The sequence below is a fragment of the Thermohalobaculum sediminis genome, assembly GCF_023487995.1.
Lineage (GTDB): Bacteria > Pseudomonadota > Alphaproteobacteria > Rhodobacterales > Rhodobacteraceae > Thermohalobaculum > Thermohalobaculum sediminis.
Genome location: NZ_JAMFKN010000009.1, coordinates 55,933 through 168,450 on the forward strand (window position 1 = coordinate 55,933; position 112,518 = coordinate 168,450).

Annotated in this window: 103 protein-coding genes and 1 tRNA gene (2 of these 104 cut by a window edge); 49 read left to right on the top strand and 55 right to left on the bottom strand. The window is 69.9% G+C overall.

The features are described 5' to 3' along the window. Both M1105_RS16520 and crtD read right to left on the bottom strand, forming a co-directional pair. Positions 1-6, bottom strand: the 5' end (the start) of a protein-coding gene (locus M1105_RS16520) for a carotenoid 1,2-hydratase (protein WP_249581484.1). The gene continues 825 nt to the left of window position 1, outside the view; the window shows 6 of its 831 coding nt (coding positions 1-6); its start codon is at positions 4-6; the stop codon falls past the left edge of the window. 14 nt (positions 7-20) lie between these two features. Next, positions 21-1,595, bottom strand: coding sequence for a 1-hydroxycarotenoid 3,4-desaturase CrtD (gene crtD / locus M1105_RS16525; protein ID WP_264759685.1), 1,575 nt, complete (start codon positions 1,593-1,595; stop codon positions 21-23). Between the two features lie 126 nt (positions 1,596-1,721). Here crtD and M1105_RS16530 point away from each other — a divergent pair, with 126 nt between their 5' ends. From M1105_RS16530 to pufC, 12 genes are all read left to right on the top strand, one after another. Next, on the top strand, positions 1,722-2,591 hold the full coding sequence (locus M1105_RS16530) for a polyprenyl synthetase family protein (RefSeq protein WP_249581485.1): 870 nt from the start codon (positions 1,722-1,724) through the stop codon (positions 2,589-2,591). 4 nt (positions 2,592-2,595) lie between these two features. Next, positions 2,596-3,762: an acetylserotonin O-methyltransferase gene (locus M1105_RS16535; protein ID WP_249581486.1), complete on the top strand. Its 1,167-nt coding sequence runs from the start codon at positions 2,596-2,598 to the stop codon at positions 3,760-3,762. Between the two features lie 88 nt (positions 3,763-3,850). Then, the gene (gene bchC, locus M1105_RS16540; RefSeq protein ID WP_406600638.1) at positions 3,851-4,792 is read left to right on the top strand and encodes a chlorophyll synthesis pathway protein BchC; all 942 of its coding nucleotides are present in this window, start codon (positions 3,851-3,853) and stop codon (positions 4,790-4,792) included. A 56-nt stretch (positions 4,793-4,848) separates the two neighbouring features. Continuing rightward, positions 4,849-5,817, top strand: coding sequence for a chlorophyllide a reductase iron protein subunit X (locus M1105_RS16545; protein WP_249581607.1), 969 nt, complete (start codon positions 4,849-4,851; stop codon positions 5,815-5,817). A 6-nt stretch (positions 5,818-5,823) separates the two neighbouring features. Then, positions 5,824-7,440, top strand: coding sequence for a chlorophyllide a reductase subunit Y (gene bchY / locus M1105_RS16550; RefSeq protein WP_249581487.1), 1,617 nt, complete (start codon positions 5,824-5,826; stop codon positions 7,438-7,440). Next, positions 7,437-8,885 (top strand): chlorophyllide a reductase subunit Z, encoded by a 1,449-nt coding sequence (gene bchZ / locus M1105_RS16555; protein ID WP_249581488.1) that lies wholly within the window; start codon positions 7,437-7,439, stop codon positions 8,883-8,885. Before bchY ends, bchZ begins: the two co-directional genes overlap by 4 nt. Positions 8,886-8,979: 94 nt before the next feature. Continuing rightward, positions 8,980-9,219, top strand: coding sequence for a hypothetical protein (locus M1105_RS16560; protein WP_249581489.1), 240 nt, complete (start codon positions 8,980-8,982; stop codon positions 9,217-9,219). Between the two features lie 172 nt (positions 9,220-9,391). After that, complete coding sequence (pufB, locus tag M1105_RS16565) at positions 9,392-9,541, top strand: light-harvesting antenna LH1, beta subunit (RefSeq protein WP_249581490.1); 150 nt, start codon at positions 9,392-9,394, stop codon at positions 9,539-9,541. A gap of 10 nt (positions 9,542-9,551) precedes the next feature. Continuing rightward, positions 9,552-9,752, top strand: coding sequence for a light-harvesting antenna LH1, alpha subunit (gene pufA / locus M1105_RS16570; RefSeq protein WP_249581491.1), 201 nt, complete (start codon positions 9,552-9,554; stop codon positions 9,750-9,752). Between the two features lie 105 nt (positions 9,753-9,857). Further along, the gene (pufL, locus tag M1105_RS16575; RefSeq protein ID WP_249581492.1) at positions 9,858-10,682 is read left to right on the top strand and encodes a photosynthetic reaction center subunit L; all 825 of its coding nucleotides are present in this window, start codon (positions 9,858-9,860) and stop codon (positions 10,680-10,682) included. A gap of 14 nt (positions 10,683-10,696) precedes the next feature. Continuing rightward, positions 10,697-11,668 (top strand): photosynthetic reaction center subunit M, encoded by a 972-nt coding sequence (gene pufM, locus M1105_RS16580; protein WP_249581493.1) that lies wholly within the window; start codon positions 10,697-10,699, stop codon positions 11,666-11,668. 12 nt (positions 11,669-11,680) lie between these two features. Further along, positions 11,681-12,712: a photosynthetic reaction center cytochrome PufC gene (gene pufC / locus M1105_RS16585; protein ID WP_249581494.1), complete on the top strand. Its 1,032-nt coding sequence runs from the start codon at positions 11,681-11,683 to the stop codon at positions 12,710-12,712. 124 nt (positions 12,713-12,836) lie between these two features. Here the strand turns inward: pufC and bchJ are convergent, their stop codons facing one another. The 17 genes from bchJ to bchF all read right to left on the bottom strand — a co-directional run bounded on the left by bchJ (position 12,837) and on the right by bchF (position 31,562). Next, entirely contained in the window at positions 12,837-13,439 is a 603-nt protein-coding gene (gene bchJ / locus M1105_RS16590) for a bacteriochlorophyll 4-vinyl reductase (protein ID WP_249581495.1), read from the bottom strand. A 1-nt stretch (position 13,440) separates the two neighbouring features. After that, positions 13,441-15,063, bottom strand: a complete 1,623-nt coding sequence (bchE, locus tag M1105_RS16595; protein ID WP_249581496.1) for a magnesium-protoporphyrin IX monomethyl ester anaerobic oxidative cyclase — start codon at positions 15,061-15,063, stop codon at positions 13,441-13,443. A gap of 117 nt (positions 15,064-15,180) precedes the next feature. Next, a complete protein-coding gene (locus M1105_RS16600; RefSeq protein ID WP_249581497.1) occupies positions 15,181-15,960 on the bottom strand; it encodes a spheroidene monooxygenase in 780 nt (259 codons plus the stop codon). 71 nt (positions 15,961-16,031) lie between these two features. Then, entirely contained in the window at positions 16,032-17,255 is a 1,224-nt protein-coding gene (hemA, locus tag M1105_RS16605) for a 5-aminolevulinate synthase (RefSeq protein ID WP_249581498.1), read from the bottom strand. A 3-nt stretch (positions 17,256-17,258) separates the two neighbouring features. Then, a complete protein-coding gene (gene puhE / locus M1105_RS16610; RefSeq protein ID WP_249581499.1) occupies positions 17,259-18,164 on the bottom strand; it encodes a putative photosynthetic complex assembly protein PuhE in 906 nt (301 codons plus the stop codon). Between the two features lie 10 nt (positions 18,165-18,174). Continuing rightward, the gene (gene acsF, locus M1105_RS16615) at positions 18,175-19,242 is read right to left on the bottom strand and encodes a magnesium-protoporphyrin IX monomethyl ester (oxidative) cyclase (RefSeq protein ID WP_249581500.1); all 1,068 of its coding nucleotides are present in this window, start codon (positions 19,240-19,242) and stop codon (positions 18,175-18,177) included. Further along, positions 19,239-19,544: a hypothetical protein gene (locus tag M1105_RS16620; protein WP_249581501.1), complete on the bottom strand. Its 306-nt coding sequence runs from the start codon at positions 19,542-19,544 to the stop codon at positions 19,239-19,241. The genes acsF and M1105_RS16620 overlap by 4 nt, the downstream gene beginning before the upstream one ends. After that, on the bottom strand, positions 19,541-20,011 hold the full coding sequence (gene puhC / locus M1105_RS16625; protein WP_249581502.1) for a photosynthetic complex assembly protein PuhC: 471 nt from the start codon (positions 20,009-20,011) through the stop codon (positions 19,541-19,543). The genes M1105_RS16620 and puhC overlap by 4 nt, the downstream gene beginning before the upstream one ends. Positions 20,012-20,023: 12 nt before the next feature. After that, on the bottom strand, positions 20,024-20,713 hold the full coding sequence (gene puhB / locus M1105_RS16630; protein WP_249581503.1) for a photosynthetic complex putative assembly protein PuhB: 690 nt from the start codon (positions 20,711-20,713) through the stop codon (positions 20,024-20,026). Continuing rightward, positions 20,710-21,474 carry a photosynthetic reaction center subunit H gene (puhA, locus tag M1105_RS16635; protein ID WP_249581504.1) on the bottom strand — a complete coding sequence of 255 codons (765 nt, stop codon included), beginning with the start codon at positions 21,472-21,474 and terminating at the stop codon, positions 20,710-20,712. Before puhA ends, puhB begins: the two co-directional genes overlap by 4 nt. An 18-nt stretch (positions 21,475-21,492) precedes the next feature. Further along, on the bottom strand, positions 21,493-22,926 hold the full coding sequence (locus M1105_RS16640; protein WP_249581505.1) for a PucC family protein: 1,434 nt from the start codon (positions 22,924-22,926) through the stop codon (positions 21,493-21,495). Then, positions 22,923-23,621 carry a magnesium protoporphyrin IX methyltransferase gene (bchM, locus tag M1105_RS16645; RefSeq protein WP_249581506.1) on the bottom strand — a complete coding sequence of 233 codons (699 nt, stop codon included), beginning with the start codon at positions 23,619-23,621 and terminating at the stop codon, positions 22,923-22,925. Before bchM ends, M1105_RS16640 begins: the two co-directional genes overlap by 4 nt. After that, entirely contained in the window at positions 23,621-24,526 is a 906-nt protein-coding gene (gene bchL / locus M1105_RS16650; RefSeq protein WP_249581507.1) for a ferredoxin:protochlorophyllide reductase (ATP-dependent) iron-sulfur ATP-binding protein, read from the bottom strand. The genes bchM and bchL overlap by 1 nt, the downstream gene beginning before the upstream one ends. A gap of 14 nt (positions 24,527-24,540) precedes the next feature. Further along, positions 24,541-28,281, bottom strand: a complete 3,741-nt coding sequence (locus M1105_RS16655; RefSeq protein ID WP_249581508.1) for a magnesium chelatase subunit H — start codon at positions 28,279-28,281, stop codon at positions 24,541-24,543. Continuing rightward, entirely contained in the window at positions 28,256-29,773 is a 1,518-nt protein-coding gene (gene bchB / locus M1105_RS16660) for a ferredoxin:protochlorophyllide reductase (ATP-dependent) subunit B (RefSeq protein ID WP_249581509.1), read from the bottom strand. The genes M1105_RS16655 and bchB overlap by 26 nt, the downstream gene beginning before the upstream one ends. Continuing rightward, on the bottom strand, positions 29,770-31,047 hold the full coding sequence (locus M1105_RS16665; RefSeq protein WP_249581510.1) for a ferredoxin:protochlorophyllide reductase (ATP-dependent) subunit N: 1,278 nt from the start codon (positions 31,045-31,047) through the stop codon (positions 29,770-29,772). The genes bchB and M1105_RS16665 overlap by 4 nt, the downstream gene beginning before the upstream one ends. Beyond that, positions 31,047-31,562, bottom strand: coding sequence for a 2-vinyl bacteriochlorophyllide hydratase (gene bchF / locus M1105_RS16670; RefSeq protein ID WP_249581511.1), 516 nt, complete (start codon positions 31,560-31,562; stop codon positions 31,047-31,049). Before bchF ends, M1105_RS16665 begins: the two co-directional genes overlap by 1 nt. 396 nt (positions 31,563-31,958) lie before the next feature. On the opposite strand from bchF, the gene M1105_RS16675 reads away from it, so the two are divergent. The 7 genes from M1105_RS16675 to M1105_RS16705 all read left to right on the top strand — a co-directional run bounded on the left by M1105_RS16675 (position 31,959) and on the right by M1105_RS16705 (position 38,743). Beyond that, on the top strand, positions 31,959-32,852 hold the full coding sequence (locus tag M1105_RS16675; protein WP_249581512.1) for a cobalamin B12-binding domain-containing protein: 894 nt from the start codon (positions 31,959-31,961) through the stop codon (positions 32,850-32,852). 88 nt (positions 32,853-32,940) lie between these two features. Continuing rightward, complete coding sequence (gene ppsR, locus M1105_RS16680; RefSeq protein ID WP_249581513.1) at positions 32,941-34,353, top strand: transcriptional regulator PpsR; 1,413 nt, start codon at positions 32,941-32,943, stop codon at positions 34,351-34,353. A 144-nt stretch (positions 34,354-34,497) separates the two neighbouring features. Then, positions 34,498-35,415 carry a chlorophyll synthase ChlG gene (gene chlG, locus M1105_RS16685; protein ID WP_249581514.1) on the top strand — a complete coding sequence of 306 codons (918 nt, stop codon included), beginning with the start codon at positions 34,498-34,500 and terminating at the stop codon, positions 35,413-35,415. A 23-nt stretch (positions 35,416-35,438) separates the two neighbouring features. After that, entirely contained in the window at positions 35,439-36,776 is a 1,338-nt protein-coding gene (locus M1105_RS16690; RefSeq protein ID WP_249581515.1) for a BCD family MFS transporter, read from the top strand. 3 nt (positions 36,777-36,779) lie between these two features. Then, entirely contained in the window at positions 36,780-37,976 is a 1,197-nt protein-coding gene (locus M1105_RS16695) for a geranylgeranyl diphosphate reductase (protein WP_249581516.1), read from the top strand. Positions 37,977-38,081: 105 nt separating this feature from the next. Continuing rightward, entirely contained in the window at positions 38,082-38,450 is a 369-nt protein-coding gene (locus M1105_RS16700) for a Rap1a/Tai family immunity protein (RefSeq protein ID WP_249581608.1), read from the top strand. Positions 38,451-38,503: 53 nt separating this feature from the next. Beyond that, positions 38,504-38,743, top strand: a complete 240-nt coding sequence (locus M1105_RS16705; RefSeq protein ID WP_249581517.1) for a glycine zipper family protein — start codon at positions 38,504-38,506, stop codon at positions 38,741-38,743. Between the two features lie 57 nt (positions 38,744-38,800). Here M1105_RS16705 and M1105_RS16710 read toward each other — a convergent pair whose 3' ends face one another. The 4 genes from M1105_RS16710 to guaA all read right to left on the bottom strand — a co-directional run bounded on the left by M1105_RS16710 (position 38,801) and on the right by guaA (position 42,364). Next, positions 38,801-39,037: an Lrp/AsnC ligand binding domain-containing protein gene (locus M1105_RS16710; protein WP_249581518.1), complete on the bottom strand. Its 237-nt coding sequence runs from the start codon at positions 39,035-39,037 to the stop codon at positions 38,801-38,803. Next, the gene (locus M1105_RS16715; RefSeq protein ID WP_249581519.1) at positions 39,034-39,873 is read right to left on the bottom strand and encodes an alpha/beta hydrolase; all 840 of its coding nucleotides are present in this window, start codon (positions 39,871-39,873) and stop codon (positions 39,034-39,036) included. Before M1105_RS16715 ends, M1105_RS16710 begins: the two co-directional genes overlap by 4 nt. Before the next feature lie 110 nt (positions 39,874-39,983). Then, positions 39,984-40,679 carry a DNA-3-methyladenine glycosylase I gene (locus tag M1105_RS16720; protein ID WP_249581520.1) on the bottom strand — a complete coding sequence of 232 codons (696 nt, stop codon included), beginning with the start codon at positions 40,677-40,679 and terminating at the stop codon, positions 39,984-39,986. A gap of 119 nt (positions 40,680-40,798) precedes the next feature. After that, entirely contained in the window at positions 40,799-42,364 is a 1,566-nt protein-coding gene (gene guaA / locus M1105_RS16725; RefSeq protein ID WP_249581521.1) for a glutamine-hydrolyzing GMP synthase, read from the bottom strand. A gap of 213 nt (positions 42,365-42,577) precedes the next feature. Here guaA and M1105_RS16730 point away from each other — a divergent pair, with 213 nt between their 5' ends. After that, positions 42,578-44,140: a trimethylamine methyltransferase family protein gene (locus M1105_RS16730; RefSeq protein WP_249581609.1), complete on the top strand. Its 1,563-nt coding sequence runs from the start codon at positions 42,578-42,580 to the stop codon at positions 44,138-44,140. Here M1105_RS16730 and M1105_RS16735 read toward each other — a convergent pair. Next, on the bottom strand, positions 44,095-44,436 hold the full coding sequence (locus M1105_RS16735; protein ID WP_249581522.1) for a DUF6477 family protein: 342 nt from the start codon (positions 44,434-44,436) through the stop codon (positions 44,095-44,097). The genes M1105_RS16730 and M1105_RS16735 overlap by 46 nt on opposite strands. Positions 44,437-44,643: 207 nt before the next feature. On the opposite strand from M1105_RS16735, the gene M1105_RS16740 reads away from it, so the two are divergent. The 4 genes from M1105_RS16740 (at position 44,644) to M1105_RS16755 (ending at position 48,019) form a co-directional block, all read left to right on the top strand. Continuing rightward, complete coding sequence (locus M1105_RS16740; RefSeq protein ID WP_249581523.1) at positions 44,644-45,795, top strand: DUF6456 domain-containing protein; 1,152 nt, start codon at positions 44,644-44,646, stop codon at positions 45,793-45,795. A 43-nt stretch (positions 45,796-45,838) separates the two neighbouring features. Further along, positions 45,839-46,471, top strand: a complete 633-nt coding sequence (locus M1105_RS16745; protein ID WP_249581524.1) for a DNA-3-methyladenine glycosylase family protein — start codon at positions 45,839-45,841, stop codon at positions 46,469-46,471. Positions 46,472-46,475: 4 nt separating this feature from the next. After that, positions 46,476-47,165 (top strand): alpha/beta hydrolase, encoded by a 690-nt coding sequence (locus M1105_RS16750; protein ID WP_249581525.1) that lies wholly within the window; start codon positions 46,476-46,478, stop codon positions 47,163-47,165. Positions 47,166-47,431: 266 nt separating this feature from the next. Further along, a complete protein-coding gene (locus M1105_RS16755) occupies positions 47,432-48,019 on the top strand; it encodes an HNH endonuclease (RefSeq protein WP_249581526.1) in 588 nt (195 codons plus the stop codon). Positions 48,020-48,022: 3 nt separating this feature from the next. Here the strand turns inward: M1105_RS16755 and M1105_RS16760 are convergent, their stop codons facing one another. Both M1105_RS16760 and M1105_RS16765 read right to left on the bottom strand, forming a co-directional pair. Next, the gene (locus M1105_RS16760) at positions 48,023-48,520 is read right to left on the bottom strand and encodes a disulfide bond formation protein B (RefSeq protein ID WP_406600639.1); all 498 of its coding nucleotides are present in this window, start codon (positions 48,518-48,520) and stop codon (positions 48,023-48,025) included. Next, on the bottom strand, positions 48,520-49,101 hold the full coding sequence (locus M1105_RS16765; protein ID WP_249581610.1) for a YqaA family protein: 582 nt from the start codon (positions 49,099-49,101) through the stop codon (positions 48,520-48,522). The genes M1105_RS16760 and M1105_RS16765 overlap by 1 nt, the downstream gene beginning before the upstream one ends. A 97-nt stretch (positions 49,102-49,198) precedes the next feature. On the opposite strand from M1105_RS16765, the gene ypfJ reads away from it, so the two are divergent. From ypfJ to M1105_RS16785, 4 genes are all read left to right on the top strand, one after another. Continuing rightward, positions 49,199-50,074 carry a KPN_02809 family neutral zinc metallopeptidase gene (gene ypfJ, locus M1105_RS16770; RefSeq protein WP_249581528.1) on the top strand — a complete coding sequence of 292 codons (876 nt, stop codon included), beginning with the start codon at positions 49,199-49,201 and terminating at the stop codon, positions 50,072-50,074. A 49-nt stretch (positions 50,075-50,123) separates the two neighbouring features. Then, positions 50,124-50,208, top strand: a tRNA-Leu gene (locus M1105_RS16775). 165 nt (positions 50,209-50,373) lie between these two features. Next, the gene (locus M1105_RS16780; RefSeq protein WP_249581529.1) at positions 50,374-50,859 is read left to right on the top strand and encodes a GNAT family N-acetyltransferase; all 486 of its coding nucleotides are present in this window, start codon (positions 50,374-50,376) and stop codon (positions 50,857-50,859) included. Beyond that, on the top strand, positions 50,856-51,878 hold the full coding sequence (locus M1105_RS16785) for a histone deacetylase family protein (RefSeq protein ID WP_249581530.1): 1,023 nt from the start codon (positions 50,856-50,858) through the stop codon (positions 51,876-51,878). The genes M1105_RS16780 and M1105_RS16785 overlap by 4 nt, the downstream gene beginning before the upstream one ends. 6 nt (positions 51,879-51,884) lie before the next feature. On the opposite strand, the gene tcuB is transcribed toward M1105_RS16785, so the two are convergent. Genes tcuB through M1105_RS16800 form a run of 3 tightly spaced genes read right to left on the bottom strand, consistent with a single transcriptional unit; the run spans position 51,885 to position 55,034 of the window. Then, positions 51,885-52,961, bottom strand: a complete 1,077-nt coding sequence (tcuB, locus tag M1105_RS16790) for a tricarballylate utilization 4Fe-4S protein TcuB (RefSeq protein WP_249581531.1) — start codon at positions 52,959-52,961, stop codon at positions 51,885-51,887. Beyond that, a complete protein-coding gene (gene tcuA / locus M1105_RS16795; protein WP_249581532.1) occupies positions 52,951-54,351 on the bottom strand; it encodes an FAD-dependent tricarballylate dehydrogenase TcuA in 1,401 nt (466 codons plus the stop codon). The genes tcuB and tcuA overlap by 11 nt, the downstream gene beginning before the upstream one ends. Before the next feature lie 11 nt (positions 54,352-54,362). Then, on the bottom strand, positions 54,363-55,034 hold the full coding sequence (locus tag M1105_RS16800) for a GntR family transcriptional regulator (protein WP_249581533.1): 672 nt from the start codon (positions 55,032-55,034) through the stop codon (positions 54,363-54,365). 89 nt (positions 55,035-55,123) lie between these two features. Between M1105_RS16800 and M1105_RS16805 the strand changes: the two genes are divergently transcribed. Next, positions 55,124-56,149, top strand: coding sequence for an AbrB family transcriptional regulator (locus M1105_RS16805; RefSeq protein WP_249581534.1), 1,026 nt, complete (start codon positions 55,124-55,126; stop codon positions 56,147-56,149). A gap of 3 nt (positions 56,150-56,152) precedes the next feature. Here M1105_RS16805 and M1105_RS16810 read toward each other — a convergent pair whose 3' ends face one another. From M1105_RS16810 to M1105_RS16865, 12 genes are all read right to left on the bottom strand, one after another. Then, a complete protein-coding gene (locus tag M1105_RS16810; protein WP_249581535.1) occupies positions 56,153-57,244 on the bottom strand; it encodes a 4-oxalomesaconate tautomerase in 1,092 nt (363 codons plus the stop codon). A gap of 1 nt (position 57,245) precedes the next feature. After that, the gene (locus tag M1105_RS16815; RefSeq protein WP_249581536.1) at positions 57,246-58,295 is read right to left on the bottom strand and encodes an isocitrate/isopropylmalate dehydrogenase family protein; all 1,050 of its coding nucleotides are present in this window, start codon (positions 58,293-58,295) and stop codon (positions 57,246-57,248) included. A 7-nt stretch (positions 58,296-58,302) separates the two neighbouring features. Beyond that, positions 58,303-60,279, bottom strand: a complete 1,977-nt coding sequence (locus tag M1105_RS16820) for a tripartite tricarboxylate transporter permease (RefSeq protein WP_249581537.1) — start codon at positions 60,277-60,279, stop codon at positions 58,303-58,305. A gap of 81 nt (positions 60,280-60,360) precedes the next feature. Then, complete coding sequence (locus M1105_RS16825) at positions 60,361-61,467, bottom strand: tripartite tricarboxylate transporter substrate-binding protein (RefSeq protein WP_249581538.1); 1,107 nt, start codon at positions 61,465-61,467, stop codon at positions 60,361-60,363. A 184-nt stretch (positions 61,468-61,651) separates the two neighbouring features. Beyond that, positions 61,652-63,661, bottom strand: coding sequence for a putative 2-aminoethylphosphonate ABC transporter permease subunit (locus M1105_RS16830; RefSeq protein ID WP_249581539.1), 2,010 nt, complete (start codon positions 63,659-63,661; stop codon positions 61,652-61,654). A gap of 2 nt (positions 63,662-63,663) precedes the next feature. Continuing rightward, positions 63,664-64,806 carry a putative 2-aminoethylphosphonate ABC transporter ATP-binding protein gene (locus M1105_RS16835; protein ID WP_249581540.1) on the bottom strand — a complete coding sequence of 381 codons (1,143 nt, stop codon included), beginning with the start codon at positions 64,804-64,806 and terminating at the stop codon, positions 63,664-63,666. 70 nt (positions 64,807-64,876) lie between these two features. Beyond that, a complete protein-coding gene (locus M1105_RS16840; RefSeq protein ID WP_249581541.1) occupies positions 64,877-65,893 on the bottom strand; it encodes a putative 2-aminoethylphosphonate ABC transporter substrate-binding protein in 1,017 nt (338 codons plus the stop codon). A 224-nt stretch (positions 65,894-66,117) separates the two neighbouring features. Next, on the bottom strand, positions 66,118-66,957 hold the full coding sequence (locus M1105_RS16845) for an EamA family transporter (protein ID WP_249581542.1): 840 nt from the start codon (positions 66,955-66,957) through the stop codon (positions 66,118-66,120). Further along, positions 66,954-68,342: a (R)-1-hydroxy-2-aminoethylphosphonate ammonia-lyase gene (pbfA, locus tag M1105_RS16850; RefSeq protein ID WP_249581543.1), complete on the bottom strand. Its 1,389-nt coding sequence runs from the start codon at positions 68,340-68,342 to the stop codon at positions 66,954-66,956. Before pbfA ends, M1105_RS16845 begins: the two co-directional genes overlap by 4 nt. 143 nt (positions 68,343-68,485) lie before the next feature. After that, a complete protein-coding gene (gene phnY / locus M1105_RS16855; RefSeq protein WP_249581544.1) occupies positions 68,486-69,943 on the bottom strand; it encodes a phosphonoacetaldehyde dehydrogenase in 1,458 nt (485 codons plus the stop codon). 5 nt (positions 69,944-69,948) lie between these two features. Then, on the bottom strand, positions 69,949-71,199 hold the full coding sequence (phnA, locus tag M1105_RS16860; protein ID WP_249581545.1) for a phosphonoacetate hydrolase: 1,251 nt from the start codon (positions 71,197-71,199) through the stop codon (positions 69,949-69,951). A gap of 28 nt (positions 71,200-71,227) precedes the next feature. Then, complete coding sequence (locus M1105_RS16865) at positions 71,228-72,424, bottom strand: 2-aminoethylphosphonate--pyruvate transaminase (protein WP_249581546.1); 1,197 nt, start codon at positions 72,422-72,424, stop codon at positions 71,228-71,230. Positions 72,425-72,644: 220 nt separating this feature from the next. Here M1105_RS16865 and M1105_RS16870 point away from each other — a divergent pair, with 220 nt between their 5' ends. After that, positions 72,645-73,520, top strand: a complete 876-nt coding sequence (locus M1105_RS16870; RefSeq protein WP_249581547.1) for a LysR substrate-binding domain-containing protein — start codon at positions 72,645-72,647, stop codon at positions 73,518-73,520. A 140-nt stretch (positions 73,521-73,660) separates the two neighbouring features. Continuing rightward, positions 73,661-75,313 carry a tetratricopeptide repeat protein gene (locus M1105_RS16875; protein WP_249581548.1) on the top strand — a complete coding sequence of 551 codons (1,653 nt, stop codon included), beginning with the start codon at positions 73,661-73,663 and terminating at the stop codon, positions 75,311-75,313. 39 nt (positions 75,314-75,352) lie between these two features. On the opposite strand, the gene M1105_RS16880 is transcribed toward M1105_RS16875, so the two are convergent. From M1105_RS16880 to M1105_RS16890, 3 genes are read right to left on the bottom strand one after another with little or no spacing between them, the layout of a single operon-like run. After that, complete coding sequence (locus M1105_RS16880) at positions 75,353-75,697, bottom strand: ArsR/SmtB family transcription factor (protein WP_249581549.1); 345 nt, start codon at positions 75,695-75,697, stop codon at positions 75,353-75,355. Between the two features lie 11 nt (positions 75,698-75,708). Beyond that, complete coding sequence (locus M1105_RS16885) at positions 75,709-76,212, bottom strand: GlcG/HbpS family heme-binding protein (RefSeq protein ID WP_249581550.1); 504 nt, start codon at positions 76,210-76,212, stop codon at positions 75,709-75,711. Next, positions 76,209-76,586: a thioredoxin family protein gene (locus M1105_RS16890; protein WP_249581551.1), complete on the bottom strand. Its 378-nt coding sequence runs from the start codon at positions 76,584-76,586 to the stop codon at positions 76,209-76,211. The genes M1105_RS16885 and M1105_RS16890 overlap by 4 nt, the downstream gene beginning before the upstream one ends. Positions 76,587-76,652: 66 nt before the next feature. On the opposite strand from M1105_RS16890, the gene M1105_RS16895 reads away from it, so the two are divergent. The 11 genes from M1105_RS16895 (at position 76,653) to M1105_RS16945 (ending at position 86,370) form a co-directional block, all read left to right on the top strand. Then, entirely contained in the window at positions 76,653-77,393 is a 741-nt protein-coding gene (locus M1105_RS16895; RefSeq protein WP_249581552.1) for a cytochrome c biogenesis CcdA family protein, read from the top strand. Between the two features lie 17 nt (positions 77,394-77,410). Then, complete coding sequence (locus tag M1105_RS16900) at positions 77,411-77,971, top strand: thioredoxin family protein (protein ID WP_249581553.1); 561 nt, start codon at positions 77,411-77,413, stop codon at positions 77,969-77,971. 107 nt (positions 77,972-78,078) lie between these two features. Next, positions 78,079-78,555: a sulfur oxidation c-type cytochrome SoxX gene (soxX, locus tag M1105_RS16905; protein ID WP_249581554.1), complete on the top strand. Its 477-nt coding sequence runs from the start codon at positions 78,079-78,081 to the stop codon at positions 78,553-78,555. A gap of 29 nt (positions 78,556-78,584) precedes the next feature. After that, on the top strand, positions 78,585-79,004 hold the full coding sequence (gene soxY / locus M1105_RS16910) for a thiosulfate oxidation carrier protein SoxY (RefSeq protein ID WP_249581555.1): 420 nt from the start codon (positions 78,585-78,587) through the stop codon (positions 79,002-79,004). Between the two features lie 19 nt (positions 79,005-79,023). After that, positions 79,024-79,353, top strand: a complete 330-nt coding sequence (gene soxZ / locus M1105_RS16915) for a thiosulfate oxidation carrier complex protein SoxZ (RefSeq protein ID WP_249581556.1) — start codon at positions 79,024-79,026, stop codon at positions 79,351-79,353. 36 nt (positions 79,354-79,389) lie between these two features. Then, entirely contained in the window at positions 79,390-80,241 is an 852-nt protein-coding gene (soxA, locus tag M1105_RS16920) for a sulfur oxidation c-type cytochrome SoxA (RefSeq protein ID WP_249581557.1), read from the top strand. A gap of 124 nt (positions 80,242-80,365) precedes the next feature. Beyond that, positions 80,366-82,057: a thiosulfohydrolase SoxB gene (gene soxB, locus M1105_RS16925; RefSeq protein WP_249581558.1), complete on the top strand. Its 1,692-nt coding sequence runs from the start codon at positions 80,366-80,368 to the stop codon at positions 82,055-82,057. Between the two features lie 23 nt (positions 82,058-82,080). Then, the gene (gene soxC, locus M1105_RS16930) at positions 82,081-83,346 is read left to right on the top strand and encodes a sulfite dehydrogenase (RefSeq protein ID WP_249581559.1); all 1,266 of its coding nucleotides are present in this window, start codon (positions 82,081-82,083) and stop codon (positions 83,344-83,346) included. Beyond that, complete coding sequence (locus M1105_RS16935; RefSeq protein ID WP_249581560.1) at positions 83,330-84,370, top strand: c-type cytochrome; 1,041 nt, start codon at positions 83,330-83,332, stop codon at positions 84,368-84,370. The genes soxC and M1105_RS16935 overlap by 17 nt, the downstream gene beginning before the upstream one ends. Further along, the gene (locus M1105_RS16940; protein ID WP_249581561.1) at positions 84,370-85,071 is read left to right on the top strand and encodes a c-type cytochrome; all 702 of its coding nucleotides are present in this window, start codon (positions 84,370-84,372) and stop codon (positions 85,069-85,071) included. The genes M1105_RS16935 and M1105_RS16940 overlap by 1 nt, the downstream gene beginning before the upstream one ends. A 42-nt stretch (positions 85,072-85,113) precedes the next feature. Beyond that, positions 85,114-86,370, top strand: coding sequence for an NAD(P)/FAD-dependent oxidoreductase (locus M1105_RS16945; RefSeq protein ID WP_249581562.1), 1,257 nt, complete (start codon positions 85,114-85,116; stop codon positions 86,368-86,370). 36 nt (positions 86,371-86,406) lie between these two features. Here M1105_RS16945 and M1105_RS16950 read toward each other — a convergent pair whose 3' ends face one another. The 6 genes from M1105_RS16950 to M1105_RS16975 all read right to left on the bottom strand — a co-directional run bounded on the left by M1105_RS16950 (position 86,407) and on the right by M1105_RS16975 (position 94,765). Further along, positions 86,407-87,471, bottom strand: coding sequence for a YeeE/YedE family protein (locus tag M1105_RS16950; RefSeq protein WP_249581563.1), 1,065 nt, complete (start codon positions 87,469-87,471; stop codon positions 86,407-86,409). 117 nt (positions 87,472-87,588) lie between these two features. Continuing rightward, positions 87,589-88,752 carry a mandelate racemase/muconate lactonizing enzyme family protein gene (locus M1105_RS16955; protein WP_249581564.1) on the bottom strand — a complete coding sequence of 388 codons (1,164 nt, stop codon included), beginning with the start codon at positions 88,750-88,752 and terminating at the stop codon, positions 87,589-87,591. A gap of 200 nt (positions 88,753-88,952) precedes the next feature. Then, positions 88,953-89,495, bottom strand: a complete 543-nt coding sequence (locus tag M1105_RS16960; RefSeq protein WP_249581565.1) for a carboxymuconolactone decarboxylase family protein — start codon at positions 89,493-89,495, stop codon at positions 88,953-88,955. Positions 89,496-89,638: 143 nt separating this feature from the next. After that, entirely contained in the window at positions 89,639-90,691 is a 1,053-nt protein-coding gene (locus M1105_RS16965) for a ketopantoate reductase family protein (RefSeq protein WP_249581566.1), read from the bottom strand. A 235-nt stretch (positions 90,692-90,926) separates the two neighbouring features. Next, the gene (mdoH, locus tag M1105_RS16970; protein ID WP_249581567.1) at positions 90,927-93,116 is read right to left on the bottom strand and encodes a glucans biosynthesis glucosyltransferase MdoH; all 2,190 of its coding nucleotides are present in this window, start codon (positions 93,114-93,116) and stop codon (positions 90,927-90,929) included. After that, positions 93,113-94,765: a glucan biosynthesis protein gene (locus tag M1105_RS16975; RefSeq protein ID WP_249581568.1), complete on the bottom strand. Its 1,653-nt coding sequence runs from the start codon at positions 94,763-94,765 to the stop codon at positions 93,113-93,115. The genes mdoH and M1105_RS16975 overlap by 4 nt, the downstream gene beginning before the upstream one ends. Positions 94,766-95,093: 328 nt before the next feature. Between M1105_RS16975 and M1105_RS16980 the strand changes: the two genes are divergently transcribed. Genes M1105_RS16980 through M1105_RS16990 form a run of 3 tightly spaced genes read left to right on the top strand, consistent with a single transcriptional unit; the run spans position 95,094 to position 100,928 of the window. Next, positions 95,094-97,325, top strand: a complete 2,232-nt coding sequence (locus M1105_RS16980) for an ATP-binding cassette domain-containing protein (RefSeq protein WP_249581569.1) — start codon at positions 95,094-95,096, stop codon at positions 97,323-97,325. Between the two features lie 55 nt (positions 97,326-97,380). After that, complete coding sequence (gene bglX, locus M1105_RS16985; RefSeq protein WP_249581570.1) at positions 97,381-99,648, top strand: beta-glucosidase BglX; 2,268 nt, start codon at positions 97,381-97,383, stop codon at positions 99,646-99,648. Then, positions 99,636-100,928, top strand: coding sequence for a glucoamylase family protein (locus M1105_RS16990; RefSeq protein WP_249581571.1), 1,293 nt, complete (start codon positions 99,636-99,638; stop codon positions 100,926-100,928). The genes bglX and M1105_RS16990 overlap by 13 nt, the downstream gene beginning before the upstream one ends. Positions 100,929-100,935: 7 nt before the next feature. Here the strand turns inward: M1105_RS16990 and M1105_RS16995 are convergent, their stop codons facing one another. The 4 genes from M1105_RS16995 to M1105_RS17010 all read right to left on the bottom strand — a co-directional run bounded on the left by M1105_RS16995 (position 100,936) and on the right by M1105_RS17010 (position 105,763). Beyond that, complete coding sequence (locus M1105_RS16995; RefSeq protein ID WP_249581572.1) at positions 100,936-102,306, bottom strand: glycoside hydrolase family 15 protein; 1,371 nt, start codon at positions 102,304-102,306, stop codon at positions 100,936-100,938. Further along, positions 102,303-103,070, bottom strand: coding sequence for an alpha/beta hydrolase (locus M1105_RS17000; RefSeq protein WP_249581573.1), 768 nt, complete (start codon positions 103,068-103,070; stop codon positions 102,303-102,305). The genes M1105_RS16995 and M1105_RS17000 overlap by 4 nt, the downstream gene beginning before the upstream one ends. Before the next feature lie 48 nt (positions 103,071-103,118). Continuing rightward, entirely contained in the window at positions 103,119-104,612 is a 1,494-nt protein-coding gene (locus M1105_RS17005; RefSeq protein ID WP_249581574.1) for a glucan biosynthesis protein, read from the bottom strand. A gap of 308 nt (positions 104,613-104,920) precedes the next feature. Beyond that, the gene (locus M1105_RS17010; RefSeq protein ID WP_249581575.1) at positions 104,921-105,763 is read right to left on the bottom strand and encodes a sterol desaturase family protein; all 843 of its coding nucleotides are present in this window, start codon (positions 105,761-105,763) and stop codon (positions 104,921-104,923) included. 349 nt (positions 105,764-106,112) lie between these two features. Here M1105_RS17010 and M1105_RS17015 point away from each other — a divergent pair, with 349 nt between their 5' ends. Continuing rightward, positions 106,113-107,123, top strand: coding sequence for a helix-turn-helix domain-containing protein (locus tag M1105_RS17015; protein WP_249581576.1), 1,011 nt, complete (start codon positions 106,113-106,115; stop codon positions 107,121-107,123). A gap of 83 nt (positions 107,124-107,206) precedes the next feature. Here the strand turns inward: M1105_RS17015 and M1105_RS17020 are convergent, their stop codons facing one another. Then, positions 107,207-107,599 (bottom strand): GFA family protein, encoded by a 393-nt coding sequence (locus tag M1105_RS17020; RefSeq protein WP_249581577.1) that lies wholly within the window; start codon positions 107,597-107,599, stop codon positions 107,207-107,209. 381 nt (positions 107,600-107,980) lie between these two features. On the opposite strand from M1105_RS17020, the gene M1105_RS17025 reads away from it, so the two are divergent. The 3 genes in view from M1105_RS17025 to M1105_RS17035 are tightly spaced (at most 58 nt apart) and all read left to right on the top strand, a layout consistent with a single transcriptional unit that may run on beyond the window. Beyond that, complete coding sequence (locus M1105_RS17025) at positions 107,981-109,084, top strand: efflux RND transporter periplasmic adaptor subunit (RefSeq protein WP_249581578.1); 1,104 nt, start codon at positions 107,981-107,983, stop codon at positions 109,082-109,084. Continuing rightward, positions 109,081-112,170 carry an efflux RND transporter permease subunit gene (locus M1105_RS17030; RefSeq protein ID WP_249581579.1) on the top strand — a complete coding sequence of 1,030 codons (3,090 nt, stop codon included), beginning with the start codon at positions 109,081-109,083 and terminating at the stop codon, positions 112,168-112,170. The genes M1105_RS17025 and M1105_RS17030 overlap by 4 nt, the downstream gene beginning before the upstream one ends. Before the next feature lie 58 nt (positions 112,171-112,228). Continuing rightward, positions 112,229-112,518, top strand: the 5' portion of a protein-coding gene (locus M1105_RS17035) for an ion channel (protein WP_249581580.1). The gene runs 130 nt beyond the window's last position; 290 of the gene's 420 nt are visible here — the first part of the coding sequence; the start codon lies at positions 112,229-112,231; its stop codon lies off the right edge, out of view.

A 112,518-nucleotide genomic window follows, 5' to 3' on the forward strand; every position in this document is an offset into this window, starting at 1 on the left:
GCCCACGAAGGCGATGACGGTCAGCCCGGCGCCGCCGTCGTCCGAGAGCGCATCGATATACCACCACCGATAGCCACCGGGCGGGACCGCCGTATCGAAGCCCGGTCCGCCATCAGCCGCGCCGCCGCAATCCGGCCCGACAGCGCTGCCATCGGCACCCCCGCCCCCGGATGCGCGCTGCCCCCCGCGAGGTAGAGCCCCGGCAGGCCCGTCGCCGCCCCCGGCCGCCGGAACGAAGCGAAGGCCCCATGTGTCGCCGCCCCGTAGAGCGCGCCCCCCGTCGCCGGGAAGGCCCGCGCGAAGCCCGCGGGCGTCGTCATCACCGTCGCCGCCGGGTCGAGCGCGAGGCTCAGCCCGCAGCGGTCCATCAGCGCGAGGGTCGTCTGCTGGCATCTCTCGATCTCCTCGGCGGTCATCTCGCCCCGGTCGCCGGTTGCGGGGGCATTGATCTGGATGTGGAGCCGCTCGGGTCCCCCGGGCGTGGGGCCGCCTGCGGCGTCGCGATCCTGCGCGCAGACATAGACGGTGGGCTGGTCCGGCAGGCCGCGATCGCGGAACATCCGGTCGAACTCGGCGCGGTAGTCGTCGCTGAACAGGACCGTGTGATGGCTCAGCGGCAGGCCCGCGGTGCTGGCCACCGCGCTCCAGACCACCGCCGACAGGCTGCGCGCGGCGCGCGGCACGGGCGGAACGGCGCGGGCGGCCTCGGGCCCCAGCAGCCCCGTCGCCAGCGCCGCCGCGTCGCCGTTGAAGATCACCGCCGCCGCCCCGATCTCGGCACCGCCCGCCAGTTGCACCCCGGATGCGCGCCCGTCCGCGGTCAGCACCTTTGCCACCGGCGCGCCTGTCATCACCCGCCCGCCCCGCGCCTCGATCAGCCGGACGAGTGCTGCGGCAAGCCCGTGCATGCCCCCCGGCAGGCGCCAGACCCCTGTCTGCTCGACATGCGCGATCAGCATCAGGGTCGCGGGCGCAAGGAAGGGCGACGAGCCGCAATAGGTGGCGTAGCGTCCGAAAAGCTGACGCAGCCGCGGGTCGCGGAAGTGCCGCCCCAACTCGCGCCACATGTTTGTCATCGGACGGGCTGCGACCAGCGCGGGCAGCCCAGCCAGCCCCACCCGGCCCACCACCGACAGCGGCCCCGGCCGCTCGGCCGCGATGAAGCTGTCGCGAAAGACGCCATAGGCCCGCGCCGTCGCCCGCTGGAAGCCGCGGAAGCGCTCGGCCTCGGCCCGCCCCGCGAAGGCCGCGACCGCCGCGACGCTGGCCTCGGGGTCGGCATGGAGGTCGAGGCGGCTGCCATCGGTCCAGGCGTGGCGGGCGAGGATGGCGGCCTGCTCCATCGGGATCAGGGCGTCGAGGCTGCTGCCCGCCTCGGCCAGCAGGCCGTCGAACACCCAGCGCATGGTCATCACGGTCGGCCCGGCATCGACCGCGCGTCCGGCAACGCCGAGCGCGCGCATCTTGCCGCCGGGCGTGGCGCCGGCCTCGCAGATCGTGACCGCCACGCCTCGCGATACCAGCGCGAGCCCGGCCGCGAGCCCGCCGATGCCAGCACCGACGATCACGACATGATCCTGCGCCGCCACCGGCATCCAACCCTCCCGGCCTCCATGACGCGATTTCCGTCAGAGACAATTGACAATCTAGACTGTAAGCTAAAACTTACAATCACGCATCCACAACGCGCTGACATGCGCCGCGAGAGGGAGGCCCGGGCCATGGACGAGACCACGAGGATCGAAGCCGCGCTCGACCGCGCGCTTGCCTATGCCGAGGCGCCGGGCGCCCCGCCGCGATTGGCCGAGGCGATGCGCCACGCCGTATTTCCCGGCGGCGCGCGGGTGCGGGCGCGGCTGTGCCTCGCGGTTGCGCGGGCCTGCGGAGACGCCGACCCCTCGGCCGCGGATGCGGCGGCGGCGGCGATCGAGCTTCTGCACTGCGCCTCGCTGGTGCATGACGACCTGCCCTGTTTTGACGATGCCGACACGCGCCGCGGCAAGCCCACCCTGCACGTCGCCTGGTCCGAGCCGATCGCGGTTCTGGCGGGCGACGCGCTTATCGTGCTCGCCTTCGAGACGCTGGCGCGGGGGGCGGCGCGCGAGCCGCGCAAGCTCGCGGCACTGACGCTGGCGGTCGCGCGCTCAGTGGGGATGCCACATGGTATCTGCGCGGGTCAGGCGTGGGAGAGCGAGCCCGCGCCCGACCTGTCCGCCTATCAGCGCGCCAAGACCGGGGCACTGTTCGTCGCGGCCTGCGTCGCCGGCGCCACGGCGGCGGGGGGCGATCCCGCGATCTGGCGCGCGCTGGGCGACCGGCTGGGCGAGGCCTATCAGGTGGCCGACGACCTGCGCGACGCCATGGCGGACGCGGCAGAGCTGGGCAAGCCGGTCGGGCAGGACGCGGCGCACGAGCGGCCGAACGCGGTCGCGGCGCTGGGGCTCAAGGGCGCCGTCGGGCGGCTGCGCGGGCTGGTCGCGGGGGCGGTCGAGGCGATCCCCGACTGTCCCGGCCGGCCGCTGCTCGAAGCGCTGGTGATGTCGGAGGCCAAGCGGCTGGTGCCGCGCAAGCTCGAAGCCCTGGTGGGCTGAGGGCATGGAGCGGGCCGGGCGCGTCTCGCTCCTCGACGGCCTCAAGGGCTGGCGCGACCGCCTCATCGCGAGCGGCCGCTTCCAGCGCGCGGCAGCCGCCTTTCCGCTGACGCGCGGCATCGCCAACCGCCGGGCGCGCCAGTTGTTCGACCTCACAGCGGGCTTCGTCTACAGCCAGATCCTTTCGGCCTGCGTGCGGCTCGACCTGTTTGCGATCCTCGCGGAAGGGCCGCAAGGCACGGGCCAGGTGGCGCTGCGCACCGGGCTGTCGCACGCCGCGGCCGAGCGTCTGCTCGAGGCGGCGGTGGCGCTGGGGTTGGTCGCGCGTCGCTCGCGCGGGCGCTATGGGCTCGGCCAACTTGGCGCGGCGCTGATCGGCAATCCGGGCGTGGTCGCGATGATCGCGCATCACGACATGCTGTATCGCGACCTCGCCGACCCCGTGGCGCTTCTGCGCGGCGAGACCTGGCCGACCGAGATCGGGCAGTTCTGGGCCTATGCGCGCGACCCCGACAAGCACGGGATCGGGGCCGAGCGGGTGGCCGACTATTCGCGCCTGATGGCGACAAGCCAGCAATTCATCGCTGGGGATGTGCTCGACGCGCTGGACCTGCGCGGCGTGCGGCGGCTGCTCGACATCGGCGGTGGCGAGGGGGCGTTCCTGATCCATGCCGCGCGCCGGGCGCCGCATCTCGAGCTGCGCCTGTTCGATCTGCCGCCGGTGGCCGAGCGGGCGCGGGCACGGTTTGCCGAGGCCGGGCTTAGCGCGCGGGCGGTTGCCGCGGGGGGCGACTTCTTTGCCGACCCGCTGCCGCAAGGCGCAGACGCGGTCTCGCTGATCCGGGTCATCTACGACCACGACGACGATTTCGCGCGCCGGGTGCTTGGCCGCGCGCGCGAGGCGGTTGCGCCGGGTGGCCGCTTGATCCTGGCCGAGCCGATGGCCGGCGCGAAGGGGGCCGAGCCGGTCGGCGCCTATTTCGGCTTCTACCTCGCGGCCATGGGATCGGGTCGCGCACGCCGGCCGGAGGAACTGGTCGCGCTGGTGCGCGAGGCGGGCTTCGAGGATGCCCGTGTCCTGCGCACGCGGCGCCCGATGCTGACCGGCCTGATCACCGCGCGGGCGCCTCGGGCCGCGCCTCGCTCGGTAGTGAACCGACACGATATGTAATGCATGCTTGACGTCTAAAAGTGTCAAGCTAGACTGACAATTGCACAACATGACAGCGGTGTGACAGGCCGCGAGGCGGAGGGGAAGAATGGACGCGCTGGCAGTCGTGATGGATCGGCCCGGGAGCCTCGCGCTCTCGCGTCTCGATCTCGCGGCGCCGGGTGCGGCCGATGTCGTCGTCGAGGTGCGGTGGTCCGGGATCTCGACCGGCACCGAGAAGCTGCTCTGGACCGGGCAGATGCCCGCCTTCCCCGGCATGGGCTATCCCCTTGTTCCCGGGTACGAATCCGTCGGTGAGGTGGTCGAGGCGGGGCCTGCCTCGGGCTGCAGGGTGGGTGAGTTCGTGTTCGTCCCGGGCGCGCGCTGCTTCGGCGACATGCGCAGCCTGTTCGGCGCCTCGGCCTCGCGGCTGGTGGTGCCGGGGACACGGGTGATCCCGCTCGACCGCGGCCTCGGCGAGCGTGGCATCCTGATGTCGCTGGCCGCAACCGCCCATCACGCTCTGGCGCGTGCCGAGTCGGGCAGGCTGCCCAGCCTGATCGTGGGCCACGGTGTGCTGGGCCGGCTGATCGCGCGCATCGCGGTCGCCAAGGGCGGCGAGCCCGTGGTCTGGGAGATCGCGCCCACCCGCATGACCGGCGGCCAGGGCTATCTCGTGGCCCGGCCTCAGGACGATCAGCGCTTCGACTACGCCACGATCTGCGAGGCGAGCGGGGCGCCCGGCATCATCGACCAGCTTGTGCCGCGCCTGACGCGCGGCGGCGAGATCGTGCTGGCGGGGTTCTATGACGCGCGGCTCGATTTCGGCTTCACGCCCGCCTTCATGCGCGAGGCTCGGCTCTCCATCGCGGCCGAGTTCCGCCCGGACGACCTCGCCGCCGTGCGCGGGCTGATCGAGGCGGGGCGGCTCTCACTCGACGGGCTGGTCACGCATCGGTGCGCGGCGGCGGAGGCGGATCATGCCTACCGCACGGCCTTCGCGGACCCCGCCTGCCTCAAGATGATCCTGGACTGGAGGAGCCTGCAATGACCCCTGCCGACGGCGCGCCCGCATCCGCCACGGCCGAGAGCCGGCCCTTCGACAAGATGGTCGCCGACCTGCGCGCCGAGGCCGCAATCGAGCCCGAGGCGCCGGCGAGCAAGGCCACGCGCGAGACGCAGATCATCGCGATCTACGGCAAGGGCGGCATCGGCAAGTCGTTCACGCTGTCGAACCTCAGCTACATGATGGCGAGCCAGGGCAAGCGGGTGCTGCTGATCGGCTGCGACCCGAAGTCGGACACCACGTCGCTGCTGTTCGAGGGGCGGGCCTGCCCCACGATCATCGAGACCTCGACCAAGAAGAAGCTTGCGGGCGAGGAGATCACCGTGGGCGATGTCTGCTTCAAGCGCGACGGCGTGTTCGCGATGGAGCTGGGCGGGCCCGAGGTCGGTCGCGGCTGCGGCGGGCGCGGCATCATCCACGGCTTCGAGACGCTCGAGAAGCTGGGCTTCCACGACTGGGATTTCGACTACGTCCTGCTCGACTTCCTGGGCGACGTGGTCTGCGGCGGCTTCGGCCTGCCGATCGCGCGCGACATGTGCCAGAAGGTGATCGTGGTCGGCTCGAACGACCTGCAGTCGCTCTATGTCGCGAACAACGTCTGCTCGGCGGTCGATTACTTCCGCAAGCTGGGCGGCAATGTCGGCGTCGCGGGCCTCGTCATCAACAAGGACGACGGGACGGGCGAGGCGCAGGCCTTCGCCGAAGCCGTGGGCATCCCGGTGCTGGCCGCGATCCCGGCGCACGAGGACATTCGGCGCAAGTCCGCGAACTACGAGATCGTGGGCAAGCCCGACGGCGAATGGGGCCCCCTGTTCGCCGCATTGGCCGAGAACGCCGCCAAGGCGCCGCCGGTGCATGCCAAGCCCCTGACGCAGGACGAATTGCTGGGCCTTTTCAAGGCCGACGCGACGGGGGCGAACGTCTGGCTCGAACCCGCCACCTTCGAGGACATGTGCGGCAAGGACTACGCGCCCAAGCCCTCGCTCGAAGTCATCTACGATGATGCGTGAGCGGTGATGGACGAGCGCCACCATATCGACGAGGGCCGGGCCGAGGTGGTCTATGACCGTGCGGGAGACGTCCCGCTGGACAGCCCGGCGCCTGCCTCGCGCGACCGGGCCGAAGGTGGCCCGGGGTCAAGCCCGGGGCAGCGCCCCGCCACCGGCTGTCACGCCCCGGCCGAGCAGATGCGCTCGGCGGCGCAAGCCGCGGGCAAGGCTGAGGTCCTGGGCCGCTATGCCGAGGATTATCCCACCGGCCCGCACGACAAGCCGCAATCGATGTGCCCGGCCTTCGGCAGCCTGCGCGTGGGCCTCAGGATGCAGCGCACCGCGACGGTTCTTTCGGGTTCCGCCTGCTGCGTTTACGGGCTGACCTTCACCTCGCACTTCTACGGCGCGCGGCGGACGGTGGGCTATGTGCCCTTCAACTCCGAGACGCTGGTCACCGGCAAGCTGTTCGAGGACATCCGCGACGCCGTGCACAAGCTCGCGGACCCCGCGCTCTATGACACGGTGATCGTCACGAACCTCTGCGTGCCAACGGCTTCGGGCGTGCCGTTGCAGTTGCTGCCGAAGGAGATCAACGGCGTCCGCATCGTCGGCATCGACGTGCCGGGCTTCGGCGTGCCGACCCATGCCGAGGCCAAGGACGTGCTGGCCGGCGCGATGCTGAAATACGCGCGCGAGGAGGCGATGCAGGGCCCGGTCGCGGCCCCCCGCACGCGCAGCGACCTGCCCGGCGTCACGCTGGTGGGCGAGATGTTCCCGGCCGACCCGATGATGATCGGGCGGATGCTCGAACCCATGGGGCTCTCGGCCGGCCCGGTCGTACCGACCCGCGAGTGGCGCGAGCTCTATGCCGCGCTCGACTGCGCCGCGGTCGCTGCGATCCATCCCTTCTACACCGCGTCTTTCCGCGAGTTCAGAGCTGCGGGGCGGCCGATCGTCGGCTCGGCCCCCGTCGGGGCGGACGGCACCCAGGACTGGCTGGAGCGGATCGGCCATGCCTGCGGTGTCGCCCGTGCCCGGATCGACGCCACGAAGAACGCGATGCTGGCCGCGGTGCGTGCGGCGCTGGAAACGGCGCCGGTGAAGGGGCGGATCACGCTGTCGGGCTACGAGGGGTCCGAGCTGATCGTCGCGCGCCTCTTGATCGAGTCGGGCGCAGATGTGCGCTATGTCGGCACCGCCTGCCCGCGCACGCCGTGGTCCGACCATGACCGCGAGTGGCTCGAGGCCAGGGGCGTTCATGTCCGCTTCCGCGCCTCGCTGGAACACGACTGCGCCGCGATGGAGGAATTCCAGCCCGACCTCGCCATCGGCACGACGCCCGTGGTGCAGAAGGCCAAGGCGCGCGGCATTCCGGGCCTTTACTTCACCAACCTCATCTCGGCCCGGCCGCTGATGGGACCGGCCGGCGCCGGCAGCCTCGGGGTCGTCGTCAACACCGCCATCGCCCGCAAGGGGCGGATGGAGGCGATGCGCGACTTCTTCGAAGGCGTGGGCGAGGGTCATGCCGCGGGCGTCTGGGAGGACGTGCCGCGGGACCGCCCCGACTTCCGCCAGAAATACGCCCGCCAGGTCGAGAAGCTGCGCGCCCGCCAGGGCCGGGCAGAGGAGATCGGGACATGACCCTGATCTTCGACCACGACCGGGCAGGGGGCTACTGGGGCTCGGTCTATGCCTTCACGGCGATCAAGGGCTTGCAGGTCATCATTGACGGCCCGGTGGGCTGCGAGAACCTGCCGGTGACCTCGGTCCTCCACTACACCGACGCGCTGCCGCCGCACGAATTGCCCATCGTCGTGACCGGGCTGGGCGAGGAAGAACTCTCGCGCGACGGCACCGAAGGCTCGATGAAGCGCGCCTGGGGCACGCTGAGGCCCGATGAGCCCGCCGTGGTCGTCACCGGCTCGATCTCCGAGATGATCGGCGGCGGCGTGACGCCCGAGGGGACCTCGATCAAGCGGTTCCTGCCGCGCACCATCGACGAGGACCAGTGGCAATCGGCCGACCGCGCCCTGCGTTGGCTGTGGACGGAGTTCGGCCTCAAGGGCGGCAAGGCCCCGAAGCCCCGGCCGCGCAAGGACGGCGAAGCGCCGCGCGTCAACATCATCGGCCCGATCTACGGCACCTTCAACATGCCCTCGGACCTCGCCGAGATCCGCCGGTTGATCGAGGGGATCGGCGCACAGGTCAACATGGTGTTCCCGCTGGGAAGTCACCTCGCCGACGTGGGCCGGCTGATCGACGCCGAGGTGAATGTCTGCCTCTACCGCGAGTTCGGGCGGATGCTGTGCGAGGATCTCGACCGGCCCTATCTGCAGGCGCCGATCGGGCTCAGCTCGACCACCGCCTTCCTGCGCAAGCTGGGCGAGCTCACAGGCCTCGACCCCGAGCCCTTCATCGCGCGCGAGAAGCACACGACGATCAAGCCGCTGTGGGACCTGTGGCGCTCGGTCACGCAGGATTTCTACGGCACCGCGAGCTTCGGGATCGTGGCGAGCGAGACCTATGCCCGCGGCATCCGCCACTTCCTCGAGGACGACATGGGGATGCCCTGCAACTTCGCCATCGCGCGGCATGCAGGCGCCAAGACCGACAACGAGGCGGTGCGCCGCGCCGTGCACGAACGCACGCCCCTGATCCTGTTCGGCTCCTACAACGAACGGATGTACCTGGCCGAGAAGGGCGGGCGCGCGGTCTTCATCCCCGCGAGCTTCCCCGGCGCGATCATCCGGCGTCATACGGGGACGCCCTTCATGGGCTACGCGGGCGCCACCTACCTGGTGCAGGAATGCTGCAACGCGCTGTTCGATGCGCTGTTCCACATCCTGCCGCTGGGGACCGAACTCGACCGCGTCGAGGCGACGCCGAGCCGCGTGCATCACGAGATCCCCTGGGACGACGAGGCGCGGGCTGCGCTGGAGGCGCGGGTCGAGGCCTTCCCGGTGCTCACCCGCATCTCGGCCGCCCGGCGGCTGCGTGACGCGGCCGAGGCCGCGGCGCGGGGCGAGAACGCAGGCCGGGTCGCCCCCGCGCATGTCGCGCGGGCGGGCGAGCTGGTGGCCGCCTGAGGGCGGCGGGGCAAAGGCGCCGGTAACCCGTCAGGGGCTCTGGCGCATCGGAACGACAAGGGGCCATGTGCCCTCAACGACGAGGAGGAGGCCGATGGATCACGCACTCAAGCACGACGCGATCGACCCCGCGCGGCTCGCCCGCGCCAAGGCGCGCGACTTCCGGGTGATGTTCTGGGCGAGCCTGCCCGCCTTCCTGGTTGTGGCGCTGGCGAAGCGGCTGATCCCCGGGCGCGAGCCTTTCCACTCGGTCCATGAGACCCCGCGCCGCGGCATCGTCGCCGACGCGGTGCACATGGCCAACACCTTCATCCCCTTCGCCTTCATGCATTGAAGCGAAGGGCGCCGGGGGAGCGCGGCGGGCGCCGCGGCAGACCCTGGCGGACGAGGCATTCGCCCGGCATCTCGCCGGGCGGAAGGACGGCGGCCGACAGGCCGTTCGTCCGCCCCAGCCGCACGGGATGTGCGGTATCGGCCCGAGTGGCCATCAGCCGGAGGTTGTTCGAATGGCTGACGAAAAGGGCTCCCTCACGGGGCTGACGGACGAAGAGGCGAAGGACTTTCATGAAGTCTACATGAGCGGCTTCACTCTCTTCACCGGGGTCGCCGTGGTCGCCCACATCCTGACGTTCATGTGGAAACCGTGGTTCGTCTGAGGAGGCGATGATGCAGAAGTTCTACAAGATCTGGCTCGTCTTCGACCCGCGGACCGTCCTGGTGGTGCAGGGGATCTTCCTGTTCGCCCTGGCGGTCATGATCCATCTCGTCGTGCTCTCGACCGACCGCTTCAACTGGCTCGAGGAGGACAAGACCGCCTCGCTCGACCAGTCGGCGGTGATCGAGGCGCCGGCGACATTGATCGGCTGACGCCCGAGACTGGCCGCGGGCGGGGCCGTTCCCGCCCGCGGCCGAACGAATGGCGATGCGAGACCGCGCGCGCCCCTGGGCACGGCGGATCCGGAGGACCCAACCATGGCCTTGCTCAGCTTTGAAAGAAAATACCGCGTCCGGGGCGGGACGCTCATCGGCGGCGACATGTTCGACTTCTGGGTGGGGCCGTTCTATGTCGGCTTCTTCGGGGTGACGACCATCTTCTTCTCGGTGCTGGGGACCGCCCTGATCTTCTACGGCGCAGCCCTGCAGGGGACGTTCAATCCCTGGACCATCAACATCGCGCCGCCGGACCTGAAATACGGGCTGGCGCTGGCGCCGCTGAAGGAAGGCGGGTTGTGGCAGGTCATCACGATCTGCGCGATCGGCGCCTTCGCCTCGTGGGCGCTGAGGCAGGCCGAGATCAGCCGCAAGCTGGGCATGGGGCTGCACATCCCCTTCGCCTTCAGCTTCGCGATCCTCGCCTACGTCACGCTGGTGGTGATCCGGCCACTGCTGATGGGCGCCTGGGGGCACGGCTTCCCGTACGGCATCTTCAGCCACCTCGATTGGGTGTCGAACGTCGGCTACCAGTACCTGCACTTCCACTACAACCCGGCGCACATGATCGCGGTGAGCTTCTTCTTCGCCAACGCCTTCGCGCTGGCGCTGCATGGCTCGCTGGTGCTCTCGGCGGTGAACCCCGAGAAGGGCAAGCCCGTCCGCACGCCCGAGCACGAGGACACCTTCTTCCGCGATTTCATCGGCTACTCGGTCGGCACGCTCGGCATCCACCGGCTCGGCCTGTTCCTGGCGCTGTCGGCGGCGTTCTGGTCGGCGGTGTGCATCGTCATCTCGGGGCCGTTCTGGACCCGCGGCTGGCCCGAGTGGTGGAACTGGTGGCTCGACCTGCCGGTCTGGGGCTGATGGGGGACTGACCAATGACCAGCATCGAATATCAGAACATCTTCACGCAGGTGCAGGTCCGCGGCCCGGCCGAGGAAGGCGTCGCCCTTCCCCGCGGCTCGTGGAAGCGGACCGGGACCGGGCGCTTCAACTACTGGCTCGGCAAGATCGGCAACGCGCAGATCGGGCCGATCTACCTGGGGGGGCTGGGGCTGACCTCGATCATCTTCGGGACGCTCTCGCTCAACATCATCGGCTTCAACATGCTGGCGTCGGTGAACTGGGACATCCTCGAGTTCCTGCGCCAGTTCTTCTGGCTCGCGCTCGAGCCGCCGGGGCCCGAGCACGGCCTGTCCATGCCGCCGCTGAACGAGGGCGGCTGGTACATGATCTCGTCGCTGTTCCTGCTGATCTCGGTCATCGCCTGGTGGATGCGGACCTACGAGCGGGCGCATGCGCTGGGGATGGGCAAGCATGTCTGCTGGGCCTTTGCCTCGGCGATCTGGCTGTTCCTGGTGCTGGGTCTCATCCGGCCGCTGCTGATGGGGTCCTGGGCCGAAGCCGTGCCCTACGGCATCTTCCCGCATCTGGACTGGACCGCGGCTTTCTCGATCCGCTACGGAAACCTCTTCTACAACCCGTTCCACGCGCTCTCGATCGCCTTCCTCTACGGCTCGGCGGTGCTGTTCGCGATGCACGGCGCCACGATCCTCGCGGTGAGCCGGCTGGGCGGCGAGCGCGAGATCGAGCAGATCGTCGACCGCGGCACGGCCTCCGAGAGGGCGGCGCTGTTCTGGCGCTGGACCATGGGCTTCAACGCCACGATGGAGTCGATCCACCGCTGGGCCTGGTGGTTCGCCGTGCTGGTCACCCTGACGGGCGGCATCGGCATCCTGCTGACCGGAACCGTTGTCGACAACTGGTACCAGTGGGCCGTCGATCACCAGTTCGCCCCGAGCTACCCGGCGGTCTATCCGTCCGCGGTCGACCCGGCGGCGGCAGGCTGAGGGAGAGGGATCATGAGAAGAAGTGACACACGCATCGCGATCCTGACCCTTTCGGGCTTCATCGCCATCGTGTTCTTCGGCTGGGTCGTGGGTCCCCGCACCCCGGTCGAGGTGGACCAGGTGGGCTATCGCGGCGTGGCGATGGAGCAACTCGCCTTCGCCGACGACAAGGCCGCGCTGCTGGCCGCGAACGTGGCGCCCGAGCCGGTCTATGACCGCGACACCGAGGACACCACCAAGGCGTCCGAGATCTACGAGAACGTGCAGGTGCTGGGGGACCTCTCGGATGCCAACTTCACCCGGCTGATGGCGCAGATCACGGAATGGGTGAGCCCCGAGCAGGGTTGCGCCTACTGCCACAACGACGACGGCAACTTCGCCTCGGACGACAACTACGCCAAGATCGTCTCGCGGCGGATGATCCAGATGACGCAGCACATCAACTCGCAGTGGCAGGATCACGTGGGGGCAGTGGGCGTGACCTGCTACACCTGCCATCGCGGCAACCCGGTGCCGGAGAACATCTGGTTCACGGACCTGTCGACCACCCGCACCGGCCCCGCGCTGGGCTGGCGCGACGGGCAAAACGCGCCCGGGATCGGCTCGATGTCGCTGCCGACCGATCCGCTTACCCGCTTCCTGCTCGAGGATCACCCGATCCGCGTGCAGACGAACCGGGCGCTGCCGGATGGCGTCAACACCCAGACGATCAAGTCGACCGAGTGGACCTACTCCCTGATGAACCACATGTCGGAAAGCCTGGGCGTCAACTGCACCTTCTGCCACAACAGCCGCGACTTCGCGGTGTGGGCCGAGAGCCCGCCGCAGCGGGCCGTGGCCTGGCACGGGATCCGCCTGTCGCGGGATCTCAACCGCCAGTTCCTCGAGCCGCTGCAGCCGGTCTACCCGGCCCACCGACTCGGCGCCGAGGGCGACGCACCCAAGGCGAGCTGCGCGACCTGCCACAACGGCCTCAACAAGCCGCTGATGGGGGTGAGCATGCTGGAAACCTTCCCCGAACTGCAGGCGCCGGGGGCGAACTGAGGGCCTGACATCCCCCGGGCGCGGGTTCGCGGCTGGGGGTACACCTGACATCGCCATGTCGGAGGGGCGGGGCACGAGGGTGCTCCGCCCTTTCCACGTCGGGGCGTTGCGAGGGGGCCGTGAGCTACCAGGTAATCTCGAAGGTGCAGGCGGGCGCGCCCTCGGCCTCGCAGGCGGTCTCGCGCACCTGCGCGCGGTGGTGCACGAGGGCGCGAAAGATCCCCTGAAAGACGGCGGTGTAGAAGACGCAGACCGGTCCGCCGCCCGCGCCGCGGGTACAGATCGGGCAGCCCGCGATCGAGACCGTGCAGCCGCGCCCGACCCGCGCCGAGAAGCTGCCCGAGCCCGCGAAAGTCCAGGCGTGCCGCCGGATCCCCGCGATCAGCGCCATCGCGGCAAGGCGCGGCGGCAGCCAGCGCAGCAGTCGTTGCGCGGGATGCGGGATGCGATGGGCGAGCAGGTAGTCGCCTGTCCGCAAGCCTGCCTCCCACGACAGCCGCGCTGCCTCCTCGTCGCCCATCCGCTGCCAGAGGCAGGAATGGAGGGCGCGCACCTCGGTCTCGGGCACCATGGCCTGTGGCGACTCGGCGAAATGCGCGGCGAGGCCGGCGGCACCGAACAGGGCGCGCGCGGCCTCGGCCCCATGGTGGCGCGCGACCGCCGCGCCAAGCTGGGTGATGGCGTTCGGCCCGACCAGGCCGGCATGCCCGTGGGCGGTGGCAGTCATCTCAGCTTGCGTCCATCCCCGCGCCCTGCGGCATCTCGAACTCGCCGGCCGGCCCGCCGCCGCAGGCCTTGACCGCGGCCATGTTCGCCTTCGCCTTGCGCGAGCGGTCGGCCGCGGCCTCCCAGTCGGCCATCTGGGCGGGCGCGATCCTGCGCGAGCGGTCGAAGTGGAAATCCACTTTCTTCTTCGACTGCGGCCCCCAGTAGTTGACCTTGCCAAGGTCGTAGAACTTGCGCTCGAAGCCCGACTTCAGGAACGCCTTGAGGCAGCCAAGCAGATAGCGCCGCCGCTTGCCGGTGCCCTGCCACGGGTAGGAGAACAGCGCCTTGCGCATGTAGAAGCGGCGGTAGTTGTTCATCACCCGGTCCAGGAGCTCGGCGCGGTCCATTGCGTCGGGCTTTATGATCGGGGTGACGAAGTTGTATTTCTCGAAGTCGAAGATCTCTACCTTGTCGCCTAGGTCGCGGAACAGGTCCGAGAACGGCCAGGGCGTGTACATCGACCAGTTGGCAAGATCGGGGTTCCAGTCCCGTGCCATCTGGTAGGTCTCCTCCAGCGTCTCGGCGGTCTCGTTCTCGAGGCCCACGATGAACTGCGCCTCGGTGACGATGCCGTTCTCGCGCAAAAGCTGGATGGCGCGCTTGTTCTGCTCGATCTTCGTCTCCTTGTTGAAGAGGTCGAGCTTGAGCTGGCTCGCGGCCTCGGTGCCCAGCGAGATGTGGATCAGCCCGGCGCGGCGATAGAGGGGCAGCTCCTTCTCGTCGCGCAGGATGTCGGTCACGCGGGTGTTGATGCCCCATTGCACCTTGTCGGGCAGGCCGCGGGCGATCAGCTCCTCGCAGAAGGCGACGAACTTCTTCTTGTTGATGGTGGGCTCCTCGTCCGCGAGGATGAAGAAGCCGACGCCGTGGTTGGTCACGAGATCCTCGATCTCGTCCACCACCACCTTGGGGTCGCGGATGCGATAGTCGCGCCAGAACTTCCACTGCGAGCAGAACGAGCAGGTGAAGGGGCAGCCCCGCGCCATGTTCGGGATCGCGACGCGGCAACCCATCGGGATGTAGATGTATTTCTCCCATTGCAGGATCGACCAGTCGGGCCTGATCGCGTCCAGCTTCTTGACCGTCGAGGCGGCGGGGGTCGCGACGATCCGCTCGCCGTCGCGGAAGGCGAGGCCCTTCACGGCGTTGCGGGTTGCCAGCCAGTTGCCCGCCTCGATCGCGTGCATCAGCTCGACGATGATCTCCTCGCCCTCGCCGCGCACGATGACATCGACGGCGGGGGCCTCGGACAGGACCTGGTTGTACATGAAGGTCGCATGAACGCCGCCCAGCACGGTGACGATGGCGGGGCTGACCTCCTTGGCGATCTCGCAGACCCGCTCGGCCTTGTAGATCGAGGGGGTGATGGCGGTGACGCCCACAACGTCGGGACGGGCGTCGGCGAGCGCCGCGCGGATCTGGTCGTCGGTGAGGTCGTTCGTCATCGCATCGACGAAGCGCACGTCCGAATAGCCCGCGGCCTTCAGCGCGCCGGCGATGTAGGCGGCCCAGGCGGGCGGCCAATTGCCCGCGATCTCGGCGCCGCCGGAGTGGTAGTTGGGGTGGACGAGGACGATGCGCATGGGTCGGTTCCCTCCCGCCGGGAAAATGCCATTGCGGAAGTCTGACAGTGGAATATGTCACGACACATTGACATAAGTCATGCCGCGGGGATGATCCCAAAGTGAAACTTGTTCGGGTCAGGCGAGGGAGTCGCGCCCCTCCCATGTCCCGTCATGGCTGATCACGGCAAACCGCGCGAAAAGCTCCTCCGTGAACCAGTCGCCCGCGCGCGCATCGGCGATGGCGGTGCGGTGGCCGTCGCCACGATAGGCGAAGGCGCGCATGGCTTCGGCGCTTTGCCAGATCGAGAAGGTGACCTGATGCAGCCAGGGCACCTCGCCCATGCCCATGCGGAACAGCATCGCGGGCGCGGCACCGATCTGAGCGTTGATCGCGGGCACCTTGCGCCAGAAGGCGCGGGCATGGCGCGGCTTGACCGAGGCGCGCGTCAGCACCGCCAGCGGCGCGGGCGGAGATTCGGACCGCGCGGCCTCGAAGGGCGCAAAGCCCGACCAGCGGCCGGTGGAATGGATGGGCGCGAGATAGACGGTGAACTGCTCGGCCGCACGGGCGCGAAAGCGGCGGAACACGCCCCGGTCCATCGCCGCGCGAGCGGTGGCGGCGTCGGGCCATGTGGCGAGGATCGCCCAGACCCCGAAATTCGGCCAGGGGTCGAAGTTCAGCCCCGATCCCGTGCCCATCAGCTTGGCGAAGCCGATGCCGGGCGTGCGCGACAGCGGCCGCCGCGCGAGGCCCATCTGCCCGAATGCCCAGAGCCGCGAGGCAAGCCCGTCGAAGCGAAAGACGCTGAGGCTGACGACCTGTCGCCCGGCCTCCTGCCCGGTGCGCCGCGCGGGGGCGTGACCGGAAAGCGCGCTGTGCGGCGCATCCCCGATCGTTCCCGTCCGCTGGTCCATCGCCGCCCCCCGGAAAAGAAACGAGCCGGCAAGCAGGCTCGGAGGAGAGAGAATTCAGGGCCGACGCGCGTTTATTGCGCCGCGCGCGGCATCCGCGCGAGGCGGCACTGCGCCCACAGCGCTTCCAGCGCGGTGGCGAGATGGTCGAGATCGGCCTCGCTGTGCAGCGGGCCGGGCGTGAAGCGCAGCCGCTCGGTGCCGCGGGGCACGGTGGGGTAGTTGATCGGCTGCACGTAGACGCCCCATTCGTCCAGCAGCAGGTCGGACAGCCACTTGCACTTGACGGGGTCCTTCACCATCACCGGGACGATGTGGCTGGGATTCGGCAGGTGCGGGATGCCGATCTGGTCGAGCCGGGCGCGAAGCTGGGCCACCCGCAGCTTCTGGAGGTCGCGCTCCTCGGAGCTTTCCTTGAGGTGCCGGATCGCGGCCCGCGCGCCGGCGGCCACCGCGGGGGGAAGGGCGGTCGAGAAGATGAAGCCCGAGGCGTAGGAGCGCACGAAATCGCAAAGCGCCGCGGAGGCCGCGATATAGCCGCCCATCACGCCGAAGGCCTTGCCCAGCGTGCCCTCGATGACCGTGATGCGGTCCGTCAGCCCCTCGCGCTCGGCCACGCCGCCGCCGCGGGGTCCATACATGCCGACCGCGTGCACCTCGTCGATGTAGCTGAGCGCGCCGTATTCCTCGCAGACATCGAGGATCTCGGCGATCGGGGCGATATCGCCGTCCATCGAGTAGACCGACTCGAAGGCCACGATCTTCGGCCGCGCGGGGTCGAGCGCCGCGAGCTTCTGCTCGAGGTCCATCACGTCATTGTGCTTCCAGATGACCTTCTCGGCGCGGCTGTGCCGGATGCCCTCGATCATCGAGGCGTGGTTCAGCGCGTCCGAGAGTATCACCGCATTCGGAAGCATCGAGCCCAGCGTCCCCAGCGCCGCCCAGTTCGAGACATAGCCCGAGGTGAACAGGAGCGCCGATTCCTTGCCGTGCAGGTCCGCCAGCTCCTGTTCCAGCAGGACGTGGTAGTGGTTGGTGCCCGAAATGTTGCGCGTGCCGCCCGCGCCCGCGCCGCAGCGGTCGAGCGCCTCGTGCATCGCCGCGAGCACCTTCGGGTGCTGGCCCATGCCCAGATAGTCGTTCGAGCACCAGACGGTCACGTCGCTTTGCGCGTTGCCGGTCCGGCGTGTCGCGCGGGGGAAGGCGCCACGGTGCCGCTCGAGATTGCAGAAGACGCGGTAGCGCCCCTCGTCGTGCAACTTCGCGATGCGGTCGCGGAAGAAGCCTTCGTAGTCCATGGGTCATCCCCCTTGTATCGGTGCCGGCATCCCGCCCGCGAGGGTGCGCGCACCCCCCGAACGGTGTCCGGTTTTGGACGTCACGTAAGCGGTCTGCGCGTCGATGTCGACCATCCCCGTCGCCGCAGGGGACGCTTTGCCGCGTCCGCCGCCCTCGAGGAACCATTTCCACAGCGCCGTTTCCTGCACTGGGAGCACGAGGAGCCAGTGCTCGACGATGCCCAGCGCCAGCATCGTGCCGAACAGCGCGTAGGCCGCGGCGTGGAACGGGTCGAGCCCCGGCTCGCTGGCCCGCCAGCCGACCAGCGCCAGCAGCACGGTCGCTGCCGTGATTACCACGGGCAGCAGGGGATTGAGCGGTGCCGTGCGGAAGAAGCTGCCCAGATGCGCAAGATCGGCGGGCAGCAGCTCGCGCGGCGGGTAGGGCACGCCGAGAAACAGGTTGAGCTTGGCCGACAGCCGCATCCCCATCAGCAGCACGAAGGTCCATGCGCCGACCTGGTTGGGATGCCCCCAACTCAACAAGACCATCAGCGTGCCGAGCCCGAGAATCGCAAGCTCGTGCCACAGGATCGCCGCGACCGCGTAGGCAAAGCGCCCCCACGGCCCGGCATCGGGCGGGCAGGGCTGCTTGCGCGGGCCGGTGACGGCGCCGAACAGGAAGGCGATCTCGATCCAGGCCCAGGCCATGACGCCGCAGGCGAACGAGACGAAGGCCGCCCAGATGGCGGTGTCGTCCCGGATGCCCTTGGCACAGGCGAGCGCGAGGGCGAGCAGCACCGTCGCGCCCGTCACCGTCATCGACCGCGCCGCCTCGCCCCGCCGCGCCAGCCAGAAGATCGCGCCGGTGGAGAACCACCAGACGAACAGCGCGAACAGCACGGGCAGCCAGAGTTGCGTCACGGGCACGGGGCCTTTCTCACCAGACAGGTTGCAGTCTGACATCCGCCGGCAGGGTGTTGTCCTTGACCGGTGTCAAGTACATCCGGGCGAAGATGAGCCCCGCACGCGCGCCGAGGCCGACCTTGCGGATGCGGCCCCACAGGCCCTGCCTCGACGCCTCGGCCATCGCCTCGGAGATGCGGGCGAGCCTGCGGCAGCCGTCCCAGAAGATGGGGTTGTCGAGGTCGAGCTCGATGGGGAAGCACTGGCGCGAGATCTCGGAGGTCAGGCCGATCACCTTGCGGTCATAGTCCTCGATATCCACGCCCAGCGCCTCGTGGAAGGCGGGGCGCGCATGGTCGCGGACATACATCGTCGAGAACACCGCCAGCAGGAAGAACCGGATCCAGAGCCGGTTGACGCCCGAGGTGAGCGACGGGTCGGCGCGCATCAGCAGCGCGAAGGCCTCGCCGTGGCGGAACTCGTCGTTGCACCATTCGCGGAACCACTTGAAGATCGGGTGGAACCGCTGGTCGGGGTGCTTCTCGAGGTGCCGGAAGATCGTGATGTAACGGGCATAGCCGATCTTCTCGCTCAGATAGGTCGCGTAGAAGATGAACTTCGGCCGGAAATAGGTGTATTTCTTGGTCTTGGTTAGGAAGCCCAGGTTCACGCCGATGCCGAATTCCTTCAGCGCGTCGTTGATGAAGCCGGCATGGCGCGCCTCGTCGCGGCTCATCATGGCGAAAAGCTCGCAGATATCAGGGTTCTTGCCGCGCTTTTTCATCTCCTTGTAGAGGACGCAGCCCGAGAACTCGGCGGTGAGCGAACTCACGAGGAAGTCGATGAACTCGCGCCTGAGCTCGGGCTCGAGCGCGTCGAGGTCGATCTCGTCCCAGTCGGCGGTCTTGCGGAAATGCCGCTTGTTGGGGTCCGAACGCATCTCGTCCAGCAGCTTGTCCCAGTCGGCGCGCACCGCGCTCACGTCGGTCTTGTCCAGCGCCTCGAAGTCCGTCGTGTAGAAGCGCGGATTCAGCAGCGTGGTCTCCTGCGCCATCCGGGTCGTCTCGCTGACGGCGGCGTCGATGTCCGTATGCGCGTTCATGACAGCGCCTCCTCGGAGAAGCTGAATTCCAGCAGTTCAATGTAGTCGAAATCACCCGTGAGCCGGGTCCAGAGCCGCTCGGCGGCGGTCGCGCGGGTCACGGTGGCGCGCCGCGTCATGCGCACGGTCTCGCCATAAGGCACCTCGATCGGGCGGCCATGGACCAGCACCTCGTCTCCGGGGCGGATCAGGACGCCGTCCTGCAATTCGACATGGGCCGAGAGTTCGTCGAACGTGTTGCGCACCTCGACGGTGCAGTCCACGTCGATCCTCTCGCGCCCGAACGGTGCGAACGGGTTCATTGCAGCTCTCCCTTTGCGGATAGAAGGGTTGCGAAGGCGCGGGCGTTGTCGATGCCGAAGGCGTTGATGTCGATCACCCGGCCGGTGGCCAGGTCCTCGATCGACAGACGTCCGTCGGCATGGGCGGTGAGGCGGAAGGCGCCGCCGGGGGCGACGCCCTCGGTGCGGCGCTCGCGCGCCATGGCGCGCAGGACGCCGCGGATGAAGCCGCCTTCGCCGGGCACCAGCACGGCGGCAAGACGGTCCTCGCGCACGTCCCAGACCGTGACCCCGCCCTCGGGGTTGTCGCGGAAGGCGAGGTCGCGGGTCTGCATCACCGCCGCCGGGGTCACCGGGCCCGGCGGTACGGGCGTCGTGGTCAGGCGGATGAAGGCCACGCCCGCAAACACGAACAGAATGAGGGCGCCCGCCGCGATCAGCACGGCGCGCGGCACCTCGTCGTCATGGCGGCGGGTGGTGGTGGTCATCGCGCTCTCTCCTCAGCCGGCCGCGGCCAGGTGGCCGGCGGGCATGGGGGTGCCCGCGGCCCGCGGCTCGCGGGCGGGGCGAGGTTCGGCGGCGGGCTCCTCGCCGCGGGCGCTTGCCTCGGCGTGGGCGCGCAGGGCATCGGCGAGGATCGCCGCGACCTTCTCGCCCTCGGGCACGGCGCGCAGCATCGGCTCGGGGTCGCGGAAGCGCCAGGGCCGGACGTTCGGCCACAGATGCAGGTATGCGAGCCGGTCCTTGCCCGCGAGCCTGAGCGGCAGGTCGCAGGTGCCGTCGGGGAACTGCCGCGCCGCGGCGGAGGCTATCTGCCGGAAGGGCAGATTGATCGACATGTCGAGCGCGAGCCCGAAGCGGATCACGACGCGCCGGTTGGTGATGGTATAGACGGTCGTCCGCCCGTAACCCCAGGCCAGCGCCGCGAGGATGCCGACGCCCACCGCTCCCACGCCCGCCGTCATGGCGATCGAGAGCGCGGCATCACCGGGCGTCATCGTCCCGGTCAGCGCCTGGCCGAGGCGGAAGGCCACGATCGCCCCGAACCAGACCGCCACGGCCCGCGTGTGGAACGCGCGCCGCGCGAGGGGCCGCCACGCGGGCGCGCCCTGCCAGAGCACCCGCTCGCCCCGCGGCAGCAGGCCAGGCAGCCCGCGGACGGGCTCGAAGGCGAAATCGTCGTGGCTCACAGCAGCGGCTCCGTGCGCGCGGGCGTCGCGTAGAGGGTGCCGCCCGCGTAGTAGGCGCCGATCCTGTCCTCCTCGAGCAGTGTGACCGAGGTGGCCTTTTTCGTGCCCGGCGCGCGGGTCATCTGGTCGGCGGTCACCGACTTCACACGCACCACCGCGCGGTCGGGGTCGATCACCGCCATGGTCATCGGCAGCATGACCTTGCGCTCGCCCGTCTGCACCTCGAGGTAGCGGACCATGTATTCCGCCCGGTCGATCCAGACGTCCGACACCGTGCCGGGCGAGGCGCTGTCGAGGCAGACGACCTTCATCCCCCGCGGGTCGGGGTCGCGCCCGTCCAGCCAGAACTCCTTGGCCGAGCGCAGCGGCACGATGCGGTTGTCGCCATGCGCGGTCACGTCCGGCCGGTCGGGACGCTGCGCCCAGGCGGCGGGGCCGATGCCGTCGACCAGCGGGTCGCCGGTGGGGGTGAGCGGTGCGCCGGTATAGGCGTTGGTCGGTTCGGCCTTCAGCGCGTATTCGTTCATCGGCTCGGGCACCGTCACGGTCGAGCCGTCCGAGCGGATGAAGGTCTTGGGCTCGGGCAGCGACAGGATGAGCCCGCCGCGCAGCGTCTTGCCGGTGGTCTCGGAGATGGCGGGGAAGCCCTCGCGCATGCTCTCGCGCACCAGGTAGACGATCAGGCCCGCGAAGAAGAGCCAGAAGGCATAGAGCGCGATCTGCGCCGCATCGATGGTCCCGACGATGTATTCTGCGGCCATGGGATCCTCCACTGGTTGTCAGGCCGGGAATTCGGCGAGGCCGAATTCACTGGACTTGCGCGCCCGGCCCGTGCCCGCCCTGCGGACGAGGGGGCCGATCGCGATAAGGGTTGCGAAGAGAAGGGCGATCTCGACGTGGTAGACGAAGCCGTATCCCGCCGAGGCGTCGCCAAGCGCGGGGCCGAGCGCGCCCGACTGCGCGAGTCCGCCCACGACATCGCGCAGCGCCCCGCCCGATGCGACGGCGAGCCCCATCGCGGTCGCCTGCACCGAGCCCCAGGCGCCGAGCGCGAGGCCCGAGCCGCCCGCGCGCGCGAGGTCCATAGCCGCGGTGAGCGTGCCCACCGCGAACAGCCCGCCGCCGAAACCGATCAATGCGGTCCCCACGCGGAACAGCACCCCCGAACCCAGCGGCGCCGCGAGGATGACGGCGGCGAAGGCAAAGACCCCTACCACCGCCCCCCAGGCCGCGAGGCGGCAGGGGTCGGCGCCGCGGATCAGCCGCCGCCCCGCCAGCGCGAAGCCGGCCAGCGAGCCCGAGGCGAGGATCGCGGTGAGAAGCGTGGTGTCCGAGACCGAAAGCCCCAGCACCTCGCCGCCATAGGGCTCGAGCAGCACGTCCTGCATCGAGAAGCCTGCGGTGCCGAGGCCGATGGCGACCAGCAGCCGCCCGGCCCGCCCGCCCGCCATCAGGTCGCCCCAGGCCTCGCGGAAGCTGGGGCGGGGGATGTCGTGGCGGGTGAGGTGGGGCTTGAGGACTTCCTGCTTCCACAGCGCGAACAGGTTGATGACCAGCGTCGCCACCGCCGCGCCCTGTACGATCTGGATCAGCCGGACCTTGCTGAAATCGGCGAGCAGCCAACCGAACAGGATGGCCGAGCCCGCCATGCCGACGAGCAGCATGACATAGAGAAGCGCCACCACCCGGGGGCGCGTTTCCTCGGGCGCGATGTCGGTGGCGAGCGCGAGCCCCGCCGTCTGCGTCGTGTGGAGCCCCGCGCCCACCATGAAGAACGCCAGCGCCGCCGCGGCAGGCCCGACCCAATATGGCCCCGTGGTGTCGCCCGACATCAGGATCAGCGCCATCGGCATGAAGGCGAGGCCGCCCCATTGCAGAAGGGTGCCGTACCAGAGGTAGGGGATCCGCCGCCATCCCAAGGCCGACTTGTGCGTGTCCGAGCGGAAGCCCACCAACGCCCGGAACGGCGCGAACAGCACCGGCAGCGCAACCATCAGCGCGACGATCCACGCGGGCACGCCCAGTTCGACGATCATCACCCGGTTGAGCGTGCCCGTGAGCAGCACGATCGCCATGCCGACCGAGACCTGGAACAGCGACAGCCGCAGCAACCGCGGCAGCGGCAGTTCCGGGCTCGCAGCGTCCGAGAACGGCATGTAGCGCCGCGGGATGGCGAGCATCGGGTTCACGAGCTGGCGCAGCCGGGGTCTCATGGCGCGAGCACCTCAAGCGCCTGCGAGGTGTAGAAGCCGCAGGCGATGCGGCGAGTGCGCCCGACCTTCAGGCCCTCGCCCGCCAGCGCCGCGGCGAGGCGGCGTCCGGGGGCGGGAACGATCGCGGGCGCGCGGTCGGCGCGCGGGAACAGCCGCCCCGTGAGGTGCATGGCGCTGAGCAGCGCCGTGCGGGGCGCGAAGGTGAAGATCACCGACCCCCGCGTGCGCGCCGCCAGCGCCGCCACCGCCCGCACCATGTCGGGCGTGGCGTAGTGGATCAGGCTGTCCATCGCCACCACATGGTCGAACCGGCCGAGCGCTGGGTCGAGCATATCGCCCGCGCGCCACTCGATCAGGCCCTTCGTCGCGGCGGGCGCGCGCTCGGCTGCCACTTCCACGAGGCCCCTTGCCACGTCGATCGCGACCACTTCGGCGCCGCGCCGTGCCGCCTCGACCGCCAGCGCCCCGGTCCCGCAGCCGGCATCGAGCAGGCGCAGGCCGCCAAGGTCGGCGGGCAGCCACGACAGGATCGTCGCGCGCATGTCGTCGCGGCCGCGGCGCACCGTTTCGCGGATCCGGCTCACCGGCGCGTCCGAGGTCAGGCGCCGCCACGCCTCGAAGGCCGTGCGGTCGAAATAGTCCTGAAGCTCCGCGCGGCGCGAGGCGAAGGTGGGGGTGTCGGAGAGGTTGCTCATCAGTCGAAACCCAGCAATTCGAAAATGTCGCGGTCCTTCATCGGGGCGGGCGCAAGCGGCTCGGTCCCGTTCCACAGCGTCTCGGCTAGGCGGATGTATTCCTTCTGGACCTGCACGATGTCCTCGTCGCCCTCGCCCATCTCGAACAGCGTGCACTTCTTGAGGCGGCTGCGCCGGATGGCGTCGAGGTCGGGCAGATGCGCGAGGCGCCTGAAGCCCACCTTCTCGCAATAGCGGTCGACCTCGTTGGTCTCGCGCGAACGGTTGGCGACGCAGCCGGCGAGGCGTACCGAATAGTTCTTCGACTTGGCCTGAACGGCGGCCACGATCCGGTTCATCGCGTAGATCGAGTCAAAGTCGTTCGCGGTCACGATCACCGCCCGGTCGGCATGCTGCAGGGGCGCGGCAAAGCCACCGCAGACCACGTCGCCCAGCACGTCGAAGATCACGACGTCGGTGTCCTCGAGCAGGTGGTGCTCCTTGAGCAGCCGCACGGTCTGGCCCACGACATAGCCGCCGCAGCCGGTGCCGGCCGGCGGGCCGCCCGCCTCGACGCACATGACGCCGTTGTAGCCCTCGTAGACGAAATCCTCGGGGCGCAGCTCCTCGGGGTGGAAGTTCACGCTCTCCAGCACGTCGATCACGGTCGGCACCAGGCGCTTCGTGAGCGTGAAGGTCGAGTCGTGCTTGGGGTCGCAGCCGATCTGCAGGACCTTCTTCCCAAGCTTCGAGAAGGCGGCCGAGAGGTTCGACGAGGTGGTGGACTTGCCGATGCCCCCCTTGCCGTAGACCGAAAAGACCTTGGCCCCCTCGATCTTCATCGCCGGGTCCATGTGGACCTGCACGCTGCCCTCGCCGTCCTCGCGGCGGCGCCTGGGCAGGGTCGGGGTCTCGAGCGGTGCCATCGTCTTTCCTTCCGTCAGGGGCTTACGCCTTCCAGGCGGTCCTCGAGCTCCTCGCTCGCCGCCTGGAGCGCCGCCAGCGTCGCCGCGTCGGGCTGCCAGTAGTTGCGCTCATGCGCCTCGATCAGCCGGTTCGCGAGGCGGGCCGACGCCTTGGGGTTCATCTCGGCCAGACGCCGGCGCATCGCCTCGTCCAGCACGAAGGTCTCGGTCACGCGCTGGTAGACCCAGGGGTCCACGGCGCCAGTGGTGGCCGACCAGCCGACGGTGTTCGTGAGCGACGCCTCGATCTGGCGCACGCCCTCGGCGCCATGCTTCAGCATCCCCTCGAACCATTTGGGGTTCAGCACGCGGGTGCGGGTCTCCAGCGCCACCTGCTCGCGCAGGGTGCGGACCTTGCCCTCGCCGCGGGTCTGGTCGCCGATATAGACGGGGATCTCGTCGCCGCGCGCGCGCTTCACCGCCCGCCCGATGCCGCCCAGCGTGTCGAAGTAGTGGTCGATGGTGGTCACGCCGAGTTCCACCGAGTCGAGGGTCTGGTAAGCGAGCTCGACGCCGCCCAGAACGTCCTGAAGGAGTTCCGGTTGCTTCACGGGCTTCCCGTCGATGCCATAGGCGAAGCACTTGCGCTTCGAGTAGGCGTCGGCCAGCTCGTCCTCGTCGTCCCAGGCGCCCGAGTCGATCAGCTGGTTGACGTTCGAGCCGTAAGCCCCGTCGGCATTGGAGAAAACGCGCAGAGCCGCCGTCTCGATGCCGCAGCCGGTGCGGGCCATGTAGTCGAGCGTGTGGCGGCGGACATAGTTGAGCTCGAGTGGCTCATCGGCCATCGCGGCCTTGAGCGCGGCCTCGGCCAGCATCCGGGTCTGCAAGGGCAGCAGGTCGCGGAAGATGCCCGAGAGCGTGACCATCACGTCGATCCGGGGGCGCTTGAGCTCGTCCAGCGGGATCAGCTCGGCGCCGCAGACGCGGCCGTAGCTGTCGATCCGCGGGCGCGCGCCGATCAGGGCGAGGGCCTGCGCCATCGGCCCGCCTTCCTGCTTGATGTTGTCGGTGCCCCACAGAACCAGCGCCACGCGCTCGGGGATGCCGTTCCCTTCGGTGAGATGCCGCTCGAGAATGCGCGCCGCCTGCCGCTGCCCGTCCGCCACCGCGAAGGGCGAGGGTATGCGGAACGGGTCGAAGCCGTGCAGGTTGCGCCCCGTGGGCAGGATCTCGGTCGTGCGGATCAGGTCGCCGCCCGGCGCCGGCGCGATGAAGCGGCCATCGAGCGCGCGGACGATCGCGTCGGCCTCGTGATCCCGCGACAGAAGCTCGGCGGTCTCGGCCAGTTTCCCGAAGATGCTGATCGTCTCGGGCGTGCGCGGCAGGCCGCTATCGGCCAGCGCGGCCTCGGCGGAATGGCCCTCGGCCAACATCTGCATCGCGGCGGTCGCCGGGTGCAGGCCGTGCGCGGCCTCGGCCACCACGCCCAGCATCTCGGCCCGCTCCGCCGGGGGCATCGGCTCGCCCACCACGTGCAGGCCGTGCGGGATGAGGCTGTATTCGAGCTCCAGCACCTGGTCGGCGAGCGGGCCCACGCGGGCCTCGGCGTCAGCCAGCATCCAGACGGGCTCGGGCGCCACCATGTCGAGGGCCGCGGCCTGTGCCTGGATCATCTCGCCCAGCCGGGTGCGCTCGTCGGCTGAGGTGCCGGGCTCCATCGCCCGCCAGCGGTCGAGCGAGGCTTTCAGTTCGACCAGCCCGCGGTAGAGCCCGGCATGGGCCACCGGCGGCGTGAGGTAGGAGATCAGCGTCGCCGCCGCCCGCCGCCGCGCGATGGCGCCTTCGGACGGGTTGTTCGAGGCGTAGAGGTAGAAGTTCGGAAGCTCGCCGATCAGCCGGTCGGGCCAGGATGTCGCCGACTGCCCCGCCTGCTTGCCCGGCATGAATTCCAGCGCGCCGTGGGTGCCGAAATGCAGCACCGCATGGGCGCCGAAATCGCGGTCGAGCCAGCGGTAGAATGCGCTGAACGCATGGGTGGGGGCAAAACCCTGCTCGAACAGCAGGCGCATCGGGTCGCCCTCCCACCCGAAGGCGGGCTGGATGCCGACGAAGACATTGCCGAAGCTCTGGCCCAGCACCAGGATCGAGGCGCCGTCGGATTGCGCGCGACCGGGGGCGGGGCCCCAGACCTCCTCGATCTGCGCAAGGTGGCGCTCGTCGCGCACATGGGTGTCTGCGGGGATGCGGTGAAAGACGTTGGCGTCGGTCCCGAAGGTCGCGGCATTGCCGCCGAGAACCGCCTCGCGCAACGCCTCGGCGCTCGCTGGAAGATCCACTGTGTAGCCGGAATTCTTTAGTGCAGACAGCGTGTTCCAGAGGCTTTCGAAGACAGAGAGATAGGCCGCGGTGCCCGTCGCCCCGGCATTGGGCGGGAAGTTGAACAGCACCACGCCCACGCGCCGCTCGGCTCGTGCTGCGCGGCGCAGGGTGATCAGGCGCGCAACGCGGGCTGCCAGCATTCCCGCGCGCTCGGCGCAGGCGTGCATGTCGCGCCCGGTCGCGGGATCGAACAGGCAATGGCGCTCGCAGCCCTGGCAGGGCAGGCCCGCGCCGTCCGAGCGCCCGCCGTAGACCATCGGGTTGGTGGCGCCGTCGAGCTCGGGGATCGCCACCATCATGGTGTTCTCGATTGGCATGAGCCCGCGCGGCGATGCGCCCCACTGCTCGAGCGGCTGGAACTCGAGCGCATGCGCCGCGATGTAGGGCACGTCGAGCCCGGCCAGCACCGCCTCGGCCGCCGCCGCGTCGTTGTAGGCAGGGCCTCCCACCAGGCTGAAGCCGGTGAGCGAGATAAGCGCATCCACCGTCGTGCGCCCCTCGCGGCGGAAGAAGCGCTCGATGGCGGGCCGCCCGTCGAGGCCCGACGAGAAGGCCGGGATCACCCGCAGGCCGCGCGCCTCCAGCGCCGCGATCACCCCGTCGAAATGGCCGGTATCCTTGGCCAGCACGTAGGAGCGCATGATCAGAAGCCCGACCGTGCCGGTCGCTGCGCGCGGCGCGGGCAGGGCGGTCGTGTCCTCGGTCACGCGGCCGGGCAGGGCGGGATGGTAGAGTCCGACTTCCGGGTAATCGACCGGCGGCTCGACTTTCAGTTTGCCGCGAAGTCCCGAGCGCGGGCCATCGGCATAGCGGTCCACCAGCAGGCGGATCATGTTGAGGACGTTCTCGTCCGACCCGCTCAGCCAGTATTGCATCGTCAGGAAATAGGCCCGCAGGTCCTGCGCCGTGCCGGGAATGAAGCGCAGGATCTTGGGGATCCGCCGCAGCATCGCCATCTGGCCCGCGCCCGACGAGCCCGGTGTCCGCTTGCCGCGCAGCTTCTTCAGCAGCGCCATCGGCCCCTGCGCGGGCTTCGCCATGTCGAGCCGGCCGATTTTCGTGAGCCGGATCACCTCGGCCGCCGAAACGCAGGCGATCATCGCGTCGCATTGCGGGCGGCGGGCTTCCAGCGCCGGCAGGATCGCCCGGATGTGGTCGTCTAGGAACAGCATCGAGACCAGCACGATGTCGGCCTGCGCGACGGCCGCGCGGGTGTCCTCGAGCGCCGCGGGGCATTCGGCCCAGTCCGAGGCGGCGTGCAGGCTGAGCGAGAGGCCCGGCACTTCGCTGGCAAGGATGGGGCGCGCACGCTCGATGGCGCTCGCGAAATGCGCGTCGAGCGTGACGATGGCGAGCCGGAGCCCGCCGAATTCAGCGGGCGAAATGGGCTTTTGCATCGTAGAGCGTCTCGAGCGTGATGGTGCCAAGGCCGCGTTGGGCTGCGAATTTCTCGGTGTTCCGGCGCGCCTTGCCGCGCACGAAGAAGGGGATCTTGCGCAGCTCCTTCTCGGCCTCGTTGGCCCAGATGGGGGCATCGGCAGGGGCGGGTGCGGGCTCCTCGGTGCGCGCGCCATGACCCAGATGCGACGGCTGGGCCGTGTCGTTGAACTCGAAGTCCTCGCGGAACATGCCCAGGAGGTGCTCTTCGAGGCCCATCACCAGCGGGTGGACCCAGGTGTCCCACAGGACGTTCGCGCCCTCGAAGCCCATCTGCGGCGAGTGGCGGGCGGGGAAGTCCTGCACATGCACGGGCGCCGAGATCACCGCGCAGCCGATGCCAAGCCGCTTGGCGATGTGGCGCTCCATCTGCGTGCCCAGCACCAGTTCGGGGGCGGCCGCGGCCACGGCCGCCTCAACTTCAAGGTAATCGTCAGTGATCAGCGCCTCGAGCCCATGAGCCTCGGCCGCCGCCCGCACGTCGCGCGCGAACTCACGGCTGTAGGTGCCGAGCCCGACGAGGTCGAAGCCAAATTCCTGCGTGGCGACGCGCGCGGCGGCCAGCGCGTGGGTGGCGTCGCCGAAGATGAAGACCCGTTTGCCGGTCAGGTAGGTCGAGTCGATCGAGCGCGAATACCACGGCAGGCGCGAGGGCTGGCCCGCCAGCGCGGGCGCGGGGTCCACGCCCGCCAGCCCCGCCACCTCGTGGATGAAATCGGTCGTGGCGCCCACGCCGATCGGGATCGTGCGGGTGAAGGGCTGGCCATGGGTGCGCTCGAGCCAGCGCGCGGCGGTCTCGGCGACCTCGGGGTAGAGCACGACGTTGAAATCGGCCTGCGGCAGGCGCGCGAGGTCGGCGGGGCGGCAACCCATTGGGGCGGTGACGTTGATCTCGATGCCCAGAATGCCCAGAAGCTTCGTGATTTCAATCGCGTCGTCGCGATTCCTGAAGCCCAGCGACGACGGCCCGAGGATGTTGGCTCGCGGCCGTTCCCAGGTCCGCTCGGCCGGTCTGGCGGCGAGGCGGCGGACGAGCTGGTAGAAGGTCTCGGCCGCGCCCCAGTTCTCCTTCTTCTGGTAGGCGGGAAGCTCCAAGGGCACCACCGGCACGGGCAGGTCCATGCCCGCGGCAAGCCCGCCGGGGTCGTCCTGGATCAGTTCCGCGGTGCACGAGGCGCCGACGATCAGCGCCTCGGGGCGGAAGCGCGCGACCGCGTCCGCGCAGGCCCGCTTGAACAGATCGGCAGTGTCCGAGCCCAGATCGCGCGCCTGGAAGGTGGTGTAGGTCACCGGCGGACGGCGGTCGTCGCGCTGGATCATGGTGAACAGAAGGTCGGCATAGGTGTCGCCCTGCGGCGCGTGCAGGACGTAGTGCAGCCCCTCCATCGAGGCCGCGATCCGCATCGCGCCGACATGGGGCGGGCCCTCGTATGTCCAGAGCGTGAGCTTCATACCGCGAGCCTCATGCGCCGGTTGAGGGGACGGGCAAAAAGCTCGGCGAGGTCGCCGGCCTGATCGTAGCCCTGGATCGGGGTGAAGACGAGTTCGATCGACCACTTGGTGGTCAGCCCCTCGGCCTCGAGCGGGTTGGCGAGCCCGAGCCCGCAGACCGTGATCTCGGGCCGCGCCGCGCGCACGCGGTCGAGCTGCGCGTCGACGTCCGAGCCTTCGGTCAACGCGCAGTCGGGCAGGAGCGCAAGCTCGGGCCCCATCAGGCCGCGATGCAGGTAGGGGGTGGCGACCTCGACCAGCTCCATGCCGACCTCGCGGCTCAGGAAGCGGGCGATCGGGATTTCAAGCTGGCTGTCGGGAAGGAAGAACACCGACTTGCCCGCGAGCTTTTCGCGGTGCCGGACGATGGCGGCGGAGGCGCGCGCCTCGCCCTTCGCGGTGACCTCGGCCAACCGGGCGTCGGGGATGCCGAAGGCGCGCGCGGCGGCGGCGAGCCAGGCGGTGGTGCCCTCGGCGCCCAGCGGGAAGGTCGCGGGCAGGTGCTGCGCGCCGCGCGACGCCAAAAGCCGCGCGGTCTCGACCAGGAAGGGCTGCGCCAGCAGGAAGCGTGTGCCGGGGCCGACCGGCGGCAGCTCGCGCGCGCGGCGCGGGGGCAGGAAGCGGACCGGGCCAATCCCAAGCTCGGCGAAGGCGCGGGCAAACTGGTCCTCGACAATCTCGGCCAGCGCGCCCACCACCAGAAGGCCGGGTTCGGCTGTTTCCGGCAGCACCGGCACCAGCGAGGCGAGGCAGGCGTCCTCGCCCTCGGTGAATGTGGTCTCGATGCCCGAGCCGGAGTAGTTCAGCACACGCACGCCGGGATGGAACTGGCGGCTGAGACGTTGCGCCGCGCGCGACAGGTCGAGCTTGATGACCTCGGACGGGCACGAGCCCACGAGGAACAGCAGCCGGATGTCGGGCCGGCGCGCGACCAGTTCGGCCACCACGCGGTCGAGCTCGTCATTCGCGTCGGCCATCCCCGACAGGTCGCGGTCGTCGATGATGGCGGTGCCGAATCGCGGCTCGGCGAAGATCATCACGCCCGCCGCCGACTGGATCAGGTGCGCGCAGGTGCGCGAGCCGACGACGAGGAAGAACGCGTCCTGGATCTTGCGATGCAGCCAGATGATGCCGGTGAGCCCGCAGAACACCTCGCGCTGGCCGGCCTCGTGCCGGACAGGCCGCTCGGCGCAGCCGGTGGTCGGGGCAGGGCTCAGGCCGTCGGGCGGGGCCATCACGCGGCCTCCGCCATCGCGGGCGCGCGGGGGGTGCGCTCACCCTCGAGCCGCGCCTGCCGCAGTTTCCAAAGGAACTGGGCCGCGTTCACGACATAGGCCGCGTAGGCCGCGAGCGCGAGATACATCTGCTCGGCCGGCGTGCCCCAGCCAGCGAGGATCGCGGCGAGATAGGCGGTGTGGAGCGCGATCACCAGCATCGAGACCGCGTCCTCCCAGAAGAACGCGGGCGCGAAGAGATACCGGCCGAAGACCACCTTCTCCCAGATCGCGCCGGTCACCATGATCGTGTAGAGCACCATCGTCTTGAGCACGATGGACACGGTCGCGGCCCCGTATCCGTCCCCGGTCCAGAGATACCGGACCACCAGCGCAAGGCTTGCGAGGAAGACGAGGAACTGGACGGGTGCGAGCACGCCCTGCACCACCGTCCATTTCGTCCGGTCGCGCCGGCCCCGCTCCTCGTCGGTGTAGAGGCGGTGCCGGGCTGGTGCCTTGCCGTATCTGGCGGCCACTTGCGCGCTCCCTGAACCGTCTTTCCTGGAGGGAAGGCTACGACTGCGTCGCGAGATATGTCAATCTAAGTTTACGTCAACTGAGCGCGTCCGCTCCGGGCGGTAGCGCAAAAAAATTAGCGGGAATGGTGGAAATCAACGCAAAAATTGCGTTTCAAACTGCATACGACCCTCCGGGCGGGTTGGAATTTGGTTGTCAGGGCGTTTTCCGGGTGGTCAGATGGCTTTTGTGCAGAGAGTGCCGTGATTGGTTGTCAATCAAGATTGACGCACAATTCCGGGAGCGTGTTCTGCACAATGGAATGCAAGTAGGTGCGCCCATCGCGAACGGTGCCGTGCAGACCTGCGGCAGACAAAGGGCGCGCCAACGGGAAATGACCCCGAGGGAGAAGCCGCATGTCCGCAACCGACGACGGGGCCTTTGGCGGCGAGCCTCACGATCGCGCGGTGGCTGTGCCGGACAAGGTCGCGAGGCCGGACGCCTCGGTCCGCGTCCCGGACGGATCGGCCACCCACACGTCCGTTGCCGCGGGCGCACGCGAGCGGCGGGCGGGCGCCGCACGGCGGCTTGCCGCCACCATCGAGCGCGACATCGTTCCCCGGCTGGTCGAGAGCGCGCGGCGCTGCGAGGGGGCAGACCAGGTCGCGGCCGAGGTCGAGCGCCTCGCCGGGCTGCTCGTTCAGGGCGATCTCGGCTCGGCGCGGTCGTTGCTGCGCGACGCCAATGCCCGGGGCATGGCGCCGCAGGAGATGATGTCGGACCTACTCGCTCCCGCCGCGCGCCGCCTCGGCGTGATGTGGGAGGACGACGCCTGCGACTTCAGCGCCGTGTGCCTCGGTGTCGCCGACCTGCAGAGGCTTATGCGCGAGTTCCGCGGGGGCATCGTCAGCAGCATCGCGCCAGCGATGGCCGGGCGGCGCATCCTCTTGGCCGCGACGCCGGGCGAGCATCACGTCTTCGGCGTCGAGATGGCCGCGGAAGCCTTCATCACGGCGGGGTGGGAGGTCGTCTGCCGACCATCGGCCAGTCATGCCGAACTGGTCCGCATCGCGATGCGCGACTGGTTCGACGTGGCGGGCTTCTCCCTCGCCGCCGAGCGTCACGCCGGCGCACTGGGCGACGCGATCCGCGCGCTGCGCCGGGTGTCGCTCAATCCCGGCCTCGTTGTGATCGCGGGCGGGCCTGCCGCGTGCCTCTCGCCCGAGGCGTTTTCGGGCGCGGGCGCCGACTGGATTGCCTTGGATGCGGGCGCCGCGATCGCGCGTGCCGGCGAGGCGGTGCGCGGCTGACTTGACAGTCGGACGTGAAGACAAGTGTTGACGCGGAAGGAAACGGAGACTAGGCGCAGAAAACGACCTCGGGAGAGAGGATATCTCGTTGAAGAACTTTGCTGCCCCGAAGGAGTCGCTGGGCGGGCTGGGAGCCGTGTCTGCGGCCAGGCTCATCGCGACGGCAGCCGACATCGCACTGGTGGTCGATGCCGAGGGCGTGATCCAGGATCTCGCGCTCGACAGACGCGAGATGGGCCTCGCGGATGCCGAGGGCTGGATCGGTCGCCTCTGGATCGACACCGTCACCACCGAGAGCCGCCCCAAGATCGAGGCGCTGATCCGCGACGCCATGGCGGGCGAGGAGCCACGCTGGCGGCAGGTGAACCATTCCGGCCAGACCGGGATCGACATTCCCGTCCTCTACTCGGCCGTGAAGGTCGACGAGACCCGCATGCTTGTGGTCTTCGGCCGCGACCTGCGCACCGTCTCGTCGCTGCAGCAGCGCCTGATCGAGGCGCAGCAGGCGCTCGAGAAGGATTATGCGCGGCTGCGGCATCTCGAGACGCGGTATCGTCTGCTCTTCCAGCTTTCCTCCGAGCCGGTGCTGGTCGTCGACGGCGCGTCCGAGAAGGTGCTGGAGGCCAATCCGGCCGCGCTGGCCGTGCTCGACCGCGGCGGGCGGGGGGGGCTCATGGGCCGCCGCCTCGCCGACTGCTTCGAGGGGCCTGCGTCCGATACCGTCGAATCGCTTCTCACCACCGTGCGGGCCACCGGCCGCGCCGACGAGGCCGAGCTGCCGGGGCCGGGTGGCGAGACGCGCTTCCGCGCGTCGGTGTCGCTGCTCAGGCAGGAGACCGCCTGGGTGTTCCTCGTCCGCCTGGCGCTGCCCGAGGGCGGCGCCCATCCTGCGCTGGCCGATGGCGGGCCGGACTTGTCGCGCCTTGTCTCGGCCCTGCCGGACGCCTTCGTGGTTACCGCGCCCGACGGCACGATCCAGAGCTGCAATGGCGCCTTCCTCGACATGGTGCAGATCGCGACCGAGGAGCAGGCGCGCGGCGAGAGCCTCGAGCGCTGGCTGGGCCGGCCGGGGGTCGATCTCAGCGTCATGCTTGCGAACCTGCACGAGCGCGGGGCGCTGCGGCTGTTCTCGACTGTCCTGCGCGGCGATTACGGGACCGAGACGGATGTCGAGATCTCGGCCAGCATCGCCGCCCGCGGCGGCGTCACCGCCTATTGCTTCGTGATCCGCGATGTCTCGCGCCGCATTTCGGCCGCGCCGCGCAGTGGGCACGAGCTGCCGCAGTCGGTCGACCAGCTCACCGAGCTGGTGGGCCGGGTGTCGTTGAAGGACGTGGTGCGCCAGACCACGGACATGATCGAGAAGCTCTATATCGAGGCCGCGCTCGAGATGACGGGCGACAACCGCGCCTCGGCGGCCGAGATGCTGGGCCTCTCGCGCCAGAGCCTCTACGTCAAGTTGCGCCGCTTCGGCATCCGCGACTACGCGGACGGCGAGTAACCCCCCGTTCGGCGACTGCCGCCCGCCGCGGCCCGCCCGCGCGTCGCGTGGCCAGGCACGCGTGCCGCGAATTCGCCGCAGCTCGACATTCGTTGCCAAATCGGACTGACAAGCGGCGCCGACTGTCATATTCTGTTGACAGTCATGTCAGTCAACCTTGCCATCGCAGCGTCTAGCCGCCGTCCCGCGCCCGCCGCGGTGCTCGAACTCCTAAAGCCCATCACCTGGTTCCCGCCGATGTGGGCCTATGGCTGCGGCGTCGTCTCGTCCGGCGTGGCGCTGGGCGACCGGCTGCCCGAATTCCTGGGCGGCGTTCTGCTGGCGGGCCCGCTGGTCTGCGGCATGAGCCAGGCCGCGAACGACTGGTACGACCGCCATGTCGATGCGATCAACGAGCCCGGACGGCCCATCCCCTCGGGACGCATCCCCGGAAGCTGGGGCTTCTGGATCGCGGTGGCGCTCAGCGGCGTGTCGCTTGGCGTGGGCGGGCTTCTGGGCGCCTGGGCTTTCGCGGCGACGCTCGTGGGGGTGTTCTTCGCCTGGGCGTATTCGGCGCCTCCGCTCCGGCTCAAGATGAACGGCTGGTGGGGCTGTGCCGCGACGGGCCTGTGCTACGAGGGGCTGCCCTGGTTCACCGGCGCCGCCGTCATGCTGGGCACGTTGCCGGATGCGCGCATCGTCGCGCTGGCGGCGCTCTATGCCGCGGGCGCGCATGGCATCATGACGCTGAACGACTTCAAGGCGGTCGAGGGCGACCGGGCGCTGGGCATCCGGTCGCTGCCCGTCGTGCTGGGGCGCGCGCGCGCGGCGCGGCTCGCGTGCTGGGTGATGGCGGTCCCGCAAGCCGTTGTCGTGGCGCTGCTTCTGGTGTGGGGCCATCCGTGGCATGCCGGCGTGGCCGCGGCACTTCTGGCGGCGCAGGGGCTTGCGATGCGGGTTCTGCTGCGCGACCCGCGTGGCAAGGCCCCCTGGTACAACGCCACGGGCGTGAGCCTCTACGTGCTGGGCATGCTGGTCAGCGCCTTCGCGATGCGCGCCGCCGCGCAGGGCGGGGCGTTCTAAGAATGCGACGGGAGGGGGCAGGGATGCAGCGCGCGACCGGACGTCATCTCGGCTGGCTCGGCATGGTGCGGCTCGGCCTCGTGCAGATGGCGCTCGGCTCGATCGTGGTGCTCACGACCTCGACGCTCAACCGCGTGATGGTGGTGGAACTGGCGCTGCCGGCGATGCTGCCGGGCGCGCTGGTGGGGCTTCATTATGGCGTGCAGATGATGCGTCCGCGCTGGGGGCATGGCGCCGATCAGGGCGGGCGGCGCACGCCGTGGATCCTTGGGGGCATGGCGCTGCTGGCGCTGGGCGGCGTGGCGGCGGCGTGGGCGACGGTTCTGATGGCCTCGGCGCCGGGACTGGGGCTTATGGCGGCGGTCGTGGCCTTCGTGGTGATCGGCATCGGCGTGGGTGCGGCCGGGACGAACCTGCTCGCGCTGATGGCGGTGCGGGTCGCGCCCGCTCGGCGCGCCGCGGCGGCGACCATCGCGTGGCTGATGATGATCGGCGGCATTGCGGTCACGGCGGGTGTCGCTGGCGGACTGCTCGACCCCTTCAGCCATCAGCGCCTGATCGCAGTGGCCTGCGGCGTGGCGGCGCTGGCCTTCACGCTCGCGGTGCTTGGCGTCGCGGGCGTCGAGCGCGGCGCGCTGCCGGGGAGCGACGCCTCTCCGCGGCGAACGAGGGTGCGGTTCCGCGCTGCGCTGTCCGAGGTCTGGGCCGAGCCGCAGGCGCGGGTCTTCACGCTCTTCGTCTTTGCCTCGATGCTGGCCTATTCGGCGCAGGACCTGATCCTCGAGCCCTTTGCCGGGCATGTCTTCGGCATGACGCCGGGGCAGTCCACGCAGCTTGCGGGCGTGCAGCATGGCGGGGTGTTCCTGGGCATGGCGGTCGTCGGCGTCCTCGGCACGGCCTGGGGCAGGGGGCGGCCCGCGGTGCTGCGGGGCTGGACGATCTGGGGCTGCATCGGCTCGGCGCTTGCGTTGATCGCGCTCGCCTGGGGTGGGCAGATGGGCCCGGGCTGGCCGCTGGGGCTGAACGTGTTCGTGCTGGGCGCGTTCAACGGGGCCTTCGCGGTCGCGGCCATCGGCTCGATGATGGGCCTCGCCTCGGACGGCGCGGGCGGGCGCGAGGGCACGCGCGTGGGTTTGTGGGGCGCGGCGCAGGCGGTGGCCTTCGGGCTCGGCGGCTTCCTTGGCACGGTCGCGGTCGATGCCGCGCGCGCGCTGATGGCCGATCCGGCGGCCGCCTATTCCATCGTCTTCGCGGGCGAGGGGGTGCTGTTCCTCGTCTCGGCGATCCTCGCGGCCCGGGTGGGGCGCGACCTGCGGGACGCGCCACTGTACGGAGCCGCGGCCGGCATAGCGGGAGAGTGAGCGATGAGCCTCGACACCTGGGACGTGGTGGTGGTGGGCGGCGGCCCGGCGGGTGCCACGGCGGCGCACGACCTGGCGCTCAAGGGACGGCGCGTGGCGCTGCTCGACCGCGCGGGTCGGATCAAGCCCTGTGGCGGCGCCATCCCGCCGCGCGCCATGGACATGTTCGCGATCCCCGAGGAGCAACTCGTCGCGAAGATCACCAGGGCGCGGATGATCTCGCCGAAAGGTCGCAAGGTGGTGATCCCGATCAGGGACGGCTTCGTCGGCATGGTCGACCGCGAGCATTTCGACGAGTGGCTGCGCGCCCGCGCCGGTTCCAGCGGGGCCACACGGCTGACCGGCACCTATGAGCGCATCGAGCGCGATCCCGACGGGGTGGCGGTGGTCTGCTACCGCCCGAGGGAGGCCGGCCAGTCGGGCGAGATCGCGCGCATCCGCACCCGCGCGGTGATCGGCGCGGATGGCGCGCGCTCGAACGTCGCGCGGCACGAGATCCCGGGCGGGCAGGACATCCGGTATGTCATCGCCTATCACGAGATTGTCGAGAGCCCCGCGCCCGACGCCGCCGACTTCGCGCCGGACCAGTGCGACGTCTATTACGACGGACGAATCTCGCCCGACTTCTACGGCTGGGTGTTTCCGCACGGCGCGCAGACCAGCATCGGCATGGGAACCGAGCTGACCGATTTCTCGGTGAAGAAGGCCACCGCCGGCCTGCGGGCCGTGGCGGGCCTCGACGGTGTGTCGACGATCCGCAGGGAAGGCGCGCCGATCCCGCTGCAGCCGCTGGGGCGCTGGGACAACGGGCGCGACGTGGTGCTGGCGGGCGATGCCGCCGGGGTGGTGGCGCCGTCCTCGGGCGAGGGGATATTCTACGCAATGTTCGGCGGCCGGGTCGCCGCCGACGCGGTCGAGGAGATGCTGGCGACCGGCCGCGCCGCGGCGCTCGCCAGGGCGCGGCGGCGCTTCATGCGCGCGCATGGCAGCGTGTTCTGGATCCTGCGCATGATGCAGGACTACTGGTACATCAACGACGACCGCCGCGAGCGCTTCGTCGCCATCTGCCGCGACCGCGACGTGCAGGAGCTGACCTTTGACGCCTACATGAACAAGGAGCTGGTCAAGGCCCGGCCGCTGGCTCATGTGCGGATCTTCTTCAAGAACCTCGCGCATCTCTCCGGGCTCGTGCCCGCCTGACGCATTGATCGGCGTCATGGAGCGGGGCTGATTCCTCTGCTAGATTGCTCCCGCTCCGCCCGGTTTGCGGGCGGAAGCAGGCATGGGGAGAGACCATTGAAGAAGATGCTTTTCGCCGCTGCCCTCGCGGCAGCCTCGACGGCGGCGCTGGCCGAGCCCACGCGCGAGGATTTTGAGGCCATGACCGTAGCTTCGCTTGCCGATCTCTGCTCGGCCGACGAGGGCTCCGACATCGGGAAGTATGCGATCGGCTTCTGCTACGGCTGGATCGAGGGGGTCGAGCAGCTCTATGCCGAGCTGCTGCGCGACGAGCGGTTCGACGTGAAGCCCGTCGCCTGCCCTGGTCGCGTCGTAACCCGCGACGAGACCCGGAAGATCTTCCTCGCCTGGGCCTCGGGCAACCCGGATTCCGCGAACCTCGAGCCGCTGCAAGGGATCGTCGAGGCGATGCGCGCAACCTTTCCCTGCACATGACTGTTATCCACGCAAACATCCAAGCAAGACGAGTTCCTGAAGGAGAAAACCTGATGTCGCGAAAGGGTCTTATCGTCGTCATGTCCGTCGCTGCCATCACGCTCGCCGGCTGCGAGACCATGGACAGGGATACGGCGACGCGCACGGGCACGGGCGCAGCGGTGGGTGCTGCCACCGGCGCGGTGATCGGCGCGTTCAGCGGCTCGCCCGGCGCGGGCGCCGCGATTGGCGCGACGGTCGGTGGCGCGGGCGGCTTCCTCTACGATCGGATGAAGCGCGACGGCACGCTCTGATCGCCGCTTGTATCGGATGGGCCGGGAGCCGTGATCGCGGCTCCCGTTGTTGCAGGCTCAGAAGGCGCGGAAGGTCAGCGTTGTCAGCGAGCGGCTGATGCCCGGAATGTCGAGCAGCCTCTCGTTGATGAAGCGGCCGATATCGGCCTCGTCCGGGATGTAGATCTTCATCAGGAGGTCGTATTCGCCCGAGGTGGAGTAAAGCTCCGAGACGATCTCGCGCTCCCAGATCGCGTCTGCGACCTGGTAGGTCTTGCCGGGCTCGCAGCGAAGCTGCACGAAGACACAGTTCATCCCGTTCTCCCTCGGATATCGGTGAGCGCCCGGGCCAGAGCGCCATCGGGCGTGGTCAGGCTGTCGATCACGTCGAAATGGTGCCGCCCGCTCTCGACGACCGAGGCAGTCGCTGCGCCGAGCCCCGTCCAGACATTCGCGAGCAGCGCCGACTGGCGGATGAATTCGGGCCGCTCGTCGCCCCCCACCCAGGCGGTGAGCCGTGTCCCCGGCCGGGGCTCGAGCAGGGCAGGGCTCTCGGATGCGGCCTCCGGTGGGTCGAGGCGCAGGTCGGCGTTCATCGCAGTGCGCAGCAGCGGACGCAGGTCATGCACGCCGCTGATCGACAGGACATGACCGACGCGCGCCGCTACGCCGTCCGCCAGAAGTCCGTCGCTGCACATCAGGCGCGTGACGAGGTGCCCGCCCGCGGAATGCCCCGCCAGCACGATGGGGCCTGCGACCTCATCCGCCGCGCGCTCGACAGCCGCCGCGACGTCGCGCGCGATGCGGGCGATCCTCGCCTCGGGGGCCAGCCTGTAGGACGGCATCGCCACCGCCCAGCCCTGCGCCAGCGGGCCGGCCGCCAGGTGCGACCAGACCGGGCGGTCGAAGCGCCGCCAGTAGCCGCCATGCACGAAGACGGCGAGGCCCCGTGGATCGGCCTCCGGCAGGAACAGGTCGAGCGCCTGCCGCGCGCCCGGCCCATAGGTCAGGCCAAGGCGTGCGCGCGGCCCCAGCGCGTCACGGAAGCTGGCCGCCGCCCTCTCCCAGCGGGGCGGATAGCCGTCCGCGTCCGGTATGTGATCCCGGTTCGCATAGGCATCGTCCCAGTCGGTCACCGCCGTAAAGATCATTGCGCCCGCGCACTCCCCCGGTCCTCTCGCCTCAGCGCCCGACTATCGCGGAAGACGCGCAGGCTTGTCGAGCCACCGGCGTGCCGCCCGGACGACCCCGCGCGGTCCGCTCACGGCTCGAGGCCCGTGGCGTTCGGCCCGGTGCTGAGCCCCAGGATGCGGCTGATCGCCATCAGCGGCAGCCCGGTCTCGCGCGACCAGTCGTTGTAGGCCGCCTGCACGGCCGCCATCGCGCCCTTCGACGTGGGCTCCTTGTCGATCACGCCCGCTTCGATCAGCGCGGCCACGCCATCGCGCGACAGCACGAAGCCGTCCACCCCCATCATGCGCAGGAAATACTGCCCGGTCAGGCCTCCCAGCCGGTCGCCGCGGCGCTTGAGCACCTCCAGCAGCCCCACGAAATCCGAGGCGGGCCAGCCGGCGAAGAAGGCGCCCGCGCTGCCATGCTGGGCGCGGATCGCCATCAGGAAGGCCGCGTTGTTCTGGACCGAGCGGATCTTGGCGCCATAGCGCACGATGCGCCGGTCGTTGACCAGCCGCTCGAAGTCCTCGGCGCTCATGGTCTCCCAGCGTTCCGGCGAGAATCCCTCGAAGGCCTCCTCGAAGCCTGGCCACATCGCGTCGACCACCTTCCAGTTGAAGCCCATCTGGAAGATCGAGCGCGTCATCTGCGCCAACCACCGATCGTCGGAGATCGCGGCAAGCTCGGCGGCGGGCCTCGGCTGCGGCAGCAGGCGCGCAAGCGCCTCGTCGCCGCCCTTGCGTTCGGCGGCGCGGGCGCGGATGGGCTCGAAGGATACGGTCATGGGCGGCCCTCGTGTCACGGGCGGCGCCACGACGATGCTTGCCGCCGCCCGGGCGCAAGTCTTACGGCGCGCCGGCCGGACTGCAAGCGCTCAGGCCGGGCGCCCCGGCGGCAGGGCCGTCACTCCCACTCGATCGTCCCCGGCGGCTTCGAGGTCACGTCGTAGACCACCCGGTTGATGCCGCGCACCTCGTTGATGATGCGGCTGGCCGTGCGGCCGAGGAAGTCGTGCGGGAAGGGAAAATAGTCGGCCGTCATGCCATCGACCGAGGTGACCGCGCGCAGCGCGCAGACATGGTCATAGGTGCGTCCGTCGCCCATCACGCCCACCGTGCGCACCGGCAGCAGCACCGCGAAGGCCTGCCAGATGGTGTCGTAGAGCCCGGCCTTGCGGATCTCGTCGAGATATATGGTGTCGGCCTGGCGCAGGATCGCCAGTTTCTCGCGCGTGATCTCGCCGGGGCAGCGGATGGCGAGGCCGGGGCCGGGGAAGGGGTGGCGGCCGACGAAGGCGGGCGGCAGGCCCAGCTCACGGCCCAGCGCCCGGACCTCGTCCTTGAAAAGCTCGCGCAAGGGCTCGACCAGCTTGAGATTCATCCGCTCGGGCAGGCCGCCCACGTTGTGATGCGACTTGATGGTGACCGATGGCCCGCCCGAGAACGAGACCGACTCGATCACGTCCGGGTAGAGCGTGCCCTGCGCCAGGAACTCGGCGCCGCCGACCTCGCGGGCGTGACGCTCGAACACCTCGATGAACAGCCGCCCGATGGTCTTGCGCTTCTGCTCGGGGTCGGTGACTCCGGCTAGCTCGCCCAGGAACAGGTCCGATTCGTCCGCGTGGATCAGGGGGATGTTGTAGTGGTCGCGGAACAGGGTGACGACCTCTGCGGCCTCGCCTGCGCGCATCAGCCCGGTGTCCACGAACACGCAGGTGAGCTGGTCGCCGATCGCCTCGTGGATCAGGACCGCGGCGACCGAGGAATCGACCCCGCCCGACAGGCCGCAGATCACGCGGGCCTCGCCCACCTGCGCGCGGATCCGGGCGATCGCCTCGTCGCGATAGGCGCCCATCGTCCAGTCGCCGCGGAAACCCGCGATGCCACGGATGAAGTTCGTAAGGATCTGTGCACCCTTTGGCGTGTGCACGACCTCGGGGTGGAACATCACGCCGTAGAAGCGGCGCGCGGGGTCGGCCAGCACCGCGAAGGGTGCGTTGGGCGAGGCGCCCTGGACATGGAAGCCCGGCGGCAGGGCGGTGACACGGTCGCCATGGCTCATCCAGACCTCGGTTTCCTCGCCGGGCGCGGCGACGCCCGCCATGAGGTCCGAGGCTTCCGCCATTTTCACGAAGGCGCGCCCGAACTCGCGGTGATGCCCGCCCTCGGCCTTGCCGCCAAGCTGGTGGACCATGACCATCTGGCCGTAGCAGATGCCAAGGACCGGGACGCCAAGCTCGAACACCTTCTGCGGCGCGCGCGGGCTGCCCTCGTCCTCGACCGAGGCCGGGCCGCCTGAAAGGATCACCGCCTTGGGTGCGAGGCGCGCGATCAGCGCACCGTCGACCAGGTTGAAGGGATGAATCTCGCAGTAGACGCCCGCCTCGCGCAGGCGCCGGGCGATCAGTTGCGTCACCTGGCTGCCGAAATCGACGATCAGGCAGGTCTCGTGCTTGGGGGTCGGGGTCATCAGGGCTCGGCCTCGGGTGGTCCGCCGCAGTTTTGCGCGAGTCTATAGGGCGCGGGCGGCGCGCTGTCACGCACTCGCGCGGGCGCGATGTCGCCTTTCGGCGCGGGATGGCCGAAAACATCCGGTCAGTGGCGCCCGCCTCGGGCCATTGAGGGGGAAACGTGGCTGCGGCCCCGGGCGCTGGCCCGTGGCCCGAAGGAGTGAGCGATGAGCATGACCGGCGCGGAGCAGGACGAGGCGGGCGCGCGGCGCGGGCGGCGTGGAGCGGGCGGCGGTGCGGCTCGGCGGGCCGAACGTACGGCGCCGCGCCTCGAGGTCGCGCGCTATATCGAGCGCAATATCCCGAACTTCGAGATCCTGACGCCCGAGGCCATCGAGATCATCGAGGCGAATGCCGAGACGGTGCTGGAGGAGATCGGCGTCAACTTCGTCGAGAACCCCGAGGCGCTGCGGCGCTGGCGCGAGGCGGGCGCCGATGTCCGCGGCGAGCGGGTGCACATCCCCCGCGGCCTCGCGCGCGAGCTCTGCAAGACCGCGCCGCAGCGCTACACCCAGCACGCGCGCAACCCGGAGCGCTCGGTCGAGATCGGCGGCAGGACGCTGGTGCTCGCGCCGGTCTACGGTCCCCCCTTCATCCGCGACCGCGACGGCGGGCGGCGCTATGCCACGATCGAGGATTTCCGCACCTTCGTGAAGCTCGGGTACATGTCGAAATGGCTGCATCACTCGGGCGGGACGGTCTGCGAGCCGACCGACGTGCCGGTGAACAAGCGCCATCTGGACATGCTCTACGCCCATATGAGCCTGAGCGACAAACCCTACATGGGCTCGGTCACGGCGCCCGAGCGGGCGCGCGACTCGGTCGAGATGTCGGAGATCCTGTTCGGCCGCGACTTCGTCGCGCAGAATACGGTGATGACCTCGCTGGTCAACATCAACTCGCCCCTGACCTTCGACGGAATCATGATGGGCGCGCTGGAGGTCTATGCCGCGGCCAACCAGGCGGCGATCGTCTCGCCCTTCATCGTCGGCGGTGCGATGGCACCGGTATCGGTCGCGGGCACGCTGACGCAGGTGCTGGCCGAGGTGCTGGCGGGGGTGGCCTACAGCCAGCTCGTGCGCAAGGGCGCGCCGGTGATCTTCGGCGCCTTCGTGACCTCGATCGACATGAACTCGGGCGCCCCCACCTTCGGCACGCCAGAGGCGTCCAAGATCCTGTGGGGCGCGGGTCAGCTTGCGCGGCGGATGAACCTGCCGTTCCGCTCGGGCGGCGGGCTCTGCGGCTCGAAGCTGCCGGACGCGCAGGCGGCCTACGAGAGCGCGAACACGCTCAACGCGGCGCTGCTGGGCGGCGTCAATTTCATGCTGCATGCCTGCGGCTGGCTGGAAGGCGGGCTGGTGGCGAGCCCCGAGAAGTTCGTGATGGATGCCGACCAGCTTGGCGTCCTGCACTCGATCGCCGCGGGCATCGACATCTCGGAGAACGGCCAGGCGATGGACGCGATCCGCGAGGTGGGGCCCGGCGGGCACTACCTCGGTTGCGCGCACACCCAGGCGAATTTCAAGGAAGCCTTCTGGCGCACGCAGGTGCTCGACTACAAGCCGTTCGAGCAGTGGTCGGATGAAGGCGGCGCCGACACCTTCGAGCTGGCTGCGCGCCGGGTGCGGCGGATGCTGGACGAATATGTCCAGCCCGCGCTCGACCCCGCGGTGGACGAGGCGCTGAAGGACTATATCGCGCGCAGGAAGGCCGCCGAGCCCGACGCCTTCGTCTGAGCCGGGCAGGGCGCCCCGGCATCGGGCCGGGGCTCGGCCCGCGCGCGCCCGGCGAAGACCAGCGACAGCGCCTCGACATGCCGTGCCGGCCGGTAGGCGGGCGATGCGGCGCGGCGCAGCGTCTCATGGGCGCGCTCGGCCGCCATGGCGTGCTGCAACGCGGCGGCGTCAAGTGGCGCCAAGCCACGCTCGATGCGGATGCGCGCGCCGACCCGCGCCGCATCCACCAGCAGGCGCGGCCGCCGCATCACCACCGCCACCCCCGAAACCGCCAGATCGTTCTCCATCAGGCCCATCGCCGCCTCCTTTCGTGGGACGGGCAAAGTCTGGGCGGTTCCCCGTGGCGTTGCGCCGGGCGGCGTGACAGCGCGCAGCGTTCACACTTTATAAATGTCTATTAACAGATTATGAATAAACGGAAAAACTTGATATTTAACCTTCGATTCACCATTCGGCCCCTAGAAGGTTTTCATAAAACTTGACGCAAACAAGGGCGTTCCACCGTGGCGAAAACTCAGCAGGTTCTGGACCGGTGCGCGGATCTCGCGGGCACGGTCTTCGGAGAGCGGCGCTCGTCGTGCTCGGCGCATGACGCGGCGCTCTATCTCGCCCATGTCGGGCATGGCGAAAGCATCCGGGCGCTTGCGGCAGCGACCGGGACGCATCCCTCGACCGTCTCGCGCACCATCCGCCGGGTCGAGGAGCGGCGCGACGATCCGCTGGTCGACCGCATGCTGTCGGCGGCCGAGGGGCAGGCGTGCGACGAGCCCGAGGCGGCCCCCGCCGCCGAGGTCGCCGCAGCCGGGATACCGGCGGCAACCCCCGACGACGCCGAGGTCGAGCGCGAGGCGCGCCGCTACCTGCGCCGACTGGCCGAACCCGACAGCTTCCTGCTGGTGGCCGAGGGGGCCGAGCGCGCCGGCGTGTTCTGCGGCGCCAACGGCCACCGCAAGCCGATCGCGATCGTCGCCATGCGGCTCGCCGCCGAGTTTCTGCGGCGCGACTGGATCAGGCCGCACCGGCGTGGACAGGCGAGCGTGCAGTACCGGCTCAGCGATGTCGGGCGCGCCTGGCTGAGGCGCGTGCTGGCCGAGGAGGCCGATGCGCGGCGCCGCAAGACCGGGCAGGGCTTCGCCGAGGCGCCGGACGCCTTCCAGCACCAGCACAAGCTGATGGCAGAGCGCGTCTTCCTCGATCCCCGCAGCGGCGAGGAGGAGGTGCTCGAGGTCAACCTGGGCGAAAGCCCGATCGGCTGGCTCGCCCGGCGCAAGGGCCCCGACGGGCGCACCTTCCTGACGCCGGCCGAGGTCGAGGCGGGCGAGCGGCTGCGCAACGATTTCGAGCTTGCACAGATCGGCCCGTCGGTGGCGCAGGACTGGCGCAAGTTCCTGACACCCGGCGACCGGTATTCCGGCAGCCCGCAGGGCCGCGGGCCCGCCGAGGGGCCGATGATGGCGCGCGACCGCGTCATGAAGGCGCTCGACAGCCTCGGTCCCGGCCTCTCGGACGTTGCGCTCAGGGTCTGCTGCTTCCTCGAGGGGCTGGAGGCCTGCGAGCGGCGGATGGGCTGGTCGGCGCGCTCGGGCAAGGTGGTGCTCAAGATCGCCCTGCAGCGCCTTGCCGAGCATTACGGGCTGGCCGATTTCCGGCACTGAGACCCGTTGACCGGATGGGCGGGGGCGGCAAGACTGCCCCCGCATGACCGGACGCATCATCCATTCTCCCGACTGCATCGCCGAGGGCTGCGACTGGCTCGCCCGCGCCGAGCCGCGTTTCGGCCATGTCGTCGCGGTCGCCGGCCCGCCGCCGCTGCGCCGTCGCGAGGGCGGGTTCCCCGCGCTCCTGAAGGCGATCTGCTCGCAGCAGTTGTCCGTCGCCGCAGCCGACTCGGTCGCGGGCAAGCTTGCCGCCGTGGGCGCCGAGGACCCAGGCGTGCTGATGGCACTCGATGACCAGGTGCTGCGCGGCTGCGGTCTGTCGCGGCCCAAGATCCGCTACGCGCGCGCGCTGGCCGAGGCCGGGCTCGACTACGAGGCGCTGGCCACGATGCCCGAGGACGAGGCCATCGTGACGCTGACCGCCGTCAAGGGGATCGGCGTCTGGACGGCCGAGATCTATCTGATGTTCGCGATCGGCCGCGCAGACGTCTTCGCCCCCGGCGACCTCGCCTTGCAGGAATCGGCGCGGCTGCTGTTCGACCTTCCCGCCCGCCCGGCCGAGAAGGCCTTCCGCGCGCAGGCCGAAGGCTGGAGTCCATGGCGCGCGGTTGCGGCCCGGCTGCTGTGGCACTACTACCGGCACGCGAAATCGCGCGAGGGCATATCGGAGTGACCCAATGACCACCGCCCAGCCCACCCTCACCGGGCCGCGCCATGCGCCGCGCTCGGGCCGGACCAAGTCGCTGGTGATCCTGCTGCATGGCTACGGCGCCGACGGGAACGACCTGATCGGGCTGGCCGACCCGTTGTCGAGCTACATGCCCGACACCGCCTTCCGGGCGCCGAATGCGCCGGAGCGTTGCCGGGTCAATCCGATGGGCTACCAGTGGTTTCCGATCTCGTGGATCGACGGAAGCCCCGAGTCGGAGATGCAGGCAGGGTTCACCCGCGCGGCCGGCGTCCTCGACGCCTACATCACCGCGGCGATGGCCGAGGAAGGCGTCGAGCCGCACGAGACCGCGCTGGTGGGCTTCAGCCAGGGCACCATGATGAGCCTGCACGTGGCGCCCCGGCGCGAGGCGGCGCTGGCCGGGGTGGTGGGTTTCTCGGGCAGGCTGAATGCGCCCGAGCGACTGGCGGCCGAGGCGCGCGTCAAGCCGCCCGTGCTGCTGATTCATGGCGATCGGGACGAGGTGATCCCCGTGGGCGCGCTGCGCGAGGCGCATGACGCGCTGGCCGCGGCGGGCTTCCCGGTGGCCGCCCATGTCAGCCGCGGCACCGGCCACGGCATCGCGCCCGATGGGCTGGGCCTCGCGCTCGGCTTCCTGATGGACCGCTTCGGCATCGAGCGCCCGGTCGAGGCCTGAGCCGCCCGCGCCGGGGCCGGGCCGAGCGGGGCATCGAGCCCCGCCCGTCCCGCGGCGCGGCTGGCGCCGCATCGGGGGCGCACGCATCCGGCGTCATGCGGCTGTCACGCCGACCTGCTAAACCGGGCGTGGGCGGTGGCTTATCTAGGCGCTTGCCTGATCGACGCCGCGAGATATAGTGAACGCACAGGGGCGGACTGTCCCCGGACCCACGCCCCGGTGGCGTCGCGGCGATTGCAGCGGCGGCAGATGGAGGTGGGCCGACCATGCTTTACGGCAGCTTTGCAGGGCAGTTCGTGCGTCAGCCGGCGGGGTTGCGCGATCATCCCGCGCTGGTGCTGAACGCCGATTTCCGCCCGCTCAGCTACTTTCCTCTCTCGCTCTGGCCGTGGCAGGAGGCGATCAAGGCGGCCTTCCTCGACCGCGTGACCATCGTCGCGGAATATGACGAGGTGGTTCACAGCCCCTCGATCGTGATGCGCCTGCCCTCGGTGGTGGTGCTGCGCGACTACGTCAAGCCGGCGCGTTACCCGGCCTTCACCCGCTTCAACCTGTTCCTGCGCGACGAGTTCGCCTGCCAGTACTGCGGCGCGCGGGGCGAGATGACCTTCGACCACGTGGTTCCCCGCTCGCGCGGCGGGCGCACGACCTGGGAGAACGTCGTCGCCGCCTGCGGGCGGTGCAACCTGCGCAAGGCCAACCTCACGCTGCGCCAGGCGGGGATGAGCCTTGCCCGTCCGCCGCGCCGACCCGATGCGGTCGAGTTGCAGAACAAGGGGCGCAAGTTTCCGCCCAACTTCCTGCACGACAGCTGGATGGACTTCCTCTACTGGGACGCCGAGCTGGAGAGCTGAGCCTCAGTCGCGAGGGGCCGCGTCGAAGGGCATTCGCCACCAGACGAACGAGGCCGCCCAGAGCCCCGCGAGCCCCAGCGAGATCAGCGCGTTCCACCCTGCCATCGTGAGGCCCAGGAGCTCCCAGACGATCTCGTCGCAGCGAACCAGCGGCGCGCCCAGGATCTGCGCCATCAGCTGGTCGGCGGTGAGCTGCGCGATGTCGCCCGCGGTGCAGGTGGTGGGGCCCTCCCACCAGTTCCATTCGACCCCGGCGTGGAAGGTGCCGAGGCCCGCCGAGACCAGCATCACCACGGCGCCCAGCCCCGCGAGCCACCGCCGCCGGCGCCACAGCACTGTCGTGGCGAGCGCCGCGATCACCACGGCCGCGACATGCGGCCAGCGCTGCCAGATGCACATCGGGCAGGGCGCGAGACCGCCGAGGAACTGGAAGCCCAGCGCCCCCAGCAGAAGCGCCGCCGAGCCCGCTCCGGCCAGCAGCATCCGCCCGTAAGCGGTCATCATATCAGCACCTTCGCCACGACGAAGCCCCCCAGGAGCAGCCCCACCGACACGGTGAACACGAGGCCCAGGCGGCGCTCGATGAAGTCGCGCACGGCGGGGCCGAACTTCCACAGGAGCGCGGCGATCAGGAAGAACCTCAAGGCCCGCGCCACCAGCGATGCCACGCCGAACACCCAGATGTCGAGCGCGGTCACCCCCGACAGGATGGTGATCACCTTGTAGGGGAAGGGCGTGACCCCCGCGATCAGCACCGCCCAGGCGCCCCAGTCGTTGTAGGTCTGGCGGAACACCTCGAACTTGTCGGTGTAGCCATAGAGCGCGAGCACGGGCTGGCCCACCTGCTCGAACAGGAAATAGCCGATCGCATAGCCCGCGACGCCTCCGGTGACCGAGGCCAGCGTGCAGACCCCGGCGATAATCCAGGCACGGTGCGGCGCCGCGAGGATCATCGGGATCAGCAGCACGTCGGGCGGGATCGGAAAGACCGAGCTCTCGACGAAGCTGATCGCGGCGAGCGTCCACAGCGCATAGGGCGTGCGGGCCTGGGCAAGAATCCAGTCGTAAGTCCGGCGAAGCATGTGGCAGCCTGATCCCATCGGCACGAGCTCGCCGATTACAGGCGGCACGGTTTCCTGTCCAGCGGGGCGGGCCCGCCGGGCGGGACGGGAGGCAGCGATGAAATGGCGCGGGCGCAGGACCAGCAGCAACATCGAGGACCGGCGCGGCCGGGGCGCCGGGTTCGGCGGGCGCCGGATGACGCGGGTCGGCGGCGGGCGGCTCGGCGGGCTCGGCGCCATCGCGGTGGTGCTGCTGGGGCTCTATCTCGGCGTCGATCTCACGCCGCTGATCACCGGCGGCGGCATGATCGCCCCTCAGGAAGAGGTCGCGGCCGCGCCGCCGCCGTCGGATGACCCGGGCGCCCAGTTCGTGGGCGTCGTTCTGGCGGACACCGAGGAGATCTGGTCGGGTATCTTCGATGAGATGGGCCAGCGCTATCGTGCGCCCAGCCTCGTGCTGTTCGACGGCGAGACCGCCTCGGCCTGCGGATACGCGACGGCCGCCTCGGGGCCGTTCTACTGCCCCGGCGACCGCAAGGCCTATCTCGACCTCGAATTCTTCCGTGTGCTCGAGCGCGAACTGGGCGCGCGCGGCGACTTCGCCGCCGCCTATGTGATCGCGCACGAGATCGCCCATCACGTGCAGAACGAGCTTGGCATCCTGCCCGAGGTCAATCGCCTGCGCGCCGCTGCAGGGGCGACCGAGGCGAACCAGCTCTCGATCCGGGTCGAGCTCCAGGCCGACTGCCTCTCGGGCGTCTGGGCGCATCACGCGCAGGCCCGCTTCGGCAGCCTCGAGCCCGGCGACATCGACGAGGCGCTGAACGCCGCAAGTCGGATCGGCGACGACACGCTGCAAAGGCGCGGCGGTGGCGTGGTGGTGCCCGACAGCTTCACCCACGGGACCTCGGCGCAGCGCGTGCGCTGGTTCCGGCGAGGCTTCGAGACGGGCGCCCCGGAGGAATGCGACACGTTCTCGGCCGAACGGCTCTGAGCCGCTTTCGCTTGCGCCGCCCGCGCGCCCGCCTATAGTGCCGCCGCAGGCCCGGATGGCGAAACTGGTAGACGCAGCGGACTCAAAATCCGCCGCCGCAAGGCGTGTCGGTTCGACCCCGACTCCGGGCACCATGCTCCCGACGCCAGCCCGCGCGCCGGAGCGGCGAACGGGGGCGCTGGCCCCGGGCTCGCGGGGGTGGACCGGCGGAAGCGAGCGCAGGCAGTCGAGATGATCCACCGCAGTTGCGATCCTGTCAGCGCCGAAGCCGGCGCCCGCCGCCCCGCGAGAGCGGCCCGGTGAGCGGCGTCCTGATCCGGCGCGCCTCGGCCGGGGATGCCGAGGCGCTGCACGCGGCGCTGGCGCGGCTTGCCTTTCACCTCGGGACGGCCGAGGAGTTCCATGCCCGTGCCGCCGATTACCTGCGCCACGGCTTCGGCGCGCGCCCGCTGTTTCGCGCGCTGATTGCGTCGGACGGGGGCGAGACGCTGGGCGTTGCGGTGTTCTTCCCCGAGTTCTCGACCATGCGCGGCCGACCCGGCGTCTATCTCCAGGACCTGTGGGTGGCCGAGGGCGCGCGCGGCTCGGGGCTGGGGCGGAGGCTTCTCGGCGCGGTGCTGCACGAGGCGGCTGAGTGGGAGGCCGCTTACATGAAGCTCGCCACCCATATCGAGAACCCCGAGGCCATCCGCTTCTATCGCGGTCTCGGCTTCCGCACGGACGAGGGCGAGCGCGTCTTCGTCATCGAGGGCGCGGTGCTCGACCGCCTGAAGGGGGAAAGATGAAGACCTTTTACGACGACCGCCAGCGGGCGCATGACCCGAAGCACTTCCTCTCATCGGGCGCGCAGCAGCCGAACCCGGAGCAGCCCGCGCGCATCGATGCGCTGCTCGGCGCCGTGCGGGGGCTGGGGTTCGGGGTCGAGGCGCCGGCCGATCACGGTTTAGGCCCGATCGCGGCGGTGCACACGGCCGAGTATCTGGTGTTCCTGCAGACCATCTACACCCGCTGGCAGCGGATCGAGGGCGCGTCCGCCGAGGTCATCCCAAACATCCATCCCGACAGCCGCCGCGCGAGCTATCCGAAGTCGGCGGTGGGGCAGGCGGGATGGCATCAGGCCGACACGGCCTGCCCGATATCGGCCGAGACCTGGGACAGCGCCTACTGGAGCGCGCAGACCGCGCTGTCCGCCACCGGCGCCGTGCTGGCGGGGGCGCGCGCGGCCTATGCGCTCTGCCGCCCGCCGGGACACCACGCCTTCGCCGATCTGGCGGGAGGGTTCTGCTTTCTCAACAACTCGGCCATCGCGGCCGAGGCCGCGACCCGCGCCGGGCGGCGCGTGGCGGTGCTCGATGTCGACCTGCACCACGGCAACGGCACGCAGGGCATCTTCTACCACCGCGGCGACGTGCTGACGGTCTCGATCCATGCCGACCCCGAGCGCTACTATCCCTTCTTCTGGGGCCATGCGCACGAGCGGGGCGCGGGGGCCGGGATGGGCGCGAACCTCAACCTGCCGATCCCGCGCGGCACCCGCGACGAGGGCTTCCTTGAGGCGCTGGACGCGGGCCTCGCGCGCATCCGCGCGTTCGGGGCGGATCTGGTGGTCGTGGCGCTTGGGCTCGACCCGTTCGAGGGCGACCCCTTCGCCGGGCTCGCGGTCACGACGCACGGCTTCGCGCGCATCGGGCGGGCGATCGCGGGGCTGGGCCTGCCCGGCGTGATCGTGCAGGAGGGCGGCTATCTGTGCCCCGAGCTCGGCGCAAATCTCGCGAGCTTCCTCAAGGGCTTCGAGGGGGGCTAAGCGTCCTCAGTCCGCGGCGTCGGCCGAGCCGCGCGCCTCGCGGGCCCGCGCGTCCGCGGCCAGCGCGGCGAGGCGGTAGAAGCCGTGCACCATCTTGGAATAGGGCATCAGCAGGAAGAAGCTGAGCACCGCGCCAAGGTGCAGCGCCAGCCAGACCGCGCCGCCGAATGCCATCAGCGCAAGCCCCGTGGCCGCTACGATTCCCAGCAGCAGGATGAACCCTATCTCGCCGCCCCAGACCCGGGCGGAGCCCAGTTCCCGCTCGGCGCGCAGCTTGAGATGCACGAGCCCCGCCGCGCCCGCGACCATCAACATGCCGCCGGGCACGCCCAAAAGCTTCGGGAGGCTCAGCAGCGGGTAGGGTGCGGGCCAGTCCATGAGGTAGTGCATCACCGTGCCCGCTGAGGTCGCGCCGAAGCACAGAAGGAAGCCCAGCACGAGCGCCTGATGTGCCCGGCGCCGGCGGTCCGAGAAGCGGTCCTCGATCTCGAAATTGCAGCCCTGACCCTGCCCGCCGCCGAGATTGCGCAGGCGCGCCGCATCCCCCAGCGCCGCCCGCAGGTGCCGCAGCCGCAGCGCGCCGCCGCCGACCTCGCGCCAGTAGCGGCCGAGCGCCACGCCGATGGCAGCGAGCGGCATGAGGAAGGCGGGCGCGAAGATCGCGACCATCGCACCGTGCGAGAGGTAGGCGTAGAACCCCTCGCCGCTCGCCGGCCGCAGCGCGGTAAGTGCGAGGAAGATCAACGCGATGCCAACGATCAGCGCCCCGGCCAGCGCCACGCCCGATTCGTGAAAGCGCCGGGCTAGCGGCGCGGGCCAGGCCAGCCGCTCCCAGCTGTCCTGCCGCACCTCGGCCAGGATGCCCGGCAGGTTCAGCGCGAACTCGTGCGGCGGCGTGTACTGGCAGGCGTAGTAGCAGCCCCGGCAGTTGTGGCACAGGTTCGCAAGCTGGGTGATGTCGCCGTCCGCGAACACGGTCTGGCGCATCAGGGCAGGGAAGACCGCGCAATAGCCCTCGCAATAACGGCAGGCGTTGCAGATCTCGATCTGGCGCCGGGCCTCGGCGTGAAGGTCAGGCGACATGGGCTGCGGCCTCGCGTCCTGCAATGCGTCCGAAGACGGTTCCGATGGTCATGCCGAAGCCCGCGAGATACCCCTCGCCGAGGATCGAGCCCGCCATGATCTCGCCCGCTGCCCAGACATTTTCCAGCGGCCCCTGCGGCGTCTGCACCTGCGCGCGGTCGGACACCTTCAGCCCCAGATAGGTGAAGGTCACGCCGGGCCTGAGCTGGTAGCCGTAGAAGGGCGGCGTATCGAGCGGGCGCGCCCAGTTGGTCTTGGGCGGGGTCAGCCCATCGGTCGCGAGCCCGTCCTTCTCGGTCGGGTGGAAGCGGCCGGGGCGGCAGGCGGCGTTGAACTCGGCCACGGTCTGCGCCAGCGCCGCGCCGTCAAGCCCCAGCCTCTCCCCCAGCGTCGCGACCGTGTCGGCCTGCTCGGGCGGAAAGACCGACGGCATGAAAAGCTCGCGCGCCTTCGCGTCGATGACCGCATAGGCGACCTGCCCGGGTTGGCCCGCGACCAGCCGGCCCCAGATGGCATAGCGCTTGGGCCAGACGTCCTCACCCTCGTCGTAGAAGCGCCGCGCCTCGCGGTTCACCACCACCGAGAATGGCACGCAGTCGAGCCGGGTGACGATTCCGCCGTCGTATTTCGGGGCCCGCCCGTCGATTGCGACCGCGTGGCATTGCGTGGGGTCGCCCACCGTCTCACAGCCCTGCTCGATCATGTCGCGCAGCACCACTCCGCGGTTGTAGGGCGTGCCCCGGATCAGGAAATTCGCCGCCGCCGGCCCCCAGGCCCGCGTGAGCCAGTCGAGATCTGCCTGGAAACCGCCCGAGGCCAGAACCGCGGCGCGCCCTTCGATGCGCCGCTCGGTCGCGCCGATCCGGGCCACGACATGGCTGAAGCGCCCGGCCTCGATGCCGACATGGGTGACCTCGGCCTGGTAGGCGACGCGCACGCCCAGGTCCTCGGCGGTGTTGTAATAGGCGTTCACAAGCGCCTTGCCGCCGCCTAGGAAGAAGGCGTTCGTCCGCCCCAGCGACAGCGTGCCCGACAGCGACGGCTGGAAGCGCACGCCATGGGCCTCCATCCAGGGCAGGCAGTCCTCGGACTCGCGGATGGTCATCCGGGCCAGCGCCTCGTCGGTCTTGCCCCTGGTCACCAGCATCAGGTCGTCGAGATACTCGTCCTCGCCATAGGCGTCCGTCAGCACCGACATCGGCGCGCGGTGCATGCAGCGGAAATTTCGGGTGTGGCGCGAATTGCCGCCCCGCATTGCCTTGGGCGCCGATTCGAGGATCAGCACGCGCGCGCCGGCCTCGGCCGCCGTGATCGCGGCGCAGAGCGCGGCATTGCCGCCGCCCACCACGACGACGTCCCAGGGGCCGTCGAGATCGTCGGGCCGTGCCATCTTCGCCTCCCTCAGCTCTCGCCGCCGCGGCGCAGGGCGCGCAGGCGCACGCGGTGGGCGGCCTCGATATGGGCTCGCATCTCGGCCTCGGCCCTCGCGCCGTCGCGCGCGGCGAGCGCGGCCAGCACGCTTGCGTGCTCGGCCACCGCCTGCTCGGCGCGCCCGGGGTCGGTCAGCGTGGTCGGGCCGAGGACGGTCAGCGTCTGCTGCAGCGCGTTCATCGACTTGACGAGATAGCGGTTCTTCGCGGCCTCGAGGAGCATCCGGTGGAACTCCCGGTTCAGCTCATAGGCCGCTGCCGCGTCGGGCGCCGCCGCGATCTCGGCATTGAGCGCCTCGAGTTCGGCGATCTCGGCCTCGCTCGCGGCGCGTGCGGCAAGTCGGGCTGCCGCGCCCTCGAGCACGGCGCGCATCTCGTAGAGCTCGACCACCTCCGCGTGCTCGAGGCGGCGCACTGTCGCGCCGGCGCGCGGGGCGTGGACCACCAGCCCGTCGGACTCCAGCATGCGGATCGCCTCGCGCACCGGCGTGCGGCTGATGCCCAGCCGTTCGGCCAGCTCGGCCTCGCGCAGCCGCGCGCCGGGGGGCAGGGCGCCGCGCCGGATCTCGTCCAAGAGCCGCAGATAGGCCGACTGACCCTGCGGCGCGTCGGCGGTGTCGCGGTCGTCGTCGTTGCTGCTCACTTGCGGGGCGTCCTCAAACAATGTATGCGGATGTATACTAGCGTATTCAAATGCGGTCAAGCACCCGCCCGACGCCGGAGAAAGTGCCCATGAGAGCGCAGGCCCAGACCATCGCCTTTGCCGCGGCGGGGACGGCCCTGTTCTGGGCCGCGGGGCTGCCGCTGCCCTTCCTGTTCGGTCCGATGGCGGCCTGCCTGCTGGCGGCGCTGATGGGCGCGCGGCTGAGGGGGCTGGGCGCGATCTCGGTGGGCGCGCGCACGATCCTCGGCGTCGCGGTCGGCGCCTCGATCACGCCCGCGCTGCTGGCGCAGGCGCCGCAGATGCTGGCCTCGGTCGCGCTGGTGCCGTTCTATGTTGCTATCATAGGGCTGATCGGGGTGCCCTTCTTCCGCCGCGCCTGCGGCTTCGACCCCGTCACCGCCTACTACGCGGCGATGCCGGGCGGATTGCAGGACATGGTGATCTTCGGCGTCGAGGCCGGGGGCGATGGGCGCACGCTCTCGCTGGTGCATGCCACGCGGGTGCTGATCATCGTCGTCATCGCGCCCGTGCTGCTGACGCAGGTCTGGGGCACGCCGCTGAGCAACCCGATCGGCGCGCCCGCGTCCGAGATCCCGCTGTCCGAGCTTGCGCTGATGGTCGCCGCCGCCCTGGTCGGCTGGAAGGGGGGCGAGCGGATCGGCCTCTTCGGCGCCTCGATCCTCGGTCCCATGATCGTGTCGGGCGCGATGTCGCTGGGCGGCCTGATCCACGCCCGCCCGCCGGCCGAGGCGATCCTCGCCGCGCAGTTCCTGATCGGCATGGGAATAGGCGTCTATTACGTCGGCGTGCAGTGGGCGGAGCTGCGGCGCGTCGTGGCCTTCGGTGTCGCCTATGTGCTGATCCTCGCCGCCTTGGCCGCGGCTTTTGCCGAGATCGTGGTGCTCTCGGGCCTCGCGGCGCCGGTCGAGGCGTTCCTCGCCTTCGCGCCGGGCGGGCAGGCCGAGATGACCGTGCTCGCCATCGTCGCGGGCGCGGATCTGGGCTATGTCATCACCCATCACCTGACGCGCATCGTCATCGTGATCGCCGGCGCGCCGGTGGTGGCGCGCCTGCTGCGGCTCAGGCGGGGTTGACGCTCAGCCCCGCGTCCAGACGCTGGCCGGCACGAACGCCTCGCCGCGCGCCAGCAGCCGCGCGGTGCGCAGCAAGCCCGCCGAGTTGAGCCTGAACCCGTCCGGCCCGTTCTCGTAATCCACCGTAACGTCGATGGCACCCGAGGGGTGCTCGATCACCACCAGCGCGGGGTTGCCTTCCGGCTGGGTGAACAGCCCCTCGGCCGCCGTGCCGGGCGTCAGCACGCACGAGGCGAGGCACTGCGCCCCCGTCACGGCCATCGAGGGGTGGCAGGCCCGCGGCATGAAATAGCGCGCCGTCACCGTGCCCCCGGCGCGCGGCTTCGCCAGCAGCCCGAACTTCGGCGTGACCGAGTTCGAGACCTCGCCCATGCCCATCAGGCGGCCCGCTTCCACCCGGATCGGCTCCATCCGCGCATAGAAATCGCGGTTCGCGTCGATCTCCTCGGCGCTCTCGTAGCCCGTCAGGCCGAAGTCGGCGGCGCGCGCGATCACCACGGGCATGGCGACGTCCATGCAGGTGACCTCGATCCCGCCGATCACGTCGCGCGCACGGCCCGTGGGCAGGAGCGAGCCGCAGGACGAGCCCACCACGTCCATGAAGTTGAGATAGACCGGCGCCGCGGTGCCCGGCACGCCGTCGATGGCGGCGTCGCCCTCGTATTCGACCGCGCCCCCGGGGGTTGCCACCACCGCCTCGATCATCGCGCCGGTGTTGACCGCGTGAATGCGGACGCGGGTCTGGCCATCCTGCGCCGGCATCAGCCCCATCTCGATCGCCGCGGGGCCCACGCCCGAGAGGATGTTGCCGCAGGTCGGCTTGAAATCGACCTGCCCGTCCTCGACCGAGACCTGCGCGAAGAAATAGTCGATATCGGCGCCCGGCTGCTCGGACCGCGACAGCATCGCGACCTTCGTGGTCACCGCCGCGCCCCCGCCCAGCCCGTCGATGTTGAGCTTGTGTCCCGAGCCGACGACCGAGACCAGCACGCGGGCCAGCATCTCGCGGTCCCCGGGCAGGTCCTCGCGCCGGAAATAGGGCCCGCGCGAGGTGCCGCCGCGCAGGAAGTGATAGGGGATTGCGGTCTGCGGCATCTCAGCTCTCCGAAATCAGGCGGCACAGGTGATCTGCGAAGGCACGCGTGCCCAGCGCGCCGCCAAGGTCTTTGGTCCGTGTGGCAGGATTGGTCAAGGCCCGCGCGACAGCGGCCTCGATCGCGTCCGCCGCGGCGCCGGCGCCGCGGTGCCGCAGCAGCATCGCGGCCGAGCCGATCAGCGAGACCGGGTTCGCGCGATCCTGCCCCGCGATGTCGGGGGCCGAGCCGTGCTGCGCCTGCGCCACCGCGTGACGCTCTCCCAGGTTCAGCGAGGCCGCGAGGCCAAGCCCCCCGGCCAGTTCCGAGGCGAGGTCCGACAGGATGTCGCCGAACATGTTGGTCGTCACGATAACGTCGAAGCGGGCAGGGTCGCGCACCAGCAGGGCGGCGGCGGCATCGACCAGCACCTCCTCATACGCGATCTGAGGGTGGTCCGCCGCGACCGCCCGCACCTCGGACAGGAACAGCCCGTCCGACATGCGCATCACGTTCGCCTTGTGGACCGCGGCGACCCTCAGGGCAGGGCGCGTGGCAGCGAGCGCAAAGGCCGCCTGCGCAATGCGGCGCGAGCCCGCGGCGGTGATCTTGCGCAGCGCCAGCGCGATCCCCGGCTCGGGCATGAACTCGCCCCCGCCCGCCGCCATGTTGCGGTCGGCGTAGAAGCCCTCGAGGTTCTCGCGCACCACCACGAGGTCGACGGGCGCCGCGCAGGGCCGTGGCACGGCAGGGTGCGACCGGGCGGGGCGGATGTTGGCATAGAGCCCCAGCTCCCGCCGCAGCACGCCCGAGGGGTTGCGCCCGCCCTCGGCCACCGGCGGATAGGCGTTGTGCGAGACTGGGCCCAGAACCACGCCATCGGCCGCCTGCGCGGCAAGGATCACCGCCTCGGGGATCGTCGTGCCCGCACGCGAAAGCGCCGCAAAGCCGATCTCGGCGTGCTCCAGCGTCAGCGCAGGCCCGTGCCGCCGCGCCGCCGCCTCGAGCACCGCCACCGTGGCCTCGGCGATCTCCGGGCCGATGCCGTCGCCCGGCAGGATCAGGAGCCGCATCACCGCCTCACCGGAACGGCCAGGGCAGGTCGTAGCTCTGTTGCAGCAGGCCGTAGGGGAAGTTGAGGCTCAGCATCCAGGCAAGCCCCAGCACGAAGGCCGCGGCCCCCGCCGTCATGGTCAGGGTCGTCACCCAGCCTGCGCGCGCGCGCAGCCGCAGGAAGGCGATGAAGAACAGGATCATCGAGACGTAGAAGCCGACCAGCGCCGTCGCCGCCACCAGCCCCGCGATCCAGGCCGGGCCGGTCCAGAACCAGCCATTGTCGTCGCTTTCGGCATGGTCGCCCACGATCTCGTAGTCGTAGAAGGCCGGGTGGTCGTCATGCCCGCGCCACAGGTGCACCAGCAGGATTGCGGCGAAGACCAGCCCCACCACGCCCACGCCCACCGGGAACACGGCGCCCAGGAACGAGTGCTGCGTCGTGTCCCACAGCGTGACCGCGAAGAAGCCCAGCATCGCCGCGGCGAACAGGATCTGCACGCCGCGGCTGGCGCGCGAGGCGGCCGCGCCGGCCGCCGTGCCGGTGTCGTCCACCCGGTTGCGCAGCCCGAACCAGACCGAGGCCAGCGTCATCAGCCCGATGATGATCACGCCGGGCCGCAGGAGGAAGTCCCAGCCGTTGAACTGCAGCGCCTGGTAGAAATAGGTCTCGGCCTGCGGCGAGAGCACATAGCCGATCAGCAGAGCCGGGCGCGGCCAGCCGAAGCGCTTCATCAGGATGCCCACCAGCCCCAGCGCCAGCAGAGCCACCAGATCGGCCAGATCCCGGGTCGCCTGGAAGGCGGCGAAGCAGATCAGCGCGATCATGCAGGGTGCGAGGAAGGGGAAGGGGATGGCCGTGAGCCGCGAGATCGGCTGCGCCAGCGCGATGCAGATGCCCGCGCCCATGATGTTCGCAAGCGCCAGCGACCAGATGATCGAGTAGGTGACATTGAGGTCGGGGCCCACCATAGAGGGCCCCGGCTCGATGCCGATCAGCACCATGCCGCCGAGGAACACCGCCATCGAGCCCGAGCCGGGGATGCCGAACAGCATGGTCGGCAACAGCGCGCCGCCCTGCATGGCGTTGTTGGCGCTTTCCGGCGCGACCACGCCGCGGATGTCGCCCTTGCCGAACTGCGGGTCCTTCCGGGTGGTCTGCACCGCGTGGCCATAGGCGATCCAGTCGACCACCGAGCCGCCCAGTCCCGGAATGGCGCCGATCATGCAGCCGATGCCCGCGCAGCGGACCGACAGGAAGATGTTGCGCCACCAGTCGAGGAAGCCCCGCAGCCAGCCCGCGCCGATCACGCTGCCCTGCGCGATTGCGCTGTTGCGGCGCAAGAGGTCCGAGATCTCGGGCACCGCGAACAGCCCGAGGCCAACGATCACCAGCGGGATGCCGTCATAGAGGTATTCGGTGTCGAAGATCATGCGGAACTCGCCGGTCGCCGGCGCACCGCCAATCGCCCCGATCAGCAGGCCGATCGAGCACGCCGCCAGCCCCTTGGGCAGGCTGCGCCCGGCCAGCACTGCGACCATCGACAGCCCGAACAGCGCCAGCATGAACAACTCGGCCGAGCCGAACATCAGGATCAGCGGCCGCGCGATCAGCACGAAACCGGTGAGGATCAGCGCCCCCACCACGCCGCCGAACAGCGACGAGATGAAGGCCGCCGACAGCGCCCGCGCCGCCTGTCCCGACTTCGCCAGCGGGAAGCCGTCCAGCACCGTCGCCTGGCTGGCGCTGGATCCCGGTATCCCCATCAGGACCGAGGCGAAGGTGTCCGAGGTCGGGATCACCGCCACCAGCCCGATAAGCATACCCAGCGCCGAGATCGGCTCCATGCCATACAGGAACGGCACCAGAAGCGAGAGGCCCGCGATGCCGCCCAGCCCGGGGATCACGCCGACCACGAGGCCGACCGACACGCCGAGCAGCATGTAGCCGAGATGTTCGGCCGTCATCAGTGCCGCGAATGCGGCGGCAAGGGTCTCGAGCATCGCCGGCTCCCCCCGTTCGCAAGGACGATGAAGATGGGGGGCGGGCGGCCGAGGCCGGCCGCCCGCCAACTCAGGCCGCGATCACTCGCCCAGCTTGACGTTGTACTCGGCCGTCAGCATGTCGACGACCTGCTTGCGAAGCTCGGGAGAGATGACGGTGCCCTTGGTGTAGAGCGCCTGCGCCGCCTTGCCGGTCACCTGCTCGTAGGTGCCAAGCACCGCCTCCTTCGTGGCATGGTATTCGGGGTCCTGCTTCATCGCCGTGACGGCCGCCTGGTAGGCGTCGACGATCTCCTGCGGCGTGTCCTTGGGCAGGAACACCATCTTCTGCGCCGGGAAACCCGCGGTGAAGAATGCAAAGTAGGCGTCGTATTCGGGGCCCGAGGGCGCCTGGCCGGTCGCCATCTGGTAGGCCTCGCCAAAATGCGGCAGGTCGGGGAAGGTCGGGTCGCGCACGAGGTTGCCGTCCTCGTCCAGCGCGCCCCACGAGAACAGCGGCACGGCGGTGCCCGCCTCGACCAGCGGCGTCACGTTCTTCAGGTAGGCCGACGAGGTCTGGTAGTCGATGTTCGTCTCGCCCCGCTCGAAGGCGAGCCGCCCGTCGCCGCGGCCCTTGAAGCCGAACACGTGCTGCACGTCGAGGCCCATCATCTTGAACCCCAGCAGCGGCACGAGGTCGAGCGAGGTCGCACCCTGGCTCGCATAAACCAGCTTCTGGCCCTTGAGCTTGCCGATCTCGGCCGCCGAGGTCACGCCGGTCGAGGGCGACGTGTAGGCGACGCCGCCGGTGGGCGAGGCCATCACGATCTTCCAGTCGGCGTATTCGTAGCGCACGCGCGGGTCGCCCAGCAGGTAGGGGAACTGCGTCGAGCCCGAGGTGCCAAGGATCGTCAGCCCATCGGGCTTGGCGCGCGCCGCGAACAGGTTGGTGCCCTTGGTCGAGCCGCCGCCCGGCTCGTTCACCACCACCACGGTGGGGTTGCCCGGCAGGTACTTGGACAGGAAGGGCGCATTGAAGCGCGCCCAGGTGTCGGAGCCACCGCCGGCCGAGAAGGGGATGATCCACTCGATCGTCTTGCCCTCGAAGGACACCTGGGCCTGTGCCGCGCCGCCGAGCGCCAGCGCCGCCGCGCCGCCGATCAGCGCGGCGATTGCGCCGCGCCGGGTAATGTCGAAAAATCCGGTCATCTTGCTGTTCCTCCTGAGCTTCGTTTCCCCACCGGAGCGGCTGCCGCGATGCGGTCACCACCCCGAATCGCCGGGACTTGTCACTGCGGCCCGGCTTCTTCGTGACGAAGCATAGTGACGCTAGCTGTCCCGGAACTGTCAAAGTTCTTTCGCCGGCCCGGCGCGCGGCGCTGCGGAAAGTCTCTCAGCGCCGCCGCCAGGCCTGCGTGCGCACCAGCACGCGCCGCGTCACGACGGCGTGCAGGATACGGGCGACCGCGTTGGTGTAGAAGATCATCATCCCCATCGCCGCGGCGGGGGCGATGTCGCCCGCATCGTCCATGTTCAGCACCGCGATCGAGGCGAGCGTCGTCTGGGTCGAGTAGAGGAACACCACCGCCGACACCGTCGTCATCGCGTTGACGAACAGGTAGATCGAGATGTCGAGGATCGCTGGCAGGCAGACCGGGACGGTGACGCGCGCGAACAGCCGGTAGAAGGGCTGGCGCAGCGAGCTTGCGACCGGCTCGAACTCGGCGTCGATCTGCTTCAACGCGGTCAGCGCGGTAAGGTGCCCGACCGTGTAGAAATGCGTGACCGTCGAGACCACCAGGATCGCCATGGTCCCGTAGATCGCGTTCAGCGGGTTGGCCGGGTTGTTGAAGAAGAAGATGTAGGCAAGGCCAAGCACCATGCCGGGGATCGCCATCGGCAGCATCGCGAGGAACTGGAAGACGTTGCGCCCGGCCGCGAAGCCGTCGACCTTCTCGACCATGTATGCGCCGGTGAAGACCACGACCGTGCCGATGACCGCCGTCAGCGCCGCCATCTCGATCGAGTTCCAGTAGGACGCCCAGCCGCCCCCGTCCATGCGGTTGAAGTCATAGTTGTTGAGGCTCAGGCTCAGGTCATAGGGCCAGAACTTCACCAGCGCGGCATATTGGCAGACCAGGATGATGCCCATGATGAAGACGGCGATGGCTCCGCACCAGGCGAGGCAGAACATCTCGAAGCGCCGGTTCGGCCGGGGCTCGAACGGCACCGAGCGGGCCGAGAGCAGCGAGACCTGCTTCTTCTGCATCTGCCGGTCGACCGCGAAGGCCACCACCGCCGGTATCAGCAGGATCATCGAGACGACCGCGCCCATCTCGAAGTTCTGCTGGCCGATCACCTGCTTGTAGATGTCGATCGCCAGCACGTTGTATTGCCCGCCGATCACCTTGGGCAGGCCGAAATCGGTGATGACCAGCGTGAAGGTCACGAAGGCGGCCGAGATCAGGCCATAGCGGGCGCCGGGGATCGTCACGATCCAGAAGGTGCGCCACTTGCTGGCGCGCAGCGACTCGGCTGCCTCGTACTGCCGCTGGTCGGCGAGCGACAGCGCCGTCGAGATGATGATGAAGGCGTGCGGGAAGGTGAAGAAGACCGAGCCGATCACGATGCCGAGGGGGCCGTAGATCGACTGCCCGCCCAGCATCTCCTTCAGCATCCCCTGGTTGCCGAACAGGTAGATCAGCGCGATGCCGGGCAGCAGCGAGGGCACCAGGATCGGCATCATCGCGACCAGTCGGAAGCTGCCCTTGAACGGCATGCAGCTTCGGTTGATCGCGTAGGCGAAGCCGAAGGCGAGCACCACCGTCAGCACCGTGCTGACCGTCGCGATGAAGATCGAGTTCTCGATCGACGAGAACAGCGCGGGATTCGAGAAGTACTCGGCATAGTTCTGCAGGCCCTGCGAGGCCACGGGGCGCAGGTTGACGCGCCGGAAGGTGTTGCTGTCGTACTCCTGCCACGCGGTCGTGTTCTTGAGGTCGAGCCCGACCAGCCAGGGCGCGTTGTCGGTGGTGCCGCGCAGGCGGTACTTGACCGGGCTGCGGAAGCTGAAATCGGGGAAGAAATCGGTCGCTGACAGGCGGCCGTTCGTGTTGGTCCGCAGGTCCGTGGGAGCAAAGCGGCCCAGCCGCGCGTTCAGCTCGGCCGCGCTCACGGGCTCGCCCCAGTTGCCCGCCTCGTCGCTGACCTGGAACTCGTAGCGCGTGAGGTCGAAGCTGTAGGTCACCAGCGAGCGCGACATCATCGCGTAGAGCGGCAGCGCCAGCGCGATCACGAGGTAGAGGCCGATCACGACCATGAACAGCCGCTTGATCGCGCCGTCTCGGTCGACGCGCAGGCGGACCGCCTTCCCGGGCGGCATGGCGATCTGGGTGCCGTCCACGCTCATCCCTCCCGCGGGAACACCAGCACGCGCTCGGCCGGGAGCTCGACCGAGATCTCGCGGCCGGTTTCGAGCCCCAGCCGACGCACGGCGTTCATCGAGAAGTTCGAGACCAGCGGCGCGCCCCGCAGCGCCGCGGCGCGCAGATGCGTGCGCCAGTACGAGCCCAGGAACTCCATGTCCTCGATCTGCACGCGGAAGACGTTGGGCTGCCCGTCATCGGCATGGGCGGCGGGGTGGGGCAGGATGTCCTCGGGTCGCACGGCGACCGTGACGGGCTTGCCCTCGGCAATCGCGCCGGTGCTCGCCTGCAGCGCCACGTCGCCGATGCGCACGTTGCCGTCGCGCAGGACCGACTCGAACTTGTTCGTCTCCCCCACGAAATCGGCCACGAACAGCGTCGCGGGGTGGCGGTAGACCTCGGTCGGCGTGCCGACCTGCTCGATCACCCCGTGGTTCATCACCACGATGCGGTCGGCCATCGAAAGCGCCTCCTCCTGATCGTGGGTGACCATGATGGTGGTGACGCCCAGCTTGCGCTGCAGCTCCTTGATCTCGTGGCGCAGATGCACCCGCACCTTGGCATCGAGCGCCGAGAGCGGCTCGTCGAGCAGCAAAAGCCCCGGCTTGATCGCGATGGCGCGCGCCAGCGCGATGCGCTGCTGCTGGCCGCCGGAAAGCTGCGTTGGATATTTGCGCGCCTGCTCCGGCAGACCCACGAGCTGCAGAAGCTCGGCCACCCGCGCGTCGATCTCGCGGCGCGGCCGGCGCGTGTTCTCCAGTCCGAAGGCGATGTTGTCGCGCACCGTCAGGTTCGGGAACAGCGCATAGGACTGGAACACGATCCCGTAGTCGCGCCGCGAGGCGGGCAGGGTCGAGATGTCGACGCCCGCCTGCTCGATCGTGCCTCGACTCTGCGGGTCGAGGCCCGCGATCGCGCGCAGCAGCGTGGTCTTGCCGCAACCCGAAGGGCCGAGGAAGCAGACGAACTCACCCTGCTCGATCTCGAGCGACACGTCGCGCAGTGCAACGAAGTCGCCGAACGCCTTCCAAAGGTTGGAGATCCTCAGATAGGGCTCGCGCTCGCGCGGGCCCGGTCGCGCGTCGAGAGGCGTGGCCGCCTCCGCTCCGCCGGCAGCATTCATCCTGATCGTCCCGCCCGGTTGAAAAGACTGGGGCGCCGCCTCGGGGCGGCGCCCGCGAACGCGGGAGAGGTCAGCTCCTGGGCTCCGACTTGGTGTCGTAGCGCCGGGTCCATTCCTCAAGGATGGCGCTGCGGTTGTTCGCGGCCCACTCGAAGTCGTTGTCGATCATCGCGTCCTCGATGCCCGCGGGGAAGTGCTCGACAGGCTTGGCGATGCCGGGGATGCCGACGACGGCATAGCCGACATTGTACATCTCCATCGCCTTGCGCGAGATCGACCAGTCGACCAGCGTCTGCGCCGCTTCGGGCGCATCGGTCCCGGCCACGATCGCGGTGGCCTCCATGTCCCAGCCGATGCCCTCCGACGGCACGATGATGTCGATGGGGGCGCCCGCCGCCTTCGACTTGGCGCCGCGGAAGGCGAACGACACGCCGATCACCGTCTCGCCGGCCGCGGCCATCTTGCAGGGCTTCGAGCCGGAGTGGGTATAGGCCTGGATGTTCTGGTGCAGGGCGTCCATGTACTCCCAGCCCTTTTCCTCGCCGAAGATCTGCAGCCAGCTCGACACGTCGAGGAAGCCGGTGCCGGACGAGGCCGGGTTCGGCATGACGATGTGGCCGGCATATTCGGGCTTGGTCAGGTCCATCCAGCTCGTGGGCGCGGTCATCCCCAGCTTGGCGCCCTCGACCGTGTTGTAGCAGATCGCGGCCACCCAGGCGTCCATGCCGACCCACGAGGGCGGGTTGTCGCCGTCACGGAAGTTCTTGCTCAGCGCGTCCAGCCCCTTCGGCGCATAGGGCTCGAGCATGCCTTCGGTCTTGAGCACCAGAAGCGAGGTCGCGGCCAGGCCCCAGACCACGTCGGCCTGCGGATTGTTCTTCTCTGCCAGAAGCTTCGCGGTGATGACGCCGGTCGAGTCGCGCACCCAGTTGATCTTGATGTCGGGGTGGTCCTGGTTGAACGTCTCGGCATAGCGCGCGAGATCCTCGGCCTCGACCGCGGTGTACACGGTCAGCTCGGTCTCCGCCCGGGCCGCAACGGTGCAGAGCAGGGCCGCCGCCGCGCTCAGGAGCAGGGTCTTTTTCATCGTGATACCTTCCCGTCGATTTTCAATGACGTGTCGAACGCGCCTGGGGCTGCGTCGAACGTTCGTCGGACCCTCGCGGGCAGGTGTCCGGGTTGTCCGGGCTGACCTGCGGGGAAGCCGTCCGTCCGTGCGCACAGCGTCTCATTGTGGCGGAAGTTTGTGAAGCTATGAACAATAAGTAAAATCTATTCGACTTATGTCTCGAACGATTCTTCCGATGGCGCTCACGATCCGGCCGCGAGCGCCATCACGCCGCCGGCCACGATGGCGGCGGCGGTGATCCGCCCCTTCCACGGCCGCTCGCCGAACAGCACCACGCCCATCAGCGCCGCGATGATGACGCTCGACTCGCGCACCGCCGATACCGCCCCCAGCGGCGCGAAGGACTTGACGTAAAGAACGATTCCATAAGCCGAAACCGACAGAAGCCCCCCGATCAGCCCGAGCAGGACGACCTGCCGGCTCACGCCCGCCCTGGTGCGGTGCCGGTGCAGCGCGACGGCCAGCGGCACCGGCGCCTCCAGGATGAACAGCCAGCCCATATAGCCCAGCGGGCTTTCCGACAGCCGCACGCCGATCCCGTCGGCGGTGGAATAGAGCGCGATGCACATCCCCAGCGTCACCGCCAGCGCCACGCTGCCGCGCGGCGCGCTGGCGGCACCCCGCTGCAACGCCAGCAGGCCGATCCCCGCCGACACCGCCGCCACGCCCGCCCAGCCGGCGGGCGAAAGGCTCTCGCCGATCAGCAGGAAGGCCGACAGCGCCACCAGCGCCGGCGCTATCCCGCGCGAGATGGGATAGACTTGGCTCAGATCCCCCAGCCGGTAGGAATGGAACAGCAGCAGGTAATAGGCGTAATGCGTCGCCGTCGAGATGGCGATCGACGGCCAGCTCGCCATCGCGGGCAGGGGCGCCATGGCCGCCAGCGCGGCGCCGACGAAGACATGCGACAGCGCCACCCCCGCCAGCACCGCCGCCCGGTCGGTCGCCGACTTGACCAGCGCGTTCCAGCTTGCGTGCATGAAGGCGGCCGACAGCACCAGGGCGAGCGCGTAGGCGCTCATTCGGACTCCGCCAGGATGGCCTCCCCGACGATCTCCAGCGCGCGGTCGAGGTCGTCGCGCGCAATCGTCAGCGGCGGCGAGAGCGTCAGCACCGAGCCGGCGCTGATCTTGAAGCTGAGCCCCGCCTCGAGGCAGCGGTAATAGATCCGCTCGGCCCGCCAGGGGGCGGGGGCGCGGCTGTCGCGGTCCTCGACGATCTCGACCCCGAACATCAGGCCGCGGCCGCGGATGTCGCCGGCGATGGGGCAGGGTGCCAGCCGCTCGCCCAGCCGCGCCAGCGCGTGCGCGCCAAGCTCCGCCGCGCGCTCGACCAGCCCTTCCTCGCGGATGATGGCGATCGTGGTCAGCGCCGCGCGTGCCGTCACCGGGTTCTTCTCGTGCGTGTAATGGCCCAGCGCAAAGTCGCCCGCCACGTCGAGGTCGCGCCGCGCCACCACCGCCGCGATGGGCAGGATGCCGCCGCCCAGCGCCTTGCCCAGCGTCACGATGTCGGGCACCACCTCGTCATGCTCGAAGGCGAACATCCGGCCGGTCTTGCCCAGCCCGGTGGGGATCTCGTCGAGGATCAGCAGCGCCCCGTGCCGGTCGCAGGCCGCGCGCACCGCCTGCCAGAAGCCGGGCGGCGGCACGATGGGCACGGCGCGCATGGGTTCCGCGATCACTGCGGCCACGTCACCCTCGCGCGCCAGCACGTAGTCGACCATCTTCGCGCAGGCCAGCCCGCAGGTCGCCGGGCCGGGATGGCCATAGGGGCAGCGATAGCAGTGGAAGGGCGCGACATGCTCGGCCCCCGGCAGCAGCGGCCCCGCGATGTGGCTGCGGAACGTCGCCTCGCCGCCCACGCTCGCCGCGCCGAAGCCCGCGCCGTGGAAGGCGTCCCAGAAGCTGACGGTCTTGAACCGCCCCGTGGCGGCGCGTGCGAGCCTCAGCGCCACCTCGTTCGCGTCCGAGCCGCCCGTGGTGAACAGCACCTTGCCAAGGTCGCCCGGCGCCATCTGGCCCAGCGTCTCGGCCAGCTCGACCGAGACCTCGTTGGTGAAGCGCCGCGGCGAGAAGCTGAGCGTGTCGAGCTGGTCCTTGATTGCCGCCACCAGCCGCGGATGGGCATAGCCGATGTGATGGACCGAATTGCCATGGAAATCCATGTAGCGCCGGTCGGCGGTGTCCTCGATCCAGATGCCTTCGGCCTTGACGATCGTCGAGAGGCAAGGGGACGAAAGGCTCTGGTGCAGGAAGGCGTCCGCGTCGCGTGCCAGCAGCTCGCGCGTCGCGGCGTCGGGGTGGCGCGCCGCCCATGCCCGGCGCGCGGCCGAGCTGTTCGACTCGCCCTCGGTGTGCTGGATCGGGCCCGTCGCCCCGCGCCCGCCGCTTCTGGTCCCGCTCACGTCCCCGCCTTCCCGCCATGCCCGCACGCAACCCGCGCGGCGCGAACGCCACCCCTCACGGGGTCGCGTGCGCGCCGCGCTTTTTGAAAAATTTATTCAGGTCAATGCCTTGAGAATGACTTCTCGCGCAAAATCCTCCCCGCTCACCCCCAAGGCAGCGAGAAGGTCTTGACGTTGGTGAAGGACTTCATCGCCTCGATGACGCCCTCCTTGTAGCCGTTGCCGCTGTCCTTGATGCCGCCGAAGGGCGACATCTCGATGCGGTAGCCCGGCACCTCCCAGATGTTCACCGTGCCGACGTTCAGCCCCCGGATATAGCCCTGCATCCGCCGCCAGTCGTTGGTGCAGACCCCCGACGAGAGGCCAAAGGCGGTCGAGTTCGAGATCGTTATCGTGGCCTCGTCGTCGTCCGGCACGCGGACCACGGGGATGACGGGGCCGAAGGTCTCTTCCATCACCAACTCGCTCTCGTGCGGCACGTGATCGACCACGATGGGCGGCAGCAGGGCGCCTTTGCGGCCCGGATCGTAGAGCACCTTCGCCCCCTGAGCCGCCGCCTCGTGGACGCGCCGCTCGAAGGTCTCGGCGGCCCTTGCGTGGATCACCGTGCCCAGCTCGGTCGCGGGGTCCATCGGGTCGCCGAAGCGCAGCCGCTTCGCCCGCTCCAGCACCAGCGGCACGAAGCGGTCGGCCACGCTCTCCTGGCACAGGATGCGCTTGACCGCCGTGCAGCGCTGGCCCGAGTTCTTGGTGGCCCCCGCCACCGCGAGGTCGGCGGCCTTGGCAAGGTCGGCGTCGCTCAGGTCGTTGCAGATGATCAGCGGGTCGTTGCCGCCCAGTTCCAGCACCTGCCGCTTGTAGACGGCCTTGGCCGCGATCATCTTGCCGACTGGCACGCCCCCGGTGAAAGTGATCAGCTCGACATGCGGGTTGGTGATCATCTCGTCGCCGATGTCGCCCGGCCAGCCGGTGACGACAGACAGCATCTCGGGCGGCAGCCCCGCCTCGTAGATCGCGTCCGCCAGCCAGATCGCGGTCAGCGGCGTCAGTTCGGTGGGCTTCACCACGATGCAGTTGTTGGTGGCGATCGCCGGCGCGATCTTGTGGCTCACCATGTTGAGCGGGTGGTTGAACGGCGTGATGGCCGAGATCGCCCGCAAGGGCTCGCGCGTCGTGAAGATCTTGCGCGCCTTGCCGTGCGGGGTCAGGTCGCAGGAGAAGATCTCGCCGTCGTCGAGGATGCAGAGCTGCCCGGCCAGCGTGTAGACGTCATAGGCCCGCCCGCATTCGTACATCGAATCCGCCAGCGAGATGCCAAGCTCGGCCGTGATGATCGGCGCGAGCTCGGCCTTCCGCTCGTCGATGATGCGCGCGATGTTGAGCAGGATCCGCTGCCGTTGGTAGCGGGTCAGGGTGGGCCGGTAGGCCGCCGCGATCTCGAAGGCCTCGCGCGCATGCTCGGCCGTGCCCGCGGGGACCGAGCCGATCACCTCGTCGGTGTAGGGGTAGTGGACCGGGACGCGGTCGGCAGTGTCGACCTTGCGCCCGGCGATGCGCATTGCCTCGTGGCGCAGCGCGATGGGGGGGGATTTCGTCAGCATGGAGCTCACTTCGCGGCGGCGTTGGTGGCGTAGAAGAAGGCGTCGAAATTGCGCAGCTTGGGCGCCTGCGGCAGCTCGATGGGGCGGTTCACGATGAATGGCACCTCCTGCTCGGTCAGCCCGCCATGGCTGCGCAGGGGCTCCTTCAGCGCGGCGAGGTCGTGGCGGTGTGCCGAGGTGCCGATGGTCATGTTCTCGCCCGAAACCATCACGATGTCGCCGATCCGGTCGGCCGGCAGCTCGAAGCGGCGCACGGCCTCGGCCTTGTCTATGACAAGGATGATCCCCTCAACCGCCCGCAACCTTGCCATCACGTCACCGGTGTCGGCGCCGGCGGGCAGGTAGGCGGTGGCGAACGAGCCGAGCGCCCCGTGGTGGACCACGTAAGGGTCGGTGATCGGCAGGATCACGCGCGCCGCGTCCTTGCCCAGCCAGCCATCGAGCAGGTCCTGCACATAGACCACCGCGGGCGAGCCATCGGCGAGGTGCTTGGGCTTCATGCCGTGGTCGGCGGTCACGACGATGGCTGCGCCCAGCGCGTCGAGCTCGGCAAGGTAGCCGTCGAACATGCGGTAGAAGTCCTTGGCCTCGGCGTCCTCGGGCGCGTGCTTGTGCTGCACGTAGTCAGTGGTCGTCAGGTACATCACGTTGGGCTGCCACTCGCGCAGCAGCTTGACGCCGGCGGCGAACACGAATTCCGAGAGATCCGCCGAATAGACCTCGGGCACCGGCCGGCCGAGCCACGCGCTCGCGTTGTCGATCCCGTTCTCGGCCTTCGTGGTGGTGTCGGACCTCTCGGACGAGAAGCAGATCGCCCGGCCCTCGTCGAACCGCAGCCCGGCGCCCAGCAGCGCGCGCAGCTTGTCCTTGGCGGTGACGATGGCGACGCGCGCGCCCGCCTCGTAGAACTGGCTGAAGATCGTGGGCGCGCGCAGGAAGCGCACGTCGTTCATCATCACCTCGGCCCCTGTCTCGGGGTCGTAGAGGTAGTTGCCGCAGATCCCGTGCACGGCGGGCGGCGCGCCGGTCGCGATCGAAAGGTTGTTTGGGTTGGTGAAGGACGGGATCACCGAATGCGCGATCCGTGCCGTCCCCGTCTCGCGCATCCGCGCCAGCGTCGGCATCAGCCCATCGGCAATGGCCGCGTCGAGATAGGCGGGCTCGCAGCCGTCGAGGCAGATGGCGATGGCCGGCACCTTCGGCCAGGGATAGCTGCGGCCGTTCGCCGTGACGGTCATGCGGGTGGTCTCGTTCATTGTCCTGCCTTCCATTGTCAGTCCGGGCTCAGGCCGCGAGCCGCGCGCGCTCGGCGATCGCCGCGGCCGGGGGGGCCGCGCTCGCGACGCCCATCTCGGCCAGCGCCTCGGCCGCCGCCGCCACGACGCGGCGCATCACGTGCTCGTCCATCCGCCCGATGCAGCCGACGCGGAACGAGTCCACGACCGTCAGCTTGCCCGGGTAGATGATGAAGCCCTTGGCCTTCATCAGGTCATAGAACCGGCTGAAGGAGAAGGCCGCATCGGCGGGACAGAAGAAGGTCACGATGATCGGCGACAGCCAGCGATCCTTCAGCAGCGTCTCGAAGCCGAGCGCCCGCATCCCCTCGACCATCACGTCGCGGTTGCGGGCATAGCGCGCGCCGCGCCCGGCGACGCCGCCCTCGGCCGCGTGCATTTCCAGCGCCTTGAGGAAGGCCGCGACCACATGGGTGGGCGGCGTGTAGCGCCACTGCCCGGTCTTGACCAAGTAGGCCCACTGCGCATGGACATCGAGGCAGAGCGAGTGGCTGTTGCCCTTCGCGGCCTCGAGCTCGGACTTCCGGGCGATCACGAAGCCGAAGCCCGGCACGCCCTCGATGCACTTGTTGGCCGAGGACACCATCGCCTCGTAGCGGATCTGGTTCACGTCGAGCGGGATGGCGCCGAAGGCGCTCATCGAATCGACCAGCAGCTTTCGGCCGCGGGCATAGACGGCCTCCGAGATCTCGGCCACCGGGTTCAGGATGCCGGACGAGGTCTCGCAGTGGATGACCATCACATGGGTGATCGCGGGGTCGGCGTCGAGTGCCGCGCCCACCTCGTCGCCGCGCGGGGGCATGTAGTCGCCCTTGTCGATCAGCGTGTGCGCGCGCCCCAGGTAACGCAGCGTCTCGGCCGCGCGCAGGCCATAGGCGCCGTTCGCCAGCACCAGCACCTTGCCGTCGCGAGGCACGAAGCTGCCCAGCATCGCCTCGACCGCGAAGCTGCCCGAGCCCTGCATCGGCACGCAGGCGAACTCGCCGCGCGTGTCGCCGGCCAGCGCGACCAGCCGTTCGCACAGTTGCGCCGTCATGGCGCGGAAATCGGCGTCCCAGGAACCCCAGTCGCGCAGCATCGCCTCCTTGACCTCGAAGGCGGTGGTCAGCGGACCGGGCGTGAGCAGGTAGGGCTCGCCCAGCTTCGGGGCGGGAAGCGGCTCGGGCGTAGTGCGGGTCGCGGACATGGGGTCCCTCTCGCGGGAAGATGCGTCGGGCGCCATCATCGTGGCCGGCGCGTCATTCGTAAAATCGATATTTCGTATCGAACCATTGGTTTTTCTGTGCTTCTATCGCAGGCCGCTGGGCGGCATGCGTTCTCCGCAGGACGCGGCCGGTGCAGTTGCGATCCATAAGCCGCGTCGTTGGCGTAGCTACTGATATCGATGGAATTTATCGAGAGGTGCCGTGCGCTACGTCCAGCTGAGGGCATTCCACCATGTCGCGATCTGCGGCGGCTTCTCGCGCGCCGCCGAGGAGCTGCGCCTTACCCAGCCGGCGATCTCGGACCAGGTGCGCAAGCTCGAGGAGGAGTATGACGTGCTCCTCTTCAACCGCCACAAGAAGCAGGTCTCACTTACCCCGAGCGGCGAGCGCCTGCTCGAGATCACGCGGCGCATGTTCGACAACGAGCAGCAGGCGCTGGAGCTTCTGTCCGAGAGCCGGGCGCTGAGGGCGGGAACGCTGCGGATCGTGGCCGACAGCGCTCACCACCTGCTGCACATCCTGGCCCGGTTCCGCGAGAAGTATCCCGGCGTGCGCATCTCGATCCGCGCCGGCAACACCCAGACCGTGATCGAAAGCCTGTTCCGCTATGACGCCGACATCGGCGTGCTGGGCGAAGTGCCCGAGGCGCGCGAGTTCGAGACGCTGCATCTCAACGCCACCGCGATCTCGGCCTTCGTGGCGGCGGATCATCCGCTGGCCGGGCGGGCGTCGTTCACCTTCGCGGACCTCGCCGGCCTGCCGCTGGTGATGCGCGAGGAGGGCTCGAAGACGCGCCGCAAGCTCGAGGAGGGGGCCGCCGCGGCCGGGTATGCGCTGGTCCCCGCCATCGAGGCGGAGGGACGCGAGGCGGTGCGCGAGATCGTGGCCTCCGGGGCAGGGGTTGGCTTCGTCTCGGCCGCCGAGTTCGGCGAGGACCCGCGTCTCGTCCTGATCCCGATCGAGGGGGCCGAGGCGATGCGGATGGACGAGGCCCTGATCTGCCTGCGTGAGCGGCGTGGCGGCAAGCTGGTTCATGCCTTCTTCGAGATCGCGCGCAGGCTCGCGACGGCTCGCTGAGAGGGGCGCCCGCCCGCGGGGTCGTCCCCGTACCGCCACCTGTGCTAGGATCCCGACGCAACCGAATTTCGCGACCGCCGCGACGGCATACTGCCGGGTGCATTTCCGCATCGGCGAGGCGAAGACGGGGAGGGGGATTGATGAGCTATTTCGATGTCGACGTCTATTCGCGCCCGATCACGACGGCCTCGGCCGAGGCGCAGCTCTGGTTCGACCGCGGGCTGGTCTGGACCTTCGGCTATCACCACGAGGAAGCCATCGAGTGTTTCCGGCGCGCGCTGGAACACGATCCCGACTGCGCAATGGCGCACTGGGGCATCGCCTACGCGGTCGGCCCGAACTACAACATGGAGTGGCGCCATTTCGACCCGGACGGCAAGGCGCAGGCGCTGGCCGCCGCCTTCGATGAAACCGCCGCGGCGATGCGGCTGGCGGGCAGGGTCACGCCCGTCGAGCGCGCCCTGATCGAGGCGCTGCCGGCACGTTACCCGCAGCGCGATCCCATCGAGGCGCAGGAGCCCTGGAACGACGCCTTTGCCGACGCGATGCGGGATGTCTATCGCGCGTTCCCCGACGACCTCGAGGTCGCGACGATCTTCGTCGAGGCGATCCTGAACCGCACGCCGTGGCGGATGTGGGACCTGCGGACCGGGGGCGTCGCGCCCGGCGCCGGGACCGCCGAGGCGCGCGAGGTGCTGGAACGCGCGATGCGGGACGACCCGACGGCAATGCGCCATGCGGGGATCCTTCACCTCTATGTCCACCTCATGGAGATGTCGCCCTTCCCCGAGCTTGCGCTCCGCGCGGGGGACGTCCTGCGCACGCTGGTGCCCGATGCCGGCCACCTGGTCCACATGCCGACGCATATCGACATCCTGTGCGGCCAGTACCGTGACGTCCTCTACTGGAACCAGAAGGGGATCGAGGCCGACCGAAAGTACTACGACAGGCACGGGGCGCTGAACTTCTACTCGGCCTACCGCATCCACAACTACCATTTCGCCATCTACGGGGCGATGTTCCTCGGCCAGTACGAGCCGGCGCTGGCCGCGGCCGAGGAGCTGATCGAGACGACGCCCGAGGAACTGCTGCGCCTGCCGACGCCGCCGATGGCCGACTTCATCGAGAGCTACATCTCGATGAAACAGCATGTCTTCATCCGCTTTGGAAAATGGCGCGAGATCATCGCGCAGGAGCTTCCCGAGGACCGCGAGCTCTACTGCATGACCACGGCCAGCATGCATTACTCGAAGGGCGTGGCCCACGCCGCGCTGGGCGAGATCGAGGCGGCCGAGCAGGAGAAGGCCCGCTTTCTCGCGGCGCGCGAGCGGGTGCCCGAGAGCAGGCTCCTGCACAACAACACCTGTCTCGACCTGCTGGCGATCGCCGAGGAAATGCTGAATGGCGAGATCGAGTACCGCAAGGGGAACCACGATCTTGCCTTCGCGCATCTTCGCCGGTCGGTCGAGCTCGACGACAACCTGCCCTATGACGAGCCCTGGGGCTGGATCCAGCCGACGCGCCATGCCCTTGGGGCCCTGCTGTTCGAGCAGGGCCGGGTCGAGGAAGCCGAGGCGGTCTATCGCGAGGACCTCGGCCTCGGCGGGGCGCTGTCGCGCGCGACCATCCATCCCGACAACGTCTGGAGCCTGCGGGGCCTGCACGACTGCCTGGCGCGGCGCGGCGAGACGATCGAGTCGCGGCTGATCAGGCAGCGCCTCGACATTGCCGCGGCGCGTGCCGACATGCCGGTCCGGGCGTCGTGCTTCTGTGCGAGGGCTGCGGCGGAGTAAGGAGTGGGGAGGGAGGTTCGGCGGCTTCGAGCGCGCGCCTCAGTGGGGCGCGCAGAACAGTTCGTGCAGCGTGCCGAGGAGCGCGCGCGCGCGCTCGTCGCAGAGCGAGTAGTAGATCGCCTTGCCATCGCGACGGGTGGTCACGAGGCCCTGCAGCCGCAGGCGCGCAAGCTGCTGGCTCACGGCCGCCTGCTCCCAGTTCAGAAGGTTCTCTAGCTCGGTCACCGACTTCTCGCCGCCCGAGAGGAAGCAGAGGATCAGGAGCCGCCCGGAATGGCTCATCGCCTTGAGCATGGCTGCCGCTTCTTCGACGTTGCGGGCCATCTCCTCGGGATCGAGATCGGTTGCCTCGCCAGATTGTTGTCCGTCGACGCTCGCGTCCATGCTGGCGGTCCTCAGAATGCGATTTCGTCTTCGATCGCGGCGATGCCGGCGCGCGCGCACTCGTCGTCGATGTCCGGGCCGGGCGCGCCCGAGACGCCCACGCCGCCCAGAAGCGCGCCGTCCCCGGCCAGGATGGGCACCCCGCCGCCCAGCGCGATTGCCCGGGCCGAATCGCGGATCCCGGCCGAAAGGCTGCCGTCGCGCGTCTCGTGGTCCAGCGCGAGCGTGTCGGTGCGGAAGCTGACCGCCGTCCAGGCCTTGCGCTGGGCGATTTCCTCGACATGCGGGCCCGCGAAGCGGTCGCGCAGGAACACCTGCAGCACGCCGAAGCGGTCGACCACGGCGACGCCGACCTGGTAGCCGCCGGCCCGGCAGCTCTCCATCGCCGCGACGGCCAGTTCGAGCGCAAGCTCGGGCTTGAGCAGCTTGACCTCGACGAAGGCGCCGCCCTCGTCCTGGGCCTGCGCCCCCAGCGGGGCAAGTGCGATGGCGGTCGCGGCCAGCAAGCGTCTCATTCGTCGGTCTCCCTGCGTTGTTCGGGTGGAAGCGAGTCGATCAGGTTGGCCAGCAGGGGCCAGAAGAAATCCTCGCCCGGATAGCCCTCGATGCGGCCGATCTCGATGCCGTCGGATACCAGCACGAAGGTCGGCGTGAACACGGCGGGTCGGTGGAAGCGCAGGTCGCTCGGCAGGGGCGAACGCAGGTCGACCCGGCGCAGCGGCGCGGCGCGGCCCTCGTCGGTCAGCGCGTAGGCGTCGCCGACCTCGGCGTCCCAGCGGGCGCACCAGTTGCATCCGGGCTGCTCGATCATCACGAGCCGCACTTCGGCTGCAGCGGGCGCCGCGAGTGCCAGCACTGCGGCAAGAAGGCCAGTTCGAACGGCGGTCATTGACGCGTCCCACGATTTATAGATAATTTTATATCTCTTTATGCGTCGGGAAGGCAAGGGCACCGAATGGACCTCGGCATCACATTTGGGGGAGCGGCGCTGGCGGGGCTCCTGTCGTTCCTGTCGCCCTGCATCCTCCCGATGGTGCCGTTCTACCTGTGCTACCTCGCCGGCATCTCGGTGCATGAACTGCGCGGCGACCAGACCATCGCGCCGGGCGCGCAGCGGCGGCTGGTGACCCAGTCGGCGGTGTTCGCGCTGGGCGTCACCACGATCTTCGTGCTGCTGGGAATGGGGGCGACGGCGCTGGGGCAGGCCTTCGCGCAGTGGAAGAACCAGCTTGCCTATGTCGCGGCCGCGGTGTTGTTCCTGTTCGGGCTCCATTTCCTTGGCATCCTGCGCATTCCGTTTCTCTACCGCGAGGCGCGGATCGATGCGGGCACGCAGCCCTCGACGCTGATCGGCGCCTATGTGATGGGCCTCGCCTTCGGGTTCGGCTGGACCCCCTGCGTGGGCCCGGCGCTGGCGGCCATCCTGATGATCGCCTCGGGCATGGGCGACATCGCGCAGGGCGGGGCGCTCTTGATGGTCTATGGCCTCGCGATGACCTTTCCCTTCGTGGTCGCGGCGTTCTTCGCGCGGCCCTTCCTGTCGTGGCTGCAACGGCATCGCCGGCATCTGGGGCATGTCGAGAAGGCGATGGGCGCGATGCTGATCGTCTTCGCGGCGCTCATCTCTACGAACTCGCTGACTTACATCGCCGACTGGATGATCAGAAACGTGCCGTGGTTCACCACGGTCGGATGAACCCTTGGGAGGACGACATGCGCATCTTCGCCTCGGCATGCCTGCTTGCCGCGCTGGCCTTTCCGGCCCTTTCCGCGACGCTGGGGGATGACGGCCTGCACAAGCCCGACTGGCTTCGCGACACCTTCAGGGTGATGGCCGAGGACCTTGCCGAGGCCAATGCCGAGGGCAAGCGGATGCTGGTGATCTTCGAGCAGCGCGGCTGCCTCTACTGCTCCAAGATGCACGAGGAGATCTTTCCCGACCCGCAGATCGACGCGCTGATCCGCGAGCATTACTTCGTCGTGCAGATGAACCTGTTCGGCGATGTCGAGGTGACCGACTTCGACGGTACAGTGCTGTCCGAGAAGGACATGGCGGCGCGCTGGGGCGTGCTGTTCACCCCCACGATGATGTTCATGCCCGAGGCGATTCCGGAGGGGGGCACCGCGGCCCAGGCGGCCGTCGCGGTCATGCCCGGGGTCTTCAGCAAGCTGACCACGCGGAACCTGCTGACCTGGGTGCTGGAGCGCGGCTACGACAGCGGCGAGCACTTCCAGAAGTATCACGCCCGGCACCTGGACGGCGCCACCGAGTGAACGCAATCGCTCGCAACTTTCTTTACATGCAAACAAATATATTTCTCGTTGCGTCGGACGCCAAATCCCATTAGGGGTCTGTGAAAATGACCAGCGGGAGGAAGAACATGATTCGCGGCATGTTGGGGCTGCTCGTCGGCTGCTCACTGGCGGGAGCCGCCCTGGCCGAGACGGCGCCTGCCGACATGAAGGTCGGCGAGAACGGGGAGGTCGCCGCGTCGCTGACCGGCGCGCCCGGAAATGCGGCCGAGGGGCGCAAGGTCTTCTCGTCGCGCTCGGCGGGGAACTGCGTGGCCTGCCACGCCGTGAGCGAGATGGCGCATGACGTGCAGTTCCACGGCGATGTCGGCCCGTCGCTGGACGGCGTGGCCGATCGCTGGAACGAGGCCGAGCTGCGCGGCATCGTCACCAACGCCAAGAAGATCTTCGAGGGCACGGTGATGCCGGCATTCTACAAGACCACCGGATACGTCCGCCCCGGCGACGCCTTCACCACCAAGCCCGCCGCCGAGCCGCTGCCGCCGCTGCTGACGGCACAGCAAATCGAGGACGTGGTCGCCTACCTGATGACACTCAAGGAATGAACCAGAGCCGCATGGCACGGAGGAAACATATGCAATTGACCAGACGAGGCGCGCTGGCGCTGGGTGCGGGCTTTGCGGCTACCATGCTGCTGCCCTTCGGTGCCGCGCAGGCGGCCGTCGACGAGGCGCTCGCCGCCTTCACCGGCGGTGCGGCGATCGGCGAGGGCGGGATCACGCTGACCACGCCCGAGATCGCCGAGAACGGTAACACCGTGCCGGTGACGGTTTCGGCCCCGGGGGCGGTGTCGATCATGCTGCTCGCCGCCGGCAACCCGAACCCCGGCGTCGGCACCTTCAACTTTGGCCCGCTCGCGGCCAGCCAGTCGGCGACCACGCGGATCCGGCTTGCGGGCACCCAGCAGGTCATCGCCGTCGCGAAGATGGCGGACGGCTCGTTCGTCAGGACGGCGAACGAGGTCAAGGTCACCATCGGCGGCTGCGGCGGCTGAGACGAGAGAGGACGAGAAAATGGCCGAGAACGTAAAGCCCCGGGTCCGTGTCCCGAAAACCGCCAAGGCGGGCGAGGCGGTCGTCATCAAGACGCTGATCTCGCATCCGATGGAGAGCGGTCAGCGCAAGGACAAGGACGGCAACCTCATCCCCCGCCAGATCATCAACCGTTTCACCTGCGAATTCGAGGGCGAGATGGTTCTGGACGCGACGCTCGAGCCCGCGATCTCGACGAACCCTTACGTCGAGTTCGAGGCCAAGGTGCCTGCGTCGGGAAGTTTCAAGTTCACCTGGTATGACGACGACGGCTCGGTCTACGAGACCACCGAAGCGATCACCGTGAGCTGAGACTTCGGGTCAGCCGAAGCGAGCAGGGAGGAACCCATGTCTCAGAAATACGCCCTGATCGGACTTGTCGCGCTTGCCGCTGTGGCGGGCGCGGCCAAGGCCGACCCGGTGGACGACACGCTGGTCATCAACGACGAGATCGAGATGATCACGGTGGCACCGGCGCCGGATCACCTCAAGGACGTGTTCGACGTCGTGCGCTCGGGCTGGCTCTACCGCGAGACCGAGACGCGCGACATGCAGCGCGACGACTTCGAGAACCCCGCCATGCTGCATGTCGAGGCCGCGGCCGCCGTCTGGTCGACGCCCGAGGGCACCGAGGGCAAGTCCTGCGCGTCCTGCCACAACGACCCCGAGTCGATGGCCGGCGTCCGTCCGACCATGCCCAAGGTCAACCCGAACAACGGCGAGCTCTGGGCGCTCGAGCAGTATGTCAATGCCTGCCGCACCGAGCGGATGGGCGCCGAGGCGTGGAAATGGGACAGCCAGGACATGCGTGACATGACCGCGCTGATCTCGTCGGTCTCGCGTGGCTTGCCGATGAACGTGGCGATCGACGGCCCGGCCGCCCCGTTCTGGGAGAAGGGCAAGGAGATCTACTACACCCGCTATGGCCAGCTCGAGCTGTCCTGCGCGAACTGCCACGAGGATAACAACGGCCGCTACATCCGGGCCGACCATCTGAGCCAGGGCCAGACCAACGGCTTCCCGGTCTATCGCTTCCGCACCACGAACCTCGTCTCGATGCACAACCGCTTCAAGGGCTGCATCCGCGACACTCGTGGCGAGCCCTTCGAGATCGGCTCGCCCGAGTTCGTGGCGCTCGAGCTCTATGTCGCCTCGCGCGGCCAGGGCCTCTCGGTCGAAGGACCCGCGGTCAGGCAGTGACGCACATGCCCGCCCCCGCGGGGGCGGGCCACCGACCCTTTTCACCTGTGCCGATCGAACGGGCGGGGGGCAAGCATGCCTTGCGCCGCACGCGACAGGCATGTCTGATGACGGAGACAACGGGATGATTTCGCGGCGCGATTTCCTGCAGGCCACCGTGGCGGCCTCGGCCATCTGGGGTGCCTCGGGCGTCGGCAAGTGGTCGAGGCTGGCGGCGCAGCAGGCGCTGGGCCAGGATCAGCTTCTGGCGTTCGAGCCGCTGGGCAACGTCACGCTGATCCACATCACCGACGTGCACGCCCAGCTCAAGCCCGTCTGGTTCCGCGAGCCCGAGATCAATCTCGGCGTGGGCGAGGCAGCGGGCAAGCCGCCGCATGTCACGGGCGCCGATTTCCAGAAGATGTTCGGCATCGAGAGCGGCAGCCCCCATGCCTACGCGCTGACCTACCCGGATTTCGTCGCACTCGCCCGCGGCTACGGCCGGATGGGCGGCATGGACCGCGTGGCGACCGTGGTGAAGGCGATCCGCGCCGAGCGGCCCGAGGCGATCATCCTCGACGGCGGCGACACCTGGCAGGGTTCGCTCACGGCGCTGCGCACCAACGGCCAGGACATGGTCGACGTGATGAACAAGCTTGGCGTCGAGGCGATGACCAGCCACTGGGAATTCACGCTGGGCATCGACCGCGTGACCGAGATCGTCGACAGCCTGCCGTTCCCCTTCCTGGGCGCGAACATCTTCGACGCCGAGTGGGACGAGCCCGCTTACGAGCCCTACAAGATCTTCGAGCGGGGCGGCGCCAAGGTCGCCGTCATCGGCCAGGCCTTCCCCTACATGCCGATCGCGAACCCGGGCTGGATGTTCCCCAAGCTGTCCTTCGGCATCCGCGAGGAGCGCATGGCCGAGGTGGTGCAGGAGGTGCGCGACGCCGGCGCCGACCTCGTGGTGGTGCTGTCGCATAACGGCTTCGACGTCGACCGCAAGATGGCCGGGCGCGTGCCGGGGATCGACGTCATCCTGACCGGCCACACCCACGACGCGCTGCCCGAGCCGGTGATCGTCGGCAACACGCTGGTCATCGCCTCGGGCTCGAACGGCAAGTTCGTCTCGCGCGTCGATCTCGACGTGCGCGAGGGGCGGATGATGGGCTTCCGCCACAAGCTGATCCCGATCTTCTCCGACGTGATCGCGCCGGACCCCGAGATGACGGCCCTGATCGACGGCCACCGCGCGCCCTTCCAGGCCGACCTCGACGAGGTGCTGGGCACGACCGAGAGCCTGCTCTACCGCCGCGGCAACTTCAACGGCACCTGGGACGACCTGATCTGCCAGGCCCTGCTGGAGGAGCGCGAGGCCGACATCGCGCTCTCGCCCGGCTTCCGCTGGGGCCCCAGCCTGCTGCCGGGCGAGCCGATCAGGCGCGAGGACCTGATGAATGCCACCGCCATGAGCTACCCGTCTGCCTATCGCAGCGAGATGACCGGCGAGTTCCTCCACACGATCATGGAGGACGTGGCCGACAACCTGTTCAACCCCGACCCCTATTACCAGCAGGGCGGCGACATGGTGCGCGTGGGCGGCATGGGCTACGACATCGACGTGTCGAAGCCGATGGGCTCGCGCATCTCCAACATGACGCTGCTCAGGACCGGCGAGCCGATCGACCCGGCGCAAACCTATGTCGTCTCGGGCTGGGCGAGCGTGAACCCCGAGACCGAGGGGCCGGCGATCTGGGACGTGGTCGAATCCTACCTCAAGCGCAAGGGCACCGTGACGGTGGAGCCCAACACCTCGGTGAAGGTGTCCGGCGCATGACGACGAGCACGAAGGAGCGCAAGATGACCGACAGGAGCGGCGCCTCGCGGCGCGATTTCCTCAGGGCGGGGCTTGCCGGGAGCGCGGCGGCGCTGGCGTCGGGAACGCTGGCCCGCGCCGCCGGCCCGGACCCCGCGATCACCGAGCTGCAACCCTGGATGACGGAGCTGGGCGAGGGCGTCGATGCCCGGCCCTATGGCAAGCCGTCGCAGTTCGAGGCGCATGTGGTGCGGCGCAACGTGGCGTGGCTGACCGCCGACCCGATCAGCTCGGTCAACTTCACGCCGCTGCACGAACTCGACGGCATCCTCACGCCGAACGGGCTGTGCTTCGAGCGCCACCACGCGGGCATCGCCGAGATCGACCCCGCGAAGCACCGCCTGATGATCAACGGGCTGGTGGACACGCCGCTGGTGTTCACGATGGCGGACCTGATGCGCTTCCCGCGCGAGAACCGGGTCTATTTCCTCGAATGCGCGGCGAACTCGGGCATGGAGTGGCGCGGCGCTCAGCTCAACGGCTGCCAATACACCCACGGCATGATCCACAACGTCATGTACACCGGCGTCCGGCTGAAGCACCTGCTGGACGAGGCGGGCGTGCGCACCAACGGCAAGTGGATCCTGCCGGAGGGGGGCGATGCCTCGGGCATGACGCGCTCGATCCCGATCGAGAAGGCGATGGACGACTGCCTCGTGGCCTTCAAGATGAATGGCGAGGCGCTCAGGCCCGAGCAGGGCTATCCCCTTCGGCTGGTCGTGCCGGGCTGGGAAGGTAACATGTGGGTCAAGTGGCTGCGCCGCATCGAGGTCGGCGACGAGCCCTGGCACCACCGCGAGGAGACGTCGAAATACACCGACCTGCTGGAAGGCGGGAAGGCGCGGCGCTTCACCTGGGTGATGGACGCGAAATCCGTGATCACCAACCCCTCGCCGCAGGCGCCGATCACGCATGGCCGCGGCCGGACTGTCCTGACCGGCGTCGCATGGTCGGGGCGCGGCACCATCCCGCGGGTCGACGTGACCATCGACGGCGGCAAGAACTGGTACCAGGCACGCATGGACGGGCCGTCGCTCGACAAGTCGATGCACCGTTTCTACTTCGAGTTCGACTGGGACGGCTCGCCCCTGCTGCTGCAGTCGCGCGCGCACGACTCGACCGGCTACGTCCAGCCCACCAAGGACGAGCTGCGCGCCTTCCGCGGTGTCGAGTCGATCTACCACAACAATGGCATCCAGACCTGGTACGTGAACGAGAAGGGAGAGGCCGAGAATGTCGAGATTTCTTGAGGCCACGCTCGCGCTCTCGCTCGTCGCGACGCCCGCCGCCGCCGACAGGCTGGGGCTCGGCCGCCCGGCGCTGACCGAGGAGATCGCCGCCTGGGACATCGACGTGCGCCCCGACGGGCAGGGCCTGCCCGAGGGGCGGGGCGACGTGATGACGGGCGAAGGGCTCTACATCGACAACTGCGCCGTCTGCCATGGTGACTTCGGCGAGGCGGTCGGCCGCTGGCCGGTGCTCGCGGGCGGGCAGGGGACGCTGAACCACGAGGACCCGAACAAGACCATCGGCTCGTACTGGCCGTATCTGTCGACGGTCTATGACTACGTCCATCGCGCCATGCCCTTCGGCAACGCGCAGTCGCTGAGCGACGACGACGTCTATGCGATCACCGCCTACCTGCTCTACCTCAACGATCTGGTCGAGGACGACTTCGAGCTGAGCCGCGAGAACTTCGCCGAGGTGCGGCTGCCGAACGAGGAGAACTTCTTCATGGACGACCGCGACGAGGTGGAACTTCCCGCCTTCACGCGCGAGCCCTGCATGGAGAACTGCAAGGAGACGGTCGAGATCACCGCGCGCGCCGCCGTGATCGACGTGACGCCCGAGGACACCGCGGCGCGCGAGCGCCGCGCTGCCGCGCCCACGGCCGAGCCGGCCGCAGAAGTCGCCGCCGCGACGCCCGAGCCGGCGGTTCCCGCCGTGAGCCCCGAGCAGGTCGCGGCCGGCGAGAAGGCGTTCCGCGCCTGCCAGGCCTGCCACAAGGTCGGCGAGGGTGCCAAGAACGGCACGGGGCCGGCGCTCAACGGCGTCGTCGGCCACGCGGCCGGGAAGGCCGAGGGCTTCAAGTACTCGAAGGCGATGGCCGAGAAGGTCGAGACCGGGCTCGTGTGGACGCCCGAGGCGCTCGATGCATTCCTCGCCGACCCGCGGGGCTTCATGAAGGGCACCCGCATGGCGTATGGTGGCATGAAGGATGCCGATCAGCGCGCCGCCGTGATCGCGTATCTGTCGACCTTCGCGGAGGATTGATGCGCAAAGGCCTCGCGGCCCTTCCCGTCCTCGCCGCGCTCGCCGCGCCAGCGGCGGCGTCTGAGATCGGCGACCGCGAGCGCGGCGCGGCGCTGTTCGACGAATGCGCCGGATGTCACGAGGTCGGGCCGGGGGCGCAGGACGCCACCGGCCCGCATCTCAACCGGGTGTTCGGGCGCAGGGCGGGCTCGGTCGAGGGCTACGACTATTCCGAGGGCCTCGCGCGCATGGGCGCGGACGGGCTGGTGTGGACGCTCGAGACGCTCGACGCCTATCTCGAAAACCCGCGCGCGCTGGTCTCGCGCACGCGGATGAATTTTGCGGGCTTCGACGACCCGCAGGACCGCGCAGACGTGCTGGCCTACCTGAGGGGTTTCTCCGACAACCCGCGAGACATCCCCGAGGCCGAGCCGACCGCGCGGCGCGAGATCTACACGGTCCCGCCCGAGATCCTCGCGCTCAACGGCGACAGCGAGTATGGCGAATACCTGTCGGCCGAGTGCCGCACCTGCCATCAGGCGAGCGGCGGCTATGACGGCATCCCCAGCATCACGCAATGGCCGGTCGAGCATTTCGTCGTCGCCATGCATGCCTACAAGGCCAGGGTGCGGCCGCACCCGGTGATGCAGATGATCGCGGGACGCCTCGGCGACGAGGAAATCGCCGCACTCGCCGCATATTTTGCTACGCTGGAAGAATGAAAGCCGTCCGCCCGTGACGGCGTTGATGGGGAGGATGTTGCCATGAGCTGGAGCCGGCGTGCGTTTCTGGGAGCAACCGCAGCCATCGTGGCGGCACCCGCCACGATCGGTCAGGCGCGGCCGCGCGTCGTCGTGATCGGCGGCGGCGCGGGCGGGGCCACCGCCGCGCGGTATCTGGCGCGCGACGGGAAGGGCGCGCTCGACGTGACGCTGGTCGAGCCGAACGCGACCTATCACACCTGCTTCTTCTCGAACCTCTATGTCGGCGGCTTCCGCGACTACGACTCGCTTGGGCATGGCTACGAGCGGCTCGTTTCGGCGCATGGCGTGCGGCTGGTGGCGGACCGCGCCGCCGGGGTCGACCGCGACGCGCGCGTGGTCGCGACCGCGGGCGGCGAGAAGCTGCCCTATGATCACCTGGTCGTCTCGCCCGGGATCGACTTCGTCGAGGGCTCGGTTCCGGGCTGGAGCCTCGCGGATGCCGAAGCCATGCCCCATGCCTACAAGGGCGGCGAGCAGGTCCGGCTTTTGCGCGCCAAGGTCGAGGCGCTGCCCGAGGGCGGGGTCTTCGCCATGGTGGCGCCGCCCAATCCCTATCGCTGCCCGCCCGGACCCTACGAGCGGATCTCGATGATCGCGCATCTGCTCAAGCAGCGGAACCCGACGGCCAAGATCCTGCTGATCGACCCCAAGGACAAGTATTCCAAGCAGGCGCTGTTCGAGGAGGGCTGGCAAAAGCATTATCCCGGCATGATCACCCGCATCGGCCCCGACTTCGGCGGCGCGAATGTCGAGGTGCGGCCCGCGGCGATGGAGGTCGTGGTGGACGGCCAGGTCGAGAAGGTCGATGCCGCGACCATCATCCCAGCCCAGCGCGCGGGCGACATCGCGGCAATGGCGGGCCTGACGAACGACGCCGGCTGGGCGCCGATCGACCCCGGCAACATGCGCTCGCGCATGGACCCCGCGATCACGGTGCTGGGGGATGCGGCGCAGCAGGGCGACATGCCGAAATCCGCCTTCGCCGCGAACAGCCAGGCGAAGGTGGCGGCGAATGCCATCCGGGGCGAGCTGACCGGCTCGCGGGTGTTCCCCGCCAAGTATTCCAACACCTGCTGGTCCCTGATCGCGACCGAGGATGGCGTCAAGGTGGGCGCCGCCTACGAGCCCACGCCCGAGAAGATCGCCAGCGTCGACAGCTTCATCAGCCAGACCGGCGAGGACGCGCGCCTGCGCAAGGCGACCTTCGAGGAAAGCCTTGGCTGGTATGCGGGGATCACGGCGGACATGTTCGGCTGAGGCATTTCAGGGGGCGGGCCTTGGCCCGTCCCCGCCTCATGCCGCGATCCGGCTGCCGCGCTCCTGATCGACGAGGAAGTCGGTCGCCACCGCGCCGATCCACATGCAGGTCAGCGCGGCCCAGGCGGTGGCCACGAAGATCGAGCCGCCGGTGACGCCTGCGCCGATCGCGCAGCCGCCGGCCAGCATGCCGCCGAAGCCCATCAGGGCGGCGCCGATCATGGCGCGGCGCATCGAGCCTGCGCCCTCGAAGCCCTGAAGCTTCAGCTCGCCCGCAGATGCGGCGGCCGCGAAGGCGCCGAGGAACACGCCCGGCACCAGGCCCACGTCGAAGCCCAGCTCCGGCAGGGGCTCGAGGAAGAACATCAGCGTCCGCGCCGACGGGCCGGTAAAGGTCGCCGAGGTGATGCTGACCGGCTCGAAGCTGACCTGCGCCAGCCAGAAGGTCAGGGCATAGCCCAGCGCCACGGCAAAGCCGACGCCCGAGGCGAAGACCAGCGTGCGAAGCCCGATCCGGTTGCGCTGCGCGAGGACGAGCGCCACGGCCGCCGCGACGAGGCCGAGCGCGAGGCCCGACGATTCGGGCAGGCCCATGAGCGCGCGCAGGTCGACATTGCGCCCGCCCGGCGTCACCCAGAGCCGCGCGAGCCCGTCGCGCAGCGGCGCGAGCCAGCCCTGAAGGCTCATCTGCGCCACGACCGCGAAGATCAGCCCCGAGATCACCGAGCGCAGGTTGCCGGTGGCCGCGAGCACCAGGAGCCGCCCCGAGCAGCCGCGTGCCAGCACCATGCCTGCGCCGAACATCAGCCCGCCGATGATCGCCCCCGACCAGCTTCCGGGCACCGCCATCATACGCGCCTCGGACGGGCGGAACAGCTCCAGCGCCTCGGCGGCCTGGACCCATACCACCGCGGTCGAGAAGGCGAGCAGCCAGACCGCGACGCGTCCGCCAAGCTCGCCGCGCGCGAACTCGACCGTCGCGGCACGCAGGCAGAAGGCCGAGCGCTGCGCCGCCACGCCGAACACCGCGCCGGTCACGAGCCCGAGGATGGCCGCCATCGGGCCTTCGCCCACGGCTTCGATGAGGTCGAGAAGGGACATGCGCCAGGTTCCGTCGCGGATTTCGCCCCATCCTGCCGGCTGCGCGCGCGCGCGCATTGACGCAGATCATCCGCTGCAACATGTCGCGGGGGGCGCCCGAGGGCGCGGAGGAAGCACTCACTCGGCGAGGTCGCGCATCACCCGGATCAGGTCTGCCTTCCCCTCGAAGCCGATCCCGGGCAGGTCCGGCATCACGATATGCCCCTCCTCGACAAGCACGCCGTCGGGAAAGCCGCCATAGGGCTGGAACAGGTCGGGGTAGCTCTCGTTGCCGCCAAGACCCAGACCGGCCGCGATGTTGAGGGACATCTGGTGCCCGCCATGCGGGATGCAGCGCGCCGGCGACCATCCGAACTGCGCGAGCACGTCGAGCGTGCGCAGGTATTCCACCAACCCGTAGGACAGCGCACAATCGAATTGCAGCCAGTCGCGGTCGGGCCGCATCCCGCCATGGCGCAGCAGGTTGCGCGCATCCTGGTGCGAGAACAGGTTCTCGCCGGTCGCCATGGGGCCGGGGTAGAACTCGGACATCGCGGCCTGCAGCGCATAGTCGAGCGGATCGCCGATCTCCTCGAACCAGAACAGCGGGTACTCCCGCAGCATCTTGGCATAGGCGATCGCGGTCTCGAGGTCGAAGCGCCCGTTGGCATCGACGGCAAGCTGCGCCTCGGCGCCGATCTCGCCCAGCACCGCCTCGATGCGCCGGCGGTCCTCGTCGATCCGGGCGCCGCCGATCTTCATCTTGACGACGGTGTAGCCGCGATCGACGTAGCTGCGCATCTCGGCGCAAAGCGCGCGGTCGTCCTTGCCGGGATAGTAGTAGCCGCCGGCGGCGTAGACGAAGACCCGCGGGTCGGCCTCGCGCCCCTTGCGCGCGGCCAGCAGCCGGAAGAGCGGAACTCCCGCGACCTTGGCGACCGCATCCCAGACCGCCATGTCGATGGTGCCGACGGCGACCGACCGCTCGCCATGCCCGCCGGGCTTCTCGTTGCGCATCATCGCGGCCCAGATGCGCCCGGGGTCGAAATTCGTGCCCTCGTCGTCGAGCAGGCTGGCGGGATCTGCTTCCAGGATGCGGTCGCGGAATCGCTCGCGGATCAGCCCGCCCTGGCCATAGCGGCCGTTCGAGTTGAAGCCATAGCCGACGACCCGCCGGCCGCCCCGCACGATGTCGGTGACGACGGCCACGACGCTCGCGGTCATCTTGCTGAAGTCGATATAGGCGTTGCGGATCGGGGACGAGATCGGCTGGGTGACCTCGCGGATTTCGACGATGCGCATCTCTCGCTCCGTTCCTGCGTCGGGTTGGGCGGCGTTCAACCTAGCCGCGCGGCGCGGCTCGACGCGAGGGGTCTTTCAGCACGCTGGGGATAGGCGCGCTGCTGGTCGATGTCGCGACCTGCGGCGTTTGCCGGACGGGCCTGCGCGTGGTCGTTGGCGAGCCTGACGAGCCCACGTTCTCGCCGGAGCCGGGCCATGCGTCAGGGCGCGAGCGGCGCGCGCGTCAGCTCGGCGGCAATTTCGGCGTCGAGCGGGGTGTCGAAGCTTTTCACGATGAAGGCGAGCGTCGTGTAAAAGCCCACCGTCGCGATCAGGTCGAGCATGGCCTCGGTGCCAAGCTCCGTCGAAATCCCCGACTGGAGCCCGGCCGACAGGCGCCCGTGATCGACGAGGTCATCCACGGCCCGCGCGAGCAGGGCGTCAGCCCCCTCCATCGCATCGGGCGCGCCCCGCATCGCGGCGATCCGCCGGTCCGAGAGGCCGGCCTTCCGCGCGCGGACGACGTGGTGATCCCACTCATAGGCTGCCCCGAGCCGGTGCCCGACCCGCAGGATGACGACCTCCAGCCGCTCGTCGCCCAGCGCGTTGCGCGTGACCACGTGCTGCCGCAGGCCCGACCAGGCGCTGACCAGGGCCGGGTGATGCGCCATTACGCGATAGACGTTGCCGCGGCCGATGAAGCTGTCCTTGAGGTGCGCGAGGGCCGGCGGCCAGTCGTCGTCGGTGATGGGGTCGAGTGGCATCCGGCACCTCCTGCCTTGCTGGAGAGGCCAGCCTAGCGCAGCCCGCCCGCCGGGCGAAGGTCCACGACCATTTGCGTTCGGTACGCGCGAAGGGGCGCCGCGTTGTCGCGGGCGCCCCTCGGGCCGAATGGCTTCGCAGAATGTCAGGCGACCTTGACCCGGTTGCGGGCGAGTGCCGCGTCGACATGCGCGACCACCTCGTCGACCCCGGGGTGCCCGAGGCCGAGCTGCCGCCCGATCGCCTGCACCACCCGGTCCACGCGCTCGATCAGGGGCGCGCCGGACATCACCGCGCGGGCGGCCGAGGACGGCTTGAGCAGGCTTTCCGCCGCGCGGGCGTACTTCTCGAAGGGCACCTGCGCGTCGGGCTCGGCGCCGAGGCGGCGAGCGAGCATGTCGACATGCTCGTAGATCGCGCGCGAGCGGTCGAGATCGTCATGCACGGCCTCGCGGATCGCGCGCGCGCCCGAGGCGGTGACGCAACGATAGTTGCCGGTCAGCAGCATGCTCCACTTCGCCAGTGGCACGAACAGCGAGTCCGAGACGCGTAGCTTCACCGGCACGTCCTGGCCGTCCAGCGTCACGGCGTCGATGTCGGCCTCGAGCCGGCGCAGCATCTCGGTGTGGCGCGCATCCTCGAAGGCCGCGGCCTTGAAGTTGGTCGGCAGGCCGACATGGAGCACGTTCGCCCCCTCGCCCTCGGGGCGGAACGCCTGCGGATCGGGCGAGCAGAGCGTGACCAGCCCCGGCTCGAAGCGGTCCCAGACCCGCGCATCGGTGAAGGCGCCCTCGAGCGCGCGGGTGTCGATGCCCGGCAGCCGCTTGAGGAAGGGCAGGGGCGGCATGTTCATGATCGACAGGCATGGCACGCGCGCCTCGGCGATCCGGGCCAGCAGCGTGCGGATGGCATGGGCGCAGTATTGCGGCTCCTGCATCGCCAGCGCGACGAGGTCGTAGCGGGCGGGATCGGCGGCTTCGGGCGTCACCGCGTCGATGCGGCCGGGAAGATCGGCCGAGCGGATCGCGCGGTGGGCGTCCTCGCCCTTCAGCCTGATCCGGACCTCGGTGCCCTCGGAATTGATCAGCGCAGCGGTGCCGGCGCGGCAGACCAGCGTCACGTCATGCCCCGCCATGGCCAGCTTGGTGCCCAGCAGCGAGCCGTAGGATGCGCCGAGAATGAGGATCTTGAGTGTCATGGACGGTCTCCTGCTGCCACCGTTGGTGTCGGGCCTCTACGGCGCCTTGCCGTGACCAATTGGGTAACATTGCCGGGCGGGCGATGCATGACGAACCGGGTTTCTGTGTAGGATGTGGGCTTAACAGCGTTTACAATTGTAATGTTGTAAATTCGGCAGATCGGGTCCCGAGAGGCGCGTCACCGCCCCCCGGCCGGGCCATCGCACAGATGGGGCAGGATGGCCGCGGCCCGGCCTAGGACACCGCGGCGACGTCACGGGCCGCGGTTGCCGCCTGCGGCCAGCGCGCGCCCCAGAGCCGAAGAAGATCGGCCGAGCCCACGAGCATCTCGTGCTCCTGCGACGTCAGCCAGCGGGCGGCCTGTTCGGGCCGATCCGCGGCTTCGATCTTGGCGCGCGCGGTGACGCGGGCGATTGTCTGGCTCTCGTCCCACTCGGGCGGCGATCCGATCGAGCGCAGGTGCAGCGCAAGCGCCCCGGCGTCCTGCGCGAGCGTCTCGATGCGGATCTGCGAGACGGGTTCGAATTCGGCCGCCGCCGCGGCTGCGGCACGCATGATCGCGGGCGGGCTCTCCTCCTCGGGCGTCACGAGGAGCTTGTGCCCGAGCGCCCAGTCCGCGGCATGGCGCGCGCTGCTCCACCGCGACAGCGCCGGGGCGAGCACCAGCCCCGCGAGCACGGGCAGGATCCAGATGACCTGGTTGGGCGCGAACCAAGCGAAGGCCGCCCCGAGCACCAGCCCGGCAACGACGCCCGACCAGTGGCGCGCGAAGGCCTCGCGCCAGGAAAGCTCCATGCCCTCGCGCTGCTGGCGGCCCCAGCCGGAATCGCGGCCGAGCAGGATCTCGGTCACGTGACGCGCCTGCAGCAGCATCAGCGTCGGGGCGTAAAGGGCGCTCAACAGCACCTCGAAGACCGTGCTGGCCAGAAGGCGCGCCGCACCCCCGGCGCCCCGGCGGCCGGCGCGGCAGCTCAGCGCGCGCATGAGCCCCGCGATCTTCGGCAGGAGCAGCAGGCCCATCGCGAGCAGGAACAGGTGCCGCATCCGCTCGGCATCGAACACCGGCCAGTCCGGGAACAGCTGCAGGGTGTCCGCGAAATACTCGGGCCGCACCAGCATGGTCTGCGCCGTCAGCACCATGCCGACCAGCAGCATCGCAAGCCAGATGGGCGACATGAGATACGCGCCGATGCCGATCGCCATGTGGACCCGGTTCGGCAGCCTCAGCCGGTGCGCGCCGATCACCTTGGCGTGCTGTAGGTTGCCCTGCGCCCAGCGCCGGTCGCGGACCGCGAGGTCCAGCAGCGAGGGCGGCGCGCCTTCCCAGCTCCCCCCGAGGTCGGGGTCCATGCGGACCTCCCAGCCCGCGCGGCGGATCAGCGCCGCCTCGACGAAATCATGGCTGAGGATGTGGCCGCCGAAGGGCTTGCGGCCAGGTAGTTGCGGCAACCCGCAGCTCGCGGCGAAGGCGGGCACGCGGATTAGGGCGTTGTGACCCCAGTAGTTGCCGTCGAGCCCCTGCCAGGCCGCCACGCCGCGCGCGATCACGGGGCCGTAGATGCGGCCCGCGAACTGCTGCAGGCGGGCAAACAGCGTGGTTCCCCCGGCAAGGGCGGGCACGGTCTGGAGGATGCCGAGCCCCGGCGCCGCGTCCATCCGGCGGACCATCTCGACGATCGTCGCCGCGTCCATCAGGCTGTCGGCATCGAGCACGAGCATGTAGTCGTAGCGCCCGCCCCAGCCGGTGATGAAGTCGTGCAGGTTCCCGGCCTTCTTGCCGGTGTTGCGCCAGCGCCGCCTGTACCAGACGGCGACCCGCCCCGCGAGGCGCGCCCTCAGCGCGTTGAAGGCCGCGGTCTCCATCAGCCAGGTGCCGGGGTCGCGCGTGTCGGACAGGATGAAGATCTCGAAGGCGTTGCCGTGCCCCGCCTCGGCCAGCGCCTCGCCCATCGCCGCAAGCGCGCCGCAGGTGCTCGACGGGTCCTCGTTGTAGACCGGCATCAGGATGGCGGTGCGGCCCTTCAGCGGACCCTCGCGCGGCACGTCGCGCCGACCAGGGGCGAACAGGAGCCCGGCAATCGTCTGCGTGGCCGAGAGCGAGATCCAGCCGAAGGTGATGGTGAACAGGCCCAGCAGCACGAGCTGGAAGAAGGTGCGCGTCTCGTTGCCGAAGACGAGCAGCATCTGGTCGAAGCCATAGGCCGTCAGCCCCGCGGCGCCGCCGAAGGCGACGAGCCGGGCGAAGGCCGTTTCGACCGACGCGGGCGGAAAGGCGACGACCGGCGCGCGGGCAAGCTCCTGCTCGGGCATTTCCAGCGGCGCCGGGGGCGGGGTCGGCGAGTGCAGGAACTCGGCGGGGCGGGCGGGCGCCGGGGTCGCGGCGGGGCGTGCGGCGATGCCGCGCGGGTCCGATTGCTCGCTCATCGCGTCACCGTCCAGCGGTAGAGCCATGTCTCGGACTGCCGCTGGCCCGCCTCGTTCTCGAGCGCGAGCTGCAGTTCGGCCGCCTCTGCATTTCCCGGCTCGAACACGAAGGCCGCGCGCAGCATCTGGCCACCCGGCAGCGGCGTCAGCGTGACAGGCGACACTGCGCCGGCGCTGGCCGTGACGAGGCCGCGCGGCATCCCCACGCTCTCGGACGGCAACGCGAAGTCGATCACGAAATCGCGCTTCGTGCGGTCGTGCATCGAGATGCCGCTGCGCGTGGTCCTGACCCGCGCGAGGGGGGCCGCGTCGGGTGGCGTCGCGCACCAGTGCAGGCGGTAGGCGAACTCGTGGCCCGCCTCGGATGGCTGCAACGGCTCGCGCGGCCGCCAGAAGGCGACGATGTTGTCGTTGAATTCGTTCTCGACCGGGATCTCGACGAGCATGACTGTGCCGGGCCCCCATTCGCCCAATGGCTCCACCCATCCGCTCGGGCGCCGATCATAGCGTGCTTCGGCGTCCTGGTAATGGCTGAAATCGAGCGGGCGCTGCGTGAGGCCGAATCCCTTGGGATTCTCGTCGACGAAGGCCGAGATCTCGACCCTTGCGGGGTTCGTGAGCGGACGCCACAGCCGCGTCCCCTGGCCGGTGATCATCTGCAGGCCCGCGCTGTCATGCACCGCGTCGCGGAAATCGTCGATCCCTGCGCGCTGTTCGGGCCCGAAATAATACATCGAGGTAAGCGGCGCGATGCCGATCTGGTCGATCTGGGTCCGCGGGAAAAGCCGGCAGCGGGTCTGCATCACCGTCGTCTCGCCCGGCCTGATCTCGAACTCGAAGGCGCCGGTCACCGAGGGACTGTCGAGCAGCGCATGGACGAGGATGTCGCGCGCGTCGGGACGCGGCTCGTGGATCCAGAAATTGCGGAAATGCGGGAACTCCTCGCCCCGCGGGTCGGCGGTCGCGATCGCGAGGCCGCGGGCCGACAGCCCGAAGATCATGTTGCGCGCGATGCCGCGAAAGTAGCTTGCGCCCTGGAAGACGAGGAATTCGTCCAGCACGTCGGGGCTGTTGATCGGGCTGCGCAGCCGGAAGCCGGTGAAGTCGAGCCCGTCGCCGGCCCCGGAAGGCGCGCGCCCGTCGGGGAAGGGGAAGTGGCTCGCGTCGAAGTCGAAGAGGTCGGACGAGAAGGCGAGGTCCTCGACCGCGGCCTGCCGGACGATCGAGATGCTCACCCGCTGGCGGTAGACCGATCCGGGCGGCAGGAGGTCGATGGCGAACGCGCTGCCCGAGCCTGCCAGCGGACGGGCATCCGCGCGGAAGCGGATGGCGCGGTACTGATCGTATTCGAGATTCGCGAAGGGCGCGCGGAGGGTCATCGCCGGGGCCGCGTAGTCCTTCGACGCCCGGTCCCGCGCCAGTGCGACGAGATCTGCGAAGTCGAAGGGAGGGGTTGCCGCCGGAGTCTCGGCGAGGGGTGCATCCGGTACCACCGCCGCCCCGGCGGCCTGCTGGGCCGACGCGGCACCCGCGGCGACGGCGCCGAGAACGCCGGCGCCTGCTCCGGCGATGAAGCCGCGGCGGCTGATCGTCCCGGATGGCGGCGCGGGCCGCGTCGTGGACATCGGGGTCGGACGGGATCGGGACATCTGTCTCCTCAGGCGCGACACTGCAACACCCACCCCGAAACGCGCGCAGCCCCTCGCAGTCATGCGGTCGAGAAGCGGAGCCGTGGCCGGATGACTCTGCCGACGCGGCACTTCCGCCGCAGGCCGCACAAAATCGGGCTGCTAAATAATGAGCATTCCCGCGCCCGACAATAAGGAGAGTGGGCGTGGCGCAATCGCAACGCAAAGAAAGATATTTGAGTTTCGCCGCACTCGGCAACCCCACCCATGAATCCCGTCCCAAGCTCGCCTCATTTCTGAACACATTCTGGCCGCGTGGGTTCCTGGGGTGGATGTGTCCGGGCGGGGGATGGTTCGCGGTAGGGTACAGGCTTTCGGTGAGTCTCGGGCGGTCGCGCCATGGCGCGGGACCGGGGGCGAGGCGCTGATCGCAGCCCGGATCTGCACGCTGGCCGCGATGGTCGGCTTCCTGCCCATCGTCCTCGCCCACGCGCCGCCCGAGGTGGCCCAAGCCCTTTCCGAACACGGCGTCCGCGCGGCTCAACTCGCCGCGGCCGCCCTTGCCGCGATCGCGGCGATGGATTTCCCGGCTGTTGCGGCCTGGCTCGACCGCGCCATCGGGCCGGATCGTCTGCGGCGCCCACTGGTCCGCGCCGGCCGCACGCCCGTCTCGCACATGCGCGGCTTCTGGGGGTTGCTCGGGGCCTATTGGGTCTCGGAGCGGTGGGTCGAGGCCTGGGCGTTGACGATCGGCATGTTCGGCCTCACCACCCTCATCAGCAAGAGCAGCGTCTGGGCCGCGACCTCGAGCGCCGATTTCCTGAACGCGCTGGTCCGCTTCCACAGGCCCGAGGACGGCATGGAGCCGGTCTCGTATCTCGTCACGGCGGTCGCGGTCTTCGCCGCCGTCCATCTCGGGCGGATCGGGGCGAGCGGCATCCGGCACCTGTGCTCGAGCACGCTGCACCGCAAGGCGCGGGGATGGACTCAGGCGCAGTTCTCGGGCGCGATCCTCGCCCGCCACCATGTCGCCGCGAGCCTGATGAGCGACCGCGACACCGGCCGCGGCGCGCGGCTGCCGGACAACATCGACCAGCGGGTCGACGAATGCACGATGAACGTGTTCGCCGGCCTCGTCGGGCTTGCAATGGGGGTCTGGGGCGCGATCGCCTCGATCTACTTCATCTCGGTCGCGGTGATCGAGCGCTCGACCGAGGTCGCCTTCCTCGAGCGCTGGGCGGCCGCGGCCTCGGCGTTTCTGGGGCGCCACCTTGGCATGGGCCCGGTCGATCTCACGCCGGGCGAGTATGGCAGCGCGCTCCTCGTGCTCCTGCTGGTGCTGGTCTATGTGCCCGTCGGGCTCGCGATCGCTTGGCGGATGGGCCGGGTGCTCGAGCGCCAGACGCTGGCGCAGCAGAGCGCGGGCGGATCGTGGCGCGGCGAATACAACGCCATGCTGGCCCGCGCCCCGCAGCTTGCCGCCTCGCACGGGCAGAAGGTGCAGGCCCGCGTCAATGGCCGGCTCTACACGGCCGTCGATGGCGTGTGGCACCGGGTGAACATCACCCGGTTCAACTTCATGGTGTTCACTGACGCCTACAATTTCATGGCGAACCGCCTCGTGGCCTACCTGCCGGCCCTCCCGGCCTTCCTCGAGGGGGGCATGAGCTTCCGGCGCTATTCGGCGACGTCGGAGCTGGTCGCCCAGTTCATCAACGACACCTCGTGGTTCATCCATGTCATGCCGGCGCTGGCGACGCTCAAGGCCAATGCACGCCGCCTCAACGAGCTCGCCAACGCCATCGAGGACGTGCAGGAGCGCTCGGATTTCTACGCGCGGACGGGCGTGTCGGACTTCCGGTTCCACAGCCAGGACGCGGCGCTGGGCGTGTCGGTCCCGAGGATCGAGCTCAGCCATCGCGGGCACGAGGCCGCGCCGTTCCTGCGGGCCAAGGGGCTCGTGTTCCGGCCGGGGCAGTGGGTCTATGTGCGCGGCGGCAATGGCTGCGGCAAGAGCAGCCTGATGAAGGCGATCGCCGGCCTGTGGCCCTACGGCAAGGGTGAGATCGTGCTGGGCGAGGGTGCGCGCTGCTTCTTCGCCGGGCAGGACCCGGACCTGCCGGTGCGGCTGAGCCTGCGCGAGTTGGTCTGCTACCCGGCCCTCGAGGACGAGCATGCCGAGCGCGAGGTCGCGGCGGCTCTGGCCGAGGTGGGGCTCGGCAAGTTCATCCGCCACATGGACGCGGCACTGCACGACGGCCTGCCGTGGCAGAGCGTGCTGAGCGGCGGCCAGCGCCAGCGTCTCGTGCTCGCGCGCATCCTTCTCCATCGCCCCGACGTGCTGCTGCTGGACGAGGCGACCTCCGCACTCGACCCCGACGCGGTGCGCGAGTTCCACCTGCTGCTGCGCGAGCATTGCCCCCGGGCCGTGGTTCTCAGCGTCATGCACGACGCCGAGATCCCGCGCGACCCCGGGGGGCGGCCGTTCTACGCGAGGATGCTGCTGATCGCCGATGGCGAGGCGCAGCTCGTTCCCCTAGACTCGCTGCCGGCCGGTCGCGAGGCGATCGCCGCGGAGTGACGGCCGCGGCCCCCCGCGCCGGCGGCGGAGCGGCGGGAGACGGGGCAGAAAGCCGATGGCGCAGGGCACCAGCATCGACGACCTGATGGCGCGGATGACGCTGGCCGAGAAGATCGGGCAGCTCAATCTCCTCAGTGCCGGCGAGGGGCCCGAGACGGGCAGCCCGCGCAGCCGCGACATCCGCGCGCGGCTGGCCGAGGGCCGTCTTGGCGCGCTGTTCGGCACCAAGTCGGTGCGCTCGGTCCGGGCGTGGCAGGAGCTTGCGGTCGCGGGCTCGCGGCACGGCATTCCGCTGCTGTTCGCCGAGGACGTGATCCACGGCCATCGCACCATCTTTCCGTTGCCGATCGCGCTCGCCTCGTCGTGGGACATGGCGCTGGTCGAGGCGACCGCGCGTGTCGCCGCGGCCGAAGCGGCGGCCGAGGGGATCCGGCAGGTCTATGCGCCGATGGTCGATATCGCCCGGGATGCCCGCTGGGGCCGGATCGCCGAGAGCCCCGGCGAGGACCCCTTCCTTGCCGCCCGCTATGCCGAGGCGATGGTCCGGGGCCTCCAGGGCGCGGACCTCCGCGCGCCGGACGCGGTGGCCGCCTGCCTCAAGCATTTCGTCGCCTACGGCGCGGCGGCTGGCGGGCGCGACTACGACAATGCGAGCCTCGCGCCCGCCGAGCTGATTGGCGTTTATGCCGAGCCCTTCCGGGCCGGGGTGGCGGCGGGGGCGGCGAGCGTCATGGCGGCCTTCAATGCCGTCAACGGGCAACCCATGCACGCGCATCGCAAGCTGATCGACGGCTGGCTGCGCGGGACCTGCGGCTTCGAGGGGTTGGTCGTCGCCGACTACACCGGCATCCACGAGCTGATGGCGCATGGCATCGGCGACCGCGAGACGGTGGCGGCGCTCGCGCTGGTTGCGGGGGTCGACATCGACATGATGGGCGAGGACTACCTCGCCTGTCTGGATCGGATCGCCGCCGAGGGCCTTGTCCGCCCGGATGTTGGAATCGAGATCGACCCGGCACAGGTCGTCGAGGCGATCGACCGCTCCTGTCGGCGGGTGCTGGAGATGAAGGAGCGGGTTGGGCTGTTCGACGATCCGTTCCGCTACTGCGACGAGGCCCGCGCCGCACGCCTCACTCTCGCGCCGGCGCACCGCGATCTGGCGCGCCGGGCCGCGGCCGCCTGCTGCGTGCTGCTGAAGAACGCAGGCGGGGTGCTGCCGCTGGCGCCCGGCGCGCGGGTGGCGCTGATCGGGCGGCTCGCGGACGACCGCGCCAACATGCTGGGCACATGGGCGGTATCGGGCGACCCGGCCGAGGCGGCGACGATCCTCGAAGGGCTGCGCGAGACGCATGACGGCGAGGTGCGCCACGCGGTCGGCGCGAACCTGGTCGATGATCCCGAGATCGCAGCCCGACTGGACGTGTTCGGGCCCATCGTGCGTCTCGACCCGCGTCAAGAGCGCGAGATGACCGCCGAGGCCCTCGCCCTCGCCACCGACAGCGATGTCGTCGTGTTGGTCGCGGGCGAGGCGAAAGAGCATTCCGGCGAGAGCGCAAGCCGCACCGAGCTCGACATCCCGGCGCCGCAGCGGCGGCTCCTCGAGGCGCTGGCCGGGGCGGGCAAGCCCGTCGTCCTCGTGGTGCTGGCGGGCCGTCCGCTGGTGCTGGCGCGCGAGGCCGGGCTTGCGGATGCGCTGGTGCTGGGCTGGTTCGGCGGAACCGAGGGCGGCCGCGGCCTCGCCGACGTGCTGACCGGCCGCGCCGAGCCTGGCGGGCGGCTCGCCGTCTCGCTGCCGGCGCGAACGGGGCAGGTGCCGCTGCATCACGGCGCCGAGACGACCGGCAGGCCCTGGACCGGGCGGTTCGAGAAGTTCCGCACGGGCTATCTCGACCTTCCCGACGACGTTCCACCGGCTGGCGGGCTCTATCCCTTCGGCTTCGGACTCGGCTACACCGACTTCGAGCTGGACGCGCCCCGCGTCACGCCCACGAGGCCGACGGGCGGGGACAGGTACGTGACGGTCACGGTGGCGGTCCGCAACACCGGCGCGCAGCGGGGGGCCACGGTGGTGCAGCTATATGTCACCGACCCGGTGGCACGCTGCGTCCGGCCCTCGCGCGAGCTGAAGGGCTTCGAGCGGGTGACGCTCGACCCGGGCGAGGCGCGCGAGGTCGCGTTCACCCTTGGCCGCGAGGACCTCGCCTATCTCGTGGGCGAGACCATCGGCACGCTCGAGCGCGTCTGGGACCCCGGCACCTTCGTGATCCATGTCGGCCTGAACGCGCGCGACCTTCGGAGCGTCGAGATCGCATGGACCCCCTGAACCCAGGCCTGCCACCGAAAGGACTGTCGGACGATGCCCTGCTCGACGCCGTCAGCCGCGCCGCGCTCGACTACTTCTGGTCCTTCGCCCACCCCGTCAGCGGCATGGCACGCGAGCGCAGCGGCGGCAGCTTCGGCTACGACACCGATGCGACCGTGACCACCGGGGGCACGGGCTTCGGCATCATGGCGATGCTGGCGGGGGCGGCGCGCGGCTGGCTGGACCGGGCGCAAGTCGCGGGCCGGATCGGCCGGATCGTCGATTTCCTGGAGGTGGCCGAGCGTCACCACGGGGTATTCCCGCATTTCATGAATGGCGAAACCGGCCGGACGATCCCCTTCAGTCCGCGGGACGATGGCGGCGACCTCGTCGAGACGTCGTTCCTGATCGCGGGGCTTCTTGCGGCGCGTCAGGCCTTTGCCGGCGAGCCCGGGCTGGTCGCAGGGATCGACCGGATCTGGCATGGCGTCGAGTGGTCCGCCCATCTGCGCGACGGCGGCCGCGAGCTGATGTGGCACCGCAGCGACCGCCATCCCTGGGACGCGCGAAGCCTGCCGATCCGGGGCTGGAACGAGTGCCTCGTGACCTATGTCCTCGCGGTCGCCTCGCCCACCCATTCCGTCCCGGCCAGCGTCTATCACGACTGCTGGGCACGGGGTGACCAGTTCCTCAACGGGCGGCGCTATCACGGCATCCGCTTGCCGCTGGGCCCCGCCGGCGGGGGGCCGATGTTCCTCTCGCACTATTCGTTCCTGGGACTCGACCCGAACGGGCTCGCGGACCGCTATGCCGATTACGGCGAGCAGGTCCGGGCGCATGCGCGCATCAACCACGCGCACTGCGTCGCGAACCCGCATGGCTATCCCGGCTATGGCCCTGAGTGCTGGGGCCTGACGGCCAGCGACAGCCCGCTGGGCTATGCCGCCCACTCGCCGACCGAGGATCTCGGTGTGATCTCGCCCACCGCCGCGGTCGCGTCGATGCCGTATCTGCCGGACTGTGCGATGCGGGCGCTGCGCCACTTCGTCGAGGACCGGGGCGCGGCGCTCTGGGGGCGCTTCGGGCTGGTCGACGCCTTCGCGCCGGGCGCGGGCTGGGTGGCGCCGGCGACGCTGGCGATCGACCAGGGCCCCATCGTCGTGATGGTCGAGAACCACCGCAGCGGCCTCCTGTGGGATCTCCTGATGTCGGCGCCGGAGGTAAGGGCGGCGCTGCGCGCGCTGGAGTTCAGAAGCCCCCGCCTCGACGGCACAGACGCGGCATCGCGCGCGAACGCCTGACGGCCGATCAGCCGCCCGCCAGCCTCGCGCGCACCGTGCGCCGGCTCTCGACGGCCGAGATGAGCGCGGCGTGGCTCCAGGTCAGGTCGGGGCAGGAGGCGGGCGCGCCCGTTGTTCCGTCGATCTGCTCGGGCAGGCGGCCGTCGGGAGGCGCATGGTGGCGGACCGCGGCGAGGTAGCGCTCGCCCTCGATCACGATCCGCGCCGCCGCGGCGCCGCGATCGCCCGAGCGCGCGGCCGCATCGTCGCCGAGGAACGCGCCAAGGGACCTCGACGCGTCCGCCGGCAGCGCCTGGCCGGTCAGAACGCTCCCGGCGAGCGCGAAGTGGAACTCCGCCATGCCCAGCGTTGTCGGGATCCACGGGTTGCCGCCGAAAAAGCGATCCGCCGGCCCGCGACCGATCACGGGGAACGCCGCGCTCCAGACCGGAAAGCGGCGCGCGGACCACTCGACCAGCCATGCCGCGGTCGCGAGGAGGCGCGGGTCCGCCGGGCCGAAGGCGTCGCCCCAATCTCCCGCAATGAGCGCGCCGAGGATCACCGCGGCGTCGCTCGCTCCCGGCGCGGCGATGCTCGACGCGCGGATGACGCCGCTTGCCGGATCGGCCAGCCCCCCGAGCGCCGCCTCGATCCGCGCGAGCGGGGCCTGCGTCGCGGCCTCGGTCAGGACACCCGAATCGCAGGCCGCGCGAAGCGCCGCGCGCTGTGCCATCAGGGTGAAGGCATGGAGGCCGTTTTCCCCCTCCTCCTCCCACGGGCCGACGCAGGGCGCGGCCGCCTGCGCGACGGTGTAGGCGAGGTCCAGCGCGAGCAGCCGGTCCCCCGCGACCCCGCGCGCCGCGCCCATCGCCATGAACGACAGCGCCCGCAGGGCCGGCCCGTCATGCTGCGGGCGCGACCAGCGCTCGGCATCGACGCTGCCGTCGAGATTGGCGCGCGGCTCGCCCAGCAGCACCGGGCCGGCGAGCGCGGCAAGCTCGGCGTCCGGGCGCAGGAAGCGCCGGAACCGGGGCAGGGTGGTCGCCCTCAGCGGGTTGGCGGCGGGGCCCGGCTGGGTCGCGATCCGCAGGCTGAAGGCGGCATGGTCGCGCATCCGCTCTTGCCACGAAGATGGTTCCCGCACCGCCAGCATGGGTGCGAGCCGCATGACGACGGCGGCATCGCGGACCCAGTGCCAGGCGTAGTCCGGCATCGGATCCCACCTCGCGCGGTGGCGCGACGCGACGACCGAGCCGGGCGCCGCGACGATCTGCTGGCCGAATTCGGCCCGCTCGTGCCGGAAATTCTCTGGAGACACGCTCAGCCGCATGGCCTCGCGCGAGGCGCGCGCCTGCGCCTCGAGCCAGCGGTCGAGCCCGTCCTCGGCCGCCGCGGTCATCGGCGCCGCCCCGCCGCGATGACCCGCTCGAGCGCCGCGCCCAGCCGCCGCGCGTAGTCCGCGCCGGTCGGGCAGTGATGCTGGCCGGGCAGGATCTCGAGCGAGACCACGAGCGGCAGGCGCGCGGCCAGCGTCTGCATGTCGCAGGGCGGCGTGAGGCCGTCCTCGGCGCCGGTCATCAGGGCCACCGGGACGGCGATGCGGTGCGCCGGCGCGATCAGGTCATGGCCCCGCCATTCCGCGAAGGCGCCCGGCACCTCGTCCCGCAGCGCCTCGAGCGCCTCTGCCCCCATGCGGGCACGCGCAGCAATGAGGGCCGCGCCCGAGACGACGGGAGATATCGCCAGAACCCCCGCGATCTCGCCCGGCGCGGCTTCGGCGGCCAACCGCAGCGCGGCATGGGCGCCCATGCTGTGGCCGACCAGCAGCATGCCGCAGCCACTCCCCGCCGACAGTGAGGCGCGCGCCCAATCCGATACATGCCCCAGCGCCTCGATCTGCCCGGCCATGGTGAAGCGGTCCGGCCGCCCGGCACCCTCGCCGGCCGGCGAGTTCGGCAGATGCGGCGCGACGACCTTCAGCCCCCGGCCGAGGCACGCGCGCACCACGGGTTGCATGTGCGGCTGATCTGGGCTGCCGCTCCGGCCATGCGCGATCAGCGCGAGGCCGCGGGGCGCCTCGCGCGGTGTGTAGACATCGACCGGAAGCCGCCCGGCCGCCGTAGGGGCCGGGAGCGTCGTGCGGACCGGCGCCATCTCGCCCATGCCGTCAGCCCCCGCGCCGGCCCGGACGGCGCGACGCCCGGCCCCGCATCATCCCTTCCGGTCGGTGGTCGCGAGCGCGACCCAGGTTTCGGTCAGCGCGGCGTCGCCCCGCCTAAGATACGCGCGAAGCTGGACCGGCTCGGTGCCCGTGGCGCGGAAGTCGAAGCTGAGCCGCCAGCGATCGGTTCCCACGACCGGGCGGCAGCCGATCGGGCCCAGGATCTCACCGCCCACGGCCTCGATCACGGGCTCGACGCCGCTTTGGACCGTGAGGCCCTTGAGCGCCGCGCCCTGGAAGTCGATCACCATCTTGTCGATCCCCTCGGGGATGTCCTGCCCAGGCGCGCCGCCCTGGCCCTGGCGGGTCGAGAAGACGCGGGCGACGGTGGGCTCGGGGTCGCGCTCGCCCCAGACGATGCGGTAGTCGAAGGACAGCATCTCGCCCGGCGGGGGAAGCTCGGCGGGCGACCAGTAGGCGACGATGTTGTCGAAGGTCTCGTCCACGGTCGGGATCTCGATCAGCTGCACCGCGCCCTTTCCCCAGTCGCCGACAGGCTCGATCCAGGCCGAGGGGCGGCGGTTGTAGAACACGCCGTCGTCCTGGTAGTTCTCGAAGGCGCGGTCGCGCTGGATCAGGCCGAAGCCGCGCGGGTTCTGGTCGAAGAAGCTCGAGGTCCGCACGACGCTGGGATTGCCCAGCGGGCGCCAGATCCGCTCGCCCGCGCCCGTCGCCAGCGCGAGCCCGTCGCTGTCGTGGATCTCGGGCCGCCACTCGTCGGCGAGGATCCGGCTGCGCTCGGAGAACCAGTACATGCTGGTGAGCGGCGCGATGCCGAGGCGCTCGACCGCGCGGCGCAGGAACAGCCGGGCCGAGATCGTCGTCACGTGCGGCTCGCCCGCGCCGCCGCGCCTGAGCCCGAACTGGTAGGCGCCCGAGACCGAGGGGCCGTCGAGCAACGCCCAGGCGGTCAGCGTGTCGGCCGGATCGACCGGCGGGCCGATCCAGAAATGGCTGAAGCGGGGGAACTCCTCGGGCTTGGCAAGCCCCGTGTCGATGGCGAGGCCGCGCGCCGAGAGGCCGTACTGGCCGAGCGGCCCGTCGGTCCTGAAGTACGAGGCGCCAAGGAACGACACCCAGTCGGGCGCGAGCCCCGGCCGCATCACGCGGAAGCCCGCGAAGCCCACATCCTCGGGCAGATCGCGCGCCGGGCTGTCGTCGGGCATCGAGAAAAAGTCCCGCCGGTAATGCACCTCGCGGGCGGTGCCGTTCTCGACCAGGTGGACGCGGACGGGCTCGCGGAAATAGCGGCCGGGATGGAACAACTGGATCGGCGCCGACGCGCCGACATGCATCAGCGAGGCATCGTCGCGGAACCGGATCTGCCAGTGCGCATCATAGTCGATCTGCTCGATCTGCTCGGGCACCGCGATCACCGGCGGGCGGTAGGGCTCGGCGGCCGCGCTCCGGGCGAGCGCGACGAGGTCGGGGAAGGAGAAGGCCGTGGGCGGGCCCAGAACAGGCAGCGTCTTCGCCTGGGCCAATGCGCCCGGCACCGGGCCAGCCATCAGGGCGGCGAGGCCAGCGAGGCCGCCTGCGGAAAAGTGACGACGGGATAGCTCCGTTGACACGCGATATCTCCAGATCCGCTGATTTGGGTCGTCCGCTAACCAGCCTCAGCGCGCGTGCGTTGGCAAGGGGCGACTGCGGCGACGGCCTGCACATGGCGTGGCTGGCCCGGTGCGCGCGATGACGAGCGGGCGCTCGATCGCGGCGCGCCGCGTTCGGGCCCCCGGGGCATGCGAGGCGCGGCGATGGGCACCACCGGCGCGAGTGGCTTATCGGGGCGCGCTCATCGGCGATCCTCGCCCGGATCGAGGGCATGGCCGCTGGCGGGGCCGCGGACGGGCTGGACCAGCATCCGGTCGAGCCAAAGGTCGCGGGCGGTGCGGAACTGCTCGATCCCGATCTGCATCCCCTCGTGACCGCGCGCGGGTTGGGCCACGTAGGTGCCGAGCAGCCGGTCCCACCAGGGCAGGTTGAAGCCGTAGTTCGAGTTGGTCTCGCGCGGGTCGGACGAGTGGTGCACGCGGTGCATGTCGGGCGTCACCACCAGCAGCCGCAGCACGCGGTCCACCGGGCGCGGCAGATCGATGTTCGAGTGGTTGAACAGCGCCGTCGCATTCAGCACCACCTCGAACAGCAGCACGGCGACGGCTGGCGGCCCCAGCGCCGCGACGACGGCGAGCTTGATGCCCATCGAGATCACGATCTCGACCGGATGGAAGCGCAGCCCCGTGGTCGCGTCGAAGTCGAGGTCGGCATGATGCATCCGGTGCAGCCGCCACAGCCCCGGCACCGCGTGGAACATCACGTGCTGCAGATAGATCGCGAGATCGAGCAGCAGCATCGAGGCGATGATCGCGACCCATGCTGGCGCCTCGATGTTGTTGAAGAGCCCCCACCCCCGTTGCTCGGCCATGACCGCGAGGCCGACCGCGAGGATCGGGAAGGTCAGCCTCAGGATCGCCGTGTCGAGCACGACGAGCGCGAGATTGTTGGTCCACCGGATCACCCGCGGGATCTCGCGCCGGCGGCGGGGCGCGGCGACCTCCCACAGCATCATGCCCGCCAGAACCCCCAGGAAGGCGGCGAGGCGCAGCGCAGGCTCGTGGGCGAGGATCGTCTGGGCCATGGGCAGTCGCGGTCTCTCCGGCGTGAGCGGGCCTGTGGACGGGGCGGGAGCCGTCCGCAATCAAGCCAAGATCGTCTATCGGCGCGGGGCCACCCGGGTCAACCGACGCAAGGGCCTCCCGTATCGACGCCGACGCCCTCGTCGCGCGCGCCCCCTCCACGACCGGGCCGCCTGACGGGGTGCGCTCGCCGGGGAGGCCGACTCCCGGACGATGCGGCGTTTTGGACAACGGCGATGGTTCATCGGAAATTTGATTCCCGTTGATTCTGCGTCATAACCTTCGCGAGATATTAACGTCCTGCGACAAAGGAATTTCCGCATGGTCGCGCGAGCGAAGCCGGCCGCATCGATGCCAATCGCGTCGTCGGCGGTCCGGTCGAGGGTGGTCACGACCGACGATTTCGACCCGCCGATACGGTACGAGGCGTGGCGCGAGCAGATGCTCGGGATCAACGAGGTGATCGTCGATCCGGGCTGTCGGCCAGGGTTCTCGGCGCGCGTCGAGCATTGGCAGCTTGGACGGATGCAGCTGAGTGACAAGCGGACGCCGGCGATGCGCCTCGTCCGCCGGCAAGGCGACGCATCGAGGGACGGCCACGACGAGCTGGTGCTGCGGGTCACGCGCCGGGGCGTCGGTTCCAGCGCGGCAGGTGACCGCCGGTTCAGCGCGGGTCCCGGCGAGCTCGTCATCGAGTCGCTCACCGAAGGTTACGAGGACATCTGGACCGAGGCCGAATGGGTCACGCTCAAGGTGCCCAGGGACCTTTTCCCCGGCCTTGAGGAGACCTTCGCGACCATCGGGCCCGGCCCCGTGGCTGGCACCGCCGCGCGGCTTCTGGCCGATTACCTGCTCGCCTTGCCGGCACGGCTTCCCTTGGCGACCGAGGCGGAGCTGCCGATGATCGCCGGGATGACGCGGTCGATGATCGCGCATTCGCTGCTGGGCACGCAGGGGCCGAGGCTCATGTCCCCGTGCGATTTCGAGAGCGTGGCGCGCGCGCAGGTGGGCCGCGTGATCGACCAGCATGTCGGCTCGGCCTGCCTGACGCCCAGGCGGATCTGCGATCTGACCGGGATATCGCGTTCGTCGCTCTACCGCATGTTCGAGGGCGTGGGCGGTGTCGCGAACCACATCCAGCAGCGCCGGCTGCAGCTCGTCCACGCCGCGTTGTGCGACCCGGCGCGGGCGCATGAGCGGATCTCGACCATTGCCGAGCGCTTCGGCTTCCACTGCACGAGTTCGTTCAACCGGACGTTTCGGCGCGCCTATGGAATGACACCCGGCGAGCTGCGCGCGCTGGCGCTCGGGGCCTCGCGGACCGGGGTCGTCCTGCCCGCCATTAACCGGCAGGCGTCTTGAGCGGCTGCGGCGCATCGCACGGCCATGGTCCGGCCGGAGGGGGCATTTCGGCGCTACGCCTTCGGGGGCGGGCGCTCGATCGCCTACTCCTCGAAGAGGCCCGTGGCATCCCGGTCGCGCTCGTATCGTCTCGCGACCGGAAACGGCGGAAGCCATGACTCGCGCCGCACGGTCCAGATCTCGTAAGTCGGCGTCAGTTGATCCGGGGCATCCAGCGAGCCGAGGTTCACTTCCACCTCGTCCACGCTGCGCCCGAACACCGGCGATCCGCATCGCGGGCAGAAGAAGCGCCCGGCAAACTCGCGTGTCTCGCCCTCGACCGTCACCGAATCCGCCGGGAACACCGCCGATGCGTGAAAGAGCGCCCCGTGATGCTTGCGGCAATCGAGGCAGTGGCAAAGTCCGATCCGGTACGGGCGCCCGGACGCCACGATCCGGACATTGCCGCACAGGCAGCCGCCAGTAAATCGTTCCATGCCGCATCTCCTCCACCAGCACCCGTTCGGAAGGCATACGACGAACGCGGCCGCTCTGGCGAATGATAGCCGCAGACGGGGCGGCGGTGCCGCCGGGCAGTCCGCGGTCGCGTTCGGCTGGCCGGAGTCGCCGCCGGGCCGATCGTGCCGGCGGCCGCGCCTTGCCGGCACCGCCCGTGGCCTCTGTCCCGAATCTCCGGCTCGGCGCGCGCGGGCGATCCTGAGTTGTGCCGCGATCATCCTTGGCCCGCGCGGGAGTCCCACGAGGTTCGGCGTCGTGGTCTTGGTCGGACACTTGATCTCGTTGTTCCCGAATCGCGAAATGCGCGTGGCCCGATTGACGGTGACGTTGTGCCCATGCATCAGAACGGAGGCCGAAAGGTGAGGCTGATTCCCGCGTTCGTGCCCGTCGCCTTGCTCCTCGGCATCTCCGGCTGCGACGAGCCTGACGATGCGCCCGCCGAGCCTGCGATCTGGTCGGTCCGCACCACGATCGTCACCGACATGGCCGAGGCCGAGCGCCGGACGTTCTCAGGCGTGCTGACCGCGGCCGAGACCATGCGACTCGGCTTTCCCGTCGCCGGCCGGCTGCTCGAGGTCCCGTTCCGCGAGGGCGAGAGCATCACCGCGGGCGAGGTCGTCGCCCGGCTCGATCCCTCCGAAGTCGAGCGCGAGATCGCGGCGGCGGAGGCCCGCGTGGCGGCCGCGCTGGGGCGGCTCGAGGCGGCCGACGGCGAGTTCCGCAGGCAGAATGCGCTGTTCGAGCGCGGGCTGATCGCGCGTGCCGCCTTCGAGAGGGCGAGCGCCGAGGTCACCACGGCGCGCTCGGAGCTGCGCCTTGCCGAGACCGAACTGTCGGGGGCGCGGGAGCGGCTCGACCGCGTCACACTGGTGGCGCCGCGCGACGGGGTGGTCACCAAGCTGCTCGCGAACCGCTTCGAGGAGATCGCCGTCGGGGCGCCGGTCTACGAGGTGGCGGTCACCGCCGACCTTCAGGCCGAGGTCCTGGCGCCCGAGCGGCTCATCGGCACGATCGGTCCCGAGACGCGCGCGGTCGTTCGCCTGCCGGCCTTCCCCGGCGCCGAGATCCCGGCGCGGGTGAGCGAGATCGCCTCCGACGTCGAGGCGGGCAACGCCTTCCGCGTGAAGGCGCGGCTCGAGAACCCGCCGGCGGGCGCCAAGACGGGGCTGTCCGCCTCGGTCACGTTCGAGCTGCCGCGCCGCGCGCAGGGCCTCGTGGTACCGCTTTCGGCGCTGGTATTCTCGCAGACGAGTTCGGCGCCGACGGCCGGCGACGCGGCTTCGGTCTATGTCTTCGACCCGGTCGCCGGGAGGGTGGGCTTGCGGGCGATCCGCATCGACGGGGTCGCGGGGAACGAGGTCCTGGTGACCGACGGTCTGGAACCCGGTGAGCACGTCGTCACCGCCGGCGTCGCGCTGCTCGATGACGGGCAGCGCGCGCGGCTCTGGAGCCTGCCGGAATGACGGGGCTGACGCGGTTCGCGCTCGATCAGTGGCGGGTGGTGCTCACGCTGATCGTTCTCGTGATCGTCGGTGGAACGACGGCCTATTTCCAGCATCCCAGCCAGGAAGACCCCGAGATCACCATCCGCACAGCGGTCGTCACGGCGCAGTTCCCCGGCATGCCGGCGCGGTGCGTCGAGCAGTTGCTGGTCAAGCCGATCGAGGAGGCCGCCCGCCAGATCGCCGAGGTCGAGACGATCGAGAGCGCGGCCCAGACCGGCCTTGCGACGGTGAAGGTCGAGCTGCGGCCCGAGATCGTCGAGGTGCAACCGGTCTGGAGCACGCTGCGCGACAAGATGGCCGATCTCGCGCCGCGCCTGCCGGAGGGTGCGGACGGCCCGCATGTCAATGACGACTACGGCCGCGTCGCCGTCACCACGCTCGCCCTGCACGGCGCGGACTACTCGCTGGCCGAGCTGCGCGCGACGGCACGCTGGGTGCGCGACCGTCTTGCCGCCGTGCCGCAGGTTAGCCGGATCGACATCTTCGGCGTGCAGGACGAGCGGATCTGGATCGAGTTCGACCGCGCGCGCCTCGACCAGTCGGGCCTCACCGTCGAGCGGATGCTGGACGCCATCGCCGACCAGAACCTGATCCTGTCAGCCGGGGCGCTCGAGACCGAGCAGGGCTTTCGCTATGCGCTGGCGACCAGCGGCGTGTTCGAGGACTGGCAGCGCGTCGGCGATGTCCCCGTGGCCACGCCCTCGGGCGAGATCCTCTATGTCCGCGACCTTGCCCGGCTGGTGAGGGGCTATGTCGATCCGGTCCGCAAGCCGGTCTTCTTCGACGGCCGCCCGGCGGTCACGCTCGGCGTCTCGATGGTCGAGGGGGCGGCGATCCAGAGCTTCGACGCCGCGCTGCAGGCGCGGCTCGCCGGGATCCGAGCCGACCTGCCGCTGGGCCTCTCGCTCGATCTGGTGACGCACCAGCCGCCGATCGTGGCCGAGTCGGTGGCCGAGGCGACCGAGAACCTGATCCAGACCATCGCGACGGTGCTGGGCGTCGTGATCCTGTTTCTCGGCATCCGCGCCGGGGCGATCGTGGGCGCCATCGTGCCGCTGTCGATCTTCATGGCGCTGGTGGGCATGGTGCTCTGGGACGTGCCGCTGCACCGCATCTCGATCGCGGCGATCATCATCGCGCTGGGCCTGCTGGTCGACAACGGCGTGGTGATGGCCGAGGACATCAAGAAGCGGATCGACGGCGGTACCGCGGCGCGCGGCGCGGCGCTCGAGGCGAGCCGCACGCTCGCCGTCCCGCTGCTCACCTCGTCGCTGACCACCATCCTTGCCTTTCTGCCGCTGATGCTGGCGAGCGACGCGACCGGAGAATTCCTGCGGGCGCTGAGCCAGGTGCTGATCCTGACGCTGCTGGCGAGCTGGCTCCTGTCGGTGACGGTGACGCCGGTTCTCTGCGTCCGATTCCTTGACCGCGGGGCCGGGCAGGGCGCCGCACAGCCACCCGCGCCCGGCCGGGCCGAGACGGTCTATGCGGGCGCGCTGCGGCGCGTGCTCGCGCGCCGGGGGGTGTTCCTCGCCGGCACTCTCGCGGTCTTTGCCCTGGCACTCGGGGCGCTCGGCCGCGTGCCGACGGGCCTGCTGCCGCCGTCGGAGCGGGCCCAGTTCGTCCTCAATCTCGAGCTTCCGGCGGGATCGAGCGAATCCGAGACCGCGCGCGTCGCGCAGCGGCTCGCGCTGTTCCTCGCGGACGGGGCGGCGAACCCCGAGGTCACCGGCAGCGTCGTTTATGTCGGCGCCGGCGGCCCGCGCTTCTTCCTCGCCCTCGCACCCGTCGACCCCGCGCCCCATGTCGCATTCGCCGTGGTGAACACCGCCTCGGCCGACGACGTCGCCCCGGTCCGCGCCCGGGTCGAGGCGTGGATGGCCGCCCAGTTGCCCGAGGCGCGCGGCTGGACCGAGCGGCTGTTCCTTGGCAGCGACCCGCCCGGCACGGTGCAGATCCGGCTCAAGGGCGACGACATCGACACGCTGTTCCAGGCGGGGCGCGCGGTCGAGACCGCCTTCGCCGAGATCGGGGGAACGCGCGAGATCCGGAGCGACTGGGCGAACCCGGTCCTCCAGCTCAACGTCCTGATCGACCAGGCCCGCGCGCGACGCGCCGACGTGGCGCCGTCGGCCGTCGCGCGGATGCTCCAGACGAAGTTCGACGGCACGCAGGTCACCGACTACCGCGAGGGGGACCTCTCGATCCCCGTGGTGCTGCGCGCCCGGCCCGAGGATCGCGCGAGCATCGATGATCTTGCCGACTCCACGGTGCTCTCGGCCTCGGGCATCGCGGTGCCGCTCCTGCAGATCGCCGATCTCGGGGGCGAGCTTCAGCCCTGGGTCGTTCGCCACCACCAGCAGGAGCGCGCTCTGACTGTCTCGGCGGTCAATCCGGCCATGACGGCGGCGGCACTCCTCGACGCGATCGCGCCGGCGCTCGACGCCCTCGATCTGGGCGACGGCGTGCGCTGGGAGGCCGACGGCGAGGTGCGCGCGAAGGCCGAGGCGAACGACGCCCTGTTCGCGACCCTGCCCCAATGCCTGATGGGGATCGTGCTGATCCTGATCTGGCAGTTCAACTCGTTCCGGCGGCCTGCGATCATCCTGGCGACGATCCCGCTTGTCCTGATCGGCGTCTCGCTGGGGATGAACCTGATGCGGGGCGTGCTCGACTTCAACGCGATGCTGGGCATCCTTTCGCTCGCGGGGATCATCATCAACAACGGCATCGTGCTGATCGAGCGGATCGACGAGGAGCGGCGGGCGGGGCTTGCGGTCGAGCCCGCGGTGGTCAGCGCCTGCACGGCGCGACTCAGGCCCATCGTCATGACGACGCTCACCACGATCCTCGGCCTCCTGCCGCTGCACCTGTTTGGCGGCGAGCTCTGGCGCGGGATGACCATCGTGATGATGTACGGCCTTGGCGTCGGCACGATCCTGACGCTGTTCGTCGCGCCGGCGCTCTACCTCGTGCTCTTCGGCCGGGGCCGCGCGCGGGCGGGAGCGGATGCTGTGCCGGGGGCCGAGGCGCGGCCGGCATGACGGTCGCGAGCGGGCCCGGCGCGACCGGAGCGAGAGAGAAGCGAGGCGTCTTGGTCAGATGATCCTTCACCAGCTTGCCATTGGCGCGGGCGCCATCGCGGTCAGCGTCATCATCCATGCGAGCTTCATGCTGGCAGCGGCAGCCATGCCCAAGCGCGAATTGCCGCCGAGACGCGGCCTTCTCCGCAAGGGCCTCGTCATCATTGCGGTCGTGCTGTGGTTCTTCCTGTCGATCTGCGTGCAGTGCTGGGTCTGGGCGATGCTTCTGCTCTCGCTCGGCGCACTCGGCTCGCTCGAGGCGGCGCTCTATTTCTCGACCGTCACCTTCACGACGCTCGGCTATGGCGA

Coding starts and splice junctions, on each gene's coding strand:
- crtD (WP_264759685.1), bottom strand. CDS start 1,595: ATGCCGGTGGCGGCGCAGGATCATGTCGTGATCGTCGGTGCTGGCATC.
- M1105_RS16530 (WP_249581485.1), top strand. CDS start 1,722: ATGGACGAGACCACGAGGATCGAAGCCGCGCTCGACCGCGCGCTTGCC.
- M1105_RS16535 (WP_249581486.1), top strand. CDS start 2,596: ATGGAGCGGGCCGGGCGCGTCTCGCTCCTCGACGGCCTCAAGGGCTGG.
- bchC (WP_406600638.1), top strand. CDS start 3,851: ATGGACGCGCTGGCAGTCGTGATGGATCGGCCCGGGAGCCTCGCGCTC.
- M1105_RS16545 (WP_249581607.1), top strand. CDS start 4,849: ATGGTCGCCGACCTGCGCGCCGAGGCCGCAATCGAGCCCGAGGCGCCG.
- bchY (WP_249581487.1), top strand. CDS start 5,824: ATGGACGAGCGCCACCATATCGACGAGGGCCGGGCCGAGGTGGTCTAT.
- bchZ (WP_249581488.1), top strand. CDS start 7,437: ATGACCCTGATCTTCGACCACGACCGGGCAGGGGGCTACTGGGGCTCG.
- M1105_RS16560 (WP_249581489.1), top strand. CDS start 8,980: ATGGATCACGCACTCAAGCACGACGCGATCGACCCCGCGCGGCTCGCC.
- pufB (WP_249581490.1), top strand. CDS start 9,392: ATGGCTGACGAAAAGGGCTCCCTCACGGGGCTGACGGACGAAGAGGCG.
- pufA (WP_249581491.1), top strand. CDS start 9,552: ATGCAGAAGTTCTACAAGATCTGGCTCGTCTTCGACCCGCGGACCGTC.
- pufL (WP_249581492.1), top strand. CDS start 9,858: ATGGCCTTGCTCAGCTTTGAAAGAAAATACCGCGTCCGGGGCGGGACG.
- pufM (WP_249581493.1), top strand. CDS start 10,697: ATGACCAGCATCGAATATCAGAACATCTTCACGCAGGTGCAGGTCCGC.
- pufC (WP_249581494.1), top strand. CDS start 11,681: ATGAGAAGAAGTGACACACGCATCGCGATCCTGACCCTTTCGGGCTTC.
- bchJ (WP_249581495.1), bottom strand. CDS start 13,439: ATGACTGCCACCGCCCACGGGCATGCCGGCCTGGTCGGGCCGAACGCC.
- bchE (WP_249581496.1), bottom strand. CDS start 15,063: ATGCGCATCGTCCTCGTCCACCCCAACTACCACTCCGGCGGCGCCGAG.
- M1105_RS16600 (WP_249581497.1), bottom strand. CDS start 15,960: ATGGACCAGCGGACGGGAACGATCGGGGATGCGCCGCACAGCGCGCTT.
- hemA (WP_249581498.1), bottom strand. CDS start 17,255: ATGGACTACGAAGGCTTCTTCCGCGACCGCATCGCGAAGTTGCACGAC.
- acsF (WP_249581500.1), bottom strand. CDS start 19,242: ATGAACGCGCATACGGACATCGACGCCGCCGTCAGCGAGACGACCCGG.
- M1105_RS16620 (WP_249581501.1), bottom strand. CDS start 19,544: ATGAACCCGTTCGCACCGTTCGGGCGCGAGAGGATCGACGTGGACTGC.
- puhC (WP_249581502.1), bottom strand. CDS start 20,011: ATGACCACCACCACCCGCCGCCATGACGACGAGGTGCCGCGCGCCGTG.
- puhA (WP_249581504.1), bottom strand. CDS start 21,474: ATGGCCGCAGAATACATCGTCGGGACCATCGATGCGGCGCAGATCGCG.
- M1105_RS16640 (WP_249581505.1), bottom strand. CDS start 22,926: ATGAGACCCCGGCTGCGCCAGCTCGTGAACCCGATGCTCGCCATCCCG.
- bchM (WP_249581506.1), bottom strand. CDS start 23,621: ATGAGCAACCTCTCCGACACCCCCACCTTCGCCTCGCGCCGCGCGGAG.
- bchL (WP_249581507.1), bottom strand. CDS start 24,526: ATGGCACCGCTCGAGACCCCGACCCTGCCCAGGCGCCGCCGCGAGGAC.
- M1105_RS16655 (WP_249581508.1), bottom strand. CDS start 28,281: ATGCAAAAGCCCATTTCGCCCGCTGAATTCGGCGGGCTCCGGCTCGCC.
- bchB (WP_249581509.1), bottom strand. CDS start 29,773: ATGAAGCTCACGCTCTGGACATACGAGGGCCCGCCCCATGTCGGCGCG.
- M1105_RS16665 (WP_249581510.1), bottom strand. CDS start 31,047: ATGGCCCCGCCCGACGGCCTGAGCCCTGCCCCGACCACCGGCTGCGCC.
- M1105_RS16675 (WP_249581512.1), top strand. CDS start 31,959: ATGTCCGCAACCGACGACGGGGCCTTTGGCGGCGAGCCTCACGATCGC.
- chlG (WP_249581514.1), top strand. CDS start 34,498: ATGTCAGTCAACCTTGCCATCGCAGCGTCTAGCCGCCGTCCCGCGCCC.
- M1105_RS16690 (WP_249581515.1), top strand. CDS start 35,439: ATGCAGCGCGCGACCGGACGTCATCTCGGCTGGCTCGGCATGGTGCGG.
- M1105_RS16695 (WP_249581516.1), top strand. CDS start 36,780: ATGAGCCTCGACACCTGGGACGTGGTGGTGGTGGGCGGCGGCCCGGCG.
- M1105_RS16700 (WP_249581608.1), top strand. CDS start 38,082: ATGCTTTTCGCCGCTGCCCTCGCGGCAGCCTCGACGGCGGCGCTGGCC.
- M1105_RS16705 (WP_249581517.1), top strand. CDS start 38,504: ATGTCGCGAAAGGGTCTTATCGTCGTCATGTCCGTCGCTGCCATCACG.
- M1105_RS16710 (WP_249581518.1), bottom strand. CDS start 39,037: ATGAACTGTGTCTTCGTGCAGCTTCGCTGCGAGCCCGGCAAGACCTAC.
- M1105_RS16715 (WP_249581519.1), bottom strand. CDS start 39,873: ATGATCTTTACGGCGGTGACCGACTGGGACGATGCCTATGCGAACCGG.
- M1105_RS16720 (WP_249581520.1), bottom strand. CDS start 40,679: ATGACCGTATCCTTCGAGCCCATCCGCGCCCGCGCCGCCGAACGCAAG.
- guaA (WP_249581521.1), bottom strand. CDS start 42,364: ATGACCCCGACCCCCAAGCACGAGACCTGCCTGATCGTCGATTTCGGC.
- M1105_RS16730 (WP_249581609.1), top strand. CDS start 42,578: ATGACCGGCGCGGAGCAGGACGAGGCGGGCGCGCGGCGCGGGCGGCGT.
- M1105_RS16735 (WP_249581522.1), bottom strand. CDS start 44,436: ATGGGCCTGATGGAGAACGATCTGGCGGTTTCGGGGGTGGCGGTGGTG.
- M1105_RS16745 (WP_249581524.1), top strand. CDS start 45,839: ATGACCGGACGCATCATCCATTCTCCCGACTGCATCGCCGAGGGCTGC.
- M1105_RS16750 (WP_249581525.1), top strand. CDS start 46,476: ATGACCACCGCCCAGCCCACCCTCACCGGGCCGCGCCATGCGCCGCGC.
- M1105_RS16755 (WP_249581526.1), top strand. CDS start 47,432: ATGCTTTACGGCAGCTTTGCAGGGCAGTTCGTGCGTCAGCCGGCGGGG.
- M1105_RS16760 (WP_406600639.1), bottom strand. CDS start 48,520: ATGACCGCTTACGGGCGGATGCTGCTGGCCGGAGCGGGCTCGGCGGCG.
- M1105_RS16765 (WP_249581610.1), bottom strand. CDS start 49,101: ATGCTTCGCCGGACTTACGACTGGATTCTTGCCCAGGCCCGCACGCCC.
- ypfJ (WP_249581528.1), top strand. CDS start 49,199: ATGAAATGGCGCGGGCGCAGGACCAGCAGCAACATCGAGGACCGGCGC.
- M1105_RS16785 (WP_249581530.1), top strand. CDS start 50,856: ATGAAGACCTTTTACGACGACCGCCAGCGGGCGCATGACCCGAAGCAC.
- tcuB (WP_249581531.1), bottom strand. CDS start 52,961: ATGTCGCCTGACCTTCACGCCGAGGCCCGGCGCCAGATCGAGATCTGC.
- tcuA (WP_249581532.1), bottom strand. CDS start 54,351: ATGGCACGGCCCGACGATCTCGACGGCCCCTGGGACGTCGTCGTGGTG.
- M1105_RS16805 (WP_249581534.1), top strand. CDS start 55,124: ATGAGAGCGCAGGCCCAGACCATCGCCTTTGCCGCGGCGGGGACGGCC.
- M1105_RS16810 (WP_249581535.1), bottom strand. CDS start 57,244: ATGCCGCAGACCGCAATCCCCTATCACTTCCTGCGCGGCGGCACCTCG.
- M1105_RS16815 (WP_249581536.1), bottom strand. CDS start 58,295: ATGCGGCTCCTGATCCTGCCGGGCGACGGCATCGGCCCGGAGATCGCC.
- M1105_RS16820 (WP_249581537.1), bottom strand. CDS start 60,279: ATGCTCGAGACCCTTGCCGCCGCATTCGCGGCACTGATGACGGCCGAA.
- M1105_RS16825 (WP_249581538.1), bottom strand. CDS start 61,467: ATGACCGGATTTTTCGACATTACCCGGCGCGGCGCAATCGCCGCGCTG.
- M1105_RS16835 (WP_249581540.1), bottom strand. CDS start 64,806: ATGAATGCTGCCGGCGGAGCGGAGGCGGCCACGCCTCTCGACGCGCGA.
- M1105_RS16840 (WP_249581541.1), bottom strand. CDS start 65,893: ATGAAAAAGACCCTGCTCCTGAGCGCGGCGGCGGCCCTGCTCTGCACC.
- M1105_RS16845 (WP_249581542.1), bottom strand. CDS start 66,957: ATGAGCGCCTACGCGCTCGCCCTGGTGCTGTCGGCCGCCTTCATGCAC.
- phnY (WP_249581544.1), bottom strand. CDS start 69,943: ATGCTGACGAAATCCCCCCCCATCGCGCTGCGCCACGAGGCAATGCGC.
- phnA (WP_249581545.1), bottom strand. CDS start 71,199: ATGAACGAGACCACCCGCATGACCGTCACGGCGAACGGCCGCAGCTAT.
- M1105_RS16865 (WP_249581546.1), bottom strand. CDS start 72,424: ATGTCCGCGACCCGCACTACGCCCGAGCCGCTTCCCGCCCCGAAGCTG.
- M1105_RS16875 (WP_249581548.1), top strand. CDS start 73,661: ATGAGCTATTTCGATGTCGACGTCTATTCGCGCCCGATCACGACGGCC.
- M1105_RS16880 (WP_249581549.1), bottom strand. CDS start 75,697: ATGGACGCGAGCGTCGACGGACAACAATCTGGCGAGGCAACCGATCTC.
- M1105_RS16885 (WP_249581550.1), bottom strand. CDS start 76,212: ATGAGACGCTTGCTGGCCGCGACCGCCATCGCACTTGCCCCGCTGGGG.
- M1105_RS16890 (WP_249581551.1), bottom strand. CDS start 76,586: ATGACCGCCGTTCGAACTGGCCTTCTTGCCGCAGTGCTGGCACTCGCG.
- M1105_RS16895 (WP_249581552.1), top strand. CDS start 76,653: ATGGACCTCGGCATCACATTTGGGGGAGCGGCGCTGGCGGGGCTCCTG.
- M1105_RS16900 (WP_249581553.1), top strand. CDS start 77,411: ATGCGCATCTTCGCCTCGGCATGCCTGCTTGCCGCGCTGGCCTTTCCG.
- soxX (WP_249581554.1), top strand. CDS start 78,079: ATGATTCGCGGCATGTTGGGGCTGCTCGTCGGCTGCTCACTGGCGGGA.
- soxY (WP_249581555.1), top strand. CDS start 78,585: ATGCAATTGACCAGACGAGGCGCGCTGGCGCTGGGTGCGGGCTTTGCG.
- soxZ (WP_249581556.1), top strand. CDS start 79,024: ATGGCCGAGAACGTAAAGCCCCGGGTCCGTGTCCCGAAAACCGCCAAG.
- soxA (WP_249581557.1), top strand. CDS start 79,390: ATGTCTCAGAAATACGCCCTGATCGGACTTGTCGCGCTTGCCGCTGTG.
- soxB (WP_249581558.1), top strand. CDS start 80,366: ATGATTTCGCGGCGCGATTTCCTGCAGGCCACCGTGGCGGCCTCGGCC.
- soxC (WP_249581559.1), top strand. CDS start 82,081: ATGACCGACAGGAGCGGCGCCTCGCGGCGCGATTTCCTCAGGGCGGGG.
- M1105_RS16935 (WP_249581560.1), top strand. CDS start 83,330: ATGTCGAGATTTCTTGAGGCCACGCTCGCGCTCTCGCTCGTCGCGACG.
- M1105_RS16940 (WP_249581561.1), top strand. CDS start 84,370: ATGCGCAAAGGCCTCGCGGCCCTTCCCGTCCTCGCCGCGCTCGCCGCG.
- M1105_RS16945 (WP_249581562.1), top strand. CDS start 85,114: ATGAGCTGGAGCCGGCGTGCGTTTCTGGGAGCAACCGCAGCCATCGTG.
- M1105_RS16950 (WP_249581563.1), bottom strand. CDS start 87,471: ATGTCCCTTCTCGACCTCATCGAAGCCGTGGGCGAAGGCCCGATGGCG.
- M1105_RS16955 (WP_249581564.1), bottom strand. CDS start 88,752: ATGCGCATCGTCGAAATCCGCGAGGTCACCCAGCCGATCTCGTCCCCG.
- M1105_RS16960 (WP_249581565.1), bottom strand. CDS start 89,495: ATGCCACTCGACCCCATCACCGACGACGACTGGCCGCCGGCCCTCGCG.
- M1105_RS16965 (WP_249581566.1), bottom strand. CDS start 90,691: ATGACACTCAAGATCCTCATTCTCGGCGCATCCTACGGCTCGCTGCTG.
- mdoH (WP_249581567.1), bottom strand. CDS start 93,116: ATGAGCGAGCAATCGGACCCGCGCGGCATCGCCGCACGCCCCGCCGCG.
- M1105_RS16975 (WP_249581568.1), bottom strand. CDS start 94,765: ATGTCCCGATCCCGTCCGACCCCGATGTCCACGACGCGGCCCGCGCCG.
- M1105_RS16980 (WP_249581569.1), top strand. CDS start 95,094: ATGGTTCGCGGTAGGGTACAGGCTTTCGGTGAGTCTCGGGCGGTCGCG.
- bglX (WP_249581570.1), top strand. CDS start 97,381: ATGGCGCAGGGCACCAGCATCGACGACCTGATGGCGCGGATGACGCTG.
- M1105_RS16990 (WP_249581571.1), top strand. CDS start 99,636: ATGGACCCCCTGAACCCAGGCCTGCCACCGAAAGGACTGTCGGACGAT.
- M1105_RS16995 (WP_249581572.1), bottom strand. CDS start 102,306: ATGACCGCGGCGGCCGAGGACGGGCTCGACCGCTGGCTCGAGGCGCAG.
- M1105_RS17000 (WP_249581573.1), bottom strand. CDS start 103,070: ATGGGCGAGATGGCGCCGGTCCGCACGACGCTCCCGGCCCCTACGGCG.
- M1105_RS17010 (WP_249581575.1), bottom strand. CDS start 105,763: ATGGCCCAGACGATCCTCGCCCACGAGCCTGCGCTGCGCCTCGCCGCC.
- M1105_RS17015 (WP_249581576.1), top strand. CDS start 106,113: ATGCCAATCGCGTCGTCGGCGGTCCGGTCGAGGGTGGTCACGACCGAC.
- M1105_RS17020 (WP_249581577.1), bottom strand. CDS start 107,599: ATGGAACGATTTACTGGCGGCTGCCTGTGCGGCAATGTCCGGATCGTG.
- M1105_RS17030 (WP_249581579.1), top strand. CDS start 109,081: ATGACGGGGCTGACGCGGTTCGCGCTCGATCAGTGGCGGGTGGTGCTC.